General features: G+C 52.9%; 104 protein-coding genes (2 of these 104 running past the window's edge). 57 read left to right on the forward strand and 47 right to left on the reverse strand.

Translation table 11 applies throughout. From position 1 onward, the window contains the following. The 9 genes in view from gspG to AC07P6_RS24890 are tightly spaced (each overlapping or abutting the next) and all read left to right on the forward strand, a layout consistent with a single transcriptional unit that may run on beyond the window. On the forward strand, window positions 1-210 hold the final stretch of the coding sequence (gene gspG / locus AC07P6_RS24850; RefSeq protein ID WP_478314926.1) for a type II secretion system major pseudopilin GspG. Its footprint begins 213 nt before the window's first position; only the last 210 of its 423 coding nucleotides appear in the window; its start codon lies beyond the left edge, outside the window; the stop codon is at window positions 208-210. Then, window positions 210-722 (forward strand): type II secretion system minor pseudopilin GspH, encoded by a 513-nt coding sequence (gene gspH, locus AC07P6_RS24855; protein ID WP_182236409.1) that lies wholly within the window; start codon window positions 210-212, stop codon window positions 720-722. The genes gspG and gspH overlap by 1 nt, the downstream gene beginning before the upstream one ends. After that, window positions 719-1,084 (forward strand): type II secretion system minor pseudopilin GspI, encoded by a 366-nt coding sequence (gene gspI, locus AC07P6_RS24860; RefSeq protein ID WP_475700888.1) that lies wholly within the window; start codon window positions 719-721, stop codon window positions 1,082-1,084. The genes gspH and gspI overlap by 4 nt, the downstream gene beginning before the upstream one ends. Further along, a complete protein-coding gene (gene gspJ / locus AC07P6_RS24865; protein WP_478314927.1) occupies window positions 1,081-1,677 on the forward strand; it encodes a type II secretion system minor pseudopilin GspJ in 597 nt (198 codons plus the stop codon). The genes gspI and gspJ overlap by 4 nt, the downstream gene beginning before the upstream one ends. After that, complete coding sequence (gspK, locus tag AC07P6_RS24870) at window positions 1,674-2,654, forward strand: type II secretion system minor pseudopilin GspK (protein WP_478314928.1); 981 nt, start codon at window positions 1,674-1,676, stop codon at window positions 2,652-2,654. Before gspJ ends, gspK begins: the two co-directional genes overlap by 4 nt. Next, entirely contained in the window at window positions 2,647-3,843 is a 1,197-nt protein-coding gene (gspL, locus tag AC07P6_RS24875) for a type II secretion system protein GspL (RefSeq protein ID WP_478314929.1), read from the forward strand. The genes gspK and gspL overlap by 8 nt, the downstream gene beginning before the upstream one ends. After that, on the forward strand, window positions 3,836-4,321 hold the full coding sequence (locus tag AC07P6_RS24880; RefSeq protein WP_434660086.1) for a type II secretion system protein M: 486 nt from the start codon (window positions 3,836-3,838) through the stop codon (window positions 4,319-4,321). Before gspL ends, AC07P6_RS24880 begins: the two co-directional genes overlap by 8 nt. After that, the gene (locus tag AC07P6_RS24885; RefSeq protein ID WP_478314930.1) at window positions 4,311-5,069 is read left to right on the forward strand and encodes a type II secretion system protein N; all 759 of its coding nucleotides are present in this window, start codon (window positions 4,311-4,313) and stop codon (window positions 5,067-5,069) included. Before AC07P6_RS24880 ends, AC07P6_RS24885 begins: the two co-directional genes overlap by 11 nt. Then, window positions 5,069-5,869, forward strand: coding sequence for a prepilin peptidase (locus AC07P6_RS24890; protein WP_478317084.1), 801 nt, complete (start codon window positions 5,069-5,071; stop codon window positions 5,867-5,869). The genes AC07P6_RS24885 and AC07P6_RS24890 overlap by 1 nt, the downstream gene beginning before the upstream one ends. A gap of 240 nt (window positions 5,870-6,109) precedes the next feature. Here the strand turns inward: AC07P6_RS24890 and hrpB are convergent, their stop codons facing one another. Continuing rightward, the gene (gene hrpB, locus AC07P6_RS24895; protein ID WP_478314931.1) at window positions 6,110-8,539 is read right to left on the reverse strand and encodes an ATP-dependent helicase HrpB; all 2,430 of its coding nucleotides are present in this window, start codon (window positions 8,537-8,539) and stop codon (window positions 6,110-6,112) included. A gap of 72 nt (window positions 8,540-8,611) precedes the next feature. On the opposite strand from hrpB, the gene thpR reads away from it, so the two are divergent. The 9 genes from thpR (at window position 8,612) to panD (ending at window position 15,607) form a co-directional block, all read left to right on the forward strand. Continuing rightward, window positions 8,612-9,148 carry an RNA 2',3'-cyclic phosphodiesterase gene (thpR, locus tag AC07P6_RS24900; RefSeq protein ID WP_478314932.1) on the forward strand — a complete coding sequence of 179 codons (537 nt, stop codon included), beginning with the start codon at window positions 8,612-8,614 and terminating at the stop codon, window positions 9,146-9,148. Next, window positions 9,148-9,864, forward strand: coding sequence for a DNA/RNA nuclease SfsA (sfsA, locus tag AC07P6_RS24905; RefSeq protein WP_110272508.1), 717 nt, complete (start codon window positions 9,148-9,150; stop codon window positions 9,862-9,864). The genes thpR and sfsA overlap by 1 nt, the downstream gene beginning before the upstream one ends. 164 nt (window positions 9,865-10,028) lie before the next feature. Beyond that, window positions 10,029-10,484 (forward strand): RNA polymerase-binding protein DksA, encoded by a 456-nt coding sequence (gene dksA, locus AC07P6_RS24910; protein ID WP_110272509.1) that lies wholly within the window; start codon window positions 10,029-10,031, stop codon window positions 10,482-10,484. 64 nt (window positions 10,485-10,548) lie between these two features. Continuing rightward, complete coding sequence (gene gluQRS, locus AC07P6_RS24915; protein WP_478314933.1) at window positions 10,549-11,430, forward strand: tRNA glutamyl-Q(34) synthetase GluQRS; 882 nt, start codon at window positions 10,549-10,551, stop codon at window positions 11,428-11,430. 51 nt (window positions 11,431-11,481) lie between these two features. Next, window positions 11,482-12,879, forward strand: coding sequence for a polynucleotide adenylyltransferase PcnB (gene pcnB, locus AC07P6_RS24920; RefSeq protein ID WP_478317086.1), 1,398 nt, complete (start codon window positions 11,482-11,484; stop codon window positions 12,877-12,879). Next, a complete protein-coding gene (gene folK / locus AC07P6_RS24925; protein WP_434660090.1) occupies window positions 12,876-13,355 on the forward strand; it encodes a 2-amino-4-hydroxy-6-hydroxymethyldihydropteridine diphosphokinase in 480 nt (159 codons plus the stop codon). Before pcnB ends, folK begins: the two co-directional genes overlap by 4 nt. 119 nt (window positions 13,356-13,474) lie before the next feature. Beyond that, window positions 13,475-14,266, forward strand: a complete 792-nt coding sequence (gene panB / locus AC07P6_RS24930; RefSeq protein ID WP_182236389.1) for a 3-methyl-2-oxobutanoate hydroxymethyltransferase — start codon at window positions 13,475-13,477, stop codon at window positions 14,264-14,266. 11 nt (window positions 14,267-14,277) lie between these two features. Further along, the gene (gene panC / locus AC07P6_RS24935) at window positions 14,278-15,132 is read left to right on the forward strand and encodes a pantoate--beta-alanine ligase (RefSeq protein ID WP_478314934.1); all 855 of its coding nucleotides are present in this window, start codon (window positions 14,278-14,280) and stop codon (window positions 15,130-15,132) included. A gap of 94 nt (window positions 15,133-15,226) precedes the next feature. Continuing rightward, window positions 15,227-15,607, forward strand: a complete 381-nt coding sequence (gene panD / locus AC07P6_RS24940; protein WP_182236385.1) for an aspartate 1-decarboxylase — start codon at window positions 15,227-15,229, stop codon at window positions 15,605-15,607. 2 nt (window positions 15,608-15,609) lie between these two features. Here panD and AC07P6_RS24945 read toward each other — a convergent pair whose 3' ends face one another. Beyond that, window positions 15,610-16,863: a polysaccharide deacetylase family protein gene (locus AC07P6_RS24945; RefSeq protein ID WP_182236383.1), complete on the reverse strand. Its 1,254-nt coding sequence runs from the start codon at window positions 16,861-16,863 to the stop codon at window positions 15,610-15,612. Window positions 16,864-16,919: 56 nt separating this feature from the next. Then, window positions 16,920-17,360: a PTS sugar transporter subunit IIA gene (locus AC07P6_RS24950; RefSeq protein WP_478317088.1), complete on the reverse strand. Its 441-nt coding sequence runs from the start codon at window positions 17,358-17,360 to the stop codon at window positions 16,920-16,922. Window positions 17,361-17,726: 366 nt separating this feature from the next. Between AC07P6_RS24950 and AC07P6_RS24955 the strand changes: the two genes are divergently transcribed. Genes AC07P6_RS24955 through AC07P6_RS24970 form a run of 4 tightly spaced genes read left to right on the forward strand, consistent with a single transcriptional unit; the run spans window position 17,727 to window position 22,673 of the window. Continuing rightward, window positions 17,727-18,275: a fimbrial protein gene (locus tag AC07P6_RS24955; protein WP_478314935.1), complete on the forward strand. Its 549-nt coding sequence runs from the start codon at window positions 17,727-17,729 to the stop codon at window positions 18,273-18,275. Window positions 18,276-18,327: 52 nt separating this feature from the next. Further along, the gene (locus tag AC07P6_RS24960) at window positions 18,328-19,008 is read left to right on the forward strand and encodes a fimbria/pilus periplasmic chaperone (protein ID WP_478314936.1); all 681 of its coding nucleotides are present in this window, start codon (window positions 18,328-18,330) and stop codon (window positions 19,006-19,008) included. 18 nt (window positions 19,009-19,026) lie between these two features. Further along, a complete protein-coding gene (locus AC07P6_RS24965; RefSeq protein WP_478314937.1) occupies window positions 19,027-21,588 on the forward strand; it encodes a fimbrial outer membrane usher protein in 2,562 nt (853 codons plus the stop codon). An 8-nt stretch (window positions 21,589-21,596) separates the two neighbouring features. Next, on the forward strand, window positions 21,597-22,673 hold the full coding sequence (locus AC07P6_RS24970) for a fimbrial protein (protein WP_478314938.1): 1,077 nt from the start codon (window positions 21,597-21,599) through the stop codon (window positions 22,671-22,673). Between the two features lie 28 nt (window positions 22,674-22,701). Here AC07P6_RS24970 and AC07P6_RS24975 read toward each other — a convergent pair whose 3' ends face one another. Further along, window positions 22,702-23,472 carry an ABC transporter permease gene (locus AC07P6_RS24975; protein WP_434660097.1) on the reverse strand — a complete coding sequence of 257 codons (771 nt, stop codon included), beginning with the start codon at window positions 23,470-23,472 and terminating at the stop codon, window positions 22,702-22,704. Next, window positions 23,469-24,395 (reverse strand): ABC transporter ATP-binding protein, encoded by a 927-nt coding sequence (locus AC07P6_RS24980; protein WP_181483545.1) that lies wholly within the window; start codon window positions 24,393-24,395, stop codon window positions 23,469-23,471. The genes AC07P6_RS24975 and AC07P6_RS24980 overlap by 4 nt, the downstream gene beginning before the upstream one ends. A gap of 107 nt (window positions 24,396-24,502) precedes the next feature. Here AC07P6_RS24980 and can point away from each other — a divergent pair, with 107 nt between their 5' ends. Beyond that, window positions 24,503-25,165, forward strand: coding sequence for a carbonate dehydratase (gene can / locus AC07P6_RS24985; RefSeq protein WP_110272520.1), 663 nt, complete (start codon window positions 24,503-24,505; stop codon window positions 25,163-25,165). Window positions 25,166-25,237: 72 nt separating this feature from the next. On the opposite strand, the gene hpt is transcribed toward can, so the two are convergent. Both hpt and AC07P6_RS24995 read right to left on the reverse strand, forming a co-directional pair. After that, window positions 25,238-25,774 (reverse strand): hypoxanthine phosphoribosyltransferase, encoded by a 537-nt coding sequence (gene hpt / locus AC07P6_RS24990; RefSeq protein WP_110272777.1) that lies wholly within the window; start codon window positions 25,772-25,774, stop codon window positions 25,238-25,240. 19 nt (window positions 25,775-25,793) lie between these two features. Beyond that, complete coding sequence (locus AC07P6_RS24995; protein ID WP_182240641.1) at window positions 25,794-25,898, reverse strand: hypothetical protein; 105 nt, start codon at window positions 25,896-25,898, stop codon at window positions 25,794-25,796. A gap of 79 nt (window positions 25,899-25,977) precedes the next feature. Between AC07P6_RS24995 and AC07P6_RS25000 the strand changes: the two genes are divergently transcribed. Then, window positions 25,978-28,368: a glucose/quinate/shikimate family membrane-bound PQQ-dependent dehydrogenase gene (locus AC07P6_RS25000; protein ID WP_478314939.1), complete on the forward strand. Its 2,391-nt coding sequence runs from the start codon at window positions 25,978-25,980 to the stop codon at window positions 28,366-28,368. A gap of 74 nt (window positions 28,369-28,442) precedes the next feature. Here the strand turns inward: AC07P6_RS25000 and AC07P6_RS25005 are convergent, their stop codons facing one another. After that, window positions 28,443-28,892: a DcrB/PsbP domain-containing protein gene (locus AC07P6_RS25005; protein ID WP_478314940.1), complete on the reverse strand. Its 450-nt coding sequence runs from the start codon at window positions 28,890-28,892 to the stop codon at window positions 28,443-28,445. Between the two features lie 199 nt (window positions 28,893-29,091). Next, window positions 29,092-30,693 carry a multicopper oxidase CueO gene (gene cueO / locus AC07P6_RS25010; protein WP_434660106.1) on the reverse strand — a complete coding sequence of 534 codons (1,602 nt, stop codon included), beginning with the start codon at window positions 30,691-30,693 and terminating at the stop codon, window positions 29,092-29,094. A 146-nt stretch (window positions 30,694-30,839) separates the two neighbouring features. On the opposite strand from cueO, the gene AC07P6_RS25015 reads away from it, so the two are divergent. The 5 genes from AC07P6_RS25015 to speD all read left to right on the forward strand — a co-directional run bounded on the left by AC07P6_RS25015 (window position 30,840) and on the right by speD (window position 35,590). Continuing rightward, window positions 30,840-31,187, forward strand: a complete 348-nt coding sequence (locus AC07P6_RS25015; protein ID WP_004872121.1) for a YacC family pilotin-like protein — start codon at window positions 30,840-30,842, stop codon at window positions 31,185-31,187. 248 nt (window positions 31,188-31,435) lie between these two features. Further along, entirely contained in the window at window positions 31,436-31,852 is a 417-nt protein-coding gene (locus AC07P6_RS25020) for a permease (protein WP_434660107.1), read from the forward strand. 8 nt (window positions 31,853-31,860) lie between these two features. Continuing rightward, entirely contained in the window at window positions 31,861-33,750 is a 1,890-nt protein-coding gene (locus AC07P6_RS25025) for an FKBP-type peptidyl-prolyl cis-trans isomerase N-terminal domain-containing protein (protein ID WP_478314941.1), read from the forward strand. Window positions 33,751-33,917: 167 nt separating this feature from the next. Beyond that, on the forward strand, window positions 33,918-34,781 hold the full coding sequence (gene speE / locus AC07P6_RS25030) for a polyamine aminopropyltransferase (RefSeq protein WP_478314942.1): 864 nt from the start codon (window positions 33,918-33,920) through the stop codon (window positions 34,779-34,781). Window positions 34,782-34,795: 14 nt separating this feature from the next. Continuing rightward, window positions 34,796-35,590, forward strand: a complete 795-nt coding sequence (gene speD, locus AC07P6_RS25035) for an adenosylmethionine decarboxylase (RefSeq protein WP_181483551.1) — start codon at window positions 34,796-34,798, stop codon at window positions 35,588-35,590. Window positions 35,591-35,620: 30 nt separating this feature from the next. Here the strand turns inward: speD and AC07P6_RS25040 are convergent, their stop codons facing one another. Further along, the gene (locus AC07P6_RS25040) at window positions 35,621-36,616 is read right to left on the reverse strand and encodes a LacI family DNA-binding transcriptional regulator (RefSeq protein ID WP_434660110.1); all 996 of its coding nucleotides are present in this window, start codon (window positions 36,614-36,616) and stop codon (window positions 35,621-35,623) included. Between the two features lie 234 nt (window positions 36,617-36,850). Between AC07P6_RS25040 and AC07P6_RS25045 the strand changes: the two genes are divergently transcribed. Further along, the gene (locus AC07P6_RS25045) at window positions 36,851-38,254 is read left to right on the forward strand and encodes a sugar porter family MFS transporter (protein WP_434660111.1); all 1,404 of its coding nucleotides are present in this window, start codon (window positions 36,851-36,853) and stop codon (window positions 38,252-38,254) included. A gap of 18 nt (window positions 38,255-38,272) precedes the next feature. Then, window positions 38,273-40,324 carry a glycoside hydrolase family 36 protein gene (locus AC07P6_RS25050; RefSeq protein WP_478314943.1) on the forward strand — a complete coding sequence of 684 codons (2,052 nt, stop codon included), beginning with the start codon at window positions 38,273-38,275 and terminating at the stop codon, window positions 40,322-40,324. Between the two features lie 32 nt (window positions 40,325-40,356). Here the strand turns inward: AC07P6_RS25050 and yacL are convergent, their stop codons facing one another. Together yacL and acnB are read right to left on the reverse strand one after the other, a co-directional pair. Beyond that, window positions 40,357-40,719 carry a protein YacL gene (gene yacL, locus AC07P6_RS25055; protein WP_110272529.1) on the reverse strand — a complete coding sequence of 121 codons (363 nt, stop codon included), beginning with the start codon at window positions 40,717-40,719 and terminating at the stop codon, window positions 40,357-40,359. Window positions 40,720-40,894: 175 nt separating this feature from the next. Beyond that, window positions 40,895-43,492: a bifunctional aconitate hydratase 2/2-methylisocitrate dehydratase gene (acnB, locus tag AC07P6_RS25060; protein WP_182236356.1), complete on the reverse strand. Its 2,598-nt coding sequence runs from the start codon at window positions 43,490-43,492 to the stop codon at window positions 40,895-40,897. 355 nt (window positions 43,493-43,847) lie between these two features. Here acnB and AC07P6_RS25065 point away from each other — a divergent pair, with 355 nt between their 5' ends. Both AC07P6_RS25065 and AC07P6_RS25070 read left to right on the forward strand, forming a co-directional pair. Then, a complete protein-coding gene (locus AC07P6_RS25065) occupies window positions 43,848-45,485 on the forward strand; it encodes a DUF3300 domain-containing protein (protein WP_478314944.1) in 1,638 nt (545 codons plus the stop codon). A 10-nt stretch (window positions 45,486-45,495) separates the two neighbouring features. Further along, on the forward strand, window positions 45,496-46,296 hold the full coding sequence (locus tag AC07P6_RS25070) for a DUF2950 family protein (protein ID WP_478314945.1): 801 nt from the start codon (window positions 45,496-45,498) through the stop codon (window positions 46,294-46,296). Between the two features lie 48 nt (window positions 46,297-46,344). Here AC07P6_RS25070 and AC07P6_RS25075 read toward each other — a convergent pair whose 3' ends face one another. The 5 genes from AC07P6_RS25075 to pdhR form a co-directional block, all read right to left on the reverse strand. Continuing rightward, window positions 46,345-46,629 (reverse strand): hypothetical protein, encoded by a 285-nt coding sequence (locus AC07P6_RS25075; RefSeq protein WP_478314946.1) that lies wholly within the window; start codon window positions 46,627-46,629, stop codon window positions 46,345-46,347. Window positions 46,630-46,791: 162 nt separating this feature from the next. After that, window positions 46,792-48,216 (reverse strand): dihydrolipoyl dehydrogenase, encoded by a 1,425-nt coding sequence (gene lpdA, locus AC07P6_RS25080; RefSeq protein ID WP_110272779.1) that lies wholly within the window; start codon window positions 48,214-48,216, stop codon window positions 46,792-46,794. A 207-nt stretch (window positions 48,217-48,423) separates the two neighbouring features. Further along, entirely contained in the window at window positions 48,424-50,316 is a 1,893-nt protein-coding gene (gene aceF, locus AC07P6_RS25085) for a pyruvate dehydrogenase complex dihydrolipoyllysine-residue acetyltransferase (protein ID WP_434660116.1), read from the reverse strand. A 14-nt stretch (window positions 50,317-50,330) separates the two neighbouring features. Continuing rightward, entirely contained in the window at window positions 50,331-52,994 is a 2,664-nt protein-coding gene (gene aceE, locus AC07P6_RS25090) for a pyruvate dehydrogenase (acetyl-transferring), homodimeric type (RefSeq protein ID WP_478314947.1), read from the reverse strand. Window positions 52,995-53,113: 119 nt separating this feature from the next. Next, window positions 53,114-53,893 carry a pyruvate dehydrogenase complex transcriptional repressor PdhR gene (pdhR, locus tag AC07P6_RS25095; RefSeq protein ID WP_004098632.1) on the reverse strand — a complete coding sequence of 260 codons (780 nt, stop codon included), beginning with the start codon at window positions 53,891-53,893 and terminating at the stop codon, window positions 53,114-53,116. 652 nt (window positions 53,894-54,545) lie between these two features. On the opposite strand from pdhR, the gene aroP reads away from it, so the two are divergent. The 3 genes from aroP (at window position 54,546) to AC07P6_RS25110 (ending at window position 58,449) form a co-directional block, all read left to right on the forward strand. Next, window positions 54,546-55,916: an aromatic amino acid transporter AroP gene (gene aroP, locus AC07P6_RS25100; protein ID WP_182236346.1), complete on the forward strand. Its 1,371-nt coding sequence runs from the start codon at window positions 54,546-54,548 to the stop codon at window positions 55,914-55,916. Window positions 55,917-56,092: 176 nt separating this feature from the next. Next, the gene (locus AC07P6_RS25105; RefSeq protein ID WP_181483568.1) at window positions 56,093-57,499 is read left to right on the forward strand and encodes a glycoside-pentoside-hexuronide (GPH):cation symporter; all 1,407 of its coding nucleotides are present in this window, start codon (window positions 56,093-56,095) and stop codon (window positions 57,497-57,499) included. Further along, window positions 57,499-58,449: a glycoside hydrolase family 43 protein gene (locus AC07P6_RS25110; protein WP_478314948.1), complete on the forward strand. Its 951-nt coding sequence runs from the start codon at window positions 57,499-57,501 to the stop codon at window positions 58,447-58,449. The genes AC07P6_RS25105 and AC07P6_RS25110 overlap by 1 nt, the downstream gene beginning before the upstream one ends. Before the next feature lie 76 nt (window positions 58,450-58,525). Here AC07P6_RS25110 and ampE read toward each other — a convergent pair whose 3' ends face one another. Both ampE and ampD read right to left on the reverse strand, forming a co-directional pair. Beyond that, complete coding sequence (gene ampE / locus AC07P6_RS25115) at window positions 58,526-59,380, reverse strand: beta-lactamase regulator AmpE (RefSeq protein ID WP_112215511.1); 855 nt, start codon at window positions 59,378-59,380, stop codon at window positions 58,526-58,528. Further along, window positions 59,377-59,940, reverse strand: a complete 564-nt coding sequence (gene ampD / locus AC07P6_RS25120) for a 1,6-anhydro-N-acetylmuramyl-L-alanine amidase AmpD (protein ID WP_478314949.1) — start codon at window positions 59,938-59,940, stop codon at window positions 59,377-59,379. The genes ampE and ampD overlap by 4 nt, the downstream gene beginning before the upstream one ends. A 203-nt stretch (window positions 59,941-60,143) precedes the next feature. Here ampD and nadC point away from each other — a divergent pair, with 203 nt between their 5' ends. The 4 genes from nadC to hofC all read left to right on the forward strand — a co-directional run bounded on the left by nadC (window position 60,144) and on the right by hofC (window position 64,242). Further along, a complete protein-coding gene (nadC, locus tag AC07P6_RS25125) occupies window positions 60,144-61,037 on the forward strand; it encodes a carboxylating nicotinate-nucleotide diphosphorylase (protein ID WP_182236342.1) in 894 nt (297 codons plus the stop codon). A gap of 182 nt (window positions 61,038-61,219) precedes the next feature. Further along, a complete protein-coding gene (ppdD, locus tag AC07P6_RS25130) occupies window positions 61,220-61,651 on the forward strand; it encodes a prepilin peptidase-dependent pilin (RefSeq protein WP_478314950.1) in 432 nt (143 codons plus the stop codon). Between the two features lie 10 nt (window positions 61,652-61,661). Next, entirely contained in the window at window positions 61,662-63,047 is a 1,386-nt protein-coding gene (gspE, locus tag AC07P6_RS25135) for a type II secretion system protein GspE (RefSeq protein ID WP_478314951.1), read from the forward strand. Next, complete coding sequence (hofC, locus tag AC07P6_RS25140) at window positions 63,037-64,242, forward strand: protein transport protein HofC (RefSeq protein ID WP_478314952.1); 1,206 nt, start codon at window positions 63,037-63,039, stop codon at window positions 64,240-64,242. Before gspE ends, hofC begins: the two co-directional genes overlap by 11 nt. A gap of 30 nt (window positions 64,243-64,272) precedes the next feature. Here hofC and AC07P6_RS25145 read toward each other — a convergent pair whose 3' ends face one another. Further along, window positions 64,273-65,316, reverse strand: coding sequence for a GMP reductase (locus AC07P6_RS25145; RefSeq protein WP_112215517.1), 1,044 nt, complete (start codon window positions 65,314-65,316; stop codon window positions 64,273-64,275). A 347-nt stretch (window positions 65,317-65,663) separates the two neighbouring features. Here AC07P6_RS25145 and coaE point away from each other — a divergent pair, with 347 nt between their 5' ends. From coaE to yacG, 3 genes are read left to right on the forward strand one after another with little or no spacing between them, the layout of a single operon-like run. Beyond that, a complete protein-coding gene (gene coaE, locus AC07P6_RS25150; protein WP_478314953.1) occupies window positions 65,664-66,284 on the forward strand; it encodes a dephospho-CoA kinase in 621 nt (206 codons plus the stop codon). Beyond that, window positions 66,284-67,027: a cell division protein ZapD gene (gene zapD, locus AC07P6_RS25155; protein ID WP_182236336.1), complete on the forward strand. Its 744-nt coding sequence runs from the start codon at window positions 66,284-66,286 to the stop codon at window positions 67,025-67,027. The genes coaE and zapD overlap by 1 nt, the downstream gene beginning before the upstream one ends. Window positions 67,028-67,036: 9 nt before the next feature. Beyond that, window positions 67,037-67,231, forward strand: coding sequence for a DNA gyrase inhibitor YacG (gene yacG / locus AC07P6_RS25160; RefSeq protein WP_112215520.1), 195 nt, complete (start codon window positions 67,037-67,039; stop codon window positions 67,229-67,231). Window positions 67,232-67,296: 65 nt separating this feature from the next. Here the strand turns inward: yacG and mutT are convergent, their stop codons facing one another. The 23 genes from mutT to leuO form a co-directional block, all read right to left on the reverse strand. After that, window positions 67,297-67,689, reverse strand: a complete 393-nt coding sequence (gene mutT / locus AC07P6_RS25165) for an 8-oxo-dGTP diphosphatase MutT (protein ID WP_181483594.1) — start codon at window positions 67,687-67,689, stop codon at window positions 67,297-67,299. A 60-nt stretch (window positions 67,690-67,749) separates the two neighbouring features. Continuing rightward, on the reverse strand, window positions 67,750-70,455 hold the full coding sequence (gene secA / locus AC07P6_RS25170; RefSeq protein ID WP_181483595.1) for a preprotein translocase subunit SecA: 2,706 nt from the start codon (window positions 70,453-70,455) through the stop codon (window positions 67,750-67,752). 61 nt (window positions 70,456-70,516) lie between these two features. After that, window positions 70,517-71,026: a secA translation cis-regulator SecM gene (secM, locus tag AC07P6_RS25175; RefSeq protein ID WP_167492826.1), complete on the reverse strand. Its 510-nt coding sequence runs from the start codon at window positions 71,024-71,026 to the stop codon at window positions 70,517-70,519. A gap of 252 nt (window positions 71,027-71,278) precedes the next feature. Then, window positions 71,279-72,196 (reverse strand): UDP-3-O-acyl-N-acetylglucosamine deacetylase, encoded by a 918-nt coding sequence (gene lpxC, locus AC07P6_RS25180; protein WP_110272551.1) that lies wholly within the window; start codon window positions 72,194-72,196, stop codon window positions 71,279-71,281. A 100-nt stretch (window positions 72,197-72,296) separates the two neighbouring features. Continuing rightward, window positions 72,297-73,448 carry a cell division protein FtsZ gene (ftsZ, locus tag AC07P6_RS25185; RefSeq protein WP_110272552.1) on the reverse strand — a complete coding sequence of 384 codons (1,152 nt, stop codon included), beginning with the start codon at window positions 73,446-73,448 and terminating at the stop codon, window positions 72,297-72,299. A 62-nt stretch (window positions 73,449-73,510) separates the two neighbouring features. Then, window positions 73,511-74,767, reverse strand: coding sequence for a cell division protein FtsA (gene ftsA / locus AC07P6_RS25190; RefSeq protein WP_004098594.1), 1,257 nt, complete (start codon window positions 74,765-74,767; stop codon window positions 73,511-73,513). Beyond that, window positions 74,764-75,597, reverse strand: a complete 834-nt coding sequence (ftsQ, locus tag AC07P6_RS25195; RefSeq protein WP_142512308.1) for a cell division protein FtsQ — start codon at window positions 75,595-75,597, stop codon at window positions 74,764-74,766. The genes ftsA and ftsQ overlap by 4 nt, the downstream gene beginning before the upstream one ends. 1 nt (window position 75,598) lies before the next feature. Further along, window positions 75,599-76,519, reverse strand: coding sequence for a D-alanine--D-alanine ligase (locus AC07P6_RS25200; protein WP_478314954.1), 921 nt, complete (start codon window positions 76,517-76,519; stop codon window positions 75,599-75,601). Further along, a complete protein-coding gene (gene murC / locus AC07P6_RS25205) occupies window positions 76,512-77,987 on the reverse strand; it encodes a UDP-N-acetylmuramate--L-alanine ligase (RefSeq protein WP_181483597.1) in 1,476 nt (491 codons plus the stop codon). Before murC ends, AC07P6_RS25200 begins: the two co-directional genes overlap by 8 nt. A 47-nt stretch (window positions 77,988-78,034) precedes the next feature. Further along, window positions 78,035-79,105, reverse strand: coding sequence for an undecaprenyldiphospho-muramoylpentapeptide beta-N-acetylglucosaminyltransferase (gene murG / locus AC07P6_RS25210; protein ID WP_434660123.1), 1,071 nt, complete (start codon window positions 79,103-79,105; stop codon window positions 78,035-78,037). Further along, window positions 79,102-80,352: a cell division protein FtsW gene (gene ftsW / locus AC07P6_RS25215; RefSeq protein ID WP_110272557.1), complete on the reverse strand. Its 1,251-nt coding sequence runs from the start codon at window positions 80,350-80,352 to the stop codon at window positions 79,102-79,104. The genes murG and ftsW overlap by 4 nt, the downstream gene beginning before the upstream one ends. Further along, on the reverse strand, window positions 80,352-81,668 hold the full coding sequence (murD, locus tag AC07P6_RS25220) for a UDP-N-acetylmuramoyl-L-alanine--D-glutamate ligase (RefSeq protein ID WP_475701061.1): 1,317 nt from the start codon (window positions 81,666-81,668) through the stop codon (window positions 80,352-80,354). Before murD ends, ftsW begins: the two co-directional genes overlap by 1 nt. Window positions 81,669-81,670: 2 nt before the next feature. Beyond that, a complete protein-coding gene (gene mraY, locus AC07P6_RS25225; RefSeq protein ID WP_110272559.1) occupies window positions 81,671-82,753 on the reverse strand; it encodes a phospho-N-acetylmuramoyl-pentapeptide-transferase in 1,083 nt (360 codons plus the stop codon). Continuing rightward, the gene (murF, locus tag AC07P6_RS25230; protein WP_478314955.1) at window positions 82,747-84,105 is read right to left on the reverse strand and encodes a UDP-N-acetylmuramoyl-tripeptide--D-alanyl-D-alanine ligase; all 1,359 of its coding nucleotides are present in this window, start codon (window positions 84,103-84,105) and stop codon (window positions 82,747-82,749) included. The genes mraY and murF overlap by 7 nt, the downstream gene beginning before the upstream one ends. Next, window positions 84,102-85,589, reverse strand: a complete 1,488-nt coding sequence (gene murE, locus AC07P6_RS25235) for a UDP-N-acetylmuramoyl-L-alanyl-D-glutamate--2,6-diaminopimelate ligase (RefSeq protein ID WP_434660126.1) — start codon at window positions 85,587-85,589, stop codon at window positions 84,102-84,104. The genes murF and murE overlap by 4 nt, the downstream gene beginning before the upstream one ends. Next, entirely contained in the window at window positions 85,576-87,342 is a 1,767-nt protein-coding gene (locus AC07P6_RS25240; RefSeq protein ID WP_182236325.1) for a peptidoglycan glycosyltransferase FtsI, read from the reverse strand. Before AC07P6_RS25240 ends, murE begins: the two co-directional genes overlap by 14 nt. A 15-nt stretch (window positions 87,343-87,357) precedes the next feature. Then, a complete protein-coding gene (gene ftsL / locus AC07P6_RS25245) occupies window positions 87,358-87,723 on the reverse strand; it encodes a cell division protein FtsL (protein WP_110272563.1) in 366 nt (121 codons plus the stop codon). After that, on the reverse strand, window positions 87,720-88,661 hold the full coding sequence (gene rsmH, locus AC07P6_RS25250) for a 16S rRNA (cytosine(1402)-N(4))-methyltransferase RsmH (protein WP_112215531.1): 942 nt from the start codon (window positions 88,659-88,661) through the stop codon (window positions 87,720-87,722). The genes ftsL and rsmH overlap by 4 nt, the downstream gene beginning before the upstream one ends. Before the next feature lies 1 nt (window position 88,662). Then, complete coding sequence (gene mraZ / locus AC07P6_RS25255) at window positions 88,663-89,121, reverse strand: division/cell wall cluster transcriptional repressor MraZ (RefSeq protein ID WP_478314956.1); 459 nt, start codon at window positions 89,119-89,121, stop codon at window positions 88,663-88,665. A 639-nt stretch (window positions 89,122-89,760) separates the two neighbouring features. Beyond that, the gene (gene cra, locus AC07P6_RS25260; protein ID WP_112215532.1) at window positions 89,761-90,765 is read right to left on the reverse strand and encodes a catabolite repressor/activator; all 1,005 of its coding nucleotides are present in this window, start codon (window positions 90,763-90,765) and stop codon (window positions 89,761-89,763) included. A 180-nt stretch (window positions 90,766-90,945) separates the two neighbouring features. Beyond that, window positions 90,946-91,437 carry an acetolactate synthase small subunit gene (gene ilvN / locus AC07P6_RS25265; RefSeq protein ID WP_110272568.1) on the reverse strand — a complete coding sequence of 164 codons (492 nt, stop codon included), beginning with the start codon at window positions 91,435-91,437 and terminating at the stop codon, window positions 90,946-90,948. A gap of 2 nt (window positions 91,438-91,439) precedes the next feature. Beyond that, entirely contained in the window at window positions 91,440-93,164 is a 1,725-nt protein-coding gene (gene ilvI, locus AC07P6_RS25270) for an acetolactate synthase 3 large subunit (protein ID WP_331329691.1), read from the reverse strand. Between the two features lie 391 nt (window positions 93,165-93,555). Beyond that, window positions 93,556-94,524, reverse strand: coding sequence for a transcriptional regulator LeuO (leuO, locus tag AC07P6_RS25275; RefSeq protein ID WP_112215534.1), 969 nt, complete (start codon window positions 94,522-94,524; stop codon window positions 93,556-93,558). Window positions 94,525-95,129: 605 nt separating this feature from the next. Here leuO and leuL point away from each other — a divergent pair. From leuL to aroD, 9 genes are all read left to right on the forward strand, one after another. After that, window positions 95,130-95,216: a leu operon leader peptide gene (gene leuL, locus AC07P6_RS25280; RefSeq protein ID WP_110272571.1), complete on the forward strand. Its 87-nt coding sequence runs from the start codon at window positions 95,130-95,132 to the stop codon at window positions 95,214-95,216. Window positions 95,217-95,311: 95 nt separating this feature from the next. After that, window positions 95,312-96,883 (forward strand): 2-isopropylmalate synthase, encoded by a 1,572-nt coding sequence (gene leuA / locus AC07P6_RS25285; protein ID WP_110272572.1) that lies wholly within the window; start codon window positions 95,312-95,314, stop codon window positions 96,881-96,883. Next, window positions 96,883-97,974 (forward strand): 3-isopropylmalate dehydrogenase, encoded by a 1,092-nt coding sequence (gene leuB, locus AC07P6_RS25290; protein WP_478314957.1) that lies wholly within the window; start codon window positions 96,883-96,885, stop codon window positions 97,972-97,974. The genes leuA and leuB overlap by 1 nt, the downstream gene beginning before the upstream one ends. Window positions 97,975-97,976: 2 nt before the next feature. After that, window positions 97,977-99,377, forward strand: coding sequence for a 3-isopropylmalate dehydratase large subunit (leuC, locus tag AC07P6_RS25295; RefSeq protein ID WP_182236319.1), 1,401 nt, complete (start codon window positions 97,977-97,979; stop codon window positions 99,375-99,377). A 10-nt stretch (window positions 99,378-99,387) separates the two neighbouring features. Continuing rightward, window positions 99,388-99,993 (forward strand): 3-isopropylmalate dehydratase small subunit, encoded by a 606-nt coding sequence (gene leuD / locus AC07P6_RS25300; protein ID WP_182236317.1) that lies wholly within the window; start codon window positions 99,388-99,390, stop codon window positions 99,991-99,993. 410 nt (window positions 99,994-100,403) lie between these two features. After that, window positions 100,404-102,437: an oxidoreductase gene (locus tag AC07P6_RS25305; RefSeq protein WP_304256114.1), complete on the forward strand. Its 2,034-nt coding sequence runs from the start codon at window positions 100,404-100,406 to the stop codon at window positions 102,435-102,437. Window positions 102,438-102,447: 10 nt separating this feature from the next. After that, window positions 102,448-103,311: a shikimate dehydrogenase gene (locus AC07P6_RS25310; RefSeq protein ID WP_304256111.1), complete on the forward strand. Its 864-nt coding sequence runs from the start codon at window positions 102,448-102,450 to the stop codon at window positions 103,309-103,311. 12 nt (window positions 103,312-103,323) lie between these two features. Then, the gene (locus AC07P6_RS25315) at window positions 103,324-104,538 is read left to right on the forward strand and encodes an MFS transporter (protein WP_304256107.1); all 1,215 of its coding nucleotides are present in this window, start codon (window positions 103,324-103,326) and stop codon (window positions 104,536-104,538) included. Window positions 104,539-104,571: 33 nt separating this feature from the next. Next, on the forward strand, window positions 104,572-105,327 hold the full coding sequence (gene aroD / locus AC07P6_RS25320; RefSeq protein ID WP_112215539.1) for a type I 3-dehydroquinate dehydratase: 756 nt from the start codon (window positions 104,572-104,574) through the stop codon (window positions 105,325-105,327). A 36-nt stretch (window positions 105,328-105,363) separates the two neighbouring features. On the opposite strand, the gene AC07P6_RS25325 is transcribed toward aroD, so the two are convergent. Beyond that, window positions 105,364-106,260 carry a LysR family transcriptional regulator gene (locus AC07P6_RS25325; RefSeq protein WP_110272580.1) on the reverse strand — a complete coding sequence of 299 codons (897 nt, stop codon included), beginning with the start codon at window positions 106,258-106,260 and terminating at the stop codon, window positions 105,364-105,366. Between the two features lie 232 nt (window positions 106,261-106,492). On the opposite strand from AC07P6_RS25325, the gene AC07P6_RS25330 reads away from it, so the two are divergent. Beyond that, complete coding sequence (locus tag AC07P6_RS25330; RefSeq protein ID WP_478314958.1) at window positions 106,493-107,803, forward strand: MFS transporter; 1,311 nt, start codon at window positions 106,493-106,495, stop codon at window positions 107,801-107,803. Between the two features lie 52 nt (window positions 107,804-107,855). Here the strand turns inward: AC07P6_RS25330 and AC07P6_RS25335 are convergent, their stop codons facing one another. Beyond that, window positions 107,856-109,040 (reverse strand): sugar efflux transporter, encoded by a 1,185-nt coding sequence (locus AC07P6_RS25335; protein WP_182236309.1) that lies wholly within the window; start codon window positions 109,038-109,040, stop codon window positions 107,856-107,858. Window positions 109,041-109,269: 229 nt separating this feature from the next. Next, complete coding sequence (gene sgrT, locus AC07P6_RS25340) at window positions 109,270-109,422, reverse strand: glucose uptake inhibitor SgrT (RefSeq protein WP_110272583.1); 153 nt, start codon at window positions 109,420-109,422, stop codon at window positions 109,270-109,272. An 87-nt stretch (window positions 109,423-109,509) separates the two neighbouring features. Between sgrT and sgrR the strand changes: the two genes are divergently transcribed. From sgrR to thiQ, 4 genes are all read left to right on the forward strand, one after another. After that, on the forward strand, window positions 109,510-111,165 hold the full coding sequence (sgrR, locus tag AC07P6_RS25345; RefSeq protein WP_434660134.1) for an HTH-type transcriptional regulator SgrR: 1,656 nt from the start codon (window positions 109,510-109,512) through the stop codon (window positions 111,163-111,165). Window positions 111,166-111,454: 289 nt separating this feature from the next. Continuing rightward, window positions 111,455-112,438, forward strand: a complete 984-nt coding sequence (thiB, locus tag AC07P6_RS25350) for a thiamine ABC transporter substrate binding subunit (RefSeq protein WP_182236305.1) — start codon at window positions 111,455-111,457, stop codon at window positions 112,436-112,438. Beyond that, window positions 112,414-114,024, forward strand: coding sequence for a thiamine/thiamine pyrophosphate ABC transporter permease ThiP (gene thiP, locus AC07P6_RS25355; RefSeq protein WP_478314959.1), 1,611 nt, complete (start codon window positions 112,414-112,416; stop codon window positions 114,022-114,024). The genes thiB and thiP overlap by 25 nt, the downstream gene beginning before the upstream one ends. Continuing rightward, the gene (thiQ, locus tag AC07P6_RS25360) at window positions 114,008-114,709 is read left to right on the forward strand and encodes a thiamine ABC transporter ATP-binding protein ThiQ (RefSeq protein ID WP_478314960.1); all 702 of its coding nucleotides are present in this window, start codon (window positions 114,008-114,010) and stop codon (window positions 114,707-114,709) included. The genes thiP and thiQ overlap by 17 nt, the downstream gene beginning before the upstream one ends. Here the strand turns inward: thiQ and AC07P6_RS25365 are convergent. Next, window positions 114,696-115,343, reverse strand: partial view of a DedA family protein gene (locus AC07P6_RS25365; RefSeq protein ID WP_478314961.1) — the 3' portion only. It continues 120 nt past the right edge of the window; the window shows 648 of its 768 coding nt (coding positions 121-768); the start codon falls outside the window, past its right edge; the stop codon is at window positions 114,696-114,698. The genes thiQ and AC07P6_RS25365 overlap by 14 nt on opposite strands.

Genomic DNA, 115,343 nt, shown 5'->3' on the forward strand with positions numbered 1-115,343 from the left:
GCGTTGGTCACTTCGCCGTCCGCCGAGCCGCACGCGCGCAACTATCCGGAAGGCGGCTATATTCGCCGTCTGCCGCAGGACCCGTGGGGCGGCGATTACCAGTTGTTAAGTCCCGGTCAGCACGGACAGGTGGATATTTTCAGCCTCGGGCCGGACGGCGTCCCGGAAAGCAATGACGATATCGGCAACTGGACGATCGGGAAGAAATAGTGCGCCAGCGCGGCTTTACGCTACTGGAGATGATGCTCATTTTACTGCTAATGGGCGTCAGCGCGGGCATGGTGATGCTGGCGTTCCCGGCTTCACGTGACGATGGCGCGGAACAAACGCTGGCGCGCTTTCAAGCGCAACTGCGTTTTGTCCAGCAGCGAGGACTGCAAACCGGCCAGTTCTTTGGCGTCTCGGTGCATCCCGATGGCTGGCAGTTCCTGGTATTGCAAGCCCGTGAAAGCAACGATCCGACACCCGCCAGCGACAGCTGGAACGGCTATCGCTGGCTACCGCTGCAGGCCGGGCGCGTCGCCACCTCGGGCAATCTCAATCAGGGCAAGCTGAACCTTACTTTCCCGCAGGGCGAGGTCTGGACGCCTGGCAACAATCCCGATGTGCTGATTTTCCCCGGCGGCGAAATGACGCCGTTCCAGCTCAGCATGGGCGATGCGCCGGGTATCGCGTTTAATGCCCGCGGCGAAAGCCTGGCCGAATCGCAGGAGGCGCAATGAAACCCCAGTCCGGTATGACGCTGATTGAAGTGATGGTTGCGCTGGTGGTGTTCGCCCTCGCCGGGCTGGCGGTGATGCAGGCAACGCTCCAGCAAACCCGCCAGTTGGGACGAATGGAAGAGAAAACTCTCGCCAGCTGGCTGGCGGATAATCAGCTGGTGCAGCTACGGCTGGAGAATCGCTTTCCGGCGCTGAGCTGGTCAGAAACCACCGTGCAGGCGGCGGGCGTCAGCTGGCATATTCGCTGGCAGGGCGTGGAGACTGACCTTCCGCAACTGCGGGCGCTGGATGTCGAAGTCCGTCACGATAAAAGCGACAAGACCCCGGTCTCTTCGCTACGCACCTATGTCACCCAATTATGACTCAACGCTCGCGCGGCTTCACCCTCGTCGAAATGCTGCTGGCGCTGGCGATCCTCGCCGCGCTCAGCGTGGCTGCGGTGACGGTGCTGCAAAACGTGATGCGCGCCGATACGCTCACCCGTGATAAGAGCGGGCGCATGCAGGCGTTACAGCAAACCTTCAGCCAGATGGCGGCGGATTTCAGCCACATCATTCCCCGCCGCAGCCGCGACAGCGCGAGCCTGTTTTTTGCCGGACGCTTTCAATTGAGCAGCGATGACTGGGCGATTGCCTTTAGCCGCAACGGCTGGCCCAACCCGCTGGGGATGCTGCCGCGTTCGGAAATTCAGAACGTCAGCTATCGCCTGCGTGAGAGCCAACTGGAGCGTCTGAGCTATGACCAGCAGGACCCGTTGCCCGGCAGCCAGCCCACCATCACCGTAGTCCAGCGCGGCGTTCAGGCGTTCCGTCTGCGCTTTTACGCCAGCGGCCGCTGGCAGGATGAATGGCAGCAGCCGCAGACGCTGCCGCAGGGGTTGGAAGTCACCCTAAGGCTGGAACCATACGGCGAGATCAAGCGGCTGTTTCTGCTCACGCCGGGGGGCAGCCAATGAACAACCGCCAACGCGGCGTCGCCCTGCTGATGGTGCTGCTGATCCTTGCCCTGATGATGGTGCTGGCGAGCGCCATGACCGAACGCACTGCGCAGATGTACCAGCAAACCGCCACCACCCTCGATAATCTACAGGCCAAATGGTACGCGCTGGGGGCGGAAACCATGGCGGCGGCGCTGCTGCAACGCGACGCGCTCGACTCGCCGAACCAAACCCATCTGGCGCAGAACTGGGCCCAGCAGGATCGCCGTTTTACGGTTAATGACGGCGAGATTTACGCCACGATTACCGACGCCCAGGCCTGCTTCAATCTTAACGCCATTAACCAGCTCAGCGGCGACGAAAACGCCGAAATGCCTTATCCCGCGCAGGTTTTTACCCGGCTGCTGGAAAACCTCGGCAGCGAACCCTTGCGGGCGCTACAGCTCACCGCTGCCCTGCGCGACTGGGTAGACAGCAATCGTGAGCCGCTGCTGAACGGCGCGGAGGACGAAGTCTATATGGCGCAATCGCCCGGCTATCTGACCGGGAATCAGCCGCTGCAGGATGTTAGCGAACTGCGCCTGCTGGTCGGGATGGACGCTGCGCTCTATCAGCGCCTGTTGCCCTACGTCTGCGCCCTGACGGACGACGTGCTACAGGTGAACGTCAACACCCTGAAACCTGCTCAGGCGGCGCTGCTGGCGGCACTATTCCCATCGGAACTCACCGTCCCCGAGGTACAGCAACTGCTGCAAACCCGCGCGTCGACGGGCTGGAGCAGCGTCGCCGCCTTCCTGTCGCAACCGACATTACAAAAAACCGATACCGCCGCCGCGCGTCCGTGGCTGGCGGTACACAGTGAACGCTTTATCGCCACCTTCAGCGTGGTGATGGGCAACGCCCGCTATCAACAACGTAGCCTCCTGCAAAAACAGGGGCGAACCTTCAGCGTCGTTCAACGGCGCTACGGAATCTATTGGGTAGCCGATGAATAACCACCAGACCTCTTCCGCCGCCGTGCTGATTATTCGCCTCAATCCTGATACCACCATGGCAATATGGCAGCTGGTCGCGCCGGGAGAAGCGGCACAGACCGGAGAATGGCATCCTGATGCTGGCGACCAGACGCTCAACCAGCTGGCGCAGCGCTATCCGGCCTGGGTGCTGGTGCCGGCCAGCGATTGTGCATTTCACCGCGTCACTCTGCCCGCCGGAGCCATCAGGCGACCACAGCAGGCGCTGGCGTTTTTACTCGAAGAACAGCTGGCGACTGAGGTCGAAGAGAGCCACTTTGCCCTGCTTCATCAGGACAAAACCGACTGCGCCGTGGCGGTGGTCGGACAGGAAAAGATGCGCGCCTGGCAGGCCTGGTGCGAGGAGCTTGGGCTGAACGTACTGGCTCTGACTCCGGATGTCCTCGCGCTGCCGCAAAGCCCAACCGGCTGGAGCGCCGTACAGTGCGGCGAGCAGTGGCTGTTTCGCTGTGATACATGGAACGGAATGGCGGTGGAAACCACGTGGCTCGACGGGCTGCTGGCCCACTGGCAAAACGTCGCGCCGATCGCGTGCTATTCGCCGCCGCCGGATATCGCCGCACCGTGGCAGCCTCTCCCGCCGCAGGACCTGCTCCAACTGGCGGCGACCAACCCGGATACCCGCAAGATCTGTTTACGCCAGGGCAATTTTGCCGCTAAACGCCGCCGTCAGCCGACGCCCCGGCGCTGGCGTCCAGCGATCGCCGCAGCGCTGGCGCTACTGCTGTTGTGGGGCGGAAACAGCCTGGACGATCACCTCGCCCTGGGGCGACAGGCCGATGCCGCCGTGCAGGCCAGCCGCGATTTTTACCGCCAGTGGTTTAAGGCGGAAAAAAACGTCATCAACCCAAGGCTGCAAATGCAACAGCATCTGCGCCAACTGGAAAGCTCAGGGGGGCAACCAGCGCTTATTTCCCGGCTCGGCGCGTTGCAAAAAATCATCGCTGAGACGCCGGGCATCCGCTTGCGCTCCCTGAGCTTTGACGCCGCACGCAACACGCTACAGTTGGAGATATCTGCAGTTTCATCACAGGCTCTGGAGCAGTTCAGCAATCGCGCACGAACGGGATTCCGCGTGCAGACCGGCGAGATGAAGCCGCGCGCCGACGGTATCGAAGGACGTCTGACACTGGAGGGTAACGATGCCTGACCTGCTCGCCTTATGGCAACAACGTACGCGTCGTGAACAGCATCTGCTGCTGGGGATGGGCGTGATGCTGCTTATCGGCCTGGTGTATTACGCGCTATGGCAGCCGTGGCAAAACCGCGAGGCGCAATGGCGGCAAACGCTAGCCAGAGAGCAGGCTAATCTGCAGTGGATGCGTCAGCAAACGCCGCTTCTCCGGCAGCTTAGCCAGCAGAAACCGCCTATGGCGCAAGAAGAGCCATCGACGGTGATTATGCGCGAGGCCGCCCGCCACGGCATCACCATCGTTCGCCTGCAGCCGCAAGGGGCTCGCCTGAGCCTCACCGTGCAGCCCGCCGATTTCCAGTCGCTGATGTTATGGCTGGATGCGCTGGGACAGTCGGGGATGACAACCGCCACGCTGGCTGTCGCAGCCGTAGCACAGCAGCCCGGCTGGGTTACCGTCAATGCGCTGGTGCTGGAGCGTAGTAATGAAAAATAAACTTATCATTGGCCTGCTGCTGGTGGTGGTCTATCTCTTCTGGCTGTTGCTGAGCGCTCCGGCGCGGCTGCTGACCCTGGCGCTGCCGGAAGGCGCACGGCTCTCTGCAACGTCAGGCACCCTGTGGCAAGGGGAAGCCCGTCAGGCCAGCTGGCGTGGTATCGAGCTGGCCTATTTGCGCTGGGAGTTTGGCTTCTCGTTCTGGCTTCCCGGCTGGCATATCCGTTTTAACGACCCGTCCGGGCTGCGCGGCCAGGCCTGGCTGCACGGTCTGAACGAATTTGTGGTACACGAGGGGCGTCTCACGGTCCCGGCCCGTTTTATCAGCCAGCGGTTATCGCTCGGAATACCGCTGGAAGCCAGCGGTCAGGTGGTGCTGACATTACCTGAAGCCAGCTTTAACGCCAGCGGCTGCCAGCAGATTACCGGCGGCAATATACAGTGGCGGGATGCGGCGCTCAACTCCCCGGCAGGAGCGCTTGAACTGGCTCGCGTAGACGGCAAATTAAGCTGTACCCCAGCAGGCGCGCTGGGTATTGCTCTAACCCAGGATTCTCATCAGCTTAGTCTCAGCGGACAAGGTTCTTTCACGCCAGACGGTCGCTATACGTTTAGCGGGACATGGCAAACCCGCCAGGCGGCCCCGGCGCTGCTCAGCCTGTTGGCGGCACAAAATGCGCGTAAAGATGAGCAGGGGCGCACGCCGTGGCAGTGGCAAGGGCAGTGGTTATCGCAGGAGACACGATGATGATAGAAAATATCACGCGGCTGGAGGAGTTTGCCGCACAATTCCCACTCGTCTGGAGCGGTTTTTTACTCCTTTTCGGTCTGACGTTCGGCAGCTTTTTTAACGTCGTTATTCACCGCTTACCGCTGATGATGGAGCAAACCGAGACCGTTAATCTCTGCTTTCCTGCGTCGTTCTGCCCGCAGTGCCGTCAGTCCATCGCCTGGCGAGATAATATTCCCCTTCTGAGCTTTCTGTGGCTGAAGGGGCATTCACGCTGCTGCGGACTACCGATATCGCGTCGATATCCGCTGGTAGAGCTGGCGACCTGCATGCTGTTTGCGTTGGTCGGATACCTGATGCCTCCGGGGATACCGCTGCTGGGCGGCCTGCTTCTGCTGTCGGTTCTGCTAATCCTTGCCGCCATCGACGCGCAAACGCAACTGCTGCCTGACCGGCTGACCCTACCGCTGCTATGGGGAGGGTTGTTGTTTAATCTTAACGATACCTTCGTGCCGCTGGCGGATGCGGTCATTGGCGCGATGGTCGGGTATTTGTCGCTCTGGACGGTGTACTGGGTATTTCGTCTGCTGACCGGTAAGGAGGCGCTGGGCTACGGTGATTTTAAGCTGCTGGCGGCGCTCGGGGCATGGTCCGGCTGGCAGTGGCTGCCGCAGACGCTGCTGCTGGCTTCCGCCAGCGGTCTGGTGTGGACGCTGTTACAGCGGCTGGTGACCCGGCAATCGCTGCAACAACCGCTGGCCTTCGGCCCCTGGCTGGCACTGGCTGGCGGCGGGATCTTCTTGTGGAATCAGATATAACCGCGCTGACCGGGAAATATCCCTGAGAAATCCCCGGAAATAAAAAGTCGGTGATGGTTTTCTCCCTCTCCCTCCGGGAGAGGGCCGGGGTGAGGGCATTTTTGCGCATGCTCTCCCCTCACCCTAACCCTCTCCCCGAAGGGGAGAGGGAACCGTCCTGTGATCATTCTTACTATATAACAATGTGTTAGTCAGGTAGCCCGGGTAAGGCGTTTGCGCCGCAACCCGTGGACGCTCCGGCTACGAATACTTCTTGGTACGCCGGGTCGGGGCGGTATTGGCCGGATCATCCGGCCAGATGTGCTTCGGATAGCGCCCTTTCATCTCTTTTTGCACCTCGCGGTAGCTCCCCTGCCAGAACGCGCCTAAATCGCGGGTGATTTGCAGCGGGCGCTGGGCGGGCGATAGCAGCTCCAGCACCAGCGGCACTCGCCCCTGAGCTATAACCGGGGTCGTCGCCTCGCCAAACATCTCCTGCATCCGTACCGCCAGCGCAGGCGGATTTTCATCATGATAGCGAATGGCGATGCGGCTGCCGGTCGGCACCGTGTAATGTGTGGGCAGTTCGCTATCCAGCTTCTGACGAAGCGACCACGGTAGCCAGTTTTGCAGAGCCTGACGCACGTCCAGCGCCTTGAGCGCGCGCAGCGAGTGAACGCCCGTCATCTGCGGCAACAGCCACTCCTCAAGCGACTCCAGCAGCGATGTTTCATCAACGGCGGGCCACGCCTCTTCCGGCAGCCACTGCGCGGCGCAGTGCAGTCTCAGGCGCAGCTGTTCCGCTTCCGGGGTCCAGTTGAGCACGCTCAGGCCCTTATCGCGGATACCGTTGAGCATCGCCTGATGCAGCTCCTCTTCCGAAGGCTTCGCCAGCGGCTGGGTTTTGAGCACCAGTTGCCCGATACAGGTGCGTCGCCAGGCCTTCAGGGTGCCCAGCGCTTCGTCCCACTCGACGGTATCAGAACGCTGAGCCAACGCCGGACACTGCTCAATTAGCGCATGAATATCCACCGGCAGCGCCAGTAAAATCCGCGCATCCGGCGACGAACTGCCCTGCAACAGCAGCGGCGCAATCAGCCACTCATGGCGACCCAGCGCATCGTCAGCATCAAGCATCGCCCCCATCCCGTTCGCCAGCTGATAGCGCCCTTCCTGGCCGCGACGATAGGCAATGCGGTCGGCAAAAGCCGCAGCCAACAGCGGCGCCATTTGCTCAGCATCGGGCTGACCGCCGCGGGTCGCCAGCCGTTTCATCAACTGCTGCGCTCGCTGCTGCCAGTTGGTCTGTTGACGGGCAAACGCCGAGCTAAGGTCGCTATTACCGCCGCGCGGCGGCTCTTCCAGGATCGCCGCCAGCTTAGCCGCCGTCGCGACACCATCAGCATCGTCCGTTGCGGTCAGCATCGCCGCCAGGCGCGGGTCGTTACCCAACGCGGCCATTTTGCGCCCGTGCGCCGAGAGTCGCTCGCCTTCCAGCGCCGACAGCGCTGTCAGCAGGCGGCGAGCCGCCGCCAGGTTAGTCGCAGGCGGCAGATCCAGCCAGCTAAGCTGGGACGGGTCCTGGCATCCCCACTGCAAAAGCTCCAGCAGCAGCGCCGACAGATCGCTTTGCAGGATTTCCGCATCTCCCTGCGCCGCCGCGCGTTCAGCCTGCTCTTTACCGATCAAATGTAAACAGATCCCCGGTTCCAGACGTCCGGCACGCCCGGCGCGCTGGGTCATCGAGGCCTGGCTAATGCGCTGCGTAATCAAGCGAGTCAACCCGGTGCGGGCATCAAAGCGGGCGACGCGCTCCTGGGCGCTATCCACCACCAACCGAATACCTTCGATAGTCAGACTGGTTTCGGCGATATTGGTCGCCAGCACCACTTTGCGCATCCCGGCAGGCGCAGGAAGTATCGCCTTGCGCTGCTCGTTCAGCGGCAGCGCGCCATATAGCGGACAGAGAACCACATCGTTCGCCACCCGCTCCGCCAGCCGCTCCTGCACCCGCTGAATCTCCCCAACGCCGGGCAGGAATAGCAGCATCGAGCCGCTTTCGCTGCGCAGCAGTTCTGCGGCGGCAATCGCCACCGCCTCGTCAAATCGCTGATGCGTTGGCAGCGGCAAAAAACGCCGTTCAACCGGAAACGCGCGCCCTGCGGATGTCACCGTTGGCGCGTCCGGCAGCAACTGTTGCAAACGCTCGTTATCCAGCGTCGCCGACATGATCAGCAGCTTGAGATCGTCGCGCAATCCCTGCTGCACATCGAGCAGCAGCGCCAGCGCCAGATCCGCCTGCAAACTGCGTTCGTGAAATTCATCGAGGATCACAAGACCAATGTCGGTCAGTTCGGGATCGCGCTGGATCATCCGCGTCAGGATCCCCTCAGTCACGACTTCGATGCGCGTCTTCGGCCCGACGCAGGTCTCGGCGCGCATGCGATAGCCCACGGTCTCGCCGGGTTTCTCCCCCAGCAGCTCCGCCAGCCTTTGCGCCACGTTGCGTGCAGCCAGCCGCCGCGGCTCCAGCAGAATAATGCGTCCGTTGATTTTACCTTCCGCGAGAATTTGCAGCGGCAGCCAGGTGGATTTCCCGGCACCGGTTGGCGCATTGAGCAGAACCTGCGGCGCATGCTGCAGGGCAGTGAGAAGTTCAGGAAGAACGGCGGCAACCGGCAATGAGGACACGAAGGGCTCCGGAGGTTAACATTTGAGGGCAAGCATTGTAGCATCCTGATAATTCATTACCGAGTCTCTATCATGTCCGAGCCGAAAAGGCTGTTTTTCGCCCTTGAGCTGCCTAAAGAGGTTCAGCGGCAAATTGTTCACTGGCGCGCCGCCAGCTTTCCCGACGATGCGGGTCGACCGGTGGCGGCGGATAATCTCCATCTGACGCTGGCGTTTCTCGGCGAGGTGAGCACGGAGAAACAGCGCGCACTGTCAGCGATGGCCGGGCGTATTCGCCAGCCGGGCTTTACTTTAACGCTTGATGACGCCGGACAATGGCTGCGTTCACGCGTCGTGTGGCTGGGCACCCGCCAGCCACCGCGCGGGGTGCTACAGCTGGCGAATATGCTGCGCGCTCAGGCGGCCCGCAGCGGCTGCTATCAAAGCCCGCAGCCGTTTCATCCGCATATCACCCTGCTGCGCGACGCGCGCCATGCGGTGCCGATTCCGCCGCCCGGCTTCAACTGGGCGTTTGCGGTCGACGAATTTGTCCTCTACGAGTCCAGCTTTAGCCGCGGGCGCACCCGCTACACCGCTCTGGAACGTTACCCTTTCGACAAGGAAAGCTGATGCAGTTCACTCCCCCGCTACAGTCCGCCATCTTAATTAAACGTTACAAACGGTTTCTTGCCGATGTTGTCACCCCCGATGGCCGTGAGCTAACTCTGCACTGCCCCAACACTGGCGCAATGACCGGTTGCGCCGCGCCGGGCGATACCGTCTGGTATTCCACATCGGATAATCCTAAGCGCAAATATGCGCACACTTGGGAATTAACTGAAACCGTACAAGGCGCAATAATTTGTGTTAATACTTTACGCGCTAATACGTTGGCGAAAGAGGCGATTCTGGCAGGAAACATTCCTGAACTTTTAGGTTATAACACGCTGAAAAGTGAAGTGAAGTATGGTTCTGAAAGTAGCCGCATTGATATTCTGTTACAGGCAGATTACCAACAAAACTGCTATATTGAAGTGAAATCGGTTACGTTGGCGGAGAAAGAATACGGTTATTTCCCCGATGCGGTCACCGAGCGCGGTCAGAAGCACCTGCGGGAGCTGATGAGCGTAGCGGCGGCGGGCGACCGGGCGGTAATTTTGTTCGCCGTACTGCATTCGGCGATCGACCGTTTCTCACCCGCGCATCATATTGACGCCAGATACGCACAGCTATTGATTGAAGCGCAAACCAAGGGGGTAGAAATTCTCGCATACAAGGCGGAACTTTCTACTGAAACAATGACTCTGAATAAGCCGATTACCGTGGTGTTAACCCCCGGTAAATAAACGGCTAAATAGTATTCTGGTCGCGAGCGCAAATACGCTTTTCCTCACAGGGTTGTCAAGTGTAACGTTTAGATAATTGCTATCCGGAAAAGCATCTGCTATTTATAGCGGCCTGATTTTTCCCCCTACACGGGGATCGATAGTGCGTGTTAAGGAGAAGCAACATGCAAGAAGGGCAAAACCGTAAAACATCGTCCCTGAGTATTCTCTCCATCGCAGGGGTGGAGCCGTACCAAGTTAAACCGGGCGAAGAGTACATGAACGAAGCCCAGTTGGCGCACTTCAGGCGCATTCTTGAAGCGTGGCGTAATCAACTTAGGGATGAAGTGGATCGCACCGTGTCGCACATGCAGGATGAAGCTGCCAACTTCCCGGACCCGGTAGACCGTGCCGCCCAGGAAGAAGAGTTCAGCCTGGAGCTGCGTAACCGCGATCGTGAACGTAAACTGATCAAAAAGATCGAAAAAACCCTGAAAAAAGTCGAAGACGAAGATTTCGGCTACTGTGAATCCTGTGGCGTCGAGATTGGTATCCGTCGTCTGGAAGCGCGTCCGACCGCTGACCTGTGCATTGATTGCAAAACGCTGGCGGAAATTCGCGAAAAACAGATGGCAGGCTAATCCACTTCGCTGGTGTATCTCCGGCGGGAGTTCGCTCCCGCCTTGATGCTTTATCAGTCACATCATGAAAGACTCACACTATATTGGGCGCTTTGCCCCCTCACCTTCTGGCGAACTCCACTTCGGCTCACTGATTGCCGCGCTTGGCAGCTATCTGCAAGCTCGGGCGCAGAGCGGTATCTGGCGCGTGCGCATTGAAGATATCGATCCGCCGCGTGAAGTCCCCGGCGCCGCCGCAACTATTCTGCGTCAATTAGAACATTACGGCCTGCACTGGGACGGCGAAGTGCTTTGGCAATCGCAGCGTCACGAAGCCTATCGTGAGCGCCTGGCCTGGCTGCACGAGCAGGGACTCTGCTATTACTGCACCTGTACCCGCGCGCGCATTCATGCCGCCGGCGGTCTTTACGACGGCCACTGCCGGGATTTACAGCTCGGTGCGCAAAACGCAGCCCTGCGCCTGCGGCAAACGCGGCCGGTTCTCGAGTTTTACGATCGACTGCGCGGTACTCTCGTTGCGGATGAACCGCTGGCGCGTGAAGATTTCATTATTCATCGTCGCGATGGGCTGTTCGCCTATAATCTTGCGGTCGTGGTGGACGATCATTTCCAGGGCATCAGCGAAATTGTCCGCGGTGCCGATCTGATTGAACCCACGGTGCGGCAGATTTCGTTGTATCAGCATTTTGGCTGGCAGCCGCCGGACTATATTCATCTACCTCTGGCGCTAAACGCTCAGGGAAATAAACTGTCGAAGCAAAATCATGCTCCAGCGCTATCGCAAGGCGATCCACGCCCGGAAATTGTGCGAGCGTTAACGTTTCTTAACCAGGATGTCATTCAGGAATGGCGAGAGCTGAATATTGACGATTTACTCAAGCATGCGGTAGTGAACTGGCAGCCGGAGAAAATCCAGCATTCTCAAATGCGTTCCGCTGAGCTATGATTAGCCGCTATTTTTTTGTCCTGAAGTCCGTCTGACACTACGAGGTGTACCATTTTTACCCGAGTCGCTAATTTTTGCCGTAAGGTGCTAAGCCGTGAAGAGCGCGAGGCAGAAGCCACCGTCGAACAACGACATATGACGGTTATCCCGCGTGATCAGCATGCAATTTCCCGCAAAGATATCAGTGAAAATGCCCTCAAGGTCATGTACAGACTCAATAAGGCGGGCTACGAATCGTGGCTTGTCGGCGGCGGCGTACGCGACCTGCTGCTGGGCAAAAAGCCGAAAGATTTCGATGTCACGACCAATGCAACTCCGGAGCAAGTACGCAAGCTGTTCCGCAACTGCCGTTTGGTCGGCCGTCGCTTCCGCCTGGCGCACGTGATGTTCGGGCCAGAAATTATTGAAGTCGCCACCTTCCGTGGTCATCACGAAGGGCATACCACCGATCGCGTCACCTCGCAGCTTGGCCAGAACGGCATGCTGCTGCGCGACAACATCTTCGGTTCAATCGAAGAAGATGCCCAACGCCGCGACTTCACCATCAACAGCCTTTATTACAGCGTCGCTGATTTCACCGTGCGCGACTACGTCGGCGGCATGAAGGATCTGCAGGATGGCGTTATCCGTCTGATTGGCGATCCGGAAACCCGCTATCGCGAAGATCCGGTGCGCATGCTGCGCGCGGTGCGTTTTGCAGCGAAGCTCAATATGAGCATCAGCGAAGAGACCGCCGAGCCAATCCCACGCCTGGCAACGTTGCTGCACGACGTACCTCCGGCGCGTCTGTTTGAAGAAGTCCTGAAGCTGCTGCAAGCGGGTGATGGCTATCAAACCTACATGCTGCTGCGCGAATACAATCTATTCCAGCCGCTGTTCCCGACCATCACCCGCTACTTTACCGAGCGCGGTGATAGCCCGATGGAGCGCATTATCAGCCAGGTGCTGAAGAATACCGATAACCGCATCCGTAACGATATGCGCGTTAATCCGGCGTTCCTGTTCGCGGTAATGTTCTGGTATCCGCTGCTTGAGATGGCGCAAAAAATTGCCCAGGAGAGCGGTCTGGCCTACCACGATGCCTTCGCGCTGGCGATGAACGACGTGCTGGATGAAGCCTGCCGCACGCTGGCAATCCCTAAGCGCATTACCACGCTGGTGCGCGATATCTGGCAGCTTCAGCTGCGGATGTCTCGCCGTCAGGGCAAACGCGCGTGGAAGCTGATGGAGCATCCGAAATTCCGCGCCGCCTACGATCTTCTCGAACTGCGCGCGGGTGCGGAGAATAACGGCGAGCTTCTGCGTCTGACCAAATGGTGGGGCGAGTTCCAGGTGGCCATGCCGCCAGATCAGAAAGATATGCTTGACGATCTGGGCGACGATCCGGCCCCGCGCCGCCGTCACCGTCGTCCACGCAAGCGCGCGCCGCGCCGCGAAGGCAGCGCATGACGTTAGTCTATATCGCCATCGGCAGCAATCTGGCCTCTCCGCTTGAGCAGGTGAACGCTGCCGTTAGCGCGCTTGGTGAAATTCCTGACAGCCGGGTGATAAGCGTTTCTTCTTTCTATCGCACACCGCCGCTGGGGCCGCAGGATCAGCCTGATTACCTCAACGCCGCCGTGGCGCTGGAAACTTCGCTCGCGCCTGAAGAGCTGCTTGATCACACTCAGCGCATCGAACTGCAGCAGGGCCGCACGCGTAAAGCTGAACGCTGGGGACCGCGCACGCTGGATCTCGACATCATGCTATTTGGCGATGAAGTGATAAATACTCCGCGCCTGACCGTACCGCACTACGATATGAAAAACCGCGGTTTTATGCTATGGCCGCTGTTTGAAGTCGCCCCGGAGCTGCATTTCCCTGACGGGATAGCATTACGTACTGTGCTGGCGAACCTCGCCGCAGATAAACCCGCCATCTGGTAATATCCTTTCGTATTTTAGCAATTACGGCGATCGTGGTAATCGATTGCCCAAAACCATTGCCCCCCTGAATGCTGCTGTTAGAATGCCGATTAAAATGACTTTCATCATCAGGAAACGTTATGAAACCGACCACTATCTCCCTGCTGCAAAAATGTAAGCAAGAGAAGAAGCGCTTCGCCACCATCACTGCCTACGACTACAGCTTCGCCAAACTGTTTGCCGATGAAGGCATCAACGTGCTGCTGGTCGGCGACTCGCTGGGCATGACGGTACAGGGCCACGACTCCACTCTACCGGTCACCGTAGAAGACATCGCCTACCACACTCGCGCCGTGCGTCGCGGTGCGCCGAACTGCCTGCTGCTCGCCGACCTGCCGTTTATGGCTTATGCCACGCCAGAACAAACCTTCGAGAACGCTGCCATCGTGATGCGCGCGGGGGCCAATATGGTCAAAATCGAAGGCGGTGCGTGGCTGGCGGATACCGTAAAAATGCTTGCCGAACGCGCGGTACCGGTGTGCGGACATCTGGGCCTGACCCCTCAGTCGGTGAACGTCTTCGGCGGTTATAAAATTCAGGGCCGCGGCGACGCCGGGCAAATTCTGCTTGATGATGCGCTGGCGTTAGAAGCGGCTGGCGCGCAGCTGCTGGTGCTGGAGTGCGTGCCGGTTGAGCTGGCAAAACGCGTTACCGAAGCCTTAACTATTCCGGTGATCGGCATTGGCGCAGGCAACGTCACCGACGGGCAGATCCTCGTGATGCATGACGCCTTCGGTATTACCGGCGGCCATATTCCCAAATTCGCTAAAAATTTCCTTAGCACGGCAGGCGACATGCGCGCCGCAGTGCGTCAGTATGTTGCCGAAGTGGAGTCCGGCGTCTATCCGGGCGAAGAACACAGTTTCCATTAAGGAGTATTGTTGTGCTGATTATTGAAACCCTGCCGCTGCTGCGCCAGCATATCCGTCGTTTACGTCAGGAAGGTAAACGCATCGCGCTGGTTCCTACCATGGGCAACCTGCACGATGGTCATATGAAGCTGGTTGATGCAACGAAAGCCAGCGCGGATATCGTGGTGGTCAGTATCTTCGTCAACCCGATGCAGTTTGACCGCCCCGAGGATCTGGCGCGCTATCCGCGCACGCTGCAGGACGATTGTGAGAAACTAAACAAACGCAAAGTCGATTTTGTCTTTGCTCCAGCTACGGCGGAAATCTACCCACAGGGTATCGAAAGCCAGACTTACGTTGATGTACCGGGTCTGTCGACGATGCTCGAAGGCGCCAGCCGTCCGGGCCACTTCCGCGGCGTCTCCACTATCGTCAGCAAGCTGTTTAACCTCGTGCAGCCGGATGTCGCCTGCTTTGGCGAGAAAGATTTCCAGCAGTTGGCATTGATTCGCAAGATGGTGGCCGATATGGGCTACGACATCGAAATTATTGGCGTGCCGATTATGCGTGCCAAAGATGGTCTGGCCCTCAGCTCTCGCAACGGTTATCTCACTGCAGATCAGCGTAAAATTGCACCGGGGCTGTATAAGGTGATGAGTCGCGTGGCGGAGAAGCTGGTGGCTGGTGAACGCAATCTGGACGAAGTCATCGCCATTGCCGCCCAGGAACTGAACGAGAAAGGCTTCCGCGCCGACGATATTCAAATTCGCGATGCGGATACGCTGCTTGAACTCACGGAAAACAGTCAGCGCGCGGTGATTCTGATGGCGGCATGGCTCGGCCAGGCGCGTTTGATCGACAATCAAAGCGTCGTGCTCGCACAGTAGACATTGGTTAAAAATAAGGCAATACTGCCTGGAATTTCCTCAAAGCGGGTGTTACATCCGCTTCGTTATCGTTAAGCTTCAAAGGTAAAACGTTATGATTCGTAATATGCTGCAGGGCAAACTACACCGCGTTAAAGTCACGCAGGCCGACCTGCACTACGAAGGCTCCTGCGCTATTGATCAGGATTTTCTTGATGCATCCGGTATTCTGGAGAATGAAGCTATTCACCTGTGGAATGTCACCAACGGTAATCGTTTCTCCACCTACGCCATCGCCGCAGAGCGCGGTTCCAGAATTATTTCCGTTAACGGTGCAGCTGCGCACTGTGCAAACGTCGGCGACATTTTAATTATCGCCAGCTTCGTTATGATGCCAGATGCAGAAGCCCGCACCTGGCAGCCGAAAGTGGCCTATTTTGAAGGCGACAACGAAATGAAACGCCAGGCCAAAGCCATTCCGGTACAGGTGGCGTGATATTATCCCTGCGGCTGATTGCTAATCAGCCGCGACATCGTTTCCAGCGAATCTGTTCTTAAAATATAGAGTCTTTTCAATAAGAACGGGTTATCTCCCGGTTTTACCTTCCCTCTTACCGTCGTCACCGCCAGATGAAAGCCGGCATCGTTCGCCGCCTGGACCGCCGTCGCGTTGTAGCCGCCAAAGGGATATGAAAGGTACAACACGTGCGGATTAAACTGCGCCAGATCCCGCCGCGAACGCTCAAAATCAAACAAAATATTGTGGTAGCTGCGGCTTAGCAAAATAGGATGACGGTAAGCATCAACCCGATGCAGAAAATGGGTATGCGACTGCACGTCGAAGACGTCCTGAATCTGCTTGAGTTCGGAAATACTCATAAACTGCAGAGATTTCGGTGCCCATTTCTGCGGATGGCGCTTAATGCGCGACGAGATAATAAAGGCCGTGGCGTGAAAGCCATACTGCTTAAGAATCGGATACGCATAGCGATTGACCGACTTCAGACCATCATCAAAGGTGATGACTACCGAGCGTGCAGGAAGATTCACTTTATTGCGCAGATAGCCTTCCAGTTGATACATACTCAGAGTCGTATAACCCTGGTCACGAAGCCAGGTCATCTGATTGCTGAAGGCGCGGACGGAAGTGGTGGTTGAGGTGTGGCGAAAGCGGGTATTTTCTTCATCACGCAGAATATGGTGATAAGTCAGAATCGGAATACCGTTATCTTCCTGCGCATCCAGACTGCTCACCCACGCCAGACGATTGCCAATGCGGATTTGAAACCAGGTTTGATTAAGCCGGTCTTTGAGCTTGCTGATAATGGGATAGCGCAGATTACTCGTCAGCGTGCCGAACGGGGCGCTGCCGACGGAAGGCGCGTCATAAACCGGCGTATCTTTCCAGGTAATGAGATTTTGATTACTCAGCGGCTTATTCAGGTCGCCCAGGTTATCCTCAACCCGCTGCTTGCCCTGTACCGACTCCAGATGGCCCTTATCAATAAAACCGGTGCCAAAACCAAAATTGAACTCATAGTAATCCGCCGCCGTTGGCACTACCGCGAGAATTTGCCCTGCCCGCACGTTACCCACGCTGACGACCTGATTACCCACTTGCGCCCAAATATCGGCATCTTCGGTGGTCTGCATATAATGCGCAGGCACTCCCTGCTGGCTTAACAGACTGGCGGAAGCGCTGAGAGACATCAGGAGGAGGAGCAAAACGAAAATTCGGGCAAACATGCGCATCAAGCCGATAGACAAACCTGCCGTTATTGTAACAAAAGCGGTATCAATACCAATGCTTAATTCCCGTACGGCTCATGCAGCAGTCGAAAAGGCGGATTTTTTTGCTGCTGATGCCAGAGGCTGCTCACCGCGGGACCTCCGGTGCTGACTATCGTATTACGGAAAGCTTCGCTGCTCAGCGTCTGACGCAAAAGATACATACCCTCCAGTAATGGATAGCTAATCCCGGAAATCACTTCGCAGTGGGTATGTTTATGGCTCATCAGCGAGGCCACGCGATAAGGTGCCGCCCCGGTTTTATCCGTCAGAAAAATAACTCCTTCACCACTGTCCACCTCATGCATCGCGTTGCACATCATGCGGCTCAGCATATTACTGCTGAGATTACGCCAATAGTTTACCGCCCGACATTGCGCCAGCGGCCCAAACTTTTTCTCCAGACGATCCAGCATCTCCTGCGCCAGCTCGTCATGACAGGTAATCACCCAACCTAACATATGCATTTTCTCCTTGAGGAGGTACATGCTAAAGCAATGTTAATCAAAACTTTGTGACATAACGTATTTTTTGATAAAAATTTATTTAACCTTAGACTGCCCTCCGACCTCATAAATTACATTATAAATAACAACAACATCGTTATAAATAGCATAAATGAGCAAAATCTCAATCCATGCTACGTATAATATATTAGCTACACACATATATAGTAATAAATCAAACCCCATGTATTCATGGATAGCATTTATTTATTCCTAAATTACGTGTCACCGTGAATATTATGAGTCTTTAGTATTTACTAAAAGACAAAAATGGAATAATACTCTCATCGCGCAGTATTATTTTTATTAAGGATGATAATCATGAAATTCACTTTGAATGCAATTGTTTTTGCAATGGCTAGCGTTTCGATAATTCCGACGGTATTTGCTGCAAATGCCACTAGTGATGGTCAGGTACATATATCAGGGACTGTTATTCAAAACGCCTGCGTTGTCGATGGCGACGAAGGTACAACTTTTAACGTAGAATTAATGGATGTTAACAAGGTTAACTTTGTTAACGTTGGCGATACGGCTGCCAATCAGTCATTCAATATCAAACTAAAAGATTGTGATGTCAGCACCTACACGAATGTAAAAGTTCGTTTCGAAGGTACTACGGATGATGATGCTGGCACTACCGTTCTAAAAAATACCGGTGGCGATGCGACAGGTTTTGGCCTGCAAATCCTGGATGCGGGAAGCCCGATGACGTTTAACGATCAGAGCGCCTGGTCAACGAATACTAAAATCGCAGATGGAGCGAATAACATTCCATTTACCGCACAGTATATCTCCACCAAAGCACAAGCTGATTTGGTGGCGGGTACCGTAGATGCCACAGCAACGTTCTACCTACAATATAACTAATGTTGAAACCTGCCAGCCCGTATTCGGGCTGGTCAGGGGATGACGGCTCATTATGAAAAAGCATATTCAGGCAAGTTTACTACTCTGCACCCTATGGAGCACGCTGGCACAAGCTGGCGTCACGATCGGCCTGACTCGGGTTATTTATCATGGGAATGATAAAGAAGCTTCCGTTCCAGTGATCAATGGCGATAAAGAACCCTATTTGATTCAATCGTGGGCGCAGTCTATTAGCACAGACGGTACTATCGGTGATGCCCCTTTCATGGTCACACCGCCTTTATTTCGCCTCAACGCCGGGCAAAAAAACGTACTGCGCGTTATCCGCACTGGTGGCAATTTACCTGAAGATCGAGAATCGTTATTCTGGCTGGATATTAAATCCATCCCAAGTAGTAATCCAGACAGTAAAGGCAGTAAGATTAAGTTAGCAGTAAAAACTGAGTTTAAATTAATTTACCGCCCACAGAAATTAACACAAACGCCAGAGAAAGTAACATCTCAGCTAAAGTGGACTCGCAAAGGCGAAATCTTAACCGTAAATAACCCCACGCCCTATTATATGAATTTCGCTGATATTATCGTTGGTAGCAAAAAACTAACAGCACCGCAATATGTTGCGCCATTCAGCTCAGGTAATTATAAAGTCCCCACCAATATTAACGGGATAGTCAGTTGGTCAATTATTAATGATTATGGCGGTGCAGGTCCGATACACAAACAAAGCCAATAAATAACATCAGGATGCAGAATGAACTCAAGGAAAGAGCAAAGGATGCGGCTGCTTTTAAGACAAACGGTGGTATTAACACTGTTAGTCAGCGCAATTCTGCATACGGCTCAGGCGCGAGATTATTTTGATCCTGCTTTCCTGGAAAGCCGTGGCCAACATAAAAACGCGACGACCGATCTTTCAGTCTTCGCTACCGACCAGAGCCAGCTTCCTGGAAATTACTATGTTGATATTTATGTCAACGACACTCCCGCAGGAACGCGCAGTGTCAAGTTTCAACAGGTTAAGCAAAACAGCGAACTGCAGGCGCTCGAAGGCTGTTTGCACATTGATGAACTCAAAATGGTTGGCGTTAAAACCGATCTCTTCCCTAAACTGAATTCAGAACAAAACTGCGCCGATCTCTCACAAATTCCCGGAGCCAGCCAGAAATTTGATTTTCAGGAACAGAAGTTATTTATCAGCATTCCACAGATTTATATCGCTTCCAGCGCCCGAGGCTACGTTCCACCAGAAATGTGGGACGAAGGCATCCCGGCGCTACTGATGAACTATAGCTTTAATGGCTACAAAGACTACAGTTCTAACAATAATGAAGACGATATGGAGTCAAAGTTTCTGGCACTGCAGCCAGGACTCAACGTAGGGGCATGGCGATTACGCAATTACACGACCTGGAATTCACAGTCGAGCGATACCAGCAGCAGCGCTCGCTGGAGCACCGTCTATAACTACCTGCAACGCGATATTGTTCCGCTAAAAAGCCAGCTCACCGTATGGGATAGCAACACGCCATCAGACATTTTCGACAGCGTGGCATTTCGCGGGCTACAGCTTGCCTCCGATGAGCAGATGTTGCCTGACAGCCAACGGGGCTATGCCCCGTCAATTCACGGTGTCGCCAGAAGCAATGCTCAGGTGACTATCCGTCAAAACGGTCGCATTGCCTACCAGACCACCGTGCCTCCCGGCGAATTTGATATTAACGATATGTTCCCGACCGGCAGTAATGGCGATTACGACGTCACCATTAAAGAAGCTGACGGCAGCGAACAACACTATGTCGTCCCCTACGCCTCACTTCCTCTTTTACAGCGAGAAGGAAGAGCTAAATATAATATTATCGCCGGAAAGTATCGTGATAATGACAACCATACCCGGGACAACTTTACCCAGGCGACGTTGCTGTATGGCCTGCCGTGGGGGATCACCGCCTACGGAGGCAGCCAGGTTGCCAGTGATAAATACCAGTCTGTGGCTCTTGGACTTGGACAAAACATGCGAATGCTGGGCGCGATTTCCGTTGATGGCACCTGGTCACATGCAAAATTTGACGATCGTACTGAAACCGGCCAATCCTGGCGCATACGCTACAGCAAAGGGGTGGTCAGCACCGGTACTACGCTATCGATTGCCGGTTACCGCTACGCCAGTGAAAATTATAATACGCTTGAAGATGCACTTAACCCGGATGATGATGACTACAACTATTACGGCAAACGACACAATCGCTTTGAAGCGTCTATAAACCAGCGGCTGAGCAGCAATCTGGGCTCCATTACCTTAAGTTGGGTCAAAGAAAACTACTGGCATAGCCCGCAAGAAATGCAATCCCTGAGCGTTGGCTATAACAATAGCTGGGGAGCAGTTAGCTATGCGCTGAACTACAGCTATAACCACAATACTTATCAACGCTACTCTTCTGACGATCAAGATGACGACGATCGCTATCAGCAAAACGATAGCCTTTTTACCCTCTCGATTAATGTGCCATTTTCTTTATTCGATTCAAGAATGTACGCCAGCTATATGCTTAATGCGCGCAAGGGCGATGCCACGGTGAACAGCACAACATTGAGCGGGAGCGCGCTGCGCGGGCAAAATCTGAACTGGTCGGTACAACAAAGCCACAGCACTACGGAAGGTGACTCCGGTGGGCTGAGCGGTAGCTATAAAGGTACATACGCTAATTTGAACGCAGGCTATAGCCAATCCCCGGATTCTCATCAAATAAGTTACGGCATCGAAGGCGGAATGGTGGCCCATGAAAATGGTATCACGCTAAGTCAGCCCATCACCGGTTCGGCCATTTTGGTTAAAGCCCCAGGCGCTGCGGATGTTGCTATCGAAAATCAAGCCGGCGTCACTACAGACTTCCGCGGTTATACGGTTATCCCCAACGTTACGCCTTATTACCGCTACGATATCTCGCTGGATGGGCAAACTTTTGCTGATAACATCGATATCCCCATCAACAACCAAACTGTGTACCCCACGCGCAATGCGCTGGTCCGCGCTACCTACGATACCCACAAGGGCTATCGCGTACTCATGACCTTAACGCGCAGCAACGGCGACAATATTCCTTTCGGGGCGACGGTCAGCACGAGTGAGAAAGAAGGTGGTCAGGCTAATATTGTCGGCGACAACGGAAAGGCGTTCCTCAGCGGCCTGACGGAAGAAGGGAATCTGCTGGTGAAATGGGGCGACAATGCAAATACCACTTGTCACGCGGCTTATCATCTGGATACCAGCAAAAATATGAATGGAATCATAATAGCGCAGAGCACCTGCCAATGAAGGAAACAATGAATAATCGTTGCATTAAATATATGTTACTGGCACTTACGCTAATTTCAGGTCATGCGCTGGCAGACAGCATAGGTAATGGGAGCGGCTGGTGTCAGCCGTCATCAGGAACGCATGACTATCCTTTTAGTTTTAATCAGAACATCACTACTACTGATGAAAACAAAACGGGCAAAATTATTGAGCAGAGTTGGAGTGGTAGCGGTGAATACGCTGCTCAATGTGATTGTGACAACACGGATTTTCGCGGCCCAAATTACTTCACCGCGACGACTGGCAGTTTGACGCAGAAAGGGACATTCAGCGAATCACGCTACTACGGTCATATGGACTACTATGTGCTGGTGTCAGATAAACTGGAAATTGGTACCGAAGTCTATATTGCCGGGCAATTAGGCCAGTATGTTCCCGTCCCCTTTTCATCTAAAAGTAATAATGATTCTTCCGCTGGCGGCTGTACCGGGGCTGAAATGAAATCGATGACGGCAGGGAATAGAGGCACGGTCAGAATTTACGTTACTCATCCACTCGTCGGCCAGATAGTCATACCCGAAACAACGATCATGAATCTGTATCTATCAAAAGTAGCTACCGGCAGTGGAGATAACATCCCCCCGTCAGTCCCCCCAGTAGCACACGTGACGATGTCCGGCACGATAACTGTCCCACAGTCCTGTACCATCGAAGCGGGTCAGGTTATTGAAGTTAAACTAGATGATATTTTAGGCAAGGACATTAGTCACCTCGGTGATAGCCCAACGCAGAAAACCACAAAATTTGCGTTTACCTGCAGCAATGTTGCCAATGGAACTAATTTATCTATCGCCCTTTATGGGGAAAACGATCCGAACAATAGCAATTACCTGAAGACGACTAACGACGATATTGGAATAAAAATCACCGATATTGACCAAAATATCATTGCCCCCAACGGTAGTAGCTATATTCCTGTCCCTTCCTATGTTGACGGCACAGGCAGTAGTCAATTCACCGCCGCCCCCGTTAATACTACCGGGAACATTCCACATACCGGAGAATATGAAGCTACAGCAACGCTGGAACTTCAGATTCGGTAAAAAAGGGCGACATCGTCGCCCTCCTCGCTTAGCTACGCAGGCCGCGCCCGCGTTGGATCAAATACCAACACAGCAGATAAAACGCGGTAATAAATACCACCAGCACGCCGAAAGTGGTGACAAGCGGAACATCGTTAATCCCCAGGAAACCGTAGCGGAAGCCGCTGATCATATAAACAATCGGATTCAGGTGCGACAGCGCCTGCCAGAACGGCGGCAGCAAGGTCAGAGAATAAAACACCCCACCGAGGTAGGTCAGCGGCGTCAGAACAAAGGTAGGAATCAGGCTGATATCATCAAAGGTTTTAGCAAACACCGCATTCAGCAGGCCCGCCAGCGAAAACAGTATCGCGGTCAGTATCAGCGTCAGGGCGACGAACAGCCAGGAGTGAACCTGGAACGGGACAAAAAATAACGAAATTGCCGTCACCAGAATCCCTACGAACAGGCCGCGTGCAACCCCACCACCGACATACCCGACAATCACCACGTGCGTGGGGACCGGCGCTACCAGCAGCTCTTCTATATTACGCTGAAATTTCGCGCTGAAGAAAGATGAGGCCACGTTGGCATAGGCGTTGGTGATCACCGCCATCATGATCAGGCCCGGCACGATAAACTGCATATAGGTAAAACCGTGCATTTCACCGATGCGCGAGCCGATAAGGTTGCCGAAAATGACAAAATAGAGCGTCATGGTAATCACTGGCGGGACCAGAGTCTGGATCCAGATACGCATAAAACGGTGGATCTCTTTGGTCCAGATGCTTTTCAGCGCAACCCAATAAAGCTGCATCATGCTGACTCTCCTTTCCGGTCATGTACCAGCGTGACAAACAGCTCTTCAAGACGGTTAGCTTTGTTACGCATACTTAAAACCTGTACTCCCTGCGCGCTCAGTTGGCTAAACACGCTATTAATTCCCTGCTCACGCAGCACTTCCACTTCCAGCGTTGACGTATCCACCAGGCGATACTGGTAACCTTCCAGCACCGGTAACGGGCTTTTCGGCGCCAGATCGAGAATAAAGGTTTCTGATTTCAGCTTGGAAAGCAGCTCTTTCATCGAGGTATTTTCCACCAGCTCGCCGCTTTGAATAATGCCGATATTGCGGCATAGCATTTCGGCCTCTTCCAGATAGTGGGTAGTCAGGATAATCGTGGTGCCTTTATCGTTTAAATCTTTCAGGAACCCCCACATCGAACGACGGAGTTCAATATCCACCCCTGCGGTCGGCTCATCGAGGATCAGCAATTTTGGCTCATGCATTAACGCGCGCGCAATCATCAGGCGGCGCTTCATCCCACCGGAGAGCATCCGCGCACGTTCATTGCGCTTTCCCCAAAGATCGAGCTGTTTAAGGTATTTTTCGCTACGAATAATCGCTTCTTTGCGCTCAACGCCATAGTAACCCGCCTGATTCACCACAATCTGTTGTACGGTTTCAAAGGGGTTAAAGTTGAACTCCTGCGGCACCAGGCCGAGCTGGCGCTTGGCATTCACCACATCTTTTTGCAGATCATAGCCAAACACGTTGACCTCGCCGGAGGTTTTATTCACCAGCGAACTTATAATACCGATAGTGGTCGATTTACCCGCACCGTTTGGCCCGAGGAGCGCATAAAAGTCGCCCGCTTCAACTTGCAGATCGATTCCACGCAGCGCCTGAACCCCGCCGGGGTAGGTTTTCTTGAGCTGTTTTAGTTCCAGAGCAATGGTCATTAAATGTCTCTTCTCACGTCGTGACACGCGATGGGTTGTTTTAAAAAATGTGAGGTTAACCTATATTAGCGCAACGCACTTACTTGGTTACAGGCCCGTAAACATCCATGAACGATATAGATACACTCATCAGCAATAATGCACTATGGTCAAAAATGCTGGTGGAGGAAGACCCCGGTTTTTTTGAAAAACTGGCGCAAGCGCAGAAGCCGCGCTTTCTGTGGATTGGATGTTCTGATAGTCGCGTCCCCGCTGAGCGCTTGACCGGCCTGGAGCCTGGCGAACTTTTCGTGCACCGTAACGTCGCAAACCTGGTGATTCACACCGACCTGAACTGTCTTTCCGTTGTGCAGTATGCCGTTGACGTACTGGAAGTCGAGCATATTATCATCTGCGGTCACTATGGCTGCGGCGGTGTGCAGTCAGCGATTGAAAATACCGAGCTCGGCCTTATCGATAACTGGCTGCTGCATATTCGTGATATCTGGTTTAAGCACAGCTCGCTGCTTGGCGAAATGCCGGAAGAGCGTCGCCTTGATACTTTGTGTGAACTGAATGTGATGGAGCAAGTCTACAACCTTGGCCATTCAACTATCATGCAGTCAGCGTGGAAACGCGGGCAGAAAGTGACTATCCACGGCTGGGCTTACGGTATCCACGATGGCATGTTACGCGATCTCGACGTAACCGCCGTCAGCCGCGAAACGCTGGAGCAGCGTTATCGCCAGGGAATTTCCAACCTTAAAAGTAAGCACGCCAATCACAAGTAACCGACGCACTCACTTTTTATCCCGGATAAGACGCGTTATACCGCATCGCTATCCGGGATATATCGCCAAAGTTTACTCGTCCAGCAAAATCACTTTGCCAACATACGGCAGGTGACGATAGCGCTGAGCGTAATCAATGCCGTAACCCACCACGAACTCATCCGGGATCGCAAAACCAACAAACTCAACCGGGACGTTAACTTCACGACGGCTTGGTTTATCGAGCAGCGTACAAATCGCCAGGGATTTAGGTTCGCGCAGGCTCAGAATTTCGCGCACTTTCGACAACGTATTACCGGAATCGATGATGTCTTCCACGATCAGTACATCTTTACCACGGATATCTTCATCAAGATCTTTGAGGATTTTGACATCGCGAGTGGTGGACATGCCGCTGCCGTAGCTGGAGGCGGTCATGAAATCGACTTCATGCGGCACCTGAACCTCGCGGCAAAGGTCGGCCATAAACATAAATGACCCACGCAACAGCCCCACCAGCACCATTTCGCTGCCGCTATCTTTGTAGTGTTCGTTGATTTGACGACCTAACTCGGCAATACGGGCTTTGATCTCGGTTTCCGGGATCATCACTTCTACAGTATGTTTCATAAAACTAACCATTTGATTCTTAATGTAAATCATCAAAGCCGCTGCGGTAGCACCGACGTTGACCGGCAAGCCATAAAGTATACCAGCAAAAAGAAATCTGCGGTGCAGGGATTAATAAAGCCAATTTTGTGATTCCGATCACACTTGTTAAATCCTATAATTAATTGCATTTAAAAAATTAACAAACAAACGAGTATCTTTCTATGGCAGAAACAAAATCTCAACAATCACGGCTACTCGTGACGCTGACAGCTCTTTTTGCGGCGTTCTGTGGCTTGTATCTTTTAGTGGGCGGAGCCTGGCTGGTCGCGATTGGCGGCTCATGGTACTACCCTATAGCCGGTCTGGTGATGCTGGGCGTCACCGTCATGCTCTTGCGCGGCAAGCGTTCTGCGCTTTGGCTGTATGCCGCGCTGCTGCTTGCCACTATGATCTGGGGAGTATGGGAAGTTGGTTTCGATTTCTGGGCGCTGACGCCTCGTAGCGACATCCTGGTCTTCTTCGGCATCTGGCTTATTTTGCCTTTTGTCTGGCGTCGTCTGCCAATCCCATCTGGTGGTGCGGTTGCCGGATTGGTTGTCGCTCTGCTTATCAGTGGTGGTATTCTGACCTGGGCTGGTTTCAACGACCCGCAGGAAGTCAACGGCACGCTGAGCGCCGATGCCACGTCTGCTGCGCCAATTTCTACCGTTGCCGACAGCGACTGGCCAGCATATGGCCGTAATCAGGAAGGCCAACGCTACTCACCTCTGAAGCAGATTAATGCTGACAACGTGAAGGATCTGAAAGAAGCCTGGGTCTTCCGCACTGGCGATCTCAAGCAACCTAACGATCCGGGTGAAATCACCAATGAAGTGACGCCAATTAAAGTTGGCGACACGCTCTATCTGTGTACTGCTCACCAACGTTTGTTTGCGCTTGATGCTGCGACGGGTAAAGAGAAATGGCACTTCGATCCGCAGCTTAACTCGGATCCGTCCTTCCAGCACGTGACCTGCCGCGGTGTCTCTTATCACGAAGCCAAAGCGGATAACGCACCGGTGGATGTGGTTGCAGATTGCCCGCGCCGTATCATTCTACCGGTCAACGATGGTCGCCTGCTCGCTATCAACGCCGACAACGGTAAGCTATGTGAATCCTTTGCCAACAAAGGCATTCTCAACTTACAAACCAATATGCCTGTCACCACTCCTGGCATGTATGAACCCACTTCACCGCCGATTATTACCGATACAACGATCGTTATCGCCGGAGCCGTCACCGATAACTTCTCAACCCGCGAACCCTCTGGCGTTATCCGTGGTTTTGATGTCAATACCGGTAAACTGCTGTGGGCATTCGATCCGGGCGCGAAAGATCCGAATGCTATCCCGAATGATGAACATCATTTCACACTCAATTCACCAAACTCCTGGGCACCTGCTGCTTACGACGCGAAGCTGGACCTGGTCTATCTGCCCATGGGCGTGACTACCCCAGATATCTGGGGCGGCAACCGTACGCCAGAGCAGGAACGCTATGCCAGCTCCATCGTGGCGCTGAATGCGACAACCGGGAAACTGGCGTGGAGCTATCAGACCGTTCACCACGACCTGTGGGATATGGATATGCCGTCACAGCCGACGCTGGCGGATATCGATGTTAACGGCAAAACCGTTCCGGTTATCTACGCCCCGGCGAAAACTGGCAACATTTTTGTTCTGGACCGTCGTACTGGCGAACTGGTTGTCCCGGCGCCAGAAAAACCGGTCCCACAAGGTGCTGCCAAAGGTGATTACGTCTCGAAAACTCAGCCGTTCTCCGACCTGAGTTTCCGACCGAAGAAAGATCTGACCGGTGCCGATATGTGGGGCGCCACCATGTTCGACCAACTGGTGTGCCGCGTTATTTTCCATAAATTGCGCTATGAAGGTATTTTCACACCGCCATCAGAGCAAGGTACGCTAGTCTTCCCGGGTAACTTAGGGATGTTCGAATGGGGCGGCATCTCCGTCGATCCAAATCGTCAGGTAGCAATTGCTAACCCAATGGCGCTGCCGTTTGTATCAAAACTGATCCCTCGCGGCCCCGGTAATCCGATGGAGCAGCCGAAGGACGCCAAAGGTTCTGGTACCGAAGCCGGTATTCAGCCGCAGTACGGCGTCCCTTACGGCGTTACGCTAAATCCGTTCCTGTCGCCGTTTGGCCTACCGTGCAAACAGCCTGCCTGGGGCTATATTTCTGCGCTGGATCTGAAGACCAACGAAGTGGTATGGAAAAAACGCATCGGTACACCGCAGGATAGTCTGCCGTTCCCGATGCCGATTAAGCTGCCATTCACAATGGGTATGCCGATGCTGGGCGGCCCAATTTCCACAGCGGGTAATGTGCTGTTTATTGGTGCAACTGCGGATAACTACCTGCGCGCATATAATATGAGCAACGGTGAGAAACTATGGCAGGCACGCTTGCCAGCAGGCGGTCAGGCGACGCCGATGACCTATGAAGTGAATGGCAAGCAGTATGTTGTCATCTCCGCAGGCGGCCACGGTTCGTTTGGCACGAAGATGGGTGACTATATCGTTGCTTACGCTTTGCCTGACGACGCGAAGTAAAAAATAACCTCTCTTCGTTTAGGAGAGGCCATAAAAAACGCCCTTCGCGGGCGTTTTTTCATCAGAAATTGACGTTATTTATCAAACTTGAGGGACAGCAAAGAGGCTTTTGCCGCTTCCTGATACTGCTCGATCAAATCTGTAGTCATGTTAAACGTCATCTGCACCGCTTTTTCATCCTGGGATGTGATTAACATCATATTGAGAATTTCGGAATCCGGTGTCTGCGAGCGGAAAGTGAGTAGCCAGCCTTTATGACCATCCACGGTAACGGCCTCAGCCTGCGGTTTTAAACTTTCCAGCATCTTAAGCATCATATCTTTGAAAACATCAAGCTTATCAGCTGGTAGCAGGTTACGACCGGCAGTGATCCCCAAAGAGGCTTTGCCTTTTTCATCCCCATAAATCACCTGAGGACGATTTTCTGAAGGATATTTTATCTTCGCCATCTCTTCAGACATCGGGGTCAACCCCTGTGGAACTTCGATACTCAGTTTTAATTCAGGTACATCCTTGCGATCCATCGTCATTCCGGCATGCGCGGAAAGCGTAACAAATAGTGCCAGCGATGCGGCAATGACTTTGCGGAAAATATCCATTTCAACCTCGTGATTGTTAAATAACCACGCCAGTATATTCTCGTTTTTTTTAAACAATACAAACAGAAAGGTATTTAGGAAAAGCACCTGCTCCCCCCACGGACGAGCAGGCTGGGGTATCACATCACACGGTGGTAAAAGCCAACATCATTCCCGTATCTTCATGCTCCAGCAGATGACAGTGCGCCATATAGGCATGCTCTTTCGGTGCATCATGGTCAAATTTCACCAACACTTCACTGACATCGCCCTCAACTCGTACAGTATCTTTCCAGCCGCTACGATGCGCTGCTGGTGCTTTGCCGTTTTCCAACAAAATACGGAACTGAGTACCGTGTATATGGAACGGGTGGAGCATCATGTCACCTTTACCGGAAATAACCCACCGCTCATATTGCCCTTTTGTCGCAGTAAACATGGGAACATTCATATCAAATGCTTTTCCGTTAATCCGGTTAGCATTATGGAAATCAAAGCCTTTATCGCTATGCTTCATTTGCGCCATACCGCCATGATTCATCTGACTCATGTCACCGTGGTTCATATTATTCATATTTCCCATCGCACCATGATTCATCATCCCATGGTCCATTCCGGACATCGCCTGGTCGCCATATTTTTGCATCAGCGCCTGCATGCCCATCATATCAAGCATCGGATCCATAGAGAGCTGCAGCGTACGTTGAGTTAGCCCTTGCAGAGAGGGTAGCGCTGGCATCGCGGCCAGAACATCAGGCAGTTTGCCGGAGGCCTGAATAGTCAGCGGTTGAATACGCAATACCGGCTGCAGCTTATCGAACGGGGTAATCGCCATTCCCATCTGATTCACCGGCAGCGTTATCAGATCAAAAGGTTTACCGTCCGTCGTATCCACCAGGACTTCAAAACGCTCCCCCATTAACACCGGTAGCTCATTAAGTTTCACAGGTTCAGCCAGCAAGCCACCATCACTAGCTACTACGTACATGGGCCGATTATCACTGGTTGAGAAATTCAAAGAGCGGGCATTGCAGCCGTTAAGCAGGCGCAAACGCAACCATCCGCGAGGCGCAGCATGCTCGGGGTAAAGCGATCCATTAGTCAACAGCGTATCGCCAAACCAGCCAACGGCTGCACTCATGATATCGAGTTGATAATCAATCTCTCCTGCTGGGGTAAATTTCTTATCCTGCACAATCACCGGTACATCATCGATTCCCCACTGCTTTGGCAGCAGCAGTTTTTCGCTCTCCTTATCGGAAATCAGTACCAATCCAGCCAGTCCCATCGCAACCTGACGACCCGTTTTCCCATGTTGGTGAGGGTGGAACCAGCAGGTTGCCGCTCGCTGTGTGGGAGTAAAACTCACCGTACGCGAACCACCAGGCGCAATCACTCCCTGTGGACCTCCATCGACCTCGCCGGAAACTTCCAGACCATGCCAGTGTACGGTAGTCTCCTCCGCAAGGCGGTTATGGATATCAACAGTTGTCGTTTCTCCCTGCTTAAGCTGTAGCGCGGGCCCCAACAAATTGCCGTTATAGCCCCAGGTGGTAGCCAGGTGGGAACCGAATTGTGTTTTGCCTGCCTGGATAGTTAAGGTGATGCGATTACGTGCGTCGGCAGTCAGCAGCTCCGGTATGGGCAATACCGGACGACTGGCGGCAAAAACCGAGCGACTCCATAGCGGCAAGGCACTGGCCGCGCTGACCGCAGCGGTTAATTTGAGAAATTCACGACGTTGCATTTTCACATCCTTTTTATTCTGCTGGCGAATATTTGAGCTTAAACCTTCCACCAACGGGAAGGTCAAGCAGAAGAGTAAGAATAAAGCTCGGCGTAGTGTAAAGAAGTATGCTAACGTTGTTTGTCCGTGATTCAATGGTAGAGAAAATGAAGACGCTTTTCAGAACAATAGTGCTTGGCAGCCTGCTTACTCTATCCGCCAATAGCTATGCATTAAGCGAGTCCGAAGCGGAAGATATGGCTGATTTAACAGCAGTATTTGTCTTTCTGAAAAATGACTGTGGTTATCAAAATTTACCAAATACTCAAATCCGCCGCGCGCTGGTCTTCTTTGCTCAGCAGAATCAGTGGGATTTAAGCAATTACGATAGCTTCAATATGAAAGCGCTGGGCGAAGATAGCTATCGCGATCTCAGCGGAATCAAAATCCCAACGACCAAAAAATGCAAAGCACTGGCGCGTGACTCACTTAGCCTGCTTGCGTACGTGAAATAACCCCCTCGTCTATCTAAAAATAAATAGCCGTTCGAATACGGCTATGATGTTTTGCCATAATAGTTATTCATTTAACAACCATCACTAATTCACATCTCAATTCAATTAATTCATTAAATGTTTAGCTAATTAATAAATCGAATATTAAAAGCCCATTAAAAAAACAACGACTCTATTATTGCATTCTCTTTTTTTGCGCACTATTATCACTCGATAACGACATTTTTATCAATCAATGGAATGAAACCTTGAACATATCCTTATTTACACGCATAGCGCCTCTGGCCGTCATTTTATTGGTTGGGTGTAATTCAACTCAATCTCGACAATCCAGATTAATGAAACCATTACCAGAAGCGACATCAAGCCAGCAACAAACGGAACAACAAAGAATCGCTGAGGAGCAACAGCGTATTGATGCCTGCCGCCAGGCACTGGAATCGTTGAAAGAAGTAAATCCAAAGCAGGCAGCGAAACTCAGTAATGATTTTACGGCCCTCATTAGCGCCGCGTCTCAATATAACTCTGTACGTAGTAAAGTTGCAGAACCCACAAAGCAGGGGATTGATTCGATGTATCAGTTCAAATCAATCAAGCTGTGCGCTGACATTGAAAAAGAATTGATCGATAGCCTTGTTAAACGTGGCGAAAATGTTCAACCATGAACAGGATAATGGCCTGGCGTTTCAAAGCGATACCGTTAGCAGCAGTGCTTGTGCTGGCGCTATCATCACCTGATGCATATGCAGAGAAAGACGCACTGATAAATGTCACGGCCAGTTCAAATAGTGACGATTCAGGTCCTGCTTTTTTGAACTATGCTAAAGAACAACAGACTCAGAAAAATAATGAGTCTGTTAAAGTCACTGAGGACAAAAACAATAATACGAAAACAACGAATAAAAAAAACATCCAGAAAACCAATGAAGCTTCCCGTCAGGCTGCAATAATTGCTCAAAAAGATAAAACTATCCGCCAACTCCGGCAGCAACTTGATGCTAAACCAGCAACGATTAGCGCTGTACCAGGCAATCAAAAAGAGCTTACAGATAAAATTAATCAGCTTCAGGCAGAATTAACAGTTGCTGTAACAGAAAAACAAAAACTAATAGATAAAGAACGCTCTGTTGTCGCTGAAGAAAAAAAGAGCACATCAAAACTTGATGCTGCAGAAAATAAAATCCTGCTGCAAGAGCAAAGGCTGACTTCAGCAGAATCAGCAAAACAAAAGCTCGAGGTTCTGCTGGCTGAAGTTACCACTGAAAAACAGGCGCTGGTAAAGAAACTTGCTGTTGCAGAAACAGAAAAGCAAAATACGGCAAAAAAATTCGCGACGGCTATATCAGAGACACAAGCGCTCATGACAAAGCTCACCGCTGAGACAAAAGAAAGACAAGTACTTGCAGAGAAATTAGCGACCTCAGCCCCGGATAAACAAGCGTTAGCAACAAAACTGGCTGCAGCAGAGACATCCCAGCAGGCTTTGACAACGAAACTCGCGGCTGCGGACGCAGCGCAGCAAGCGCTGAAAGCGAAACTGGCCGCCACTGAAACAGCCAGACAAACTCTAACGACAAAAATCGCAGTAACAGATGCAGCACAGCAGGTGCTGAAAACTAAGCTGGACACCGCTGAAACTACTCAGAAAGAGATGACAACTCAACTCACCGCCAGTACAGCAGAAAAACAAGATTTGGCTGGCAAACTAGCGGCGGCGACAACAGAAAAACAGGCGCTCACGGCAAAACTGGATTCATTGACCATCTGCAAACAGCAGTCAATTCGTGACGAGGACTCTTCTCGCCTTCAGGCTGAAAAAGATAAAGCCCTACTGCAAACCAGCTTAGATGAAATTAACCAGCTAAAGAGCAGGCTGGCTGATGCTGAGAATAAACCGGATAAGAAATCTACGACTATCGATCTTGCTAAAGAGCCCCAGCAGCAGGCTTACTCTATCGGTGTATCAATGGGTGATGAAGCGCTCAAGGTTTTGTCCACCCGAAATACCCAAGGCATCAAAATCGACAAAAACACCGTACTACAAGGCATTCTGGATTCATTTTCAGGAAAAATTGCCATTGATGAGAAAACTCGCAATAAAGCTTTGTTCGATGCTTCTAAAAAAGTCTTTCAAAATCTGAACAAGATCGAACAACAAACCATTAGCGACGGAAAAAAATATCAGCAGAAGTTCGCTAAACAAAAAGGGGTTGTATTCAAAGATGGCGTCTACAGTCGGATTGATTATGCTGGCGAAGGCAGGATTCTCGACAGCGATACCGTCACCGTAACTATCAAGGAAACACTCATAGACGGAACCGTCATTAACGATATGGAAGCGGAAGGCAAAGTCTGGTCCCAGACGCTAAAATCCTATCCCCCCATATTCCTCGGGCCAATAAAGCGCTTGGGTAATCATGGTTCGATTACGGTAGTGATCCCTCCAGACCTGGCTTACGGTAGTGAAGGCAGGCCACCCAAAATCCCACCGGGAGCGACTATGATTTATTCGGTCAGAATCGTTGATGCTACTGCGGCGGAACCCCAGGCTAAAAAACCCTGATCCCGACGCCTCCTGTTAGAGGAGGCGTTTCCCCCACTTTCTGAATGGCAACATACGTCATACTTTATCTGCTGAAACATCCATCGTGCATCCTCATGTATAGTTGGCTATGATGTTGCGCTCATTTTTTATGGGTGTAACAGATGTTAACAAAGGAGGATCTGCCTGTGGCCGATAACAATCTGTGGCATGAAACGTTGCACGACCATTTTGGTCAGTATTTCAGCGTTGATAACGTGCTGTATCATGAAAAAACCGATCATCAGGATTTTATCATTTTCGAAAACGCCGCCTTTGGCCGCGTGATGGCACTGGATGGCGTGGTGCAAACCACCGAGCGCGATGAATTTATCTATCATGAAATGATGACCCATGTTCCTCTGATGGCCCACGGCCAGGCGGAACATGTGCTGATTATTGGCGGCGGCGACGGCGCTATGCTGCGAGAGGTCTCCCGTCATCGCAATATCAAAACCATCACTATGGTGGAAATCGATGCTGGAGTCGTTTCATTCTGTCGTCAATATCTCCCTAACCACAACGCAGGCACATATGACGACCCGCGTTTTACACTGGTTATTGATGATGGCGTCAATTTTGTTAATCAGACGACGCAAACGTTTGACGTTATTATCTCCGATTGCACCGATCCTATTGGTCCTGGTGAGAGCTTATTCACCTCCGCATTTTATGAAGGCTGTAAGCGTTGCCTGAACCCTGGTGGGATCTTCGTTGCTCAGAACGGCGTCTGCTTCTTACAGCAAGATGAAGCTATCGGTAGCCACCGCAAGCTGAGCCATTACTTTAGCGATGTGAGCTTCTACCAGGCGGCGATTCCAACCTATTACGGCGGCATTATGACCTTCGCATGGGCCACGGATAACGAAGCCCTGCGCCACCTCTCCAGTGAAATCATCCAGGCGCGCTTTCATAAATTGAATCTGAAGTGCCGTTATTACAATCCGGCAATTCATGCGGCGGCATTTGCTTTACCGCAATATCTACAGGATGCGCTGTCCACCGTTAAGTAAGGGGGTGATCTAAATTGAAAAAATTGAAGCTGCACGGCTTTAACAACCTGACCAAGAGCCTGAGTTTTTGCATTTATGATATCTGCTACGCGAAAACGGCAGAGGAGCGTGATGGTTACATCGCCTATATCGACGAACTCTATAATGCCAACCGTCTGACTGAAATTTTGTCAGAGACCTGTTCCATTATCGGCGCAAATATTCTTAACATTGCGCGTCAGGATTATGAGCCTCAGGGCGCAAGCGTAACGATACTGGTCAGCGAAGAGCCGATTGATCCGCAGCTTATCGATCAAACCGAACACCCGGGTCCGCTGCCGGAAACCGTTGTCGCGCACCTCGATAAAAGCCATATTTGCGTTCATACCTACCCGGAAAGCCACCCTGAAGGTGGATTGTGTACCTTCCGTGCCGATATTGAAGTCTCCACCTGTGGGGTCATCTCGCCGCTAAAGGCCCTGAATTATCTGATTCATCAGCTTGAATCAGACATCGTCACCATCGATTATCGGGTTCGTGGTTTTACCCGCGATGTGAACGGCATGAAGCATTTCATCGATCATGAAATCAACTCCATTCAGAACTTCATGTCTGACGATATTAAGTCCCTGTATGACATGGTGGACGTGAACGTTTATCAGGAAAATATCTTCCACACCAAGATGTTGCTTAAGGAATTCGACCTTAAACACTATATGTTCCACACTAAACCGGAAGATTTAACAGAAGAAGAGCGCAAGGTCATTACCGACCAGCTTTGGAAAGAGATGCGCGAAATTTACTACGCCAGAAATATTCCGACGGTATAAATCTCTGATGGAGCAGGGAAGCTCCGCTTATCAAATATTAACCTGCAGGTCTAATAAAACCGCCCTTGCTTCGTTGTTTCCCTCAGTCACTCGCAGCACCGCCTCGCCAAGCTGACGGCCGATCTCTTCATGATCGACGGTAAACATGCAGGTTGTCGATGACAGCTTGCCCGAGAAATCACTGCTCGCCGCAGCGCAAAGCATTGATTTATCCGTCAGCCCACAATCAGGCAATGCCGCCAGATAATGACTGGCCCCCATCAGAAGAAAATCGTTGATGAAGATAATAAAATCCGGCTTTTCAGCCTGATGCATAAACTGTCTGGCAGCCTCTTCACCAGACTGCTCGGTCACCGCGCCAAAAAAGATCAGCCCATCGTCAGGTTGTTGACCCTGCAGATGTAACTCCTGTAAGCACCCATCAAGAAACTGCTGCCCGTGCATGCTGTCAGCGCCTAGCGTCGCAATAGCAATACGCTTTGCTCCCTGGCGCAATGCATAGCGGACGCACTGACGCCCCATTTCTTCATGATGAAAATCAACCCAATTAAAATGACCGTTCAGCGCCCGACTTTGTCCCATCGTGACGAAAGGAAACCGCAGATCGTTCAGCAGCAAAATACGCTCATCATCAATACGCGTATCCGTCAGGATGACCGCATCAGCACGGTTTTGCTCAATGATTTTTTGCAACAGCAGGTGCTCGCCCTGCCGATCCGTGGTGATGTGGATAACAGGGTCAATACCGCTCTCTTTAAGACTGGATTGTAACCCTCTGGCAATACGCATAAAGAAGGATGCGGTATGAATATTTCCACCATCGGCGGCAGGCAGCAGCAACGCCACGACACCAACTTTACCGCTACGCAGATAGCGAGCGGAAGCATTTGGCCGATACCCCAGTTTTTCCGCTGCCTCAAGGACCTTTTTACGCGTATGGCTACTGATATCGCTTTTGTTATTCAACGCTTTCGAGACCGTCGCTGTCGAAAGATTCAGAAACTCAGCCAGTTCTTTAATATTCATTTTTCTTTATGGACTAAATTGCTTCAGACAAGGATATTCTTGCCAATCTAAACCATTAATTTTCCGATGACAATAAAAAAGCGTTTTAACACGACATCATAATGTTGCCGAGATCACATTTACGCAGACAAAACCATTGCCATCGATATTTTTAAGATCTAGCATAAAATAATACGAAATCGATTAAGTATTTTTTTAAGACACCTACAAACAAAACTAACAAAGGTAATCCCTATGCAATTAGATAGCCCGCTTCCTGTTGCGGCATCCGTCAATAAAACACGGCCGCAGGTGATCTGGATTTGTCTGCTGGCGGCCCTCGCCGGTTTGTTATTCGGCCTGGATATCGGCGTCATCTCCGGCGCGCTCCCGCTTATCGCCAAAGAATATCATCTGCTTGATAACCAACAAGAATGGATCGTCAGTTCAATGATGGTCGGTGCTGCAGCAGCGACCCTGTGCAGCGGTTTTCTGGCTTATCGCTTAGGACGTAAATATGCCCTGTTAATTGCCGCAGGCTCATTCTGTATCGGTGCCATTATTTGCACCTGTGCCGTCAGCGCGGATATGTTAATCGCCGGGCGTCTGATTCTCGGCGTAGGACTCGGGGTCGCATCTTACGCAACGCCTCTGTATCTCTCTGAAATTACGCCAAAAAATATCCGCGGCGCGATGATTTCCGCTTATCAGTTAATGATTGCTCTCGGAATTTTAATCGTCTTTCTGACCAATACCGCATTTAGCTATAGCGGCAACTGGCGTGGAATGCTGTTGGTTGTGGCTATCCCATCACTGATTTTCCTTTTTGGCGCTTTGTTCCTGCCTCGCAGCCCACGCTGGCTGATGATGCATGGCAGAGAAGAGGATGCCAGAGCCGTATTGCTGCGCCTGCGCAACAGCCGCGAAGAGGTTGAAAGCGAGCTGCAGGAAATTAAAGAACAGCTTAAAGTTAAACAACACGGCTGGCATTTATTTAAAGAAAATAAACACTTTCGCCGTAGCGTCGGATTAGGGGTCGTCCTGCAAATCATGCAACAGTTTTCCGGCGTCAATGTGATGATGTACTACGCGCCACGCATCTTCCACGAAATTGGCTTTAGCTCCACGGCAGACCAAATGTGGGGAACGGTAATCGTTGGCCTGGTGATGACTATCGCTACCTTTATCGCCGTCGGCTTCGTCGACCGTTGGGGACGTAAGCCTATGCTGTATATTGGTTTTATCACCATGGGTATTGCGATGAGCGTGGTTGGTTCACTACTGGGCGGTGACGCATTATCGACTCTGGAGAAAGGCGTTACCGTCACCATGTTACTGCTGTTTATCGTTGGTTTTTCTATGTCAGCAGGCCCGTTAATCTGGTTATTGTGCTCCGAAATTCAGCCATTAAAAGGGCGTGAATTTGGTATTACCTGTTCCACGTTTACCTGCCATATCGCCGGGATGATTGTCAGTGCGACCTTCCTGTCGCTACTCAATACATTAGGTAGCGCTCATACGTTCTACTTATATGCTTTATTAAACCTTACAGCCATTATCATTATTTATTTCTTTGTTCCTGAAACAAAAAACATTTCACTAGAAAAAATCGAACAGAATCTAATGGCAGGAAAAAAATTACGCAACATTGGCCGATGATAAAAGGGAGTATCGGACATGAGTTTTATAGAATTTACTGAAGATAATTTGTATATTTCTTTTTCGCTTAATGAAAAACAGCAAATTTATATTAGCCGGTTTTCAACAACCTCGGATTCTGCAGCGCACGGAGAGTTTCCGCTGGTACAGGTACATGCCAGCGGCTACAACCAAAACGATCACCATGCCCGGAAGCATACCGGTAGCGAGCCGGGTTCATCGTTACGCTACCAGTCCCATCGTTTTAGCGAAAATAAGCTGGGCAAGAAGCTTGAAATCAGCCTTAGCGGTGAAGAGATCGGCGTATGCTGGCATCTTCAGAATTTTCGCGACACGCACTCGGTGCGAGTCTGGAGCGATGTACGCAATGACTCCCCGGAACACATCGGCCTGGAATATGTCAGCTCCTTAACGCTGTTTGCCATTGACAGCAAGCCGTGGGAAAAAACCACGCTTCTGCACTTACCGCACAATAACTGGTATGGCGAAGCTCAATGGAAGAGCCGCACGCTCCCGGAACTCGGGTTGGATAAGGTAAACCATTTTTCACTCGATCGTCTCTCGATAGAAAACACCGGCACCTGGTCCAGCATCGGTTATTTACCCTGCGCCGCTTTTGAGGATACCTCAGCAGGCACCACGCTACTGTGGCAGATTGAACATAGCGGCTCATGGCAGTGGGAAATTGGCGATTTCCGCGATCGACTCTACTTGCAGGTCAGCGGACCAACCGAGAATGAAAGCCACTGGTGGAAAAATCTTGCACCGGGGGAAACCTTCACTTCCGTGCCGGTCGCCGTTGCGCTGGTCCAGGGGGGGTTACAAGAAGCACTACAGGAAATCACTCGTTATCGGCGAAAAATAGTGCACCCGTCGGCGGATAACCAGCGGCTCCCGGTGATATTCAATGACTATATGAACTGTCTGTCCGGCGATCCGACTACCGCGAAACTGCTGCCGTTGATTGATGCCGCCGCGAAGGCGGGATGTGAATACTTTTGTATCGACTGCGGCTGGTACTCTGACGGTGAATGGTGGGATGGTGTCGGCGAATGGCTCCCCGCACCAATGCGCTTCCCTGGAGGGATCCGCGAACCGCTCGATTATATTACCGCCAAAGGCATGAAATCAGGGTTGTGGCTGGAACTGGAAGTGATGGGAATTGCCTGTCCGCTGGCGCAATCCTTACCTGATGAGTGTTTTTTCCTGCGCCACGGCAAACGGGTCATTGATCACCAGCGCTATCAGCTGGATTTTCGCCACCCTTTAGTGCTGGAGCATGCCGACCGGGTTATTTTCCGCCTGGTCGAGGAGTATGGCATCAGCTATATCAAAATGGATTACAACATCAATGCGGGCAGCGGGACCGACTACGCCGCCGATAGCCCCGGCGACGGATTGCTACAGCACAATAGGGCTTATCTTAGCTGGCTGAAAAACACCATGGCTCGCTACCCGCAACTGGTGATTGAAAACTGCGGCAGCGGCGGATTGCGCATGGATTACGCGCTTTTGCAGCAGCACAGCATTCAATCCGTAACCGATCAGACTGATTACCGCTTAATGGCATCTATCGCCGCCGCGGCAGCCTCGGCGGTCACGCCTGAACAGGCCGCCATTTGGTCTTATCCCTTACGTGAAGGCGACCGTGAAGAAGTGGTGATGAACATGGTTAACAGCATGCTGCTGCGGGTTCATCAAAGCGGGCATCTGGCGGAACTGAGCGAAGAGCGTTTCACATTGGTTCAGGAAGGAATCGCACTGTATAAATCGTTTCGCCAGCAAATCCCCCACCTGGAGCCTTTTTGGCCGCTAGGAATGCCCTCTTTCGCTTCACCATGGCTGGCATTCGGCCTGCGTAACGAAAATGAAGCCTGGCTGGCGGTCTGGCGAATGGAAAGTGAACAGGGCTCAATCACACTGCTGCTTGATGACGTCTCACAAGCCAGCTGCGTTTACCCGCGCTTTGCCAAAGCGCTCTGTCTGCCTGAATTCAACAAACATGAATTGATGATTTCACTACCGGAGAAACTGACCGCCAGGCTATTTCATCTTACCTTCACCCACTAAACGAAAACCGCCTCCCGATTGGGAGGCGGTCATCAACGCTGCTGCATGAACTCACGGTATGCGGCAACGACCTGTAAAAAATCCTCAACGCCGCACAGAGAGAGGCTTTCTTCGTCATAATAGCTCATCCCCTCCTCCATCTCATCGCCAGAAAAATCCAGCTGATTAGCGCGGATCATCACTTCTTCACCATCCAGCCATAATGTGTATTCATGACCAGTACGTTGCCAGGATCGTTCACTGCCTTTGACGGTGCGTGCGGCCTGCTCCACTTCATCCAGCAGGGCGAGGTTATCTTTAACCTCTTCATTGAACCAGTGGCCTATCACTTCATGGTCCATCGACATTCGCACCTTTACCACTCCGGTAATATCGCGCAGAAATTCGTAATCCATAGTCTTTTCCTCTGCAAGGGCAATGCGTCACCGCTGCACTGTACCCATAAGGTAATTATCGCAGCAGTAAGAGAGAAAAAAAGCGTAGCGAGCGGAGGGATTGGAAATAAAAATGCCCGGTGATGCAAAGTTCACCGGGCATTGAAGGGTTTATGTACGAAATAGACTTATCGCATTACACCGCTGTCTGGAAAATCACGCCGTCCGCTTTTTCCGTGTACTGACCCAACTGATCGAAGTTCAGATAGCGGTAGGTGTCTGCCGCCGTCTTCTCTACCTGCGCAACATAGGTCTGGTACTCTTCCGGCGTCGGCAGCTTACCGATAAGCGCCGCTACTGCCGCCAGCTCAGCTGAGGCCAGGAAGACGTTCGCACCGGTACCTAAACGGTTCGGGAAGTTACGGGTAGAGGTCGAAACGACCGTCGCACCGTCCGCTACGCGCGCCTGGTTACCCATACACAGGGAACAACCCGGGATCTCGATACGCGCACCGCTCTTACCAAACACGCTGTAGTAACCTTCTTCGGTCAGCTGAGCCGCGTCCATACGGGTTGGCGGAGCCACCCACAGGCGGGTTGGCAGCTGCCCTTTGTGGCTGTCCAGCAGCTTACCGGCAGCACGGAAGTGACCAATGTTGGTCATGCAGGAGCCGATAAACACTTCGTCGATCTTTTCGCCCTGGACGTCAGACAGCAGACGCGCATCGTCCGGATCGTTCGGCGCACACAGGATGGGCTCTTTAATATCAGCCAGATCGATGTCGATCACTGCCGCATATTCAGCATCCGCATCACCTTCCAGCAGTTCAGGTTCCGCCAGCCATTTTTCCATGCCCTGCACGCGACGTTCCAGGGTACGACGATCGCCGTAGCCTTCCGCGATCATCCACTTCAGCAGGACGATGTTTGAAGTCAGGTACTCAACGATCGGCTCTTTGTTCAGTTTGATGGTACAGCCCGCAGCGGAACGTTCGGCAGAAGCATCGGTCAGTTCAAACGCCTGTTCGACTTTCAGATCCGGCAGACCTTCGATTTCCAGGATGCGGCCGGAGAAGATGTTTTTCTTGCCTTTCTTCTCAACGGTCAGCAGGCCCTGACGGATCGCATACAGCGGGATCGCGTGCACCAGATCGCGCAGGGTGATACCCGGCTGCATCTTGCCTTTGAAACGAACTAAAACGGATTCCGGCATATCCAGCGGCATCACGCCGGTCGCGGCAGCAAACGCCACCAGACCCGAGCCCGCCGGGAAGGAAATGCCAATCGGGAAACGGGTATGGGAGTCACCGCCGGTACCCACGGTATCCGGCAGCAGCATACGGTTCAGCCAGGAGTGGATAACGCCATCGCCCGGACGCAGCGATACGCCGCCACGGTTCATGATGAAGTCCGGCAGCGTGTGGTGTGTGGTGACATCAACCGGCTTCGGATACGCCGCCGTGTGGCAGAAGGACTGCATCACCAGGTCAGACGAGAAGCCCAGGCACGCCAGATCTTTCAGTTCATCACGGGTCATTGGACCGGTGGTGTCCTGAGAGCCGACGGAAGTCATCTTCGGCTCGCAGTAAGCACCCGGACGAATACCGGCCACGCCGCAGGCGCGACCGACCATTTTCTGCGCCAGAGAGTAACCACGGCTACTTTCCGCAACGTCTTTCGCCTGACGGAAAACGTCGCTGTGCGGCAGACCCAGCGCTTCACGTGCTTTGGTGGTCAGGCCGCGACCGATAATCAGCGGAATACGGCCACCGGCACGCACTTCGTCGACCAGCACGTCGGTTTTCAGTTCGAAGTTAGCCAGCAGTTCGTTGGTTTCGTGGTTACGCACTTCACCTTTGAACGGATAAACGTCAATCACGTCACCCATGTTCAGTTTGTTGACGTCCACTTCAATCGGCAGCGCGCCCGCATCTTCCATGGTGTTGAAGAAGATAGGGGCAATTTTACCACCGAGGCAAAGACCGCCGCCGCGCTTGTTCGGCACGTTCGGGATGTCATCGCCCATAAACCACAGCACCGAGTTGGTGGCCGATTTGCGGGAAGAACCGGTCCCCACCACATCGCCAACGTAGGCCAGCGGAAAACCTTTCTGCTGTAACGCTTCGATCTGTTTGATCGGGCCAACAACGCCCGGCTGATCCGGGTCGATTCCTTCACGGGCGTTTTTCAGCATCGCCAGAGCGTGCAGCGGGATATCCGGGCGGGACCAGGCATCAGGGGCCGGAGACAGGTCATCGGTGTTGGTTTCACCGGTGACTTTAAAAACGGTGACGGTGATTTTGTCAGCCAGCTGCGGACGGTTCAGGAACCACTCGGCGTCGGCCCAGGATTGCATGACCTGCTGTGCATATTCATTGCCCGCTTTGGCTTTCTCTTCTACGTCGTAGAAGTTATCGAACATCAGCAGGGTATGGGACAGCGCTTTCGCGGCAATCGGCGCCAGCTTTGCGTCGTCCAGCGCGTCAATCAGCGGATGAATGTTGTAACCGCCCTGCATGGTGCCCAGCAGTTCGATGGCTTTTTCAGGGGTCACCAGCGGGGAAGTCGCTTCGCCTTTGGCGATTGCGGCAAGGAATCCGGCTTTAACATAGGCGGCTTCGTCGACGCCCGGCGGTACGCGATTAATTAACAGGTCTAACAGGAATTCTTCTTCGCCAGCAGGCGGATTCTTCAGCAGCTCAACCAGGCCGGCCATTTGGGTTGCATCTAAGGGTTTTGCAACAATCCCTTCGGCGGCACGCTCAGCTACGTGCTCACGATATTCTTTTAGCACGACGGTATCTCCTCGCTCTCATTGTCATATGCGGTCGGCGATCTCTTCACGCTCCTGTGAGACAGCAGTTTGTAGGGTAAATGCCCGATACCGCGTCGGCAGCATAGCAGGATTTTAGGGAGGTGTTAATCTGTTTACAAAAAAGCAACATTAAAAATTAGCTGAATCGTTAAGGGCAGAATATTGCAGGTTTTCTGTCAGTTTACTGGAATATAAAATTAATTCTGTTACACATCGCTGACCAAAATCCCAACAAAAATCAAAAACGCAAATAGGGTCTCTTTATACTCAGGCAATCCCCCGTATTTCGACAATACTATGTCGAAACGGGCCAACTTCTGTGCCAGGAGTCATCATGACGCTGCCTTTCAAACCCCACGTGCTCGCACTGCTTTGCAGCGCCGGGTTATTAGCCGCCGCGGGTACGCTCTATATTAAAAGCCGGGAACCGCAATCCGTTCCCGAACCTCAGGTCGTGGCGCAGGCCGCGCCTGTGCCAGCTGCTGCTCAACCAGTGACGACCACTTATACCCCAGCGCAGATCGATCAGTGGGTGGCGCCAATCGCGCTGTATCCGGACAACCTATTGTCACAGGTGCTGATGGCCTCCACCTATCCAGGCAACGTAATACAGGCGGTGCAGTGGTCGCAGGATAATCCCACCATGAAAGGCGATCCGGCGGTACAGGCGGTGGCCAATCAACCCTGGGATCCCAGCGTAAAATCGCTGGTCGCCTTCCCATCGCTGCTAGCGTTAATGGGAGAAAACCCGCCGTGGGTGGAGAATCTGGGTAACGCGTTTCTCGCCCAACCGCAGGATGTGATGGATTCGGTACAGCGCTTGCGCGCTATCGCCCAGCAAACCGGAACGTTGAAATCGACACCGCAGCAGAAAGTCAGTACCAGCGTGAAAAATGTCCCACCACCGCGCGCCCAAACCAAGAATGGGGTAACGGTCGTTTCGACGGCTCCACCGGCTCCGACGGTCATCAAAATTGAATCCGCCGATCCGCAGGTTGTCTATGTTCCCAACTACAATCCAGCCGTCGTTTACGGTACCTGGGCCAACACCGCCTATCCACCGGTCTATTTACCGCCGCCTCCGGGGGAGCAGTTCGCCGATAGCTTCGTCAAAGGTTTTGGTTACAGCCTTGGCGTCGCCACAACGTACGCGCTATTCAGCAACATCGATTGGGATGATGACGATCACCACCATGACGATGACTATCACCATCACGATGATGACCATCATGACGGCTACTCGCATAACGGTGATAACATCAACATCAATGTAAATAACTTCAACCACATAACGGGACAAAACTTGCCGGGCAATAATGCCAACTGGCAGCATAACCCAGCCTATCGCGGCAATATTCCTTACCCGAATAACAACGTCACGCAGCATTTCCATCAGACCAGTGTTCCAGGCGGGCTTAGCGCCACCCAGCATCCACCGGTCGATCGTAATGAGCAGCGTCAGGCGGCAATGACCCAGCTGCAGCAGCGCACTGGTACCACGGTAACGGCGGGTAATCTGGCAACGCACTCCCCTTCCCGCGACGCGCAGCGCCAGGCCGCCTCACAGCAGCTACACCAGGTCACCCAGCGTAATAACTATCGTGGCTATGACAATACGCCTGCGGTAAAAAATAGCGCCACGCAGCAGCGTCGGGAAGCAGCCAAAAACCAGCTTCAACACCCGACAGCCCAACAGCAGCATCGGGAGACGGTGAAAACGCAGGTTCAGCCCCCCACTGCGCAGCAACAACAGCGCCGTGAACAGTTCCAGTCGGCAACGCCTGAACAGCGTCAGCAGAAGCTCGGTAACCTGCATGCCAATGCGCTAAGCGGTAACGACAGCCGCTCCCCCTCCTGGCAATCTCAACAAGAGCGAGGGCAACAGAGTCGTCATATCTCAGGTTTAAACAGCGAGCAGCGCAGCGCGGCCAGAGAACATCTTTCCGAACATCGTGAATTGCGTCGCCGCTGAGGATAAGAAGATGAAAAAGCACCTACAAATGACGCTGCTGGCGCTGATCATGACACCGATGATGGCTCTGGCACAGCAACAATTCTCCACGCCTGAGCAAGCTGCAAGCGCGCTGGCTGAAGCAATCAGTCGGCATGATGAATCTGCGCTGGATACGCTGCTCGGTGACAATTGGCAGCAGTTCTTACCGCCGGACGGCATTGCGCCTGATGCGGTAGACCGTTTTCAGCGCGACTGGCAAGTCAAACATAATATCGTTCGCCAGGACAATAGCGCGTGGCTGGACGTCGGCCAGGAAGAGTGGCGACTGCCCATTCCCATCATCAAGGGAGATGATGGCTGGCATTTTGATATGGCTGCCGCAGAAGATGAAATTCTCACCCGCGCTATTGGCCGCAATGAGCTCTCAGCGATTCAGGCGATGCATGCTTATGTTGATGCCCAACAGGATTTCTATCAGTTAAATCACGTCTGGGCGCAGAAGATTATCAGCAGTGATGGCAAGAAAGATGGCCTCTACTGGCCTGCGACTCCTGGAGAAGCGCCCAGTCCGTTAGGGCCAGCTTTTAGCCCGATAGAACCCGGAGAAGGCTATCACGGCTACCGTTTCCGCATTATTAAAGATGGTGAAAATCAGGGAGTTGCCCTACTGGCATGGCCTGTAGAATGGGGGCAAACTGGTGTAATGAGCTTTATGGTTAACCAAAATGACCAGGTCTGGCAGGCTAACTTAGGTGAGGAAACGCAAAGCAAAGCACAGGCAATCACCGCATTTTCTCCTGATTCAGCCTGGCAGGTCGTCAATCAATAAAAAAATGCCCGGCACGCGATTACGCTGCCGGGCATTACCATCTTTTACTTAGCCCTGATGAGGCATCAGCGACGGATCTCCAGCAAACGGAGGTTTGTTGCTGGTCAGATCGGCTTCATCGGAGCTGATGCTACCGGAATTCGTCGCCCATACTCCTTCGCTGGTTTTTGTCACCTGCTGATGCTGCATATTCAGATTTTGGCCCATGGCCGCAATATGGGTGCTTTCCGTGCCGCCGCTGTTATCTGCCCATGGGATAGAAGCATCTGCTGCACAAGCCATACCGGAAAACAGGGTTGCGGCCAACAGCGTCGTCGTTAAAAGTCGTTTCATCACACACCTCACATATAGTTAACTACCTATAAGTTTATATCGTGATTATTTTTCAAGTATTAATAAGGTATGCAATTTCATTGCCGACGACACAGTTCTAAACATCAGGCATAAAAAAAGCGGCTCACAGAGCCGCTTCTACTTTTTGCCTGAAAGAAAAACTTACTTTTTCTTCGCTTTCGCGTTCGGCAGGTCGGTGATGCTACCTTCGAAGACTTCTGCCGCCAGGCCAACGGACTCATGCAGAGTCGGGTGAGCATGGATGGTCAGTGCGATGTCTTCAGCGTCGCAACCCATTTCGATAGCCAGACCGATTTCACCCAGCAGCTCGCCGCCGTTGGTACCGACAATCGCCCCGCCGATAACGCGGTGAGATTCTTTGTCGAAAATCAGTTTGGTCATACCGTCTGCGCAGTCGGAAGCGATAGCACGGCCAGAAGCAGCCCACGGGAAGGTGGCGGTTTCGTAGCTGATGCCTTTCTCTTTCGCTTCTTTCTCAGTCAGACCAACCCAGGCAACCTCTGGCTCAGTGTAGGCGATGGACGGGATCACTTTCGGGTCGAAGTAGTGCTTCATGCCGGAGATAACTTCGGCGGCAACGTGGCCTTCGTGAACACCTTTGTGCGCCAGCATCGGCTGACCAACGATATCGCCGATAGCAAAGATGTGCGGCACGTTGGTACGCAGCTGTTTGTCAACGCGGATAAAGCCACGCTCGTCAACTTCAACGCCTGCCTGGCCGGCATCGAGGTTTTTACCGTTCGGCACGCGACCGATAGCCACCAGTACGGCGTCGTAGCGCTGCGCTTCAGCCGGCGCTTTTTTGCCTTCCATGGAAACATAGATACCGTCTTCTTTCGCTTCAACGGCAGTGACTTTGGTTTCCAGCATCAGGTTGAATTTCTTGCTGATGCGCTTGGTGAAGACTTTTACCACGTCTTTATCGGCAGCCGGGATCACCTGGTCGAACATTTCAACCACGTCAATCTCTGAACCCAGCGCATGGTACACGGTACCCATTTCCAGACCGATAATACCGCCACCCATAACCAGCAGGCGTTTTGGTACAGTTTTCAGTTCCAGAGCGTCGGTGGAATCCCATACGCGCGGGTCTTCATGCGGAATGAACGGCAGCTCAATCGGACGGGAACCCGCCGCGATGATCGCGTTGTCAAAGTTGATCACGGTTTTGCCGTTTTCGCCTTCGACTTCCAGGGTGTTAGCACCGGTAAACTTACCCAGACCGTTAACCACTTTTACTTTACGGCCTTTGGCCATACCAGCCAGACCACCGGTCAGTTGAGTGATAACTTTTTCTTTCCAGGTACGAATTTTATCGATGTCAGTTTTCGGCTCACCAAAAACGATGCCGTGTTCGGCCAGCGCTTTCGCTTCTTCGATAACTTTCGCAACGTGCAGCAGTGCTTTAGAAGGGATACAGCCGACGTTCAGACAAACACCGCCCAGGGTGTTGTAACGTTCTACGATTACGGTTTCCAGACCTAAATCAGCGCAACGGAAGGCAGCAGAATAACCTGCGGGGCCTGCCCCAAGTACCACGACCTGAGTTTTGATTTCAGTACTCATCATGACCTCTGTAATTTGTATCCGGCGGGTCTGACGCTATTGTTTTTACGCCCATGTCCACCGGGACGTTCTATCCGCAAGCATTTTACAAAATTGTTAACAATTTTGAAACAACAAACGGCAAACGATTTTGTCCTTTATTGCTGGTAACTTCAAAACGCAGAAGAGATTACCAGAAAAAAGCCGGCCGTCAGGCCGGCTTTTCGCTTACATCACCAGGCGGCGAATATCGCTCAGGGTGTTGTTGATGATGGTAATAAAGCGCGCACCATCAGCACCGTCGATAACGCGGTGGTCGAAGGACAGAGAGATCGGCATCATCAGACGCGGAACAAACTCTTTACCATTCCACACCGGTTCCATCGCGGATTTAGACACACCGAGGATAGCCACTTCCGGCGCGTTCACAATCGGTGCGAAATGGGTGGTACCCAGGCCGCCGATGCTGGAGATAGTGAAGCAACCGCCCTGCATTTCGCCAGCAGTCAGCTTACCATCACGCGCTTTCTTGGAGATCACGGTCAGTTCGCGAGACAGTTCGGTAATGCTCTTCTTGTTCACGTCTTTAAAGACCGGAACAACCAGACCATTCGGGGTATCAACCGCCACACCGATGTTGATGTATTTCTTCAGCGTCAGGCGCTGCGCATCTTCAGACAGCGAGCTGTTGAAGCGCGGCATCTGCTCAAGCGCAGCGGCAACGGCTTTCATGATGAAGACTACTGGAGTGAATTTCACATCCAGTTTACGCTTCTCAGCTTCGGCGTTCTGCTGTTTACGGAACGCTTCCAGATCGGTGATATCGGTTTTGTCGAAGTGAGTAACGTGCGGGATCATCACCCAGTTACGACTCAGGTTAGCGCCAGAGATTTTCTGGATGCGACCCAGTTCCACTTCTTCGATTTCACCAAACTTGCTGAAGTCCACTTTCGGCCATGGCAGCATACCCGGGATACCGCCGCCGGTGGCAGCAGCCGGTGCAGCTTCAGCGCGTTTAACCGCTTCTTTCACGTAAGCCTGAACGTCTTCGCGCAGGATACGGCCTTTACGACCAGAACCTTTCACTTTCGCCAGGTTAACGCCAAATTCGCGCGCCAGGCGGCGAATCAGCGGAGTTGCGTGAACGTAAGCGTCGTTTTCAGCAAACTCAGATTTGCCTTCTGCTTTAGCCGCAGGAGCTGCAACAGGTTTAGCAGCCTGAGCCGGTGCAGCAGCAGGTGCTGGAGCAGCAGCAGCCGCCGGAGCAGCAGCAGGCGCTGCGCCTTCTACTTCGAAGACCATGATCAGGGAGCCGGTAGACACTTTGTCGCCAGTGCTGATTTTGATCTCTTTCACGGTGCCCGCGAACGGTGCCGGAACTTCCATCGAAGCTTTGTCGCCTTCAACGGTGATCAGTGACTGCTCAGCGGCAATTTTATCGCCCACTTTAACCATCACTTCAGTGACTTCAACTTCGTCGCCGCCGATATCCGGTACGTTAACTTCTTTAGACCCGGAAGCCGCCGGTGCAGCCGCTGCCGGAGCAGCTTCCGCTTTCGCCGGAGCCGCAGCAGGTGCGCTACCCGCCACTTCGAAGACCATAATCAGGGAGCCGGTAGACACTTTGTCACCGGTGTTGATTTTGATCTCTTTCACGGTACCTGCGAACGGTGCCGGGACTTCCATAGACGCTTTGTCGCCTTCTACGGTGATCAATGACTGCTCAGCCGCAACGGTATCGCCCACTTTGACCATGATCTCGGTGACTTCAACTTCGTCGCCGCCGATATCCGGTACGTGTACGTCTTTAGCCGCTGCTGCCGCTGGCGCTGCTGCCGGAGCCGCTTCTTTCTTCTCTTCCTGCGCAGGTGCAGCGGCTGCTGCACCATCGGCGGAATCGAAAATCATGATCAGTTTGCCGGTCTCGGTTTTGTCGCCAACAGAGACTTTGATCTCTTTAACAACGCCAGCCTGAGGAGACGGAACTTCCATAGAGGCTTTGTCGCCTTCTACGGTGATCAGCGACTGTTCAGCTTCAACTTTGTCGCCTACTTTGACCAGGATCTCGGTGATTTCAACTTCATCAGCCCCGATGTCCGGTACATTGATTTCGATAGCCATTATTCTTTTACCTCTTACGCCAGACGCGGGTTAACTTTATCTGCATCGATATTGAATTTGGCAATTGCGTCTGCAACCACTTTCTTATCGATTTCGCCACGTTTAGCCAGTTCGCCCAGCGCTGCAACTACCACGTAGGAAGCATCAACTTCGAAGTGGTGACGCAGGTTCTCACGGCTGTCAGAGCGACCGAAGCCGTCGGTACCCAGTACGCGGTAATCATCAGCCGGTACATAAGTACGAACCTGCTCGGCGAACAGTTTCATATAGTCAGTCGATGCCACAGCCGGAGCGTCGTTCATCACCTGGGCGATGTACGGAACGCGCGGAGTTTCCAGCGGGTGCAGCATGTTCCAGCGCTCACAATCCTGGCCATCACGCGCCAGTTCGGTGAAGGAGGTGACGCTATAAACGTCAGAACCTACGCCGTAGTCTTTCGCCAGGATCTCAGCGGCTTCACGCACGTGACGCAGGATAGAACCGGAACCCAGCAGCTGAACTTTACCTTTGCTACCTTCGATGGTTTCGAGTTTATAGATACCTTTACGGATACCTTCCTCGGCACCTTCCGGCATCGCCGGCATGTGGTAGTTTTCGTTCAGGGTGGTGATGTAGTAGTAAACGTTCTCTTGTTTCTCACCGTACATACGCTCCAGACCATCATGCATGATGACCGCAACTTCGTACGCGTAAGACGGATCGTAAGAGATACAGTTCGGGATAGTCAGAGACTGAATATGGCTATGGCCATCTTCGTGCTGCAGACCTTCGCCGTTCAGGGTCGTACGTCCGGAAGTACCACCGACCAGGAAGCCGCGAGCCTGTTGGTCGCCAGCCTGCCAGCACAGGTCACCGATACGCTGGAACCCGAACATGGAATAGTAGATGTAGAACGGAATCATCGGCAGGTTGTTGGTGCTGTAAGAAGTCGCAGCCGCCAGCCAGGATGCGCCAGCACCCAGTTCGTTGATACCTTCCTGCAGGATCTGACCTTTCTCGTCTTCTTTATAGTAAGCAACCTGCTCACGGTCCTGCGGGGTGTACTGCTGACCGTTCGGGCTGTAAATACCGATCTGACGGAACAGGCCTTCCATACCAAAGGTACGCGCTTCATCGGCGATGATTGGCACCAGGCGGTCTTTGATGGACTTGTTCTTCAGCATCACGTTCAGAGCACGAACAAACGCGATAGTGGTAGAAATTTCTTTGTTCTGCTCTTCCAGCAGCGGACCGAAATCTGCAAGCTGAGGCAGCTCCAGCTTCTCATCGAAGTTCGGCTGACGAGTCGGCAGGTAACCGTGCAGTTTCTGACGCTGTGCGTGCAGATAGGTATGTTCTTCAGAGCCTTCCGGGAAGGTAATGTAAGACAGGTTTTCCACCTGCTCATCGGTTACTGGCACATTGAAACGGTCGCGAATGTGACGCACGCCGTCCATGTTCATTTTCTTAACCTGGTGAGCGATGTTTTTACCTTCAGCGGTATCACCCATGCCGTAACCTTTGATGGTATGGGCCAGGATGACGGTTGCTTTGCCGGTAGTTTCCTCCGCTTTTTTCAGTGCAGCGAAGACTTTCTTCGGATCGTGACCACCGCGGTTCAGTGCCCAAATCTGATCGTCAGACCAGTCGGCAACCAGCGCTGCGGTTTCCGGATATTTACCGAAGAAGTGCTCACGAACGTAAGCGCCGTCTTTGGATTTAAAGGTCTGGTAGTCGCCGTCAACGGTTTCGTTCATCAGTTGGATCAGTTTACCGCTGGTATCTTTACGCAGCAGTTCATCCCAACGACCGCCCCAGATAACCTTGATAACGTTCCAGCCAGCACCTGCGAAGATACCTTCCAGTTCGTTAATGATCTTGCCGTTACCGGTGACCGGGCCGTCAAGACGCTGCAGGTTACAGTTGATAACGAAGACCAGGTTGTCCAGTTTTTCACGAGTAGCGATGGTGATCGCACCTTTGGATTCTGGTTCATCCATCTCGCCATCGCCCAGGAAGGCATAAACGGTCTGTTTGGAGGTATCTTTCAGGCCACGATGTTCCAGATATTTCAGGAATTTAGCCTGGTAGATTGCACCGATTGGGCCCAGCCCCATGGAGACGGTCGGGAACTGCCAGAAGGTCGGCATCAGTTTCGGGTGCGGGTAGGAAGACAGGCCTTTGCCATGAACTTCCTGACGGAAGTTGTTCATCTGCTCTTCAGTCAGACGACCTTCCAGGAATGCACGTGCGTATACGCCCGGAGAGATGTGGCCCTGGAAGTAAACCAGATCGCCGCCATCCTGCTCGTTGCGTGCACGGAAGAAGTGGTTGAAACACACTTCGTAGAAAGTCGCGGAAGACTGGAAGGAAGCCATGTGGCCACCCAGTTCGAGATCTTTTTTCGATGCGCGCAGAACGGTCATAATAGCGTTCCAGCGGATCGCAGAACGAATACGACGTTCCAGATCCAGATTTCCCGGGTATTCCGGTTCATCTTCAACGGCAATAGTGTTTACGTAACTGCCAGTCGATGTGCCAGCAGCCACTTTCACCCCGCCTTTGCGGGCTTCAGAAAGGAGTTGGTCAATCAGATACTGAGCGCGCTCAACACCTTCTTCACGGATGACCGATTCGATCGCCTGTAGCCAGTCGCGAGTTTCGATCGGATCCACGTCATTGGGTAAACGTTCTGACATGGGGGGTATTCCTTATCTATCTAATCGTTGATTAATCTGGAACCTGTCCCATTGTATTTTCGCCGGAAAACACAATAAGACAGGTTCTGCGTTTAGTTGCCGCGCTCTAAAAATGGCGCTTAAGAACCGGAGTTCTCATCTTTTCGTTGCTGTAAACGGCGCAGTGAGCGTTCACGACGGCTCTGCTCACGGCTGCGATCCAGCAAAATTTCCTCAATGAACGCCAGGTGACGATGCGAGGCTTCACGCGCCTGCTCCGGCTCCCCGGCGATTATCGCCTCGAAAATCCGAGTGCGATGATTGCTGACCTGCGGGAGCATCTCCCGGCGGGCATACAACAATTCAAAATTCTGGCGAACGTTTTGGGCCAGCATCGGTTCCATGCAGCGTAGCAAATGGAGCAACACCACATTATGCGCCGCTTCGGTGACGGCAATTTGATACTGGACGACGGCGTCGGATTCGGCGTCAAGGTCGCCGGACTGCTGGGCTCGCTCTATGGCCTGATGCAGCTCGCGAATACGTTCGCGGTCTTCATCATTGCTGCGCAGCGCTGCGTAATAAGCCGCAATGCCTTCAAGCGCGTGCCGAGTTTCCAGCAGATCAAATTGGGATTCAGGGTGGTCGGACAGGAGCTCTACCAGCGGGTCGCTGAAGCTCTGCCACAGGCGGCTTTGTACAAACGTTCCACCTCCCTGGCGACGAAGCAACAACCCCTTGGCTTCGAGGCGTTGAATCGCCTCACGCAGCGAGGGGCGGGAAACGTCGAACTGTTTTGCCAGTTCGCGTTCAGGCGGGAGCTTTTCACCGGGGCGCAACGTCCCCTCAAGGATCAAAAACTCCAGCTGCTGCTCTATCACATCGGATAGTTTTGGTTGGCGGATCTTGCTGTAGGCCATATTCCCTGTCTCTGCCATTAGCCCGGAGTCAATTGGTCTTACCAATTCATAGTTCGTAGCGCTAAAGTAACAAAGTATTCACCTTCTGTCCATACAGGTTTTGATTGAAATCAGTAAACCCAGCATGTTTTAACAAACATACAGAAATAACATTTCAAAAATGTAACTTTGCACAAATGTTGTGTTTACCCACAATGAGGTAGCGTTAACGTAATCGAAACGAAAAAATACGCTATCTGAACCGATTCACCCCACCATCAAGTGAATAAAAATTCATTTTTTGTGAATTTAAAGAAAATAAGAGGTAGGTAGTGGGTATTCAGGCATGATTTACAAATGGTTTCTTTTTGCTCGCTTCGTCATCATCCCTTCATAAAGCAGGTGCATTCACTGCCGCTTATCACTATTCTCCATGATACGAAAGGCCTTTTCATGAATTACCACCCTGCCTTGCGTAAAGAAATCAGTACAGAAACGGAATTTCATAATTACACAAACACAACAATATGTGCGTCGTATCACTCAGGGTAAAACGGGGCGCAGGCTCGCTGAAATTTCGCTGACTATGCTATCAGGCAGGGACAGACAGTGAAGAAGTCACCTGAAGGATGACGCGTACAAACATAATAACCATAACCACACACGAGGTTTCATGATGGAAGGTCAACAGCATGGCGATCGGCTAAAGCGCGGCCTTAAAAACCGCCATATTCAGCTTATTGCGCTGGGAGGCGCTATCGGTACCGGTTTATTTCTGGGTAGTGCATCCGTCATCCAAAACGCAGGCCCGGGTATTATTCTGGGCTACGCAATTGCCGGTTTCATCGCCTTTCTGATCATGCGCCAGCTGGGCGAAATGGTCGTCGAAGAGCCTGTAGCAGGTTCATTTAGCCATTTCGCCTACAAATACTGGGGCGGCTTTGCAGGCTTCGCTTCCGGCTGGAACTACTGGGTTCTTTACGTTCTGGTGGCCATGGCAGAGCTCACTGCCGTAGGGAAATACGTCCAGTTCTGGTGGCCTGAAATCCCGACCTGGGTTTCTGCTGCCATCTTCTTCGTTGCCATCAATGCCATCAACCTGACCAACGTCAAAGTGTTTGGCGAGATGGAGTTCTGGTTCGCAATCATCAAAGTCGTCGCCGTCGTGGCGATGATCCTGTTCGGCGGCTGGCTGCTGTTCAGCGGCAACGGCGGCCCGCAGGCTACCGTACGCAACCTGTGGGAGCAGGGTGGATTCCTGCCGCACGGATTCACCGGGCTGGTGATGATGATGGCGATTATCATGTTCTCCTTTGGCGGTCTGGAGCTGGTCGGTATTACGGCAGCAGAAGCCGATAATCCGGAGCAAAGCATTCCTAAAGCCACCAACCAGGTTATCTACCGTATCCTGATTTTCTATGTGGGCTCGCTGGCCGTTCTGCTCTCCCTGCTGCCGTGGAGCCGCGTGACCGCTGACACCAGCCCGTTCGTCCTGATCTTCCACGAACTGGGCGATACTTTTGTGGCTAACGCGCTGAATGTCGTGGTACTGACCGCGGCACTTTCCGTTTACAACAGCTGCGTCTACTGCAACAGCCGGATGCTGTTCGGCCTGGCACAGCAGGGTAACGCACCAAAAGCGCTAATGAACGTCGATAAACGCGGCGTACCGGTTAACACCATTCTGGTTTCCGCGGTAGTGACCGCACTGTGCGTCCTGATTAACTACTTCGCACCGGAATCCGCGTTTGGTCTGCTGATGGCGCTGGTCGTTTCTGCGCTGGTGATCAACTGGGCGATGATTAGCCTGGCACACATCAAATTCCGTCGCGCCAAACAGCTGCAGGGCGTAGTCACCCGCTTCCCTGCGCTGTTTTATCCGCTAGGAAACTGGATTTGCCTACTGTTTATGGTCGGTGTGCTGGTCATCATGCTAATGACTCCAGGTATGGCAATTTCCGTTTACCTGATCCCGGTATGGATTGTGATCCTCGGCATTGGCTATCTGTTTAAGCAAAAAACAGCTAGCGCCATAAAAGCATAATCATACATCTCCAGAATCTGTGCCCGCCGCCATTTTGCGGGCACAGAGCATTGTTATCTGCTTCACACTTTCCTCGCAACAACCTATTTGTCCATATCGTTGACCTTTTCCTGCAACGCATTTATCCATTATCCAGCTAATAATTATCTCCATACCGCAACGGGGAGATCTCCACCATGAATGGCAATAAGCTTTCAGTTAAAGAGAAAATTGGCTACGGGATGGGCGATGCCGGATGTAACATCATCTTCGGCGCCATCATGTTGTTTGTTAACTATTTTTATACGGATATCTTCGGGCTCGCACCGGCCCTGGTCGGCGTTCTGCTGCTTTCCGTACGCGTTATCGATGCCGTGACCGACCCGATTATGGGCGCAATGGCTGACCGTACTCGCAGTAAATATGGCCGTTTTCGTCCATGGCTACTGTGGATTGCCTTCCCGTACGCGCTGTTTAGCGTGCTGATGTTTACCACCCCCGAATGGACCTACAACAGCAAAGTTATCTATGCTTTCGTCACTTACTTCCTGCTCTCGCTGACCTATACCGCGATCAACATTCCTTACTGTTCATTGGGTAGCGTGATTACTAATGACCCGCAGGAACGCGTAGCCTGCCAGTCCTATCGTTTTGTCATGGTCGGTATCGCCACCCTGCTGCTCTCTCTGACGCTGCTGCCAATGGCGGATTGGTTCGGCGGTGAAGATAAAGCCAAAGGCTACCAGATGGCGATGACGGTGCTCGCCTTTATCGGCATGTGTATGTTCCTGTTTTGCTTCGCTACCGTTCGTGAGCGTGTACGACCGGCGGTGCAGACTAACGACGAACTGAAAAAAGATCTGAAAGACGTCTGGAAGAACGATCAGTGGGTACGTATCCTGCTGCTAACCCTGTGCAACGTCTGTCCTGGCTTTATCCGCATGGCCGCCACCATGTATTACGTCACCTGGGTCATGCAGCAAAGCACCCACTTCGCGACGCTGTTTATCAGCCTCGGCGTGGTGGGAATGATGATTGGCAGCATGCTGGCAAAAGTACTGACCGACCGTTGGTGCAAACTGCAGGTATTTTTCTGGACCAACATCGTGCTCGCCATTTTCTCCTGCGCGTTCTACTTCTTCGATCCGCATGCCACCATGATGATTATGGTGCTCTACTTCCTGCTGAATATTCTGCATCAAATTCCATCGCCGCTGCACTGGTCGCTGATGGCTGACGTTGACGACTACGGCGAGTGGAAGACCGGCAAACGTATTACCGGCATCAGCTTCTCCGGTAACCTGTTCTTCCTGAAAGTCGGACTGGCGATTGCCGGGGCAATGGTTGGCTTCCTGCTCTCCTGGTACGGCTACGATGCTGGAGCTAAAGAGCAGAGCGCCTCAGCTGTTAACGGTATTGTGCTGCTGTTTAGCGTCATCCCTGGCGTCGGTTACCTGATTACCGCCGGTGTCGTACGCATGCTGAAAGTGAACCGCGAGTTCATGCGCCAAATTCAGTCAGACCTGGAGAAACGCCGCATCAACTACAGCGAACTAAATGAGTTCCAGGATCACAAAACCAGTGAACACGTAAGGAAAGCTTGATGAAAAACTGGCCAAACCCGTTTATTGAACAACGCGCAGATCCGTTTATTCTGCGCCATCAGGATTGCTACTATTTTATTGCCTCGGTTCCGGAGTATGACCGACTGGAAATTCGCCGCTCTGCAACCCTTGAAGGCCTGCGCGACGCGCAGCCGGTGGTGGTCTGGCGCAAGCCGGAGAGCGGCCCAATGAGTCAGCTGATTTGGGCCCCGGAACTACATGAAATCGAAGGCAAATGGTACATCTACTTTGCCGCCAGCCACACGCACGATCTCGATGAATTGGGCATGTTCCAGCATCGCATGTTCGCTCTGGAATGCGCGGATAGCGACCCGCTAACCGGCAAGTGGCAGGAAAAGGGCCAGGTAAAAACGCCGTTTGATACCTTTGCGCTGGATGCCACCACCTTCCACCATCAGGGCAAGCAGTGGTACCTGTGGGCGCAAAAAGACCCGGATATTGCGGGCAACACCAACCTGTATCTGGCTGAGCTTGAAAACCCGTGGACGCTAAAAGGCAAACCAGTGATGTTGAGTAAGCCGGAGTTTGACTGGGAGTGTCGCGGCTTTCTGGTCAACGAGGGTCCGGCGGCGCTGTTCCACGATGACAAACTGTTCGTCAGCTACTCCGCCAGCGCTACCGATGAAAACTATTGCATGGGCTTACTGTGGATAGACGTCAACGCCGATCCGCTCCAGCCGGAAAACTGGCATAAAGCACCGCAGCCGGTGTTCCGCACCAGCTACGAAAATCATCAGTATGGGCCGGGACACAACAGCTTTACGCAAACGCCGGAGGGAGAAGATGTGCTGGTGTATCACGCGCGCAACTACACCGAAATCGAAGGCGATCCGCTGTACGATCCGAATCGTCATACCCGTCTGAAATTGGTTCGCTGGCAAGAAAATGGGATGCCTGATTTTGGCATCCCAGCGGCTGATACATTGTAGCACTACGCTTACAGGGGCGGGTTTTGTAGAGCCGGGCAAGGCGTAAGCCGCCGCCCGGCAAAGCGCGTTCAGGTTGTTAAATCAACGTCCCGTAAATCGTCAGCAGCGCCATAATCACCACTACCACCAGCGACGTTTTCTTCGCCATGGAAACCGCCGCTTTCGGCGTAGCCACTTTATCGACGTGCGGCTCGCGAGCCAGCGAATACTGCGCCAGACGGGTTAATACCTGATATTGCGAAGAGTGGCGATCGCCCAGCGACGCAAACCATGCCGGTAAAGCTTTTTCTCCGTGCCCCACCAGCGCATAAACCACGCCAACCAGGCGTACCGGCACCCAGTCCACTACGTGCAGGATACCGTCGATACCCGACTGTAAACGATGATGTGGCGTCTGATAACGCGCCAGCCACGTTTGCCAGGCTCGCAGCACACAATAAGCGATTAGCGTTAACGGCCCCCACGGTCCACCAACAACGAACCAAAACAGCGGGGCAAGATAATAGCGATAGTTAATCCACAGCAGTGCGTTTTGCAGCTCGCTGAGATATTCACGCTGATCGCAACCCGGCGGCACGCCGTGGATAAGGGTAAGCTCACTGGCCATGGCGTCGCAGGCGCGGCTATCATCACGGGCAGCGGCTTTCAGATACGCATGGTAATGCAAGCGGACTTTCCCAGCACCAATGCACAGCAGGCCGAGCAAAATCCAGAACACCAGCAGCGGAACGTTAAATAGCTGCCCTTGTAGCAAGCGCTGAATAATAAAGACCACCGCTACCGCTGCAGCCGTCATCAGTACGGTGCCAAAGAGTGAATAATGCTTTACCCGGCGAAACAACACTTCCAGCCGGTGATCAAGCTGCCAGTGCTCGCCCAGCTTGAACAAACGCTCGGCAATAAGCACTAACAGCGTGGTAAACAACGTCATGGCATCTCCTTATCTGACGACGAGGTTAACAAACCGCAAAATTTTGCCCAGTCAAAAGCCGGGCCGGGATCCGTTTTACGCACAGGAGCAATATCGCTGTGGCCGGTGATATGGTCTGCAATGGCCGGATAGAGCGAAATAAGCTGCCGGGTAATAGCCGCCAGTTGTTGATATTGCGCCTCGGTATAGGCCTGTGTGTCGGTCCCTTCCAGCTCAATGCCTATTGAAAAATCATTACAGCGCTCGCGTCCGTGGTAGCTGGAAACGCCCGCGTGCCACGCGCGCTTATCGAAAGGCACATACTGCACGATTTCACCGTCCCGGCGAATCAGACAATGCGCCGAAACGCGAAGATGGGCTATCTCAGCAAAGAAAGGATGAGCATCGGGATCGAGCGTACCGCTGAACAGGGCATCAATCCATGGACCGCCAAATTCGCCGGGCGGCAGACTGATATTGTGCACCACCAGCAAAGAAGGGGTTTCATTATCCGGGCGGCTATCGTGGTGCGGCGAAGGAACCCGACGCGCATCTACCAGCCATCCCCCGTTCAACTGCATGTCGAGTCTCCTTTTACTAACCTATGCATTCGCGGCGCCCGGGGCCCAAAGAATGCCTGCTGTTATACGCACTATCACTCATCACAAAACTAACTTGAGACCCACGGTGAAGCCGCCAGAAGGATGAAGTGGATGTGGTACAGAAACGTGGTTCAGGTTAGCATGTTTCCCACTTCTGAATCCTATCTATCTGGAGCTTTATCATGTCGCCTCGTCGCTACAATCCCGACCGCCGCCGTGACGCGCTGCTGGAACGTGTTAATCATGATATTACTGACGCCGTCGCCCAATCCCTGCGGGAAGATCTGGGCGGTGAAGTAGATGCTAATAACGACATTAGCGCACAATTGTTGCCGCAAGACGCGCGCTCGCATGCAGTGGTAATCACTCGTGAAGACGGCATATTTTGCGGTAAACGCTGGGTAGAAGAGGTCTTTATTCAGCTCGCCGGAGATGATGTCAACCTCACCTGGCATGTTGCCGATGGCGACGCGGTTAAGGCAGATCAGCCGCTGTTTGAACTGGATGGCCCCTCCCGTGTTCTGTTAACCGGCGAGCGCACCGCGCTCAATTTCGTGCAGACATTATCCGGGGTGGCAAGCGAAGTCCACCGCTATGTCGACCTGCTTGCTGGAACCAAAACCCAACTTCTCGATACGCGTAAGACGTTGCCTGGTCTGCGCACGGCGCTGAAGTATGCAGTCCTGTGCGGAGGCGGAGCAAACCACCGCCTGGGTCTGTCCGATGCCTTTCTGATCAAAGAGAACCATATTATCGCTTCCGGCTCAGTGCGACAGGCGGTAGAAAAAGCGTTTTGGCTGCATCCTGATGTGCCGGTAGAAGTTGAAGTTGAAACCCTTGAGGAGCTTGAAGAAGCGCTGAAAGCGGGGGCTGACATCATTATGCTCGACAACTTCACCACCGACCTGATGCGTGAAGCAGTGAAGCGCACCAATGGTCAGGCGGCGCTGGAGGTTTCCGGCAACGTCACCTTCGATACTATCCGTGAATTTGCCGAAACCGGCGTCGATTACATCTCCGTTGGCGCACTAACCAAGCACGTTCGCGCGCTCGATCTCTCAATGCGTTTCCGCTAACTGTCCTGCCCCGGTCGATATCCTGCACCGGGGCTCTTTTTGCGAGCCGACTCGCACACCGATAATCCCTCAATGCAACCCGCAAAAAAAGCCTGGAACCTTGCTTCCTTAGGCGCGATCAGCGACTCGCACAGCGGATTAAAGCCCGGCAAAGTGCTCCCGAAAACAACAAGGAGCAACTTATGGATAAACAACGTGGCTTTACCCTTATTGAACTGATGGTGGTCATTGGGATCATCGCAATTCTCAGCGCTATCGGCATTCCTGCTTACCAGAACTACCTGCGAAAAGCGGCTCTCACCGACATGCTGCAAACATTTGTACCTTTTCGCACCGCCATTGAGCTTTGCGCGCTAGAGCACGGAGGATTAACAACCTGTGATGGCGGCAGCAATGGCATCCCCTCACCCGCTACCACGCGTTACGTCTCGGCAATGAGCGTCGCCACCGGCGTTGTCACGCTCACCGGCCGGGAAAGCCTCAATGACTTAAGCGTCACGATGACTCCAAGCTGGGATAACGCTAACGGTATCACCGGCTGGCAGCGCGTTTGCAGCATTACCGGCGACAGCGCGCTTAAGCAAGCCTGCGAAGACGTATTCCGTTTTAACTGAGGGCGAGGCAATGAAAACTGAACAATTGATACCTCTGTGCCAGCGCTACCAGGCATTACTGCTCAACAGCGATGCGCACACCATTGCCATCGCCGTTGTAGATGCGCCAGCACCAGAGCTTATGGAAGCACTACGCTTCGCGACCCAGAAACGAATCGATATCGAGTGCTGGAGTCAGGACCGGATGGACAAACGGCTACAGACACCAGGGATAGCAGTAGCCCCAATGCATAATGAAGCCTCGGCAAGCGTAGTTGAACAGGTTAATCACATCCTGGAACAAGCCCTACGTCAACGCGCGTCCGATATTCATATCGAACCTGGCGAAAACCACCTGAGAATTCGCCTGCGGGTAGACGGCGTGCTGCACCCGCTTTCGCCTCTGGCCCTGGAGCTTGCCGCGCCGATTACGGCCCGGCTGAAAGTGTTGAGTAATCTGGATATCGCCGAGCACCGTTTACCGCAGGACGGTCAGTTTACTCTTACGCTTGCCGATCGCCCGGTCTCTTTTCGTATCGCTACGCTTCCCTGCCGCGGCGGAGAGAAAATCGTTCTGCGTTTATTACACCAGGTCGAACAAGCTCTGGATCTCGAAGCGCTAGGGCTCTCCTCTCAACAGCTTGCTGACTTTCGCTCGGCGCTTAACCAACCGCAGGGTCTGCTGTTGGTCACAGGCCCAACGGGAAGCGGAAAAACCGTCACCTTATATAGCGCGCTGCAGGCGAGAAATCGCGATGAGGTAAACATCTGTAGCGTGGAAGATCCGCTGGAGATTCCGATTGTGGGGATGAATCAGACGCAGATTAATCCCCGTGCCGGGCTAACCTTCCATAGCGTACTGCGCGCCCTGCTGCGTCAGGACCCCGACATCGTAATGGTGGGCGAAATACGCGATGCGGAAACGGCTGAAATTGCGATAAAAGCGGCGCAAACCGGACACCTGGTCCTCTCTACCTTACACACCAATTCGACCAGCGAAACCCTGGTGCGCCTGCAGCAAATGGGCGTCGCTCGCTGGATGATCTCATCAGCACTCTCGCTGGTTGTTGCTCAACGCCTTGTGCGCAGGTTGTGCCCACACTGTCGCCGGGAAACCGGCAGCTCGGCCGATGTCCCGCATAGCCTGTGGCCACGAGCGCTTCCTCGCTGGCAGGCTCCGGGCTGCCAGCACTGTTATCACGGCTACTACGGGCGACTGGCGCTATTTGAGCTTTTACCCGTTAACACCGCGCTACGGCAAGCCATAACTCAGGAGCTTAGCGCTACCGAAATCGAATCCCTGGCGCGAGAATCGGGAATGATGACGCTGTTTGAAAGCGGCTGTCTGGCCGTGGAACGAGGACTGACCAGCCTCGAAGAGGTGGTTCGCGTTCTGGGGATCCCACATGGCGACTAAGCGACTGTGGCGCTGGCGTGGTATCGATGTTCAGGGCGTCCCCTGCCAGGGCACGCTTTGGAAAGAGAATCGCCCGCTGGCATTGCAGATGTTGCAACAGGAGCGAATCATCCCACTGACGCTGCGCCGCTGTAGCGTGCAAAATTCACTGTGGCATCCACGCCACAGCGGTGAAATCATCCGCCAGCTAGCCGCGCTACTGCAAGCTGGCCTCCCACTGGCGGAGGGGTTGGAACTGCTGGCGCAACAGCAACCCAACGCACAATGGCAGGCCCTGCTGCAAACGCTGGCTGATGACCTGGCGCAAGGCATTTCACTTTCGGCTGCCCTGGAGAAATGGCCTGAAGTATTTCCCCCACTCTATTTGGCCATGATCCGTACCGGTGAGCTCACCGGCAAGCTGGAGCTTTGCTGCACACAGTTAGCCCTTCAGCAGCGAGAACAGCTGCTTCTTAGCGAGAAAGTGAAAAAAGCGCTGCGCTATCCGATTATTATTTTATCCCTGGCGCTGCTGGTGGTCATGGGGATGCTGTGCTTCGTCTTACCGGAGTTCGCCGCTATCTATCAAACCTTCAATACTCCGCTACCATTACTGACCCGAGCGGTGATGAGCGTCGGCGATGGGTTAACTCACTATTGGCCTGTTCTGGCTGTACTGGTCGTTTTACCTGCAATTATTAATCGGCTGATTCGCCAGAGACCAGGCTGGTTGCTGCATCGCCAAAAGCTACTCCACGCGCTGCCAGTATTTGGTAAATTGCTGAGTGGGCAACGACTTAGCCAGATTTTCACCGTACTTGCGTTAACGCAAAGCGCGGGTATCAGCTTCTTACAGGGCCTGCAAAGCGTGGAGGAAACCCTAAGCTGCCCGTTATGGCGACAAAGGCTCCAGCAGGTCGGTCTGCAAATTACCCATGGAGAACCCATCTGGCAGGCGCTGACTCATAGCGGAGGTTTTACACCGCTCTGTCTACAACTCATTCGTACCGGTGAAGCTTCAGGTTCGTTAGATACTATGCTGGAGAATCTGGCTCGCCATCATAGTGAGCAAACGCATCAGCAGGCAGATAACCTGGCAACCCTACTTGAACCTATAATGCTGGTGATAACTGGAGCGATTGTCGGAGTGCTGGTTGTGGCAATGTACTTACCCATTTTTCATCTGGGTGATGCCATTAGCGGGATGGGCGGATAAACGCTGGCGCGAATGCGCCAGCGAGAGGCATTACAGGCTATTGAACACGCGGTTCTCTTGTTCCTGTACGCGAATGAAGGTAGTACGCTTGGTCAGTTCCTTCAGGCGTGAAGCACCCACATAGGTACACGCTGAACGCAGGCCGCCGAGGATATCACGCGCGGTATTTTCAACCGGACCGCGCAGAGGCAGCTTAACAGTTTTACCTTCTGCTGCACGATACTGAGCGACGCCGCCAACGTGACGGGTCATTGCTGATTCAGAGCTCATACCGTAAAACAGCATGAATTTTTCACCATTTTCTTCAACTACGGTACCGCCGCTCTCTTCGTGACCTGCCAGCATACCGCCCAGCATCACGAAATCAGCACCACCGCCGAATGCCTTAGCCACATCGCCAGGCATGGTACAGCCACCATCACTAATGATCTGCCCGCCCAGGCCATGTGCCGCATCGGCACATTCGATAACAGCGGAAAGCTGAGGGTAGCCCACGCCGGTTTTCACACGGGTAGTACACACAGAGCCCGGGCCGATACCGACTTTCACAATATCAGCGCCAGAAAGAACCAATTCTTCACACATTTCACCTGTAACAACGTTACCCGCAATAATGGTTTTTTGCGGCCAGGCTTCGCGGGCTTTGGCAACAAACTGCACAAAGTGTTCGGAATAACCATTTGCGACGTCAATACACACGAAGCTAAGCTGCGGATTCTGGGTCAGGATCTGTTGAGTTTTTTCAAAGTCTGCATTTGAAGTGCCAGTAGAGACCATGACGTGTTTCACTATATCTGCGGATTCGCCCTGTACAAACGCCTGCCACTGCTCAACGCTGTAATGCTTATGGACTGCAGTCAGAACGCCAAAGGAGGCCAGAGCTTTAGCCATAGCAAAGGTGCCGACAGTATCCATATTGGCCGCAATGATTGGCACACCGGACCAGGTCTGGCCAGAGTGTTTGAAGGTGAATTCACGTTCCAGCTGTACATCAGAACGGCTTTTGAGGGTAGAACGTTTCGGGCGGATAAGAACGTCTTTAAAACCAAGCTTCAAATCTTCTTCAATACGCATGTGCGAATTCCTGGGGTTAATTGCATTATTGTGAGAGCACAACTCCAGTGACGTTATCATACGCACGAATCATGACCGCGCAAGACTGCGATTTTCACTTTTTTTACGCTACAATCGTATAAATTTACCTGGTGAATAGCCAAAAGTGATTTTGCAACACTCAATCATCAACGTATCATTTTTAACCAATTGATTTACATGTACAAAAAAACCAGAATGCGTTGTGAAAGCAATTTATCGGTTTGACAACCAACCGATAAAAACCGCCACCACAGTGTAGTCTCGCCGTGAATAGCGGACTGTCTCAAAGAAAAATGTGCATGTTGTCAGTTTCAGGATTGAAGCCTATGAAGTACACGGTAGCGTTAACGGGCGGCATCGGCAGTGGTAAAAGTACCGTAGCCGATGCATTTGCACATCTTGGAGTTAACGTTATCGATGCCGATGTTATCGCACGTCAGGTTGTAGAGCCCGGAACCCCGGCGCTTGATGCTATCGCTGAACGCTTCGGCCAGCAGATACTCAACGTAGACGGAACGCTGAACCGTCGCGCTCTGCGTGAACACATCTTTGCTCATGCTAAGGATAAAACCTGGCTTAACGCGCTGTTGCACCCCCAAATTCAGCAGGAAACACGTCGACAGATGCAGCTTGCAACCTCGTCTTATATTCTCTGGGTCGTACCATTACTGGTCGAAAATCGTTTGTCCGCCAAAGCCGATCGCGTACTGGTTGTCGATGTGCCAAAAGAGACGCAAATAGAGCGCACGATGCTCCGCGATCGGGTCAGCCGCCAACATGCGGAACATATTCTCGCCGCTCAGGCCACGCGCGAGCAGCGCCTTGCCGTTGCGGATGATATTATTGAAAATATGGGTCCACCTGCGGCTATTGCAGCAGATGTCGCCCGCCTGCATAAAAAGTATCAAACGCTGGCATTGCAGGCCGCCTCACAGGAAAAAACGTAATGCATACCCCTGTTCTATTTGAACATCCGCTCAATGAAAAAATGCGCACCTGGTTGCGTATTGAGTTTTTGCTTCAGCAGCTATCCGTATACCCAACTATCACCAGCCATGCGGATGCGCTTCATTTTTTCCGTAATATCGGCGATCTCTTAGATGTCCTTGAACGTGGCGAAGTCCGTACCGATCTGATGAAAGAGCTGGAACGCCAACAGCGGAAATTACAATCCTGGGCAGAAGTCCCTGGTGTCGATCAGGAACGTATCAATACGCTGCGCCAGCAGTTGAAGCAGTTATCCAGCATGCTGATCTCAGCCCCTCGCATTGGTCAATATCTGCGCGAAGATCGCCTGGTCGGACTGGTGCGTCAACGCTTAAGTATCCCCGGCGGTTGCTGCAGCTTTGATCTCCCAACGCTACATATCTGGTTGCATATGCCCCAGGAATATCGCGATGAACAGGTTGGCAAGTGGCTGTCCAGCCTCGACCCTCTGTCACAATCGCTGGTGCTCATTCTCGATCTGATCCGCAACTCAGCCGCCTTTCGCAAGCAGACCAGCCTGAACGGTTTTTATCAGGATAACGGCGAGGATGCCGATCTGTTACGCCTGCGTTTGGATCTTGCCAGCCAGCTGTACCCGCAAATATCCGGTCATAAGAGCCGTTTTGCTATCCGCTTTTTGCCGCTGGACAGCGAGCATGGCATCGTGCCAGAGCGTTTTGATTTTGAACTGGCCTGTTGTTAAGGAGAAAATATGTCAGAAGAGATAACCGTCAATTGCCCAACCTGCAGCAAAATTGTGGTCTGGAATGAACAGAGCCCGTATCGCCCTTTTTGCTCCAAGCGTTGCCAGCTTATTGATTTAGGCGAATGGGCAGCAGAAGAAAAACGCATCCCAAGCAGTAGCGATCTATCAGACAGCGATGGCTGGAGCGAAGAGAAAGAGTAAGTCGTCGGTTTTTTTCTTAAGGCGGGCAAGCATAGCGCTCCCGCCATAATTTACCGAATAATGGCTCACGAGTTTTGAACTAATTTTGCAATCACAGGCTCATTTGCGGGAGGGAAATCCTCAGCATTCAGCGCATTCTGCGCCATCCAACGGCCAGGTTGTCCCTCTTTCCCCCACGGTTCACCTTCCCAGACATCTACCAGCCAGAACCACAGCGTGATATGGCGGTCAGGAAACTGATATTCCAGCTTATCGAACAGTCGGCACGATTTAACCGTAATGCCCACTTCTTCCTGCAATTCACGAACTAATGCCTGCTCTGACGACTCACCTTCTTCAATTTTTCCACCGGGAAATTCAAGTTTATTCGCCATATGTGCATCAGCAGACCGCTGTGTTATAAAAATTTCGCCTTGCGGATTGCGGATGATACCGACTGAGATTTGCAGTTTCTTCATTGTATTCATTCCATAAAAAAGGCGCAGATATCTGCGCCTTTATGTTTAATGTTGTAGAGCTTAGCTCAGGCGACCGTGGCACTGCTTGAATTTTTTCCCAGAACCGCATGGGCAAGGATCGTTACGGCCCACTTTGCGATCGCCAGTTTGCTCTGCCAGTGCGGCAGCGGCGGCGGTGTCATCATCCTGATGACTAAGCTGCTGCATCTGCGCGAGACGTTCAGCCTCTTCACGACGCTGCTGTTCCATCGCCTCAACCTCTTCCGGCATCCGCACCTGGACCTTGCTCAACGTGCTAATCACTTCATATTTCAGCGATTCCAGCATAGAAGCGAACATTGAGAAGGATTCACGCTTATATTCCTGCTTCGGATCTTTCTGCGCATAGCCGCGCAGGTGGATACCCTGACGCAGGTAGTCCATTGCCGCCAGATGCTCTTTCCAAAGGGAGTCCAGAGTCTGCAGCATGACGCCTTTCTCGAAGTGACGCATCATCTCAGCGCCAACAACTTCTTCCTTACGCTGATAAGTTTCGATGGCGCTCTGCAGAATACGCTCGCGCAGGGTTTCTTCATGCAGCTCCGGCTCTTTATCCAGCCACTCTTTGATTGGCATGTCGAGATCGAAGTCGTTTTTCAGACGTTCCTGCAAGCCTTCAACATCCCACATTTCCTCCAGTGACTGCGGCGGAATGTGCGCATCAATAGTCACTTTAAAAACGTCTTCGCGGATGCTGTTAATAGTTTCGCTCACATCAGACACATCCAACAGCTCGTTACGCTGGCTGTAGATTGCGCGACGCTGGTCGTTAGCAACATCATCATATTCCAACAGTTGCTTACGAATATCAAAGTTACGGCTTTCCACTTTACGCTGAGCATTGGCAATCGCCTTGGTCACCCAAGGGTGCTCAATCGCTTCGCCAGGCTTCATGCCCAATTTACGCATCATGCCCGACACACGGTCAGAGGCAAAAATACGCATCAGCGCATCTTCCATCGACAGATAGAAACGGGAAGAACCGGCATCCCCTTGACGACCTGAACGGCCACGGAGCTGGTTATCAATACGGCGAGATTCGTGACGCTCGGTACCAATGATATGCAGGCCGCCTGCAGCCAATACAGCTTCGTGGCGAACCTGCCAGTCAGCTTTGATCTGAGCAATCTGCTCCGGCGTCGGATCTTCCAGCTCTGCAACTTCAGCCTGCCAGCTACCACCCAGCACAATATCGGTCCCACGGCCCGCCATGTTGGTTGCGATAGTTACGGTTGAGGGATAGCCTGCCTGAGCAACGATATCGGCCTCACTGGCGTGGAACTTAGCGTTCAGAACGTTGTGCTTGATACCAGCTTTAGTTAATTCGTTAGAGACCACTTCCGATTTTTCAATGGAAATAGTCCCCACCAGGACCGGCTGACCCGCGGCAGTACGCTCTTTGATATCTTCAATAATGGCCTGAATTTTTTCCGCTTCGGTCATATAGACCAGGTCCGCCATATCTTTACGAATCATCGGGCGGTTGGTCGGAACCACAACGGTATCCAGTTTGTAGATCGAGCTAAATTCAAAGGCTTCGGTATCGGCAGTACCGGTCATCCCCGCCAGTTTCTCATACAGACGGAAATAGTTCTGGAAGGTGATGGAGGCCAGCGTCTGGTTTTCGTTCTGGATATCAACGCCTTCTTTCGCTTCAACGGCCTGATGCAGGCCATCTGACCAGCGACGACCTTGCATAGTACGACCGGTATGTTCGTCGACGATGATAACTTCGCCATCTTTAACGATGTAATCAACGTCACGCGTGAACAGTACATGAGCACGCAGCGCGGCGGTAACGTGATGCATCAGCATGATGTTAGTCGGTGAGTAAAGAGACTCACCTTCATCCATGATGCCTTCGTTAACCAGAAGCTCTTCAATCAACACCAGACCGCGTTCAGTCAGGTTAACCTGACGCGCTTTCTCATCGACAGAGAAGTGACCTTCACCGGTAAAGGTCTCAGAATCTTCTTTCTCCTGACGCACCAGATGCGGGATGATTTTGTTCACTTTCTTATACATTTCGGAGCTGTCTTCAGCCGGGCCAGAAATGATAAGTGGGGTACGCGCTTCATCAATCAGGATGGAATCCACCTCATCCACCAGCGCATAGTGCAGTTTGCGCTGTACGCGTTCTTCAGGACTAAACGCCATGTTGTCGCGCAGATAGTCAAAACCATATTCATTGTTAGTGCCGTAGGTAATATCTGCACCGTATGCTTCGCGCTTGGCCGGAGCTGGCAGACCAGACATGTTGATACCCACGCTCATCCCGAGGAACTCAAACAGCGGGCGGTTGTTTTCCGCATCACGTTGCGCCAGGTAATCGTTGACGGTAACCACGTGTACGCCTTTACCAGTCAATGCATTAAGATATGCTGGCAGGGTTGCGGTCAGGGTTTTACCTTCACCAGTACGCATCTCCGCGATGCAGCGCTCATTAAGCACCATCCCGCCCAGCAGCTGGACATCAAAGTGGCGCATACCAAAAACACGCTTACTGGCTTCGCGTACCACCGCGAAGGCTTCTGGAATCAAACTCTCCAGGCTTTCGCCTTTTTCCAGACGAGCACGGAACTCGACGGTTTTAGCCTTCAGCTCATCATCAGAAAGTTTTTCCATGGACGGTTCCATGGCATTGATGACGTTGACGGCTTTGCGCATACGACGCAGTGTACGGTCATTACGGCTACCGAATACTTTAGTTAATAATTTGATTAGCATAATAAAATCTCAAACGCCCCGCGATGCGGAGTCACAAAAAATAGAAAGGTTCGTTTTTGTTTCAGCTGAGACGTTGAGGCCCGGCGCGGATACCCGTTACCTGGCTAATCCAGGTACAGACACGAAATGCACAATGAGACCAGGACGGGTTATATGCCACCTGGCGGACAATGGCTGGCGGTTTGCTCTCCTGCGTCAGCAGCGCGCTGAGCGTGTCGAGCAGGGCCAGATGTTGTGCCTGAAGCGGCGAAGATTCTTCGGCTACCGGCAACACCTGCGGTGCCATCGCAAATGACAGGTGACGAATAACCGTGCGAATAGCGTGCTGATGCCAGTAATCAACCGTGAAATTGGGGCGACGATTGGAGGATTCCAGCAGTGCCAGCTGAGAGAAGTTAACTTTAGCCGGGTTATGGTTGCTGGATGTCGTTTTTGCAGGTGATGCGGTTTCATGCTCATGAGCATTACTAAGCGCAGGCAGGCCAAGGCTAGCCGCGACCATCCCCAACAGGAGATGCGGCCAAAAATACCGTCTGCCAAACTGTCGCCAGCGCGTCAGCAATCCACTCACTTACATTACCTTTATGTTGGTAGCAACCCTGAGAAATATTTTGCGCCCAAATATTAACATTAATACGCCATCACAGCAGCAGGAATGAAGGCTTACGCGGGGTAAAAACGTTTAAAAAAGGAGCGAACGCACGATAAATGCAGAAGAAAGATCGGAGCAGAATACAGGACTGGAAACTCAGAAAGAAAAACGACTGGTTCCCTGGCCGGAGAGAGTACCAGGTTACCAGTCGAATTTACTGCATGGTCAGGCTTATGCCATAACCAACGTCGGTGCACGGAATGCCAGCGGCATTTCTGCGTCGTCTTCGAAAGTCACATACTCCCAGGCTTCCTGTTTTGCCAGAACAGCCTGCAGCAGTTTGTTATTCAACGCGTGACCGGATTTGTACGCCGTGAATGCACCGATGATATTGTGACCACACATAAACAGGTCACCAATCGCATCCAGCATTTTATGGCGGACAAACTCATCTTCAAAGCGCAGACCGTCTTCGTTCAGTACGCGATAATCGTCAACAACGATGGCACAATCGAAGCTGCCGCCCAGGCACAGGCCACGGGACTGCAGATATTCGATATCACGCATGAAACCGAAGGTACGCGCGCGGCTAATTTGGCGCATAAACGCATCAGCCGAGAAGTTCATTGCATAGCGCTGGCTGCTGGAATCAATCGCCGGATGGTTAAAATCAATGGTGAAGTCCAGTGAAAAACCATTATACGGTTTGAATTCAGCCCATTTATCGCCATCTTCAACGCGAACTGTCTCTTTGATACGTACAAATTTCTTAGCGCAGTTCAGTTCATCAATGCCGGCATCCAGCAACAGATAAACGAACGGAGCCGCACTACCGTCCATAATCGGGACTTCCGGGGCATCGACTTCAATAACAATGTTGTCGATACCTAAGCCAGCTAGTGCGGCATTGAGGTGTTCGACCGTCGATATCCGCACGTCATGCTCGTTGACCAGGCAAGTACAGAGCATGGTATCACGCACAGATTTGGCATCAGCCGGAAAATCAACCGGTGGATTCAAGTCGGTGCGACGATAGATGACCCCGGTATTTGCCGGCGCAGGGCGTAACGTCAGTGTGACCTTTTTGCCGGTATGCAAACCGACGCCAGTCGCCTGAACGATACGTTTAAGAGTCCTTTGTTTGATCATCGTATAATCTCGCCAAGTTACCTATCCAACCGAAGTGTACAATACATTCGGCAGGCCAGTTTAGCACAAAGAGCGCAGATGCCCAACTTCCAGCCAATTCTTAGTCGGCTTGCTTACGCAGGAACGCTGGAATATCCAGATAATCCGGCTCTTTTGCAGTTTGTGGCGTATTGTCGTTCACCACTTTAGCTGCCGGTTTCTGCTCTTGATTCAATGGAGACATACCGTGCTGCTGGTAACGATCCATCACCGGCTGCTGAACCTGTTTGTTGGTTACCAGGGTAATTTCTGGACGTTTGTCCATACCGATACCAGTTGCAACAACGGTCACGCGCAGCTCGTCGTTCATATCCGGGTCCAGAGAAGTACCGATAACCACGGTCGCGTTATCCGAAGCAAATGCACGAATAGTGTTACCTACGGTCTCGAACTCATCCAGACGCAGATCGAAGCCCGCGGTGATGTTGACCAGTACGCCGCGCGCGCCGGACAGATCGATATCTTCCAGCAGCGGGGAAGAAATAGCCATTTCAGCCGCTTCTTCTGCACGGTCTTCACCGCTCGCCACACCGGAGCCCATCATCGCGTAGCCCATTTCAGACATCACGGTACGCACGTCTGCAAAGTCGACGTTCATCAGACCCGGACGGGTAATCAATTCGGCGATCCCCTGCACCGCGCCTTTCAGCACGTCGTTTGCTGCGCCAAAAGCGTCAAGCAGTGAGATACCGCGGCCCAGGACTTTCAGCAGCTTGTCGTTCGGGATAGTGATCAGCGAGTCTACGTGCTTGGACAGCTCGGTAATCCCCTGCTCAGCGAATGCCATGCGCTTCTTGCCTTCGAAATTGAAAGGCTTGGTCACGACGGCAACGGTCAGGATACCTAAATCTTTTGCTACTTCAGCGACAACAGGTGCCGCACCGGTTCCGGTACCGCCGCCCATACCGGCTGCGATAAATACCATGTCTGCGCCGTCAAGAGCAGCGCGCAGCGCTTCACGATCTTCATCCGCCGCATTACGGCCAACTTCCGGGTTTGCGCCTGCACCCAGACCTTTGGTAATACCGCTACCGATCTGAATCGTCTGGCCAACCGCTGTTTTGCGCAAAGCCTGCGCGTCGGTGTTCACCGCAAAAAATTCAACACCCTCAATGCGCTCGCGCACCATATGCTCAACGGCGTTACCGCCGCCGCCACCGACGCCGATGACTTTAATCACCGCGTCGTTGGTCAGTTCCATAGGTTCAAACATAATTTCTCTCTCCGTTGTGCCTGTCGCCTGAGAACGCTAATTTTCTGCGTTCTCTTAAAAAATTAAAACTCTTTTCGCAACCAACTGTTGAGCCGTTTGATCCACGACCCAACCGTTACGCGTTTTTCCACTTCGGCTTCACCACTGAGATGAGATTCCTTCCCGTAGTGCAGCAGCCCAACCGCCGTTGAGTAATACGGCTCCTGGGCATAATCCGTTAATCCGGTAATGTTCAGCGGCGCGCCGATTCGTACCTGCGTATGGAACACTCGCTGTGCACAGGCGGCAAGACCTTCAATTTGCGCCGCGCCGCCGGTTAATACAATTCCTGCCGCCAGATGGTGCTTCACCCCTTGCTGGCGGAGCTGCTCCTGCAGTTGCAGGATCTCTTCGTTTACCAGGTTGAGCAATTCGGTATATCGCGGCTCAATAACCTCAGCCAGCGTCTGACGCTGCAGACTACGAGGCGGACGTCCACCCACGCTTGGTACTTCGACGTTCTCGTCTTTACCTACGATGGAACCTAGCGCGCAACCATGACGTACCTTAATGGCTTCAGCGTCGCTCGGCGGCGTACCGAAGGCGTAGGCGATATCGCTGGTCACTACGTTGCCCGCATACGGGATCACTTTGGTATGACGCAACGCACCGCCGGTATAGACGGCAATATCCATTGTACCACCGCCGATATCCACCACGCAGACGCCCAGTTCACGTTCATCTTCTGTTAATACGGAATAGCTAGCGGCTAAACCGGCGAATATCAGTTGGTCGACTTTCAGACCGCAACGTTCCACCGCTTTGACAATATTTTTCGCCATATCGTTATGGCAGGTAATCAAATGCACTTTCGCCTGCATGCGGACACCAGACAGTCCGACAGGGTTTTTAATCCCTTCCTGGTAGTCAATAGCATATTCTTGAGGAATAACGTGCAGAACACGATGCTCATCGCGCACGCGAACCGACTTCGCGGTATGCACTACGTTCTCGACGTCATCCTGCGTCACTTCCTCTTCAGAAATCGGCACCATACCAATTTCATTTTGACAGCTGATATGTTTGCCTGAAAGCGCCAGATAGACTGACGAGATCTGGCAATCGGCCATCAGTTCGGCCTGGTCAATGGCGCGCTGTACGCATTTCACCACGGATTCCAGGTCGTTCACTCCGCCTTTATCCATACCACGCGATGGGCAACTGCCCACGCCAATGATATTAATCATACCGTCGGGCAGAACTTCCCCTACTAAAGCGGCAACCTTAGCGGTGCCGATCTCCAGTCCAACTACCAGTTTTCTGTCCGTCGCCTTGATCATTGTTGTTCTGCCTGTGCCTGATTCTGTTGTTGATTAGTTTCCTCTACGGGAACCGGTACCCAACCGACTGCCGCCCCCGAGTCATAACGCAAATCAACGTAGCTTATCCGTTTGCCGTCGGTCTGCGCTTGCTGCTGAAGAACCGGGTAGAGTTCCATAAAGCGCTGAAGCCGTTTCATGGTGTCGCCCCGACCAAGATTGAGCTTAATATCGTTATTAAGCGTCAACTGCCAGGAACGGCGCGCGGTCATTGCCGCCACTTTCAACGTGAATTTATCCTTTGCCAGCACCTGCCCCATGTCGCGGTATCCTTGAAGAACTTCGTTCTCGCTACCTTCCGGGCCGTATAACATCGGTAAATTCTGTTTACTGGTGCGATCTGACGGCACGCTGAAAGAATTCCCTTCCACGTCGACCATATGCTGATCATTCCAGCGCGCAATCGGCACATATTCAACCAGATGAATCTTCAATTCGTCCGGCCACTGCTTTCTAACGCTCGCCTGCTTAATCCACGGCAGACGCTCAATCTGGCTTTGAATAATGTTGACGTCCTGCGTCATGAAGGTACCCGGTGAACCTAACGCCAGAATCGCCTGACGGATATCATCGTTACGCGTGTAGTGACGATCGCCGGTAACCACCATCTTTGACAGCGGTAAACGCTGTGCATCTTCCATCCAACCCAGAACCATCCATCCGCTGACCAGCACGGTACATAGCACCGCCAGCAGGAAGAAAATGCCTGCCAGGCGAGTTCCATTACTTCTACGCGAAGAAGATTCTTCCTCTTCTTCGTGGTTCCGCGTATTCAGCGCAGCCTGCGACATATCACCCCGCCAGGTCCAGAATTCGTACAACAAGCTGCGAGAAGCTCATCCCTGCCTGACGAGCCGCCATCGGCACCAGGCTATGGCTGGTCATGCCAGGAGATGTATTCGCTTCCAACAGATAAAACTGGCCATCGCTGTCCAGCATCACATCAATTCGTCCCCAACCATTACAGCCAAGGGTATTCCAGGCTTTCAGCACCAGAGCCTGGATTTCTGACTCACGTACAGGATCTTCAAAACCAGGGCAGAAATATTGCGTCTCATCAGAGAGATACTTCGCCTCATAATCATAGAAGGTTCCTGCCGGCTGGATACGTATCGACGGTAAAATTTCTTCACCAACGATTGCGACGGTAAATTCCGGCCCACTGAGCCATTTTTCGATCAGAACTTCATCATCATGCTGAAAAGCCAGCGCCAATGCATTTTGTAATGTGCAGCTTTCGCTCACTTTCGACATGCCGACGCTTGAGCCTTCACGACTGGGCTTAATAATCAGCGGCAGCCCGAGGGCAGCAATCTGCTGCTCTATGTCAGCGGAAAGCCCTGCGTTAAACTGTTTACGCGTCAACGCAACCCATGGCGCAACGGGTAATCCTGCTCCCTGCCACAACAATTTGCTACGCAGCTTATCCATCGAGATAGCGGAAGCCATCACACCGCTGCCGGTATAAGGCAATCGAATCAGTTCAAGCAGCCCCTGCAACGTACCATCTTCACCACCGCGGCCATGTAACGCAATAAACGCTTTCTGAAAACCCATGTTTTTCAACTGAGTAATATCAACATCGCGCGGATCTACCGGATGCGCGTCAACGCCAGCTTCACACAGGCCAGCAAGCACCGCTGAACCTGAATTGAGTGAGACTTCACGCTCCGCTGAGGTGCCACCGAAGAGGACCGCGATTTTATCAGCCATGGCGCTCCTCCTGCATTTTTTGCGGTTGCAGTTTGATTTCAGCCAGGTGACGCGCGATTTTTCCAATATTTCCCGCACCCTGAACCAGTATCAAGTCGTTACCAGTCAGTACAGAAGCCAGCATCTCCGCCGCCAGTGCCGGATCGGACACCAAAATCGGATCAACCTTGCCACGCCCGCGAATCGTGCGGCACAGCGAACGGCTATCAGCCCCCGGAATAGCGGCCTCGCCAGCAGAGTAAACGTCAAGCATCAGCAGGGCATCAACCTGAGTCAGAACGTTGGCGAAATCGTCGTACAGATCGCGTGTACGAGTAAAACGGTGCGGCTGAAACAGCATGACCAGATTTTTATCCGGCCAGCCAGCCCGCGCCGCTTTAATCGTGGCATCAACTTCCGTCGGATGATGGCCATAATCATCAATCAGCATGGCGGTACCGCTTTTGCCGTTTACTTCTGCTAATGGATATTCGCCAAGGAAATCAAAACGACGACCGGTACCCTGGAAGCTTTCCAGCGCATGCAGAATAGCGTCATCTTCAATGCCCTCTTCCGTCGCCACAGCCACCGCCGCCGCTGCGTTTAGCGCGTTGTGGCGACCTGGCGCGTTGAGCGTCACCTGAATAACATCTTTGTCCTGGCGAATCAGGCGGAAATGCCCCTGAGCACCAACCTGGCGATAATCTTCAATACGAACATCGGCATCATCGCTAAATCCGTAGGTGGTTATCTGGCGGCCAACGCGCGGCAGCAGTTCACGGATAACCGGATCGTCCACGCACATCACCGCGCGTCCGTAAAACGGCAGGTTATGCAGGAAGTTAATAAACGTCTGCTTCAGGTTTTCGAAGTCGCCATGATAGGTGTCCATGTGATCGGCTTCGATATTGGTCACCACGGCGACCATCGGCTGCAGGTGCAGGAACGAGGCATCGCTTTCGTCCGCTTCGGCAATCAGATACCGGCTATGTCCCAGGCGCGCATGAACACCCGCCGCTTTCACCAGTCCACCGTTCACGAAGGTTGGATCGAGACCCGCTTCAGCATAAATGCTGGAAACCATCGCTGTCGTCGTCGTTTTTCCGTGCGTCCCGGCGATAGCAATACCGTGGCGAAAGCGCATCAGCTCCGCCAGCATCTCCGCGCGACGAATAACCGGAATCCGTGCTTCATGGGCAGCGACAATCTCCGGGTTCTCCGCAGAGATCGCGCTGGAAACCACCACTACGCTCGCATCGCGAACGTTTTCAGGACGATGGTTGAAATAAATGGTGGCGCCAAGCTGAGTCAACTGCTGAGTCACCGGATTCGGCGCCAGGTCGGAGCCGCTAATCTGATAACCTTCGTTGGCCAGAACTTCGGCAATACCGCCCATGCCGGCACCGCCAATGCCAACAAAGTGAATGTGCCGGACGCGACGCATCTCGGGCACTATGGAACGCAGTTTTGCCAGATCTTGTGTATTCATTCTTTACGCCATCAACTTCTTTATTCGGACGGTGATATTCACCGCGATTAGCGCGCCAGTGCTGCGGCGCTGACTTCTTCTGCTACCCGCTCGGTAGCGTCCGGAATCGAGGCTCTACGCGCTCTCTCCGCCATATCCAATAGCGTTTCTCGATCCCAACCGGCCAGGACTTGCGCGACGGCATCCACGGTAAACTGCGGTTGTTCGAGAATCTTCGCTGCGCCCGCTTTCTCCAGCGGAAGCGCGTTCCAGTACTGCTGCCTGTCTTTGTGCTGGAAAGGCACAAACAGAGCCGGTAAACCTGCGGCGGCAATTTCGCTCACCGTCAATGCGCCGGAACGACACACAACAACATCGGCCCAGGCATAAGCCGCCGCCATGTCGTCAATAAACTCAGTTACTTTATGCTGCGGCTGTCCAGCATCGGTATAAGCCCGCTGCACGGTTTCCTGACCACCTTTACCGCTCTGGTGCCAGATGGTGACAGAAGAGCCGAGCTTCGCCGCCACCTGCGGCATCGTCTGATTCAGTACGCGCGCGCCCTGCGAGCCCCCCACGACTAATACGCGAATGGGCCCCTGACGCCCGGCTAAGCGTTGTTCTGGCAACGGCAGCGCGAGGACATCGGTACGAACCGGATTACCAACAACATCGGCATCCGGAAAAGCGCCAGGAAACGCCTGCATCACCTTTTTAGCAATTTTTGCCAGCCACTTGTTGGTCAGGCCAGCGATCCCATTTTGCTCATGCAGTACGACTGGAATACCCAGCGACCAGGCCGCCAGACCGCCGGGACCGGAAACATATCCGCCCATCCCCAACACCACATCCGGCTGAAAACGCTGCATGATCGCCCGCGCCTGACGCCAGGCGTTGAAAATACGGACCGGCGCCAACAGCTGCGCCTTCAAACCCTTGCCACGCAGGCCGGAAATCTGGATGAAATCAATCTCAATGCCGTTTTTCGGCACTAAGTCCGCTTCCATACGATCCGCGGTGCCCAGCCAGCGAACCTGCCAGCCCTGGTCTATTAAATGGTGTGCAACCGCCAGTCCCGGGAACACATGCCCGCCGGTACCGCCTGCCATCACCATTAACCGCTTTTCCTGACCGCTCATCGAACACCCCGTGTAAACGCCTGGGCTTTTTCCAGACGCGTTTCGTAATCAACTCGTAACAGCAACATGATGGCCGTCGACATAATCAGCAAACTGGAACCACCGTAACTAATCAGCGGCAGCGTCAGGCCTTTAGTTGGCAGCATACCCGCCGCCGCCCCAACGTTAACCAGCGCCTGGAAGCTAAACCAGATCCCGATAGCACAGGCCAAAAAACCGGAAAAACGGTGGTCAATCTCCAGTGCTTTACGACCAATAGACATGGCGCGAAAAGCGACGAAGAATACCATTAAAAGCGCAAGCACCACACCGATATAACCGAGTTCTTCGCCGATAATGGCGAAGATGAAATCGGTATGCGCCTCGGGTAAATACTCCAGTTTCTGCACCGAGTTACCCAGGCCCTGCCCCCACATTTCACCGCGACCAAAAGCCATCAGCGACTGGGTTAGCTGGTAACCACTACCGAACGGATCTTCCCACGGGTTCCAGAAGGAGGTCACGCGGCGAATACGATACGGTTCGGCGAGAATCAGCAGCACGACCGCCGAAATTCCCATCCCAATAATCGCGATAAACTGCCACAGCTTGGCTCCCGCGAGGAACAGCATCGCCAGGGTCGTGACAAACAGTACGACCACGGTCCCCAGGTCAGGCTGCGCCAGCAGCAAAATCGCCAGTACGAAAATCACGCCCATCGGTTTTAAGAAGCCGCGCAGGTTGTTACGCACTTCGTCACCTTTGCGCACCAGGTAGTTGGCGATATAACAGAACAGCGACAGCTTGGTAAACTCCGCAGGCTGAATACGCAGCGGCCCCAGCGCAATCCAGCGCGATGCCCCGTTAACCGAGCTGCCGACGACAAGAACGATCAGCAGCATCACGATAGAGGCGATCAGCATCGCGGTACTATGGCGCTGCCAGAACTCCATCGGCAGACGCAACGTCACCATCGACAGCCCTAACGCCAGCAGGATGTATAAACCATCACGCTTGGCGAACAAAAACGGATCGTTGGCCAGGCGCTGCCCCACCGGCATTGAAGCCGAGGTCACCATGATGAAACCGATAGCGGCCAGGCCAAAGGTCAGCCACAGCAGCATCCGGTCATACATCACCAGGCTATCGGTATCTTTCTGACGCGACCCCATTACCCAGCCTTTCATCGCAGCGAACAGCCAGGTGAAAATAAACATTCCCGGCAGTCTCAGCCGTGGCATTTTCAGGCGCGGGAGTGATAAACGCATCAGCCTAACTCCTTCGCCAGACGAGCAAAGATATCGCCGCGTTGTTCAAAACTCTTAAACTGGTCCAGGCTGGCACATGCAGGCGACAACAGCACCATATCGCCGGGAACAACCTGCGGCGCTATCTCACGCATCGCTTGTTCCATAGTTTCAGTTTGTACTGCAACATCCGGGCGAAGCGCTGCCAGCTGTGCCCCATCGCGGCCAAAGCAGTACAGACGGATATTGTCGCCGGTCAGGTAGCGACTTAACGGTGTGAAATCAGCTGATTTCCCATCACCGCCTAACAGCAGATACAGCGTCCCTTCAAGATGGAGTCCGTTGAGCGCGGCTTCGGTGCTGCCAACGTTGGTCGCTTTGGAATCATTAATCCAACGCACGCCGTTATGTTCCAGGGCCACCTGAAAACGGTGCGCCAGGCCGGTAAAGGTCGTCAGCGCTTGCAGGCTGCTGGCGCGCGGTAGGCCTGCGGCATCCGCCAGCGCCAGCGCCGCCAGAGCGTTACTGTAGTTGTGCTGGCCGCTAATCTTCATCTCTTTGACGTTAAGCACTTTCTCGCCTTTGACGCGCAGCCAGGTTTCTCCCTGCTGGCGGTTCAGGTGATAGTCACCAACGTCAACGCCGAAGCTGATGCAGCGCTCGTCAGCGCCGCGTACCGGCATGGTCAAGGCATCATCGGCATTGACGATACAGGCCTGTGCATTTTCATAAATACGCAGTTTGGCAGCGCGATACTGCTGCAGCCCCAACGGATAACGGTCCATATGATCTTCGGTGACGTTAAGAATGGTCGCCGCAACGGCCCGAAGACTGGAGGTGGTTTCCAGCTGGAAGCTGGAGAGTTCAAGGACATACAGCTCGCGTTCATCATCCAGCAACATCAGCGCTGGCAGGCCAATATTGCCCCCTACGCCAACGTTAACGCCCGCGGCCTTCGCCATTTCCCCAACCAGCGAGGTCACGGTGCTTTTGCCGTTGGAACCGGTGATAGCGACAATCGGTGCCTGCGCTTCGCGGCAGAACAGCTCAATATCGCCGACAATTTCCACACCAGCATCAGCCGCCGCGCTCAGGGAAGGATGCGCCAGGGCAATACCAGGGCTGGCGACAATCAGATCGGCCGTCAGCAGCCAGTCATCGTTCAGACCGCCGACATAGCGCTCAACGGCTTCCGGCAGCTTATCCAGTCCAGCGGGCGCGACGCGGGTATCCATCACCCGAGGCGTGACGCCACGAGCCATGAAAAAGTCCACGCATGACAGGCCGGTCATACCCAGCCCAATAATGACGACTTTTTTACCCTGATAATCTGCCATGATTAACGTACCTTCAGCGTCGCCAGGCCAATCAGCACCAGCATCAGCGAAATAATCCAGAAGCGCACGATAACGCGCGGCTCCGGCCAGCCCTTCAATTCATAGTGATGGTGAATCGGCGCCATACGGAAGATGCGCTGTCCGCGCAGCTTGAAGGAGCCGACCTGCAAAATCACCGATAACGTTTCTACGACGAAAACGCCGCCCATAATCACCAGCAGGAACTCCTGGCGCAGCAGCACGGCGATGATGCCCAGCGCGCCGCCGAGGGCCAGCGAGCCAACATCACCCATAAAGACCTGTGCCGGGTAAGTGTTAAACCACAAGAAGCCCAAACCCGCACCGACAATCGCCGTACAGACGATCACCAATTCACCCGCATGACGTAGATAAGGAATGTGCAGATAGCTGGCAAAATTCATGTTACCGCTCGCCCAGGCCACCAGCGCAAAGCCCGCCGCCACAAACACGGTTGGCATAATCGCCAGACCATCAAGGCCATCGGTCAGGTTGACCGCATTACCCGTACCAACGATGACAAAATAGGCCAGCAGGATATAGAACAGACCCAACTGCGGCATCACGTCTTTAAAGAATGGGACCACCAGTTGAGTCGCTGGCGTATCTTTGCCCGCCATATAAAGCGCAAAGGCGACGCCAAGCGCAATCACTGACATCCAGAAGTATTTCCAGCGGGCGATAAGGCCTTTAGTATCCTTGCGCACCACTTTGCGGTAGTCGTCAACGAAGCCGATGATGCCGTAGCCGATCAGCACGGTCAGCACGCACCAGACGTAAGGGTTGGACGGATAGGCCCACAGCAGTACGGAGACAACAATAGCGGTCAGGATCATGATCCCGCCCATCGTCGGGGTACCGCGCTTGCTAAAATGTGACTCCGGACCATCGTTGCGCACAACCTGGCCGAAAGAGAGTTTTTGCAGACGGGCGATCATGCGCGGGCCCATCCACAGAGAGATGAACAGCGCGGTCAGCAGGCTGACAATGGCGCGAAACGTCAGATAGGAAAAGACGTTAAAGCCTGAATAATATTTGACCAAATGTTCGGCCAGCCATACTAACATGTTCCGTTCTCCTGTAATGCGCGTACTACCACTTCCATGGCGGCACTACGTGAACCCTTCACTAAAATGGTCATAATTTTGTGTTCTGCAATAAGCTCGCGCAGACGAGCTAACAGCGCGGCCTTCTCGCTAAAATGTTCGCCAACACCGCTGGCGCTGCTGATATCTGAACTCAACGTTCCGACGCTCAACACGCAATCGAGACCAGCCGCTTTCGCCGCCTCGCCTACCTGACGATGGCACGCCTCGCTTTCTGCGCCGAGCTCGGCCATATCGCCAACAACCAGCACCCGGTAGCCCGGCATCTCAGATAAAACCTGCACCGCCGCGGTCATCGAGCCGACGTTTGCGTTGTATGAATCGTCCAGCAGGAGCTGGCTGTCAGTCAGTTGGATCGGAAACAGACGCCCCGGTACCGCCTTCAGATCCCGCAACCCGGCTTTGATCGCCTCATGAGTTGCACCAACCGCCATTGACAGCGCAGCGGCGGCCAGCGCATTGGCGATGTTGTGACGACCCGGCAACGGCAGCAGTACATCAACGCTGCCCGTTGGGGTTTGCAGGGTAAATTCAGTACCGTGCGAGGTCACATGAACGTTAGTCGCCGTAAAATCGCTAATAGCGGCATTCGGCGAAAAGCGCCACGTTTTACGTTCGCCAATCACGCTTTGCCAGTTCAGCCAGTCATTGTTATCGGCGTTCATAATGGCAATGCCATTGACCGGCAGACCGGTATAAATTTCGCCCTTGGCTTTGGCAACACCTTCCAGAGAACCAAAACCTTCAAGATGCGCGGCGGCAAGATTGTTGACTAACGCGGCTTCAGGTCGCGTCAGGCTGACGGTCCAGGCTATTTCGCCCTGGTGATTAGCACCTAATTCGATAACTGCGTAATCATGTTCTTTAGTCAGGCGCAACAGCGTCATCGGGACGCCGATATCGTTATTCAGATTGCCTGCGGTATACAGCGTGTTGCCACACTGGCTGAGAATCGCGGCGGTCATCTCTTTGACCGAGGTTTTCCCGGAAGAACCAGTCAGTGCCACAACTCGCGCCGGCACCTGCTGACGCACCCACGCGGCCAGTTCGCCAAACGCCAGACGCGTATCCTTCACCACCACCTGCGGTAGATCGCACGCCAGCTGATGACTGACTAACAATGCGCCAGCACCTGCGGCTTTTGCCTGTTCGGCAAAATCATGCGCATCAAAGCGCTCACCTTTCAGTGCCACGAACAGGCAGCCTGCTGTGATCTTGCGGGTATCTGAAGTAACTTCATCAATCGCCACATCGCTACCGCGCAGTTCACCGCGCGTCACATCGGCAAGCTGGCTGAGAGTCAAGCGAATCATGCTACCGCTCCCAGCAGACGCGCCACGGTGAGGCGGTCAGAGTAATCCAGTCGGCGATTGCCGACGACCTGGTAGTCCTCATGGCCTTTACCTGCCACCAGCACCACATCGTTTTCTTTTGCCTGCATTACCGCGTTGGTGACCGCTTCCGCACGGCCTTCCACCGCTTTCGCGTGGCCCGCATCTAGCATGCCAGCGAGGATATCGTTGATGATCGCCCGCGGCTCTTCAGTGCGCGGATTGTCATCGGTGACGACCACGATATCGGCAAACTCTTCGGCGATAGCGCCCATCAACGGGCGCTTGCCTTTGTCGCGATCTCCGCCGCAGCCAAACACACACCACAGCTTGCCGCTACAGTGCAGACGCGCTGCCTGCAGCGCTTTTTCCAGGGCGTCAGGCGTATGGGCATAATCAACCACAACGGTCGGTTTACCCGGCGCGCTGAATACTTCCATTCGCCCGCAAACCGGTTGCAGACGAGAAGCGGTTTTTAACAGTTCAGCCAGCGGATACCCCAACGCCAGCAGCGTTGCCAGCGCCAATAGCAGATTACTGACGTTAAACGCGCCCATCAGGCGGCTTTCGATCTCACCGTTGCCCCAATTGGATTCAAACTGAATGGTTGCGCCGCTATCGTGATAATTCACAGCGGTTGCTTTGAGCCAGCGGCCCCGGCAATTCGGATTAATATGGTTTTCCATTGAAACAGCAACCGCATCCGGCAGCTTCGCCAGCCAGCGGCGCCCCACTTCATCGTCAGCGTTGACGATCGCCTGACCGCAATGATGCGTTGAATAGAGCAGCCATTTCGCCGCTTCGTAATGCTCCATGTCGCCATGGTAATCGAGGTGATCGCGGCTCAGATTAGTAAAGACCGATGCGGCAAACTTCAGCGCAGCAACGCGATGCTGCACCAGGCCATGGGAGGAAACCTCCATCGCGGCAAACGTCGCCCCCTGCCCTGCCAGGCCGGAGAGTACGTGCTGCACATCCACCGCAGAACCGGTCGTATTTTCTGTTGGGATCACGTTCTCCAGCAGACCATTGCCTACCGTACCCATCACCGCACTGGTTTCGCCAAGCAGTTGCGCCCATTGCGCCAACAGTTGAGTAGTGGTGGTCTTGCCGTTCGTCCCGGTAACACCAACCAGGCGCAGCTGTTCCGAAGGCTGATGGTAAAAACGCCCGGCCAGCGCGGATAAGCGCTCATTGAGTTGGCTCAGGTAAATGACCGGCACGCCGTGCATCTCACGGATTTCGCCGTCATCAGCCTCATCTTTGGCCTCAGCAATAATGGCAGCAACACCTTGCGCTATCGCCTGCGGGATATAACGACGCCCGTCCGCCTGATGACCCAAAACCGCGATAAAAAGATCGCCAGAAGCAGCCACCCGGCTGTCCAGCGTCATTTCCCGCAGAATTCGCTCCGGCGCATTTGGCACCCACGGAGCGAGAAGGTCGCGCAAATTACGATCTGCCACCTGTTCCCTCGCCTTGATTAATGACTAATTCACTTTTCTCAGCCGTTGCCAGCGCATCCGGCTCGATGTTCATGGTGCGCAGTACGCCGCCCATGATGGCACCGAAGACCGGCGCGGAAACGGCGCCGCCGTAGTATTTACCCGCCTGCGGGTCGTTGATCACCACCACCAGCGCGAAACGCGGATGGCTGGCGGGCGCAACGCCTGCGGTGTAAGCAATGTATTTGTTGATGTAGCGACCATCTGGTCCTACTTTCTTCGCGGTACCGGTTTTAATGGCGATGCGATAACCTTTGATCGCCGCCTTCACGCCGCCGCCGCCGGGCAGCGCCACGCTTTCCATCATGTGAACAACGGTACGAACGAGTGATTCCGGGAAGACGCGCTCGCCCGGAACCGGTGGATCAACTTTGGTAATCGACAGCGGGCGATAGATGCCATAGCTGCCAATCGTTGCGTAGACTCGCGCTAACTGTAACGGCGTTACCATTAGCCCATAGCCGAAAGAAAAGGTGGCCCTCTCTATGTCAGACCACCGTTGTTTTTGAGGATATAAGCCACTGCGTTCTCCGACCAACCCCAAATTGGTCGCTTTTCCAAGTCCAAAACGTGAGTAAGTATCTACTAACGCTGAGGACGGCATCGCTAACGCCAGCTTGGAAACACCGACGTTACTCGACTTCTGTAGTACCCCGGTCAGGGTCAATTCGCTATAGCGCGCCACGTCTTTAATCTCGTGGCCGTTAATTCGGTATGGAATGGTATTCAGCACGGTATTTTCGTTAACGATACCGCGCTGGAGCGCCGTCATTACTACCATCGGCTTCACCGTTGAACCTGGTTCAAACACGTCGGTGATGGCGCGGTTACGCATAGTATCTTTAGCGGTACCGGCGAAATTATTCGGGTTGTAAGAGGGGCTGTTGGCCATCGCCAGCACTTCGCCAGTGCTCACATCAACCAGAACCGCAGTGCCTGACTCCGCTTTGTTAAACGCCACGGCATTATTCAGCTCGCGGTAAACCAGTGCTTGCAGGCGTTCATCAATACTCAATGCCAGGTTATGCGCCGCCTGGCTGTCGGTAGAAGAGATATCTTCAATCACGCGGCCATAGCGGTCTTTACGCACGACACGTTCGCCAGGCTGGCCGGTAAGCCACTTATCGAAACTCTTCTCGACGCCCTCAATCCCCTGGCTATCCACGTTGGTGAAGCCAATAAGGTGAGCGGTTACTTCTCCTGACGGGTAGTAGCGGCGAGACTCTTCACGCAAATGAATCCCCGGTAGCTTCAGCTTGCGGATGTAATCGGCCATATCAGGGTTCACCTGACGCGCCAGATAGATGAAACGCATTCGCGGGTTGGTATTAATACGCGATGCCAGCTGATCCAGCGGCATATTCAACGCATCGGCCAGCGCTTTCCAACGATTATCCAGCGTGACGCCGCCAGCATCGTGTAGCTCTTTCGGGTCAGCCCAAATCGCTTTTACCGGCACGCTCACCGCCAGCGGGCGACCAGAGCGGTCGGTAATCATCCCACGCGCGGTGGAAACTTCCTGTACGCGCAGAGAGCGCATATCGCCCTGACGTACCAGCATATCCGGGCTAATCACCTGCAGCCAGGCCACGCGGCCCAGCAGGAAGCCCAGCGCCAGCAGAATACAGCCGCATAACAACGCAAAACGCCAACTGACAAAGTTGGCTTGTTCTTCCTGACGTTTTGCTTTTGGCGTTTTCGGCGCTGCTTTCATGCGTCGCAATAATCCTTATTTCTGTACAACGATATTTTCTTGTGATGGATCAACGTGTTGCATCTGCAACTTCTCCGTCGCGATCCGCTCAACCCGACTGTGATCGCCCAAGGCGTTCTCTTCAAGGATCAGGTTGCGCCATTCAATGTCCAGCGCGTCACGTTCCAGAACCAGTTGTTCACGCTGTGCCGTTAACAGGCGAGTATGGTGCGCCGTTGTCACCACCGTAATCGCCGTAACAATAATGCAAATGAACAGACAGAGTGGCAGCTTCCCAAACCGCAGAAGGTCGTCTCCGATCACGCCAGGCAAAGCATGGCGCTCGTTGCTTCCAATCGACCCTTTAACCTTGCTTAGGGCTTCTGTCACTCTGCCGATCATGCGTTCGTCCTCTCTGCAATACGCAGAACTGAACTACGGGCACGAGGATTTTCAGCTACCTCTTCTTCACCCGGCATCAACTTGCCTAGTGCTCTTAACTCACGGCCGCCCAGTTTTTTGAGCTGCTCTTCGGTCATCGGTAATCCAGCCGGAACCTGCGGACCGCGGCTTTGTTCACGCATAAAGCGCTTCACAATACGGTCTTCCAGCGAATGGAAACTGATGATTGAGAGCCGCCCACCCGGAGCCAGCACGCTGAGCGAGCTTTTTAGCGCCTGCTCTATCTCCTCCAGTTCACTGTTCACCCAAATGCGCACCGCCTGGAAGGTACGGGTCGCGGGATGTTTGAATTTGTCCTTTACGGGGGTGGCGGCCGTCACAACTTCCGCCAACTCTTTAGTTCGCGTCATCGGCTCCACACGGTTGCGCTCAACAATGGCGCGGGCAATACGTTTACCAAAACGCTCCTCGCCAAAGGTTTTAATCACCCAGGCGATATCGGCTTCATCGGCGGTTTGTAGCCACTCAGCGGCAGATTGACCGCGAGTTGGATCCATGCGCATATCCAGCGGGCCATCGCGCATAAACGAAAAACCGCGTTCAGCGTCATCAAGTTGCGGAGAGGAAACGCCAAGATCGAGCAGAATCCCATCGATCTTGCCAGTAAGTTCGCGCTCGCTAACATAATCAGCAAGCGCAGAGAAAGGACCATGAATGATGGAGAAGCGCGGATCATCGATGGTCTTCGCGACGGCGATAGCCTGCGGATCGCGATCGATTGCCAGCAGACGTCCCTCCGCTCCCAGTTGGGAGAGAATCAGACGCGAGTGACCGCCGCGACCAAAGGTTCCATCAATGTAGATACCATCCGGACGAATATTCAGGCCGTTGACGGCTTCATCCAGAAGTACCGTAGTATGTTTAAAATTTTCCATCATTTTACAAAGACAAGTCCTGCAGGCGCTCCGACAGTTCCCCGGATGCGGACTGCTCAGCGTCGATATCTTCCTTGACCCGTTGATACCAGGTCGTTTCATCCCACAGCTCAAATTTATTGAACTGCCCGACCAGCATCACTTCTTTTGTCAGCCCGGCATGTTGCCGCAGCACCGGGCCAATCAATAGTCGCCCGGCATTATCCATCTGACATTCGCTGGCATGCCCCAGAAGCAAACGCTGCACGCGCCGCTCAGTGGGATTCATGCTCGATAAACGCGACAATTTTTGCTCGATGATTTCCCATTCGGGCAAGGGGTAAAGCAGCAGGCATGGGTGATGAATGTCAATGGTGCAAACCAATTGACCGGAAGCGTCCTCGATCAGCCCGTCGCGGTAACGCGTCGGTACGGCCAGACGGCCTTTGCTGTCAAGATTGACTAACGTTGCCCCTCGGAACATGCCAGCCTCACCCCTTTTCGCCACTTTAACCCACAAATTCCCACAAGAAGGAGTTTACGGAGCGGAGGAAAAGCTTGTCAAGCCAGCACGGATGCTAACAGAGCTCAAAAACCCATTATTTACAGCCGATATTCACCCTGATGGAAAATCACCCAACAAACGAAGCAAATTAACGTTATGAATATCGGTAAGAAAACAACCAACAAACTTGTAACAGTTAAAAGCAGCAAAATATCTTCGCGGGGAAAATATAAAGTGTCAGTTTGCGACGCGAGCGGCATTTTAGGCCATTCTGATGTCCGTTAACAGCACCAGTTGTTGTCAGAGAAGCACGTTTGCCGCGGGGTACAGAGGAATGAGGGGGAGCACGGGCATAAAATGATTGTTAATTCAGCAAATAACCAAATGAATGTAACAAAATAATACGAATAAAAACCTGCGGCGCTTTTCATGCACGCACTTGATACAAAAAGGCAATGGGTCCTAATAAAACAAAAATAATACGTAAAGAAGTTTAGGGATTTGTCTGAAAGATATTCAGCCAAAAAATATTTACGTCATTTGTTCGGATTATCGCCAGACGAGTATCCGTCTGGCGAACAACCTGCGAATAATCCTAACCACATACTGCCGATATGTTTAACGACGGTTCAAACTACCACGACGATACAGATTGCGCCGGATGCGGCTCAAGCCCGGCTTTGGCTTGCGCGGTTCATCGAGGCTGGCGAGCACAATCTCCAGTACGCGTTCAGCAACATCACGATGGCGCTGAGCAACGGCTAACACCGGACACTGGAGGAAATCCAGCAGCTCATTATCGCCAAAAGTCGCAATAGCCAGTTCAGAAGGCAGCTTCCCTTCACGACGCAGCGTGACATCCATCACCCCCTGCAACAGCGGAAATGATGTCGTGAACAGCGCCTGCGGCATGGGATGCGTTTCCAGCCACTTCTCGAATAGCTGTGCCGCTGCTTCGCGTTCATAGCTGTTGGCGTAGAGGTAATTCACCTCTCGCGGATCGTCTTTCCACGCCGTACGGAAGCCCTGCTCGCGCAGGAAGCTCACCGATAGCTCCGGTAACGCACCAAGATACAGTACCGTTTCAGCAGGGAATTTACGTAATTCTGCGCCGAGCATTTCAGCATCGTCCTGATCGGCACCAACTACGCTCGTGAAGTGTTCACGATCGAGCGCCCGGTCAAGGGCGACAATCGGGAAGGAATCATTGGCCCAGCGTTGATAGAACGGATGTTCAGGCGGTAGCGAGGTAGAAACGATAATGGCATCAACCTGACGCTGTAGCAGGTGCTCAATACAGCGCATTTCGTTATCCGGTTGATCCTCAGAACAAGCAATCAATAACTGATAGCCGCGCTGACGCGCCTGACGCTCCAGGTAATTAGCGATGCGCGTATAGCTGGTATTTTCCAGATCCGGAATGACCAGACCAATGGAACGCGTGCGTCCTGCACGCAAGCCCGCAGCGACCGCATTCGGGTGATAGTTGTGCTCACGAACAACCGCCATCACCTTTTCAACAGTCTTATCGCTAACGCGATACTGCTTCGCTTTACCGTTAATCACATAGCTAGCGGTGGTTCGCGAGACACCGGCCAGCCGGGCGATTTCATCCAGTTTCACAATTGCCCCTTGGGTAATAAGTACAGAACATAACCATTCTTCAGGTATGGATTCATTTTTATAACATCTAAGCGCAGAAAAGTGAGCACAGCAACCGCTTTAGTCCACAGTTCCCACCGATTTCGCAAAAAAATAGCCCGACAGGCGGTGTCGGGCTATTTTTACATCAGTTTCAGCGACTCAACGCATGATTTTGTCGCCGCGCGACAATCCGACCACGCCGGAGCGAGCCACTTCCACAATTCGCGCAACATCGCGCAGTGAAGCCAGGAACGCATCCAGCTTGTCGCTAGTGCCCGCCAGTTGAACGGTATAAATAGACGGCGTCACATCGATAATTTGCCCACGGAAAATCTCCGTGTTGCGCTTGACCTCATCGCGCCCATAACCGCTGGCCTGGACTTTCACCAGCATAATTTCTCGCTCAACGTGCGCGCCCTGCCCAAGCTCAGTAACGCGTAAAACGTCCACCAGCTTATGTAATTGCTTTTCTATTTGCTCTATCGCTTTCTCATCGCCAACGGTTTGAATCGTCATCCTGGACAGCGTCGGATCGTCCGTCGGTGCTACCGTCAGGCTTTCAATATTATAGCCACGCTGCGAAAAGAGACCGATCACGCGGGATAATGCACCCGATTCATTCTCCAGCAATACTGATAATATCCGGCGCATAATCAGGTCCTCTCCGTTTTGCTCAGCCACATCTCGTCCATACCACCGCCGCGAATCTGCATAGGGTATACATGCTCACTGCCGTCAACCGTCACATCGACAAAAACCAGGCGATTGTTACGTACTTGCTCCAGTGCTTCAGTCAGCTTCGCTTCCAGCTCTTGTGGGTCGCTAATACGAATCCCGACATGACCATAGGCTTCCGCTACGCGGGCAAAATCGGGTAGCGATTCCATATAAGATTGTGAATGACGGCCAGAATAGAGCATATCTTGCCACTGCTTAACCATCCCGAGATAACGGTTGTTCAGATTCAGTACCAATACAGGAAGATCGTATTGCAACGCGGTAGACAGCTCCTGAATATTCATCTGAATACTGCCATCACCCGTCACACAGACAACCGTTTCTTCCGGCAGCGCCATCTTCACGCCGAGAGCAGCGGGCAGGCCGAAGCCCATGGTGCCCAGACCGCCGGAATTAATCCAACGCCTTGGTTTGTCGAAAGGGTAATAGAGTGCTGCAAACATTTGGTGCTGGCCAACATCAGACGTCACGTACGCATCGCCGTTAGTCAGACGCCAGATAGTCTCGATAACCGCCTGCGGTTTGATCTTGCCACTTTGGGTGTCGTATTGCAGACAATGACGCGCGCGCCACTGTTCAATCTGCTGCCACCAGTCGCGAATTTCATCTAACGGCTGCAGAGACTCCTCGTGTTCGAGTAGCTCCAGCATTTGTTCCAGCACCAGACGCGCATCACCAACGATAGGAACATCGGCGGGAACGGTCTTTGAAATCGAAGTGGGATCAATATCAATGTGCAGCACCGTCGCGTTCGGACAGTATTTTGCCAGATTGTTCGTCGTACGATCGTCGAAGCGCACGCCAACAGCGAAAATCACATCAGAGTTATGCATGGTCATGTTGGCTTCATAGGTGCCATGCATACCTAACATCCCTAATGCCTGCTGATGCGATGCAGGAAAAGCGCCCAGCCCCATCAGCGAAGAAACGACAGGCAGCTTCAGTTTCTCAACCAGGGTATATAGCTGCGGTTCACATTTCGCATTAATCGCCCCACCGCCAACATAAACGACCGGTTTTTTTGCCGTAATCAGCGTTTGCAGCGCACGCTTAATCTGCCCTTTATGGCCCGTTGTCGTCGGGTTATAGGAGCGCATGCTGACCGTATCTGGCCAGGTGTAAGGCAGCTTTTTCGCCGGGTTCAAAATATCCTTCGGCAAATCAACCACCACTGGACCAGGACGTCCACTCGCCGCCAGCCAAAAGGCTTTTTTTAGGACGCCAGGGATGTCTTCGGTTTGCTTCACCAGAAAGCTGTGCTTCACCACTGGTCGGGAAATCCCCACCATATCGCACTCCTGAAAAGCATCGTAACCAATTAAAGAGGTCGCGACCTGTCCGGAAAGAATCACCAGCGGAATAGAATCCATGTAGGCCGTCGCAATGCCGGTAATCGCGTTCGTGGCTCCTGGCCCCGACGTCACCAGCACCACGCCGACTTCGCCTGTCGCACGGGCCAGGCCATCAGCCATATGAACAGCGGCTTGTTCATGGCGAACCAGAATATGATCGATACCACCAAGGGTATGTAACGCATCATAGATATCGAGGACTGCGCCCCCGGGGTAACCGAACACTTGCTTGACGCCCTGATCGACTAGCGACTGGACGACCATCTCGGCTCCTGACAACATCTCCATGGTTTGCCTCCCGGCTTATTGTTTTTAACGACAGCGGAATCCAATTTCCGCGCGCTCGCACAATACGAAGCAAAAAGGCTCCGCAGTGAGGTGAATAGACTGCATGCCTTTACCATAACTGCTCGCCAACGGGCAGGCAATTAGCCACCGCCGCCACACTGCAAGCATTAATAGAAGAAAAGAAAGATTCTAAGAAGAAAAGCGGTGAAAAACTTCAGGGATAAGAAAATATGATGGTCAATACTCGGATAAAATTACCAACTACAGTAAATCATCCATTTTTCATCTGATGTCGATGGCCACCTGCGAGGATAAACAGAATAAAATTCTGCATTTGATGACTTTTGTCACACAAAGCAGGAGCCGAAGCCCCCGTTTGTTTAGCGACAATTTAGCGCTGGCAAATACTCGTCAGTAATTCTTCCATCCACTGATGGCCTTTATCGCGCCCCGCCGCTTCGTGCCAGGAGAGATAGCAGGTGCGGCTATTCACTTTCAGCGGCAAAGGTAATATTTGTAGATCCAGCTTATCGGCAAATTCAGTCGCCAGCCAGCGTGGTGCAATTGCAACCATGTTGGTTTGCGAAACAACATTTAATACGCTGACCATCGCATTTCCCTGATACGCAATGCGAGATTGTTTATCAGCAGAGTCATACCATGGCTGGCTAAATGATGCGTAGCGGTCGAGAGCAACCACCGCATGTTCTTCCTGATAAATATCCGTCTCCATTAACGGCCCGGAAATACGCGGATGCTTCCGACTGGCAACCAGCACCATTTCATCTTTAAATAATGGAACACAAGCAAACTCAGGACGACGAAACTCTTCATAACCAACAACGAATTCAATTTCCTGATAACGCAATTGATGCTCAGTGTTTTGATTCAATGCAGATTTAAAAACCAAATGAATGTTCGGCGCAATTTCGCCAACTTTATTAAAGATAACGGAAGTCAAATAGTTATCTAACGGGCTGCAGACACACAGATTGAAAACACGTTCACTGCTGAGCGGCTCAAAGCCAGAGCCTGGTAATTCATTTTGCACTAATTGCAGTGCCTGACGTACTGAGCCAAATAGTTGGAAAGCACGTGCTGTAGGCTGGATGCCGCGTCCGTAGCGAACAAACAGCTCATCATTAAACATCACTTTTAAACGTGATACCGCATTACTGACCGCTGGTTGGGACATTCCCAAAGAATGTGCCGCACGGGTGATGTTTTGTTCCTGCATCACCGCATCAAAAACGGTAAGTAGATTGAGATCAACCATACGCAGTTGAGGTTTAGTGATCTCTGCCCCTGGGGCAGCTTTATATTCAGTACCTTCAATTAACATATCTAACTCCACTGTCACGCTAAATTCCCTTTGCCAAAGTGCAGTAATTAATTCTGAGAATATCATTTATCATGCATATGACATTTGCAAAAGAGCAAAGATGAATTTTAGGAATATATCAAGGTTATGAGTGGCGACGAAAAATCCGCGCGATTGAAAGTACCGAAACCACTTAAACCATATCGTTTACTTGATGGCATTAAGTTTACCCATAAATATTAAAAATAAACAACAACAGTAGTGGTTAACTATAATTTAAGCACTATTAAAGTATCTATTTAAGTCACCCTTAAAGTTAACGTTTATTTATCATTGATAATCTATCCACATTCACACAAAAACATTCACACAATAAATAAATTCATAATTTTCATTAAGATATCATCTAGCCACAACGCACAGGAAATGAGAGCGTAAGTGAAAAGAAAACTTATCAAATGTTGACAGTCACACAGCGAGGAGCAACATCCAAAAAAGGATCATCGGTCAAAAAGCGCGATCTCTAGCACAATTAGCTAATTCACTGCTCAGGCAAAAAGACGTTTTCTTCTTCCGAGTGTTGACATTAAACGCCATATCCAGTAACTCTAAAAGCATAACGATTTCATTTGGAGTATGACGCAATGATTTGCACCACTCGCTTCCTCAGCCTACTACTACTAAACGCATCCATTTTGCGCGGTAGGCTGTTGGGCGACGTTCATCGTTAAGTCATCTTCCAGCAAGACTATAAAACCCGCGCCGATGCGCGGGTTTTTTTATGCTCGTCAGCAAGGCGCCCGGACACAGACTAAGGATTTAAACCATGAGCCAGCAAGTCATTATTTTCGATACAACCTTACGTGACGGCGAACAAGCCTTACAGGCCAGCCTGAGTGTAAAAGAGAAGCTGCAAATTGCTCTGGCCCTGGAGCGTATGGGCGTTGATGTGATGGAAGTTGGTTTTCCGGTCTCTTCTCCGGGCGACTTTGAGTCCGTACAAACCATCGCTCGCAACATTAAGAACAGTCGCGTTTGCGCGCTGGCCCGCTGTGTTGAAAAAGATATTGATGTAGCGGCAGAATCTTTAAAAGTGGCCGAGGCGTTCCGCATTCATACTTTTATCGCCACCTCACCGATGCATATCGCCACCAAGCTGCGCAGCACCCTGGACGAAGTGATTGAGCGCGCGGTGTATATGGTGAAGCGCGCACGTAATTACACTGACGACGTTGAGTTTTCCTGTGAAGATGCTGGCCGTACGCCAATTGCCGATCTGGCGCGCGTCGTTGAAGCGGCGATCAACGCTGGCGCAACCACTATCAACATCCCGGACACCGTTGGCTACACCATGCCGTTCGAATTCGCCAATATCATTACCGGTCTGTATGAACACGTTCCTAATATCGATAAAGCGATTATCTCCGTCCACACTCATGACGATTTAGGCATTGCGGTCGGTAACGCCATCGCTGCGGTTCACGCCGGCGCTCGTCAGGTTGAAGGCGCAATGAACGGCATCGGCGAGCGCGCAGGTAACTGCTCGCTGGAAGAAGTGATCATGGCTATCAAAGTGCGCAAAGACATCATGGATGTGCACACCCGCATTAATCACAACGAAATCTGGCGCACCAGCCAGACCGTTAGCCAGATTTGTAATATGCCGATCCCCGCGAACAAAGCCATCGTCGGTACCGGTGCCTTCGCTCACTCCTCTGGTATTCACCAGGATGGTGTGCTGAAGAATCGCGAAAACTACGAAATCATGACCCCGGAATCTATCGGTCTGAACCAGGTTCAGTTGAACCTGACTTCTCGTTCAGGCCGTGCCGCGGTGAAACACCGTATGGAAGAGATGGGCTATAAAGAAAGCGACTACAACATGGATCATCTGTATGACGCTTTCCTGAAGCTGGCGGATAAAAAGGGCCAGGTGTTTGATTATGATCTGGAAGCTTTAGCCTTCATTAACAAGCAGCAAGAAGAGCCAGAACATTTCCGCCTGGACTACTTCAGCGTCCAGTCCGGGTCCAGCGATATCGCGACCGCGTCCGTGAAGCTGGCCTGTGGTGAAGAAACCAAAGCTGAAGCCGCCAACGGCAATGGCCCGGTAGATGCCATTTATCAGGCGATTAACCGTATCACCGGCTATGAGGTTGAGCTGGTTAAATACGATCTGAACGCCAAGGGTCAGGGCAAAGATGCGCTGGGTCAGGTGGATATCGTGGCTACCTACAACGGACGTCGCTTCCACGGCGTGGGTCTGGCAACGGATATCGTGGAATCATCCGCGAAAGCCATGGTTCACGTCCTGAACAACATCTGGCGCGCCGCCGAAGTCGAGAAAGAATTGCAACGCAAAGCTCAGAATAAAGAGAACAATAAGGAAACCGTGTAATGTCGAAGAATTACCATATTGCTGTTTTGCCAGGTGATGGTATTGGCCCGGAAGTCATGAACCAGGCGATGAAAGTACTGGAAGCTGTTCGCAACCGTTTTGATATGCGCATTACCACCAGTCAGCATGACGTCGGCGGCATCGCCATCGACCGTCAGGGCACTCCGTTACCACAGACGACCGTAGAAGGCTGTGAGCAGGCTGATGCGATTTTATTTGGTTCCGTTGGTGGCCCGAAATGGGAACACCTGCCGCCTGCAGAGCAGCCGGAGCGCGGCGCGCTGCTGCCGCTGCGTAAACACTTCAAATTATTCAGCAACCTGCGTCCAGCCAAGCTGTACCAGGGTCTGGAAGAGTTCTGCCCGCTGCGTGCGGATATCGCCGCCAACGGTTTCGATATTCTGTGCGTTCGTGAACTGACCGGCGGCATCTACTTCGGCCAACCAAAAGGTCGTGAAGGCAGTGGTCAGCACGAGAAAGCGTTTGATACCGAGGTGTATCACCGTTTTGAGATTGAGCGTATCGCTCACATTGCGTTTGAGTCTGCTCGCAAGCGTCGTCACAAAGTTACTTCTATTGATAAAGCCAACGTGCTGCAGTCTTCTATTTTGTGGCGCGAAATCGTCAGTGAAATTAGCAAGCAGTATCCCGACGTTGAACTGACGCATATGTACATCGACAACGCCACCATGCAGCTGATTAAAGATCCATCTCAGTTCGACGTTCTGCTGTGCTCCAACTTGTTTGGCGACATCTTGTCCGATGAGTGCGCCATGATCACGGGTTCTATGGGCATGCTGCCATCCGCCAGCCTCAACGAGCAAGGTTTCGGCCTGTACGAACCAGCCGGCGGCTCCGCTCCGGATATCGCAGGCAAAAACATCGCTAACCCGATCGCGCAGATCCTGTCGCTGGCGCTGCTGCTGCGCTACAGCCTGGATGCCGATAACGCGGCAACGGCAATTGAGAATGCGATCAACCGTGCATTAGAAGAAGGCGTGCGTACTGGCGATTTAGCTCGCGGTGCGGCAGCGGTCGGTACCGATGAAATGGGCGATATCATTGCCCGCTATGTCGCTGAAGGGGTGTAATCATGGCGAAGACGTTATACGAAAAATTGTTTGATGCTCATGTCGTTTATGAAGCGCAAAACGAAACCCCGCTGTTGTACATCGACCGTCATCTGGTTCATGAGGTTACCTCGCCGCAAGCATTTGATGGCCTGCGCGCCCACAACCGCCCGGTACGCCAACCGGGTAAAACCTTCGCCACCATGGATCACAACGTTTCAACGCAAACCAAGGACATTAATGCGTCCGGCGAAATGGCGCGCATCCAGATGCAGGAACTGATTAAAAACTGCAAAGAGTTTGGCGTTGAACTGTATGACCTGAACCACCCTTACCAGGGCATCGTCCACGTGATGGGGCCGGAACAGGGCGTTACCCTGCCGGGTATGACTATCGTCTGTGGCGATTCCCACACGGCGACTCATGGCGCATTCGGTGCGTTGGCCTTTGGTATCGGCACCTCAGAAGTTGAGCACGTGCTGGCGACCCAGACCCTCAAGCAGGGTCGTGCTAAAACCATGAAAATTGAAGTCAAGGGTAAAGCGGCTCCAGGAATCACGGCAAAAGATATCGTACTGGCGATTATTGGTAAAACCGGCAGCGCTGGCGGTACCGGGCACGTTGTCGAATTCTGCGGCGAAGCTATTCGTGATTTAAGCATGGAAGGTCGTATGACCCTGTGCAATATGGCCATTGAACTGGGCGCCAAAGCAGGCCTGGTAGCGCCTGACCAAACGACTTTTGACTATGTGAAAGGCCGTCTGCACGCGCCCAAAGGCCAGGATTTTGACGATGCGGTCGCATACTGGAAGACCCTGACCACCGACGATGGCGCGACTTTTGATAGCGTTGTCACTCTGCAAGCAGAAGAGATTGCCCCACAGGTCACCTGGGGAACAAACCCAGGCCAGGTTATCTCCGTTACCGACATTATTCCGGACCCGGCATCATTCACCGATCCGGTAGAACGTGCGAGTGCTGAAAAAGCGCTGGCGTATATGGGTCTGAAGTCTGGCGTGCCGTTAACTGAAGTGGCGATTGATAAAGTCTTTATCGGCTCCTGTACCAACTCTCGCATCGAAGACTTACGCGCCGCAGCGGAAATTGCTAAAGGTCGCAAAGTGGCTCCGGGCGTTCAGGCGCTGGTTGTACCAGGTTCTGGCCCAGTGAAGGCGCAGGCCGAAGCGGAAGGCCTGGATAAGATCTTTATCGAGGCCGGTTTTGAATGGCGTCTGCCGGGTTGCTCCATGTGCCTGGCAATGAACAACGATCGCCTGAACCCGGGTGAGCGCTGTGCATCTACCAGCAACCGTAACTTTGAAGGCCGCCAGGGCCGTGGCGGACGCACCCATTTGGTCAGCCCGGCAATGGCCGCAGCGGCAGCCGTTACCGGCCATTTCGCCGACATCCGTAGCTTGAAATAAGGAAACCATCATGGCAGAGAAATTTACCCAACATACCGGCCTGGTGGTTCCGCTGGATGCCGCGAACGTGGACACCGATGCAATCATTCCAAAGCAGTTTCTGCAAAAAGTCACTCGTACCGGCTTTGGTGCACACCTGTTTAACGACTGGCGCTTCCTTGATGACAAAGGTGAGCAGCCGAATCCGGAATTCGTGCTGAACTTTCCTGAGTACAAAGGAGCGTCGATTCTGCTGGCGCGAGAAAACTTTGGCTGCGGCTCCTCTCGTGAGCATGCGCCGTGGGCGTTGACCGACTATGGTTTTAAAGTCGTTATCGCCCCAAGCTTTGCCGATATCTTCTATGGCAACAGTTTCAACAACCAGTTGCTGCCGGTCACCTTGAGCGACGAACAGGTCGATGAAATGTTTAAGCTGGTTCAGGCGCAGCCAGGCATTACATTTGAAGTTGATCTGCAAGCTGAAGTGGTTAAAGCGGGCGATAAATCCTACAGCTTTAAAATTGATGCTTTCCGCCGTCACTGCATGCTCAATGGCCTGGACAGCATCGGCTTGACGCTGCAGCATGAAGATGCAATCTCTACTTACGAGAATAAACAACCCGCCTTTATGAATTAAAACCACGCGCAGTTCACCTCTCAGCCCGGCCTTTGCGCCGGGCTTTTTTGTTTTCCTCAGTAGAAAAATGAGATCTGGCGCACATATATCGATATTGTTCGGCCTGATATATAGAAATATTTAAAGCCAGGAAAATAAATATTTATCAATTGGGCATTTATTCAATCATTCCCCTCCTTTTATTGTGTCAATTCACAAGTACAAGTAAAAAATCGCTTGAGATATTTAAGATAAGAATACAAACATGTAACTAAAACGTTAATTCCATAGAAGCACACTATAGCTCTACGCAAAAAAAAGCATTATTTTTCCATTTGGCGCCTCGTTATCTTTCCCCATAGAGAAATATTAACTTTGGACAGGCCAGGATCGCCGTACGGCGACCATCAGGCATCCAGTGGAGAGAGCATATGAGCCACTACCCCCACCTTTTTTCCCCGTTGACCATTAACGGGATGACCATAAAAAACCGTATCATCATGCCGCCAATGGGGACTAACCTGGCCAGCCTGAACGGTGAAGTCACTCAGGAACAGATTGAATACTATGAGTTACGCGCGCGTGGCGGCACCGGACTCATCACTATCGAAAATATTTGTATCGATTTTCCTTTCGCTTCTAATGGCACAACGCAGCTGCGTATCGATAACGATCAATATATTCCACGACTGTTCAAATTAACCGAAACCCTGCATAAACACGGTGCCTGCGTCGGTATCCAATTAAACCATGCCGGCGCTTCAGCTTATGCTTATCGTCTGAATGGTGAAATGCCGCTTTCCTCTTCCAGCACACCATCGAAAAAGAATGGCAATATTCCGCGCCCGATGACACGTGATGAAATTTATCACGCCGTGAGTAAATTTGGCGATGCCGCAGAGCGCGTACGCCGGGCTGGTTTTGACTGTGTGGAAATTCACGCTGGTCACTCTTATTTAATTAGCCAGTTTTTATCGCCGCTGTTTAATAAACGCACCGATGAATTTGGCGGCTGTATAGAAAATCGCGCCAGAATATTAACCTTAATTGTTGATAAAGTGCGCGCCTGCGTAGGGCCACGTTTTCCGGTGAGCTTACGTATTAGCGCTGATGATTTCTTAGAAGGCGGAAATACGCTCGAAGATTCGCTGCGCATCCTCGAACTGTGCCAGGACAAAGTCGATATTATCAACGTCTCCGCAGCGCAAAACGACAACCTGAATTTCCAGATTGACCAGATGTCTCTGGAGGATGGCTGGAAGCGTTATCTCTCCCGCGCGGTTCGCGACAAATTCCACAAACCAACGGTTATTGCAGGCAACATTCGTTCACCAAAAGTCGCCGAAGATATTATCGCCAGCGGTGATGCCGACCTGATTGCGATTGGCCGCGGGCTTATCGCCGAGCCAGAATGGGTACAAAAAGTCCAGAGCGGTAACGAGCGCCTGATGCGCAAATGCATCTCCTGCAACATTGGCTGCGCGGATCACCGCATCGCCCGTTCTCGCCCGCTGCGTTGCTCTATCAACCCGGATATTATCCACGGCGACGCTTACAAACAGCAGCGTGTGAACCGCGACACCAACGTGGTGGTTATCGGCGCTGGCACGGCGGGAATGGAAGCGGCCTGTACCGCGGCCGAAGTCGGCTGCCACACTTGGCTGCTTGAGGAAAAACACAGCATCGGCGGGCTGGCCAGCGAGATCTCTCTGTTGCCAGAGAAAAAGCGTATTGCCGATTTCCCGCAGTTTATGAAAAACCGTATCGCCTCGCTGGATAACCTGATGCTACAGGTCGGCAAACGCGCCACTGTTGAATCGGTTTCCGCCCTGCACCCTGATTTAATTGTCAATGCGACCGGTTCGGTTCCTCTGCTGCCACCAATTGAAGGGCTGCGCGAGAACATTGATGTCGAAGGCGGCAGCGTCTTTTCGATTACCAATATGATTCATCATCTGGACCAGTTTGCCGATGCGAAAGGTAAACGCATTGCTGTCGTCGGCGCAGGTGCGGTCGGTCTGGACGTCATCGAATATTTCTCCGCACGCGGTGCCAGCGCAGTACTTATCGAAATGCAGGAGTCAGCGGGCCGCGACCTGGACATCATCACTAAAAATGCCATGTTGACCATGCTTGATGAACATCACGTGGAACAGCACATGCAAACGCAGTTGGTTGCCGTTACTCCAACTCACTTCACAGTTAAAAACGCGGATAGCACCTTTGACATTCCCTTTGATTACGGCTTCGTCTGCCTGGGAATGCGCGCCAATACCACCGGTCTCAATGAGATTGAACAATGGGCCAGAGCCAATAACGTAAAAATAATGAACATCGGCGACAGCCTGATGGCCCGGCGAATCATTGATGGCGTGCGCGAGGGGCGCAACGTGCTGGACACCCTGGAAGACATGGGTGCTCTGGGTAACCGCGAATCTACAAAAATTCCATTTCTAACATATTGAGGATTTTATCATGGCAGAACGTATTACTGGACACACTGAGCTGATTGGCCTGATTGCAACTCCGATTCGCCACAGCATGTCACCGACAATGCATAACGAAGCCTTTGCCAAACTGGGGCTGGACTATGTTTACCTGGCTTTTGAAGTCGGTAATGAGGAGCTGAAAGATGTCGTACAGGGTTTTCGGGCGCTAAAACTGCGCGGCTGCAACGTCTCTATGCCGAACAAAACCGAAATTTGCCAGTATCTGGATAAGCTCTCCCCGGCAGCAGAACTGGTTGGCGCGGTGAATACCGTGGTGAACGACAACGGCGTGTTAACGGGTCACATCACCGATGGCACCGGCTATATGCGCGCGCTGTCTGAAGCAGGCATCGACATAATCGGCAAAAAAATGACCGTATTAGGTGCAGGCGGCGCGGCAACCGCGCTCTGCGTACAGGCCGCGCTGGATGGCGTCAAAGAGATCTCCATCTTCAACCGTAAAGATAAATTCTTCGCCAACGCAGAACAAACCGTCGCCAAGATCCGTAATAACACCAACTGTGCGATCCATCTGTTCGACCTGGACGATCATGACAAACTGCGCGCCGAGATCGACAGCAGCGTCATTCTTACTAACGCGACCGGCGTTGGCATGAAACCGTTTGAAGGCCAGATGCTGCTGCCTAACGACAGCTTCCTGCGCCCGGATCTGATCGTTTCTGACGTGGTTTATAACCCGCGCAAAACGTATCTGCTGGAAGTGGCTGAGAAAAAAGGCTGCCGCACCATCAATGGTCTGGGCATGATGCTCTGGCAAGGTGCGCGTGCTTTTGAAATCTGGACGGGCAAAGAAATGCCGGTTGAACACGTCAAAAGTATCCTTTTTTAAGGATGGGGCGCGATGAAAAATAAATATGTCCCAACGGCAGCGGGGCTATACCTTAACTATCTGATCCATGGCATGGGGGTATTATTAATTACCCTCAATATGGCGAATTTACAGACGCAATGGGGAACCGACGCTGCCGGCGTCTCCATCGTCATATCGTCGCTAGGTATTGGTAAACTCGCCACGATCGTGACAGGATTCCTGTCCGATCGCTTTGGACGCAAACCCTTTATCTATCTAGGGATCGCCAGCTATCTGGTGTTTTTCCTCGGTATTTTACTGACGAAAAACATTTATATGGCCTACTTCTTCGGCATTATGGCAGGTCTGGCAAACAGCTTCCTCGATTCCGGAACCTATCCGGCGTTGATGGAGTCTTTCCCTAACTCCGCCAGCCGCGCGAACGTGCTGATCAAAGCCTTCGTCTCTGCTGGGCAGTTCCTGCTGCCGTTCATTATCGGCGCGCTGATATGGGCGAATATGTGGTATGGCTGGTCGTTTATCATCGCCGCAGCATTGATGGTTCTGAGCGCCATCTATCTGATAAAAATGCCTTTCCCGGATCATCGGGCGAAAAAGGAAACTGTCGAAAAGTCCCAGGCTGTTACAGCTGCTCCGCAAGCTAATTCCGGCAAGCTGGATATGGTGGTATTTACCCTGTACGGCTATATCGGGATGGCGACTTTCTATCTGGTTAGCCAATGGTTAGCGCAGTACGGCGAGTTCGTGGCGGGGATCCCGCATGAGTCGGCCATTAAACTGCTGAGCGTCTATACTGCGGGTTCTCTGACTTGCGTATTTGTCACTGCGGCCTTCGTCAAAGAGGTGTTCAGTTCAGCCGTCGCCATGATCATCTATACCTTCCTGTCGATGATTTCACTGCTGATCGTCTGCCTGTTCCCGACGCCAATGGTGGTTACCGGGTTCGCCTTTATCATCGGCTTTGCCGCCGCTGGCGGTGTTCTGCAGATAGGCGCGACCATTATGGCGATGAGCTTTCCTAACGGAAAAGGCAAAGCCACCGGGATCTTTTATACCGCAGGGAGTCTGGCAAGCTTTACGATTCCACTCATCACGGCAAAACTGTCGAAGATTGGTATCGCCAGCATTATGTGGTTTGATCTCCTGATCGCTATCGTCGGCTTTGTGATCGCTCTGTACATCGGTTATCGTCAGTTTCAGGCTCGCGCCGCTGCAAAAACATCTCATGTTGCAGCAACCGCCTGATGGTCAATGACAAAAAGAATAATGGATACCAACATGACTAAAGCAGTAACAGTAAAAAACATCACCTTCCAGGAAGGGGAAACCCTGATTTGCGTTCCGCTGATTGGTAAAACCATTGACGAACTGCAAGTCAATGCTCGTGCCCTGGCTACTGCCGGAGCTGACATTATCGAATGGCGTGTTGATCACTTCACGCAGGTTAGAGAAATTGAGCAGGTACTGTTGGCGCTGGGCGAAATTCGTCAGTTGCTGAAAGACATTCCGCTGCTGTTCACCTTCCGCAGTAAAAAAGAGGGCGGCGAAACGGAAATTAGCGATGAAGCTTATTTTGAACTGAATCGCCAGGCGGCGGTTAGCGGACTCGCTGACGTCATTGATGTCGAGCTATTCAATGATGAAGCACAGATTCGTTCACTGGTGAACGATGCCCATGCGGCTGGCGTAAAAGTCATCATGAGTAATCATGATTTCCATAAAACTCCGGCTCAGGAAGATATTATCTACCGCCTGCGTCGTATGCAGGATCTGGGTGCCGATTTACCGAAAATCGCCGTCATGCCGCAGTCGCCGCAGGATGTGTTAACCCTGCTGTCTGCAACCCTGACGATGAAAGAAAAGTATGCAACCCGCCCATTAATTACCATGTCGATGGGTAAATCCGGCGGGGTTAGCCGGGTAACGGGTCGTTTGTTCGGTTCAGCAATGACCTTCGGTACCGTAGGTCAGGCGTCAGCACCGGGACAAATCGCCATTACTCAGCTGCGTGAACTGATGGATATTCTTTCCTGATAAAACAGTGCCCGGAGGTTTCCTCCGGGCATCTACTTAAATCATTTTTTGGCTGTCATTAATAATAACATTCTTAAACGACTGAATTGCAGGGGAAAGTACCCGCTCTTTCATCGTTGCCAGATAGATATAGCGTGGAGGAATCGCATTTTTGATCGTCAGGATATGCACGTTGTAGTACGAGAGTGCGGAAATTCGCGGCATAATCGCAATACCATAATCAATACTCACCAGCCCCGCCATCGCCGTATCCTCGTCAACATAGCAAGCAATGTCCGGCACTAATTTTTGCTGCATAAATACGTTATCGATAAAAGGCCGCAGACCGCTATTTTCTGAAAAATAGACATAGGGATAATGAATCGTCTCAACCAGATCGACTTCATCATCATATAGCCTGGCAAGAGGATGATCTTTCGCCGTCACGACAACCAGTTCTTGCTGAATAATTGGAATAAAATCAATATCTGGTTCATCAGCAATATAAGAGCAAATGGCTAAATCAGTCTTTCCGGCCTTCAGTTCCTGTAGCAACGTTAGCGACGTGCCCTGAGTAAAAGAAAACGTCACATTGTGACAAGATGGTGAAAGTGAGTATTTATTAATTAACTGCGGAACAACAAACTCACCCATTGTATAAATAAAAGCAATACGAATATTCTCTTTGTTTTCCGCACTATTTTTTTGCAGCGTCATGCGACCATTTTCCAGAGAAGCCAGCGCATCTTCCACGTAGGGCAGAAAGCGTTTACCATTCTGTGTGATCTTGACATTTCGCCCTTTTCTGGCAAATAGCGCTACTCCCAGTTCTTTCTCCAGCTCAGATATGGCATGGCTTAAGGAGGGCTGGGTGATGAAAAGACTAGAGGCCGCCTCGGTGTAATGCTCGGTTTCTGCCAGTCGCTTAAAATAATAAAGTTGCTTTAGGTTCATTATTTTTGCTCGTATAATATAAGAATAAAACTAATGCACCTAATATACCATACAAGCCATCTATGATGAGTCGCAAAGGGCAAATATCGGCGTCGCATCAAATATTGTTTTGTTATTTTATTCATCACGTAACAAAGGATTGCAATATCATAGACTAAATCAATGGTTCAGTAGAATATTTTTGCATGTGTCAATATATGCAAAAATATTTTAAACTTTAAAGGAACTCTCAATGAGGACAATCGATGTTCAGGAAAGGCCTATTTCGCCACCGGCCACGCAGAAGCGAACCAAAACGCGAATTGTAATTTTAATGTTACTCTCTATTGGTACGATGATAAATTATCTTGATCGTACTATCCTTGGTATTGTTGCTCCTAAGTTAACAAGCGAAATACATATCGATCCGGCAATGATGGGCATCGTTTTTTCTGCTTTTGCCTGGACCTATGCGCTGGCACAAATCCCTGGCGGCATGTTTTTAGATCGCTTTGGTAACAAATTAACCTACGCGCTTTCCATTTTTTTCTGGTCAACCTTCACTCTATTACAAAGCTTTTCAGTCGGGTTAAAATCCTTATTGCTATTGCGTTTAGGTCTGGGAATCAGTGAAGCACCCTGTTTCCCGGTCAACAGCCGGGTCGTGAGTAAATGGTTTCCCCAACATGAACGCGCACGTGCAACGGCAACTTACACCGTCGGAGAATATATTGGCCTGGCGGCATTTTCTCCTTTACTCTTTATTATTCTTGAACATCACGGCTGGAGAACGTTATTTTTTATCACTGGTGGATTAGGTATTGCCTTCACTTTTGTATGGTGGAAGTTTTATCACGAACCGCATGAATCCAAAACCGCAAATAAAGCCGAACTGGAATACATCGGTTTAGAAAATACCGAGAAAGCGAATGAAAATGTCCCTTTCAACTGGCCAGATGCAAAACGTTTACTGTGCTGCAGGCAAATCATTGGCGCCAGCCTTGGGCAGTTTGCAGGTAATACTACGCTGGTTTTCTTCCTGACCTGGTTCCCCACCTATCTGGCCAATGAGCGCCATTTGCCATGGCTTCACGTTGGTTTCTTCGCCTCCTGGCCATTTATGGCAGCGGCTGTTGGCATTCTTTTCGGTGGCTGGGTCTCCGACAAAATATTAAGAAAAACCAAGTCTGTAAATATTAGTCGAAAACTACCCATTATTTCAGGGCTGTTGCTTTCCAGCTGTATCATCGCGGCTAACTGGGTGGAGAGTAACACTGCCGTCATTATTATTATGTCGATAGCCTTCTTTGGACAGGGGATGGTTGGACTAGGCTGGACGCTAATTTCAGATATTGCCCCTAAAAATATGGCTGGGCTTACCGGTGGGATCTTCAACTTCTGCGCAAATATGGCATCGTTCATTACCCCATTGATTATTGGCGTCATTATATCGATGACCGGTAATTTCTTCTACGCACTCATTTATATTGGTCTGACGGCATTTATTGGCGTTATCGCCTATATTTTTATTATCGGCGATATCAAACGGATTGTATTGAAATAGCAAGTTGCGTGAAACTACCCCGGCCATATCACCTGCCGGGGTAGATAATTAATTATATATCCTTAACTTTACAGGTCATAAACAGCGTCACCAGCGAAATAGCGGCAATGGTCCAGTAAACGCTGGCGTGTCCATAGCTCTGCGATACCGCCCCCTGAATGACCCCAGCCAGAATCACCCCAGTGGAGATACTGTTGGTGAACAGCGTCGTTGCCGCCCCTGCCCTTCCGGGCATCAGGTCCTGAAACCACAGCATACCAATCCCGGCAACGATGCCAATAAACACGGCGTTAAACAACTGTAGTGCCAGCAACGCCACCCGGTCGTGAAACAGAATAAGGCCGACATAAAACAACACGCCTGCCGCAACCGCCGCAACCATCATGTTGCGTTTACCCCAGCGTTTAACGTAATAGCCCGCCAAAATCATTGCCGGAATTTCCAGTCCGGCGGCGGTCCCCATCAAAATCCCCGCCAGACTATCCGGCAGACCCAGATCGCTGCTGATCCACAATGGCATATCAATGATATACATCGTGTTGCAGGTCCACATCAGGGTAGAGGCGATAAACAGCATACGCACGTTTTTATCGTGCCACCCCCCAGCCTGCTGTAGCACTTCCGCACCTTCCGAAGGCTGCTCAACGCGGGCAACCGACGGCAGCTTGAAGGCAATCAGCGCCAGGCTGATGACAAAAATGCCCGCCGCTATCGTAAACATGGTTGTAAAGCCGTAATTCAGCGCCAACATAAAAGCCAGCGGTGGGCCAATCACCCACGCCAGCGAGAGCTGAGCACGCATTATCGAACTGAACATCACCACTTCACGCGCCGAACTATCGGCATATTCCCGCGCCAGCGCAAAAAGCTGCGGCATCGCGGCATTCGCCACCGAAGCCAGCATCACCCCGCAGGTAATCAGCGTCAGATAGTGGCGATTAAATGCAAACAGCAGCGCATTGCCTACCGCCATCAGGCAGCAGAACATAATCAAGCGCCGACGATCGCCCCGGCTATCGGAGCGCTTGGCCAGCGCCAAGCTGACCAGAATCCCGGCAATCGCGTTAACCGTATAGAAAAGCCCCACCCAGAAAGGCTGTGCGCCCACTTCGCGGCTAAGAAATAAACTGAGCGTTGGCGCCTGTAGCGCACCAGCGATTCCCATCATGAAAGCGACCAGCATAAAAGCGGCGTAAACGCCGTTAAGACGTCGCCCCATCGTCATTAACCACAGCATGTCATGTCCTTAAACCACGCGAAGAAAACGAAAAAAGCCAGCAGAGGTTTTCTGCTGGCGGGTGATTCTATACTCTATGGATTTCGAGTTGCGGGCAGGCGGCCAGAACGTAAGTCCCTGGGAACATAGATAACTATGTGACCTGGGCGAGCGGGCGCAGCCAACGCACCTGCAGCTTGAAAGACGACGAGTATAACACCAATACTCAGTCACACATGATGTCTGCAAGTCAATGATCAGAGGTCTGCGACGTAACTCCCCACTGCATCAGTTCGCCAAGAATTTCCTGCTGTCTTCCTGCCATCAGGCGGGCCAGCCAGGACGCATCCTGCGTCGCAGAAAAGTAGCGTAGGTAGAACTGTTTTGTGGTTGACCTCATCATATTCACCTCCTCACTTCATCGAGGTTGATTATTGACTTAATATAGGAAGTAATAAATTGCTGAGTTTTTATCAGGAGTTCCCCTTTTATGTCTTCCGGTCGTTTACAACAGCAGTTCATCCGCTTATGGCAGTGCTGCGACGGCAAGTCGCAGGAGACAACGCTTAATGAGCTGGCAGATATGTTGAGCTGCTCGCGTCGTCATATGCGTACCTTACTGAATATGATGGAAGAGCGCGGCTGGCTGACCTGGGAGGCGGAGGTCGGGCGCGGTAAGCGCTCCCGGCTGGCTTTCCTCTATACCGGTCTCGCCTTGCAACAACAGCGAGCGGAAGACCTGCTTGAGCAGGACCGAATCGATCAACTGGTGCAACTGGTTGGCGATAAAGCCGCCGTCCGGCAAATGCTGGTTTCCCATCTCGGCCGCAGCTTCCGTCAGGGGCGGCACATCCTGCGCGTACTTTACTACCGTCCAATGAAAAATCTGCTGCCCGGTAGCGCGCTGCGCCGCTCGGAAACGCACATCGCCCGGCAGATTTTTAGCGCCCTGACGCGAGTAAATGAGGAAAATGGGGAACTGGAAGCGGATATAGCTCACCATTGGCAGCAAATTACCCCAACCCACTGGCGTTTTTTTCTGCGTCCTGGCATTCATTTTCATCATGGACGTGAACTGGAAATGGAAGATGTCATCACCTCCTTACAGCGTAGCAACGCGCTGCCGCTGTTCTCTCATATCGAGCGCATAGACTCCCCTACCGCATGGACGCTGGATATTCATCTCAGTCAGCCCGATCGTTGGCTACCGTGGCTGCTCAGCCAGGTTCCAGCGATGATCCTGCCACACGACTGGCAGTCAATGGACAACTTCTCCAGCATCCCCATAGGTACCGGCCCTTATGCGGTCGCCCGCAATAACCAAAACCAGTTGAAGATCCATGCCTTCGATGATTATTTCGGCTATCGGGCCTTGATCGATGAAGTTAACGTCTGGGTGCTGCCGGAAATCAGCGAAGAACCCAATGGCGGATTAACGCTCCAGGGCACCACGGAGAGTGAAAAAGCGGTGGAAAGCCGTCTGGAAGAGGGTTGCTACTATCTGCTGTTCGACGCCCGCAGCCCGCTCGGCAGCAACACCGCGGTTCGCCAGTGGTTAAGCTACCTGTTCCAGCCCGCCAGCCTGCTCTATCACGCTGGTGAACATTATCAGGGCAACTGGTTCCCGGCCTACGGCCTGCTACCCCGCTGGCACCATGCGCGCAGCCACGCTTGCGAAAAACCGCCGGGACTGGAGACGGTCAGGCTGACCTATTACCAGGACCACGTCGAGCATCGCTTGATAGGTGGGATTATGGCGACGCTGCTGGCCGAGCATCAGGTCAAACTAGAAATTCAGGAGCTGGAGTACGAAGAGTGGCATCGCGGCGAAGTGGTCAGCGACGTGTGGCTCAATAGCGCCAACTTCACGTTACCGATCGATTTTTCCCTGTTTGCATGGTTGTATGAAGTCCCGCTGATTCGCCACTGTATTCCCATTGATTGGGAGCAGGACGCCAGCCGTTGGCGCGCAGGAGAGCTTAATCCGGCCACCTGGAGCCAGCAGCTGTTGGCCAACCAAACCATTGTGCCGCTCATACACCATTGGCTGATGATCCAGGGGCAGCGCAGCATGCGCGGCGTGCGCATGAATACCCTCGGCTGGTTCGACTTTAAGTCCGCGTGGTTTGCGCCACCGGAGCCGTAAGGCTTTCCGTCAGCTAACAAAATCATTACACTAACTGCCGTTCTCAACGGGGTGCTAATAAACATACGCAATATCATTCAAGTTGCATCAAGCCAGCAAGCGGGTGAATCCCCTGGAGCATAGATAACTATGTGACTGGGGTGAACGCGCGAAGCTAACGCAGATACGGCTTGAAGGATGAAGCGTATGGGCTGAGAAAATACCCGTCGAACCTGATCCGGATAACGCCGGCGAAGGGATTTGAGGCCCACTCAAAATCCTTTGCCACCCCTTTTTTCTGAGGTGCAAAGTGTTGAAAAAATTACTCCCGCTACTGGCGCTGGTCGCTGCGCCCGTTTTCGCCAAACCACTCCTGACCGTTTATACCTACGACTCTTTCTCCGCCGACTGGGGACCAGGTCCGGCGATTAAAAAAGCTTTTGAAGCCGACTGCAACTGCGAGCTGAAGTTTGTGGCGCTGGAAGATGGCGTCTCGCTGCTCAACCGCCTGCGCATGGAAGGTAAAAACAGCAAAGCCGATGTCGTGCTTGGGCTGGATAACAACCTGCTGGAAGCTGCTTCCCAGAGCAAACTGTTCGCCAAAAGCGGCGTACCAGCCACCGCGCTCAGCGTGCCTGGCGGCTGGGACAACGATACCTTTGTCCCCTTTGATTACGGCTACTTCGCCTTTGTTTACGATAAAAATAAGCTTAAAAATCCGCCGAAAAGCCTGAAAGAACTGGTTGAGAGCGACCAGAAATGGCGGGTGATTTATGAAGATCCGCGCACCAGTACGCCGGGCCTTGGCCTGCTGCTGTGGATGCAAAAAGTCTACGGCGATAAAGCCCCGGAAGCCTGGCAGAAGCTGGCGGCGAAAACCGTTACCGTCACCAAAGGCTGGAGCGAAGCCTACGGCCTGTTCCTGAAAGGTGAAAGCGATCTGGTACTGAGCTACACCACCTCCCCGGCCTATCACATTATCGAAGAGAAGAAAGATAACTATGCCGCGGCGAACTTCGCTGAGGGCCACTATCTACAGGTCGAGGTTGCCGCCCGCACCGCAGCCAGCAAGCAGCCGGAACTGGCGGAAAAATTCCTCAAATTTATGGTATCTCCTGGCTTCCAGAACGCTATCCCGACCGGCAACTGGATGTATCCGGTCACTCAGGTTGCGCTCCCGGCAGGCTTTGACACGCTGATGAAACCGCAAACTACCCTCGAGTTTACCCCGCAGCAGGTGGCGACAGACCGCCAGAACTGGATCAGCGCATGGCAACGCGCCGTCAGCCGCTAACTTTCGGCTGGCTTCTGCCGGGCCTGACGGCGGCCACTTTGTTGGTCGCCGTCGCGCTGGCCGCTTTTATGGCGCTCTGGAACAGCGCACCGGATGCGGCCTGGCGTACGATCGTCAGCGATAGCTATCTCTGGCACGTGGTACGTTTCTCCTTCTGGCAGGCGTTTCTTTCGGCCCTGCTTTCGGTAATTCCGGCGATTTTCCTCGCCCGCGCCCTCTATCGTCGACGCTTCCCCGGACGCACGCTGCTACTGCGTCTGTGCGCAATGACCTTAATCCTACCGGTGCTGGTCGCGGTGTTTGGTATTCTTAGCGTCTATGGCCGCCAGGGCTGGCTCGCCGAATTATTTAACGCTTTCGGCTGGCAGTGGGAGTTCTCGCCCTACGGGCTACAGGGGATCCTGCTGGCGCACGTGTTCTTTAATATGCCGATGGCCACGCGCCTGTTACTTCAGACGCTGGAAAACATCCCCGGCGAGCAGCGGCAAATCGCCGCCCAGCTCGGGATGCGCGGTTACGTCTTCTTCAGGCTGGTTGAATGGCCGTGGCTGCGTCGGCAAATTCCACCTGTCGCCGCGCTTATTTTTATGCTCTGCTTTGCCAGCTTTGCGACCGTGCTATCGCTGGGCGGCGGCCCGCGAGCCACCACCATCGAACTGGCGATTTACCAGGCGCTTAATTTTGACTACGACCCGGCGCGCGCCGCGATGCTGGCGCTTATCCAGATGATCTGCTGTCTCGGGCTGGTATTGCTCAGCCAGCGCCTGAGCAAAGCCCTTGCCATCGGGGCCAGCAACATCCACGGCTGGCGCGATCCCGACGACCGACTACACAGTCGCTTAAGCGATTTTGCGTTGATCACCGCAGCGCTCATGCTTCTGCTGCCTCCGCTGCTGGCGGTAGTATTCGACGGTCTGAACAGCAATCTGTTTAGCGTGCTGCGCCAGCCCGCGCTATGGCAGGCGCTATGGACTTCACTGCGCATCGCCCTTGCTGCTGGCGTCTTAAGCGTCATTCTGACCATGATGTTGCTGTGGAGCAGCCGCGAGCTTCGCGCCCGCAGTTACCCGCTAGCCGGACAGACGCTTGAACTCAGCGGGATGTTAATCCTCGCGATGCCCGGCATCGTACTGGCGACCGGTTTCTTCCTGCTGCTCAATAACAGCGTGGGCCTACCGGAATCCGCCGATGGCATCGTGATTTTCACCAATGCGCTAATGGCGATTCCCTATGCGCTTAAGGTGCTGGAAAACCCTATGCGCGACATCGCTACCCGCTATGGCACGCTGTGCCAGTCGTTGGGGATGCACGGTTTTACCCGCTTGCGGGTGGTTGAGCTTCGCGCTTTAAAACGTCCGCTGGCCCAGGCTCTGGCCTTTGCCTGCGTGCTGTCGATTGGCGATTTCGGTGTCGTGGCGTTGTTTGGCAACGAAAACTTCCGCACCCTGCCGTTCTACCTGTATCAGCAAATTGGCTCTTACCGTAGCCAGGACGGCGCCGTTACCGCCCTGCTGCTCCTGCTGCTGTGCTTTGTACTCTTTAGCGTGATTGAAAAACTTCCGGGGCGTGATGCTAAAACTGAATGATGTGACCTGGCTTTACCAGCATCTGCCGATGCGCTTTACGCTCGGCGTTGAACGCGGCGAGCGCATTGCGGTTCTTGGTCCCAGCGGCGCGGGGAAAAGCACGCTGCTAAACCTGATTGCCGGTTTTTTACCGCCCGCCAGCGGCAGTATCTCCATCGACGGCCAGTCCCATACCCATACGCCGCCCGCGCGCCGTCCGGTATCGATGCTGTTTCAGGAAAATAACCTCTTTAACCATCTGACCATTCGCCAGAATATTGCGCTCGGGATGAATCCGGGGCTTAAGTTAAATGCCGAACAGACAGACCATTTGCAGGCTATTGCCGGGCAGATGGGTATCGATTCGCTGTTGGAACGCCTGCCGGGCGAGCTGTCCGGCGGCCAACGGCAGCGTGCGGCGCTAGCGCGTTGTCTGGTGCGCAAGCAGCCGGTACTGTTGCTGGATGAACCCTTTTCGGCGCTCGATCCCGCTCTGCGCCAGGAGATGCTGGTGCTGGTCGCCGACGTTTGTCAGCAGCAGCAGTTGACGCTATTGATGGTGTCGCACAGCGTGGAAGATGCGGCGCGCATTGCGGCGCGTTCAATCGTGGTCGCCGAGGGGAGAATCGCCTGGGATGGCACAACTGCCGAACTGCTCAGCGGCAACAGCAGCGCCTCGTCGCTATTGGGGATTAGCGCAAAATAACCTTATGCAGGATCTCAAGATAGACCGGCATCAGCGGATGGCTGAAGGCAAAAGTCAGCGCCACTCCGGCGGCAATCAGCATCAGCGGCGTCAGCCACAGCAGGCGAGAGCGCGGCAGGAAGCGGGTTAAGCGATCTCCCGAACTTTTGGCGCTGCGCCACAGTCGCCAGCACAACCACGCAGCCAGCCACGCCAACAGCGCCGCCCCCAGCAGCAGCCACTTAAAGCTGGCGCTATGCTCATCGGCCGGAATATCAATCGCCGCTCCGGCCAGAATTCCTGGTAAAAAGTAGAGCGGCGGCCACAGCAGGCAGCCAATAATATTAGGTGGAATAAATTTCGCGACCGGCAGGTCAAGCATTCCGGCAACCATCGGCACCAGCGGCCGCGTCGGTCCGACGAATCGACCAATCAAAATGGTGAACATACTGTGCTGATGCAGCGCATGTTCGGTTTTATCGAGCAGCGCTTTGTTTTTCTTCAAAAAAGACCAACGGTGCAGCGGCTTCTTAAAGCGCCAGCCAAGCCAGAACGAAATCCAGTCACCGAGCAAGCAACCAATAATCCCCGCCAGCCACGCCTGCCAGAAGTTAACTTCACCGCTGCCGATCAGCGCACCCAATCCGGCCATCAT

This window comes from Klebsiella sp. GFKo11, assembly GCF_056490265.1.

What these genes read in the sequence shown, in the direction of transcription:
- murD (WP_475701061.1), bottom strand. Translation starts at nt 81,668, where the DNA reads ATGGCAGATTATCAGGGTAAAAAAGTCGTCATTATTGGGCTGGGTATG.
- aceF (WP_434660116.1), bottom strand. Translation starts at nt 50,316, where the DNA reads ATGGCTATCGAAATCAATGTACCGGACATCGGGGCTGATGAAGTTGAA.
- cueO (WP_434660106.1), bottom strand. Translation starts at nt 30,693, where the DNA reads ATGCAACGTCGTGAATTTCTCAAATTAACCGCTGCGGTCAGCGCGGCC.
- ftsQ (WP_142512308.1), bottom strand. Translation starts at nt 75,597, where the DNA reads ATGTCGCAGGCTGCGCTGAATACGCGGAACCACGAAGAAGAGGAAGAA.
- AC07P6_RS24970 (WP_478314938.1), top strand. Translation starts at nt 21,597, where the DNA reads ATGAATAATCGTTGCATTAAATATATGTTACTGGCACTTACGCTAATT.
- panD (WP_182236385.1), top strand. Translation starts at nt 15,227, where the DNA reads ATGATTCGTAATATGCTGCAGGGCAAACTACACCGCGTTAAAGTCACG.
- gluQRS (WP_478314933.1), top strand. Translation starts at nt 10,549, where the DNA reads ATGAAAGACTCACACTATATTGGGCGCTTTGCCCCCTCACCTTCTGGC.
- AC07P6_RS24975 (WP_434660097.1), bottom strand. Translation starts at nt 23,472, where the DNA reads ATGATGCAGCTTTATTGGGTTGCGCTGAAAAGCATCTGGACCAAAGAG.
- AC07P6_RS24890 (WP_478317084.1), top strand. Translation starts at nt 5,069, where the DNA reads ATGATAGAAAATATCACGCGGCTGGAGGAGTTTGCCGCACAATTCCCA.
- leuL (WP_110272571.1), top strand. Translation starts at nt 95,130, where the DNA reads ATGATTTGCACCACTCGCTTCCTCAGCCTACTACTACTAAACGCATCC.
- AC07P6_RS25305 (WP_304256114.1), top strand. Translation starts at nt 100,404, where the DNA reads ATGAGCCACTACCCCCACCTTTTTTCCCCGTTGACCATTAACGGGATG.
- murC (WP_181483597.1), bottom strand. Translation starts at nt 77,987, where the DNA reads ATGAATACACAAGATCTGGCAAAACTGCGTTCCATAGTGCCCGAGATG.
- ftsZ (WP_110272552.1), bottom strand. Translation starts at nt 73,448, where the DNA reads ATGTTTGAACCTATGGAACTGACCAACGACGCGGTGATTAAAGTCATC.
- AC07P6_RS24960 (WP_478314936.1), top strand. Translation starts at nt 18,328, where the DNA reads ATGAAAAAGCATATTCAGGCAAGTTTACTACTCTGCACCCTATGGAGC.
- panB (WP_182236389.1), top strand. Translation starts at nt 13,475, where the DNA reads ATGAAACCGACCACTATCTCCCTGCTGCAAAAATGTAAGCAAGAGAAG.
- lpxC (WP_110272551.1), bottom strand. Translation starts at nt 72,196, where the DNA reads ATGATCAAACAAAGGACTCTTAAACGTATCGTTCAGGCGACTGGCGTC.
- aroD (WP_112215539.1), top strand. Translation starts at nt 104,572, where the DNA reads ATGACTAAAGCAGTAACAGTAAAAAACATCACCTTCCAGGAAGGGGAA.
- AC07P6_RS25045 (WP_434660111.1), top strand. Translation starts at nt 36,851, where the DNA reads ATGCAATTAGATAGCCCGCTTCCTGTTGCGGCATCCGTCAATAAAACA.
- AC07P6_RS25310 (WP_304256111.1), top strand. Translation starts at nt 102,448, where the DNA reads ATGGCAGAACGTATTACTGGACACACTGAGCTGATTGGCCTGATTGCA.
- AC07P6_RS25325 (WP_110272580.1), bottom strand. Translation starts at nt 106,260, where the DNA reads ATGAACCTAAAGCAACTTTATTATTTTAAGCGACTGGCAGAAACCGAG.
- ilvN (WP_110272568.1), bottom strand. Translation starts at nt 91,437, where the DNA reads ATGCGCCGGATATTATCAGTATTGCTGGAGAATGAATCGGGTGCATTA.
- AC07P6_RS24950 (WP_478317088.1), bottom strand. Translation starts at nt 17,360, where the DNA reads ATGTTAGGTTGGGTGATTACCTGTCATGACGAGCTGGCGCAGGAGATG.
- AC07P6_RS24980 (WP_181483545.1), bottom strand. Translation starts at nt 24,395, where the DNA reads ATGACCATTGCTCTGGAACTAAAACAGCTCAAGAAAACCTACCCCGGC.
- lpdA (WP_110272779.1), bottom strand. Translation starts at nt 48,216, where the DNA reads ATGAGTACTGAAATCAAAACTCAGGTCGTGGTACTTGGGGCAGGCCCC.
- leuD (WP_182236317.1), top strand. Translation starts at nt 99,388, where the DNA reads ATGGCAGAGAAATTTACCCAACATACCGGCCTGGTGGTTCCGCTGGAT.
- AC07P6_RS24880 (WP_434660086.1), top strand. Translation starts at nt 3,836, where the DNA reads ATGCCTGACCTGCTCGCCTTATGGCAACAACGTACGCGTCGTGAACAG.
- coaE (WP_478314953.1), top strand. Translation starts at nt 65,664, where the DNA reads ATGAAGTACACGGTAGCGTTAACGGGCGGCATCGGCAGTGGTAAAAGT.
- AC07P6_RS25200 (WP_478314954.1), bottom strand. Translation starts at nt 76,519, where the DNA reads ATGGCTGATAAAATCGCGGTCCTCTTCGGTGGCACCTCAGCGGAGCGT.
- AC07P6_RS25015 (WP_004872121.1), top strand. Translation starts at nt 30,840, where the DNA reads ATGAAGACGCTTTTCAGAACAATAGTGCTTGGCAGCCTGCTTACTCTA.
- ampE (WP_112215511.1), bottom strand. Translation starts at nt 59,380, where the DNA reads ATGACGTTGTTTACCACGCTGTTAGTGCTTATTGCCGAGCGTTTGTTC.
- AC07P6_RS25110 (WP_478314948.1), top strand. Translation starts at nt 57,499, where the DNA reads ATGAAAAACTGGCCAAACCCGTTTATTGAACAACGCGCAGATCCGTTT.
- AC07P6_RS24965 (WP_478314937.1), top strand. Translation starts at nt 19,027, where the DNA reads ATGAACTCAAGGAAAGAGCAAAGGATGCGGCTGCTTTTAAGACAAACG.
- folK (WP_434660090.1), top strand. Translation starts at nt 12,876, where the DNA reads ATGACGTTAGTCTATATCGCCATCGGCAGCAATCTGGCCTCTCCGCTT.
- AC07P6_RS25065 (WP_478314944.1), top strand. Translation starts at nt 43,848, where the DNA reads ATGACGCTGCCTTTCAAACCCCACGTGCTCGCACTGCTTTGCAGCGCC.
- AC07P6_RS25105 (WP_181483568.1), top strand. Translation starts at nt 56,093, where the DNA reads ATGAATGGCAATAAGCTTTCAGTTAAAGAGAAAATTGGCTACGGGATG.
- AC07P6_RS25075 (WP_478314946.1), bottom strand. Translation starts at nt 46,629, where the DNA reads ATGAAACGACTTTTAACGACGACGCTGTTGGCCGCAACCCTGTTTTCC.
- thiP (WP_478314959.1), top strand. Translation starts at nt 112,414, where the DNA reads ATGGCAACGCGCCGTCAGCCGCTAACTTTCGGCTGGCTTCTGCCGGGC.
- thiQ (WP_478314960.1), top strand. Translation starts at nt 114,008, where the DNA reads ATGCTAAAACTGAATGATGTGACCTGGCTTTACCAGCATCTGCCGATG.
- AC07P6_RS24945 (WP_182236383.1), bottom strand. Translation starts at nt 16,863, where the DNA reads ATGCGCATGTTTGCCCGAATTTTCGTTTTGCTCCTCCTCCTGATGTCT.
- AC07P6_RS25070 (WP_478314945.1), top strand. Translation starts at nt 45,496, where the DNA reads ATGAAAAAGCACCTACAAATGACGCTGCTGGCGCTGATCATGACACCG.
- hofC (WP_478314952.1), top strand. Translation starts at nt 63,037, where the DNA reads ATGGCGACTAAGCGACTGTGGCGCTGGCGTGGTATCGATGTTCAGGGC.
- ftsA (WP_004098594.1), bottom strand. Translation starts at nt 74,767, where the DNA reads ATGATCAAGGCGACGGACAGAAAACTGGTAGTTGGACTGGAGATCGGC.
- AC07P6_RS25050 (WP_478314943.1), top strand. Translation starts at nt 38,273, where the DNA reads ATGAGTTTTATAGAATTTACTGAAGATAATTTGTATATTTCTTTTTCG.
- rsmH (WP_112215531.1), bottom strand. Translation starts at nt 88,661, where the DNA reads ATGATGGAAAATTTTAAACATACTACGGTACTTCTGGATGAAGCCGTC.
- ftsL (WP_110272563.1), bottom strand. Translation starts at nt 87,723, where the DNA reads ATGATCGGCAGAGTGACAGAAGCCCTAAGCAAGGTTAAAGGGTCGATT.
- pdhR (WP_004098632.1), bottom strand. Translation starts at nt 53,893, where the DNA reads ATGGCCTACAGCAAGATCCGCCAACCAAAACTATCCGATGTGATAGAG.
- gspI (WP_475700888.1), top strand. Translation starts at nt 719, where the DNA reads ATGAAACCCCAGTCCGGTATGACGCTGATTGAAGTGATGGTTGCGCTG.
- leuA (WP_110272572.1), top strand. Translation starts at nt 95,312, where the DNA reads ATGAGCCAGCAAGTCATTATTTTCGATACAACCTTACGTGACGGCGAA.
- mutT (WP_181483594.1), bottom strand. Translation starts at nt 67,689, where the DNA reads ATGAAGAAACTGCAAATCTCAGTCGGTATCATCCGCAATCCGCAAGGC.
- hpt (WP_110272777.1), bottom strand. Translation starts at nt 25,774, where the DNA reads ATGAAACATACTGTAGAAGTGATGATCCCGGAAACCGAGATCAAAGCC.
- aceE (WP_478314947.1), bottom strand. Translation starts at nt 52,994, where the DNA reads ATGTCAGAACGTTTACCCAATGACGTGGATCCGATCGAAACTCGCGAC.
- gspJ (WP_478314927.1), top strand. Translation starts at nt 1,081, where the DNA reads ATGACTCAACGCTCGCGCGGCTTCACCCTCGTCGAAATGCTGCTGGCG.
- zapD (WP_182236336.1), top strand. Translation starts at nt 66,284, where the DNA reads ATGCATACCCCTGTTCTATTTGAACATCCGCTCAATGAAAAAATGCGC.
- thpR (WP_478314932.1), top strand. Translation starts at nt 8,612, where the DNA reads ATGTCCGAGCCGAAAAGGCTGTTTTTCGCCCTTGAGCTGCCTAAAGAG.
- AC07P6_RS25025 (WP_478314941.1), top strand. Translation starts at nt 31,861, where the DNA reads ATGGCCTGGCGTTTCAAAGCGATACCGTTAGCAGCAGTGCTTGTGCTG.
- mraY (WP_110272559.1), bottom strand. Translation starts at nt 82,753, where the DNA reads ATGTTAGTATGGCTGGCCGAACATTTGGTCAAATATTATTCAGGCTTT.
- can (WP_110272520.1), top strand. Translation starts at nt 24,503, where the DNA reads ATGAACGATATAGATACACTCATCAGCAATAATGCACTATGGTCAAAA.
- AC07P6_RS25005 (WP_478314940.1), bottom strand. Translation starts at nt 28,892, where the DNA reads ATGGATCGCAAGGATGTACCTGAATTAAAACTGAGTATCGAAGTTCCA.
- nadC (WP_182236342.1), top strand. Translation starts at nt 60,144, where the DNA reads ATGTCGCCTCGTCGCTACAATCCCGACCGCCGCCGTGACGCGCTGCTG.
- murG (WP_434660123.1), bottom strand. Translation starts at nt 79,105, where the DNA reads ATGAGCGGTCAGGAAAAGCGGTTAATGGTGATGGCAGGCGGTACCGGC.
- secA (WP_181483595.1), bottom strand. Translation starts at nt 70,455, where the DNA reads ATGCTAATCAAATTATTAACTAAAGTATTCGGTAGCCGTAATGACCGT.
- yacL (WP_110272529.1), bottom strand. Translation starts at nt 40,719, where the DNA reads ATGGATTACGAATTTCTGCGCGATATTACCGGAGTGGTAAAGGTGCGA.
- AC07P6_RS25040 (WP_434660110.1), bottom strand. Translation starts at nt 36,616, where the DNA reads ATGAATATTAAAGAACTGGCTGAGTTTCTGAATCTTTCGACAGCGACG.
- ilvI (WP_331329691.1), bottom strand. Translation starts at nt 93,164, where the DNA reads ATGGAGATGTTGTCAGGAGCCGAGATGGTCGTCCAGTCGCTAGTCGAT.
- sgrR (WP_434660134.1), top strand. Translation starts at nt 109,510, where the DNA reads ATGTCTTCCGGTCGTTTACAACAGCAGTTCATCCGCTTATGGCAGTGC.
- AC07P6_RS24885 (WP_478314930.1), top strand. Translation starts at nt 4,311, where the DNA reads ATGAAAAATAAACTTATCATTGGCCTGCTGCTGGTGGTGGTCTATCTC.
- sgrT (WP_110272583.1), bottom strand. Translation starts at nt 109,422, where the DNA reads ATGATGAGGTCAACCACAAAACAGTTCTACCTACGCTACTTTTCTGCG.
- AC07P6_RS25240 (WP_182236325.1), bottom strand. Translation starts at nt 87,342, where the DNA reads ATGAAAGCAGCGCCGAAAACGCCAAAAGCAAAACGTCAGGAAGAACAA.
- sfsA (WP_110272508.1), top strand. Translation starts at nt 9,148, where the DNA reads ATGCAGTTCACTCCCCCGCTACAGTCCGCCATCTTAATTAAACGTTAC.
- ppdD (WP_478314950.1), top strand. Translation starts at nt 61,220, where the DNA reads ATGGATAAACAACGTGGCTTTACCCTTATTGAACTGATGGTGGTCATT.
- murF (WP_478314955.1), bottom strand. Translation starts at nt 84,105, where the DNA reads ATGATTCGCTTGACTCTCAGCCAGCTTGCCGATGTGACGCGCGGTGAA.
- gspE (WP_478314951.1), top strand. Translation starts at nt 61,662, where the DNA reads ATGAAAACTGAACAATTGATACCTCTGTGCCAGCGCTACCAGGCATTA.
- AC07P6_RS25315 (WP_304256107.1), top strand. Translation starts at nt 103,324, where the DNA reads ATGAAAAATAAATATGTCCCAACGGCAGCGGGGCTATACCTTAACTAT.
- mraZ (WP_478314956.1), bottom strand. Translation starts at nt 89,121, where the DNA reads ATGTTCCGAGGGGCAACGTTAGTCAATCTTGACAGCAAAGGCCGTCTG.
- gspK (WP_478314928.1), top strand. Translation starts at nt 1,674, where the DNA reads ATGAACAACCGCCAACGCGGCGTCGCCCTGCTGATGGTGCTGCTGATC.
- AC07P6_RS25000 (WP_478314939.1), top strand. Translation starts at nt 25,978, where the DNA reads ATGGCAGAAACAAAATCTCAACAATCACGGCTACTCGTGACGCTGACA.
- AC07P6_RS25330 (WP_478314958.1), top strand. Translation starts at nt 106,493, where the DNA reads ATGAGGACAATCGATGTTCAGGAAAGGCCTATTTCGCCACCGGCCACG.
- dksA (WP_110272509.1), top strand. Translation starts at nt 10,029, where the DNA reads ATGCAAGAAGGGCAAAACCGTAAAACATCGTCCCTGAGTATTCTCTCC.
- aroP (WP_182236346.1), top strand. Translation starts at nt 54,546, where the DNA reads ATGATGGAAGGTCAACAGCATGGCGATCGGCTAAAGCGCGGCCTTAAA.
- AC07P6_RS25145 (WP_112215517.1), bottom strand. Translation starts at nt 65,316, where the DNA reads ATGCGTATTGAAGAAGATTTGAAGCTTGGTTTTAAAGACGTTCTTATC.
- AC07P6_RS25335 (WP_182236309.1), bottom strand. Translation starts at nt 109,040, where the DNA reads ATGCTGTGGTTAATGACGATGGGGCGACGTCTTAACGGCGTTTACGCC.
- ampD (WP_478314949.1), bottom strand. Translation starts at nt 59,940, where the DNA reads ATGCAGTTGAACGGGGGATGGCTGGTAGATGCGCGTCGGGTTCCTTCG.
- yacG (WP_112215520.1), top strand. Translation starts at nt 67,037, where the DNA reads ATGTCAGAAGAGATAACCGTCAATTGCCCAACCTGCAGCAAAATTGTG.
- leuC (WP_182236319.1), top strand. Translation starts at nt 97,977, where the DNA reads ATGGCGAAGACGTTATACGAAAAATTGTTTGATGCTCATGTCGTTTAT.
- AC07P6_RS24955 (WP_478314935.1), top strand. Translation starts at nt 17,727, where the DNA reads ATGAAATTCACTTTGAATGCAATTGTTTTTGCAATGGCTAGCGTTTCG.
- gspL (WP_478314929.1), top strand. Translation starts at nt 2,647, where the DNA reads ATGAATAACCACCAGACCTCTTCCGCCGCCGTGCTGATTATTCGCCTC.
- leuB (WP_478314957.1), top strand. Translation starts at nt 96,883, where the DNA reads ATGTCGAAGAATTACCATATTGCTGTTTTGCCAGGTGATGGTATTGGC.
- ftsW (WP_110272557.1), bottom strand. Translation starts at nt 80,352, where the DNA reads ATGCGTTTATCACTCCCGCGCCTGAAAATGCCACGGCTGAGACTGCCG.